The following is a 115,343-nucleotide window of genomic DNA, read 5'->3' on the forward strand; positions in this document are numbered from 1 at the left end:
TCTTGTGGAAGCAGTGGAACGTAGCAGGACCGAAAGTCAGTTCGCCCGCATTCGGGGAAGATCACGTCTCGGCCCGCCATGGGGGCGTATTACCGGCCGTCCATAAATCGCCCGAAGTTTGCCGGACCTCTCGCGTGGCACCGCTCAGGCAAGCGAGCCACGGAAGGACTGAGCACGCCATGGCCTTGCAACTGCGACGCAAACGGCCGACGACGACGGAAGAGGCGCCGCCCCAGCGGTGGACGTGGCGCCGGCGGAGCACGGGCGGTACCGCGACGGTCGCGCGCAAGCCGCCCCGCTGGCGGCGCACCAGGCCGAACCCGGTCAGCGCGATCATCATGGCGGCCGGCTGGGCCGCCGCCGCGATCCTCGGGCTCGGGATGCTGCTGACCTGGGGCGACGCGAACCCGGGCAACGTCCTCGTGGACGCCGTGCTCGACGCGGGCCGCTGGCTCGCCACCCCGTTCCACGACGTCTTCACGCGGACCGACGCCGAAGAGCAGCTCTACATCAACTGGACCCTCGCGGGCGTCGTCTACTACGTCCTCGCGCGGGCCTTCTCCTGGATGACCCGGTTCTGAGCACCGAAAGGCCCCGGCCGGCGCGGAGGGATGGCGCGCGGCCGGGGCCCGGGGGGATCAGCCTTCGGTGATCGTGTTGAGGCGCTCGATGGCCTCGACGTACTCCTCGATCAGGTCGTAGACGACCTGGGCCGCCGGCTTGACCTGGTTCATCGACCCGACGATCTGCCCGACCGGGAACGTCACCAGCTCGCCGTCGCCGGACCGCTGGATGCGCGGCAGCGCGTCCGCGATCAGCATGAACTGCATGGGCATCGGCAGGTAGCCCGGCGACTGCTCGCTCTCCCACGCCTCCGTCCACGCGGTCTTGAGGAACCGGGCGGGCTTGCCCGTCCACGCCCGGGACCGGACGGTGTCGCGGGACGTGGCCTCCAGCAGCTTCGGCAGGGCCCGCTCCGGGGTGTCGGCCTCGTCGACCGTCAGCCAGATGGAGCCCGTCCAGACGCCGTCGGCGCCGAGCGCCATGCCCGCCGCCATCTGCCGGCCCCGGCCGATGCCGCCCGCGGCCAGCACGATCGTGTCCTCGCCGACCGCGTCCACGACCTCGGGGATCAGCACCATCGTCGCCACGTCGCCGGTGTGACCGCCGGCCTCGGTGCCCTGCGCGACGATGATGTCCACGCCGACCTCGACCTGCTTGCGGGCGTGCCGGGCGTTGGAGGCGAGCCCCGCGACCTTCACGCCGTGCTCGTGCGCCTGCGCGACGACGTCCGCCGGGGGCGGGCCGAGCGCGTTCGCCAGCAGCGCGATCGGGTGCTTGAGCGCCACCTCGACCTGCGGCCGGGCCGTCACGTCCGTCCACCCGAGCAGCGCCTTGCCCGCCTTCTCCGAGGGCGGGTCGACGCCGTGCTCGGCGAGCAGGTCCTCGAGGAACTGCTTGTGCTCGGCCGGGATCATGCCCTGCAGCTTGCCGAGCAGCTCCTCGGCGTCGCCCATGTCGGCGCCCTCGTACTTGGCGGGCATGACCACGTCCACACCGTAGGGCTTGCCGCCGACGTTCTCGTCGAGCCACTTGAGCTCGAGCTCGAGTTCCTCGGGGGTGAAGTGCAGGGCGCCGAGGACGCCCATGCCGCCGGCGCGGCTCACCGCCGCGACGACATCGCGGCAGTGACTGAACGCAAAGATCGGGTACTCGATGCCGAATAGTTCGGTGACTCGTGTCCGCACGCACTCGACCCTAAGCGCGCTCCCACGAAACTGCAACAGGTTCTACTTACAAATCTCACCCCCGCCACACCCGCCGCCGCCCCACTCACACTGCTCCACACCGCAGTAACCCGATTGCCAACCACAAACCACCCCGTCCCGCACCCCTACCCGCCACCCCCACCCACCCTCAGAACCCCGCACTAGAACACGTATCACCAACCCACTTCCCCGTCCCCAACACCCGTCGTCCAGCCGCCCCAGCAAACGATCCAGCCAACGAACAACACAAGACACCTGCCCCACCGAAGGCCCGACGCCATGCGCTACCGCATCCTCGGCTGGCGACACGACAAGAACCCGCAACAGCAGGCCCTGGCGCTCAGCGCACGACGAGACGCCAACACCAGTGGCGAGCCTGGCGACCTGCGGGGTTGGGCGGGGACGGGTTGGCGGCGTCCGCGTGGGTGGTTACGGGCGGCGGGTGGGGCCGGCGGCCTTGCGTTGCTGGCGCTGGCTTCCCGGGGCCTGGCGGCGGGGCTGGGACGGCGGGGGCGGCGAGGCCGCCTGGCGGGGCTGGGCGGACGGCGGGCGCGGCGGGCCGGGCGGGGTCATGTCGCCGAACTTGCCGTCGGCGCGGCGGGGCGTCTCGATGGGCGGGGGCTCGCGGCGGGCCAGGCCCATGTAGCCGCCGGTGAACAGCAGGATCAGGCCGAAGAAGACGGCGGCGGCCGGGAGGTAGCTGCGCACCAGGTCGATCTGCAGCGCGGTGCTGTCGGCCATGTCGACCATGGCCTTCTGGTCCTTGTCGGTGCTGATGAGGTCGGCCTGGGCGACGATCATCTTGCCCTTGCCGTCCGCCGTCTGGACGGTGCTGCGGATGTTCTTGCGGTGCTTCACCGGGATGCCGGTGCGGGGGTCGACCCAGACGGTGTTGTACGCCTCGGTGTAGCGGTCCACCTTCTGGTTGCCGGCGTCCTCGGGCATGCCCAGCATCTTGGCGGGCAGCTTGGTGTCGAGCGCGGCCGTCTTCGTCAGGGGGATGGTCTGGGTGAACCGGTACGTGGTGAGCCCGTGGACCTTCTCGACGGCGTTGAACTGCATCGGCGCCGACTGCTTGGTGGTCATGTCGAAGAACGGGTAGTCGCGCTTCTGCACGTTCGCGATCGGGAACAGCAGGCCGTAGCCCGACATGCGGACGGCGTTGTCGCCGTCGACGTTGACGCCGCAGCAGTTGACCAGGACGCCCGTCCGGCGGTCGAAGGCGATGCGGAAGCCCTGGATCTGGACGGGCTTGTCCGGCTTGGCCTGGTCGTAGATGTTGGTCGTGGAGTCCCAGACCGCGATGTCGTCGTTGCCCTCGTTGGCGCGGACGTCGCCGCGGACGGTGTTCTTCGCCAGGAGGGTGACGCCGGTCTTGACCTTGAGGTCCGCCTGGTCGAAGTACGTCGCGTCCTTCGACTCCAGGGACGTCACCTGGTAGCGGTTCAGCGGCGCGACGACCACCTGGTCGGCGATGTAGAAGCGGATCAGCGGCGCGAGCGCGAGGAAGAAGGCACCGAGGCCGATCAGGACCAGGCCGACCGGTCGCCGCATGAACACCTCCGAGGGGTGCCGTCGTCATCGCCAACGGCCGCGTCATCGTCAACGGCCGAGAGGCCGGGTCCGGCATGCCCGGATCACACTACAGGACCGCCGAAACCCGGAGCCCGATACGTCCGGTCCGCGGGTGGGGCGGTCCGGTGTGAGTGTACTGACCGGTAGGCTCCGCGTTACCTTCGGACGTCCTGACCCGGTGAGGTGGGCCTTGACCTCGGCGCATGGGCGCCCGGCGGCGCAGAACGGGCTCGTTCCCCGGCACTGTGCGACGCTGGCGCGGTCGGTGCGGCTGCTGAGCGCGTTCCGGCGCGAGCGGCGGGAGCCGGAGCACTTCTACGACCTCATGGCGCGCGACACCGTCTCCCTGCTCGGGTCGTACACCGAACTGCAGGGCGCGACCGTCATCGATGTTGGGACGGGCTTCGGGTTCTTTGCGCGCGCGCTGGACGCGGCGGGTGCACGCTGCGCCGGGATCGACCACGACCTCGGTGAGCTGGTCGCGCACGGGTCCGCCGGGCCGAACCAACTCGTCGCGAGTGCGCTGGCCCTGCCGTTCAGGACGGACGCCGCCGACGTGTGCTTCTCGTCCAACGTCCTGGAGCACGTGCCCGACCCGTGGCGCATGGCCGACGAGATGGTCCGCGTGACGCGGCCGGGCGGGACGGTGTTCCTGTCGTTCACCAACTGGCTGTCCCCATGGGGCGGGCACGAGACCTCGCCGTGGCACTACCTCGGCGGCGACAGGGCCGCCCGCTGGTACGAGCGCCGGACGGGGCGTCCGCCCAAGAACCGGTACGGGCACAACCTGCATCCCGTGTCGGTGTCGGCGGCGCTGGCCTGGGCCCGGGGACGGGACGACGTGCGGGTCCTGGACGCCCTGCCGCGCTATCATCCGCGCTGGGCCGAGGCCGTGGTGCGCGTCCCGGGGCTGCGGGAGGTCGCGACGTGGAACCTCGTCCTCGTGCTGAGGAAGAAGGAGTCGTGAGACCTGCCGCGCCGCCGCCGATCTCCGGCCACCAGAACACGGTCGACGGCCTGCGCGCGGTCGCGGCGCTCGCCGTCCTGGTCTTCCATGTCGCGAGTTCGGCGGGGTCCATCACCAACCCGGACGGGCCGCGGTGGCTGTTCAACGGCGGTCAGATCGGGGTGCCGATCTTCTTCGCGCTGTCGGGGCTGCTGCTGTACCGGCCGTGGGCGGCGGCGGCCCTGGACGGGCGATCCGCTCCGCGCACGGTGACTTATCTGCGCCGGCGCGTGTTCCGCATCATGCCGGCCTACTGGGCCGTGGTCGTGGTCTACATGGTCACGGCGGGGCGGGACCACATCGGCGACCCGGTCACCTGGGCGTCGCTGATGACGCTCACGCAGACGTACCTGCCGAACGCGTGGTGGCCCACCGACCTCGGGCCGTCGCATCTCGGGCAGTGCTGGAGCCTCGTCGTCGAGGTCGCCTGGTACGTGACGCTGCCGGTCACCGCGGCCGTCCTCGCCTGGTACGCGCGCCGGACGCGGACCCACGACGTCGGTGTGCGCGCCAAGCGGCTGCTCATCGGCATCGGCGTGTACGCGGCGCTGTCGCTGCCGTGGTCGGCCGCGATGTTCGTCCCGGTGCGGCAGACGCAGATGGGGCTGTTCCTGCCGCGGTACTTCGCCTGGTTCGCGATCGGGATGGCGCTCGCGGTGGTGACGGTCTGGGCGCGGCTGGACGAGCGGCGCCCGGTCGCGGCCCTGTGCCGGGCCGTGTCGGACTCGTGGGCGGCGTGCTGGACGGCGGCGGCGATGCTGTACGTGGTCGCGGCGACGCCCGCGGCGGGCCCGCTCAGCCTGCAGGAAGCCGACGCGTTCTGGACGTCCGTCCTGCATCTGGTCGTGTTCGGGCTGTGCGCGGCGGCGTTCGTGGCGCCGGTCGTGCTGGCGCCGCCGGGGCAGCCCGTGCTCGACGCGGTCCTCGGCAACCCGGTGATGCGGTTCCTCGGCCGGATCTCCTACGGCCTGTTCCTGTGGCAGCTGCTGATCATCGTCTCCTGGTACGACGCGGCGGATCGGACCTTCCGGGGGGACGTGGCGACGGATCTGCCGCTGATGGCGGCGGCGACCATCGCAGCGGGGACCCTGAGCTACTACCTGGTGGAGTGGCCGGTGCAGCGGCTGGTCCGGCGCCGGGACCGGGCCCGCCCGGCCCCTGCCCCGGTGCCGTCCAGCTGAGCGAGATCCGCCCGGCGCCGGGGTCGCCGCCGGGCGGCTTCGGCCGCCACAGCTCGGCCGCGACGCGCCCGACGACGGCGAGCCCGAGCAGCTGCGGCGCGATGTCGCCGAGCGCCCCGGAGGGGGCGGCGGGGTTGCCGGGCACGTCCAGCCAGCGCGCGGCGGCGAGGCAGCCGGTGCCGGCGAGCATGGCGATCGCGATCGCCCACGGGGAGGCGAGCGCGCGCAGGACGGCGGAGCGGCGGGTGCGGGCCCAGCCGCACAGGGCCGCGACGCCGAGCGTGACGGCGACGCCGGGGACCCCGGCGATCGAGCCGCCGAGCGCGGCGGCGAGCCCGATCGCGGCCCACGCGGGCCAGCCCGTCCCGGCGACCATGGCGCGCGGGTCGGGCCGCCGCCGGCGGGTGGAGCCGCCCGGCCAGACCGCGGCGATCAGCAGGACGAGGAGCAGGTTGAGGCCGGTGACGACGGCGATCCGCTGCGCCCGGTCGGGGGTGTAGGCCAGCTTGATCACCCCGCTCGTGCCGGCGGGGACGAGCCAGCCCTGCTTCCAGCCGTCCAGCCGGACGGCGCGCAGCTCGGTGCCGCCGGCGGTCGCGCGCCAGCCGGTGTTGAAGTTCTCGTTCACGGTGAGGAACGACGCGGCGGGGGCGTCCACGCTCAGCTCGCGGGAGCTGGAGCCCCAGCTGAGGACCTTGACCTGCTGCGGCGGCTCGGCGTCGGCGGCGGGCCGCGGCTTGGCCCCGACCGTGACGGTGTCGATGCGGTAGTTGTCGAGCGGGACCGCCGTCAGCTGGTTGCGGCCCTCGGCGAGGACGGCCTGCTTGCAGGCGCTGAACTGGAGCGGCCGGCCGGCGAGCAGGTCGCCGAGCGTGCCGGTCGCCTTCGTCTGGACGGCCCCGCTCTGCCGCTGCCCGGCGGCGCCCCGGCCACGGCCGGCCCCGCTGCCGGACGTGCCGCTGCCGGAGGTGCCACTGCCGGAGGTGCCGGTCTGCGCGCCGGGTGCGCCGATCCGCAGCTTCGGCCCGAAGCCGCACGGCAGTTCCAGCGGGTAGGAGCGCACGTCGGGGAACGGCTTCACGCCGGGGATCTTCAGCTCGGCGAGCTGGATCGGCTGGGTGCGGCCGTCCCGGTAGAAGGTGATCTTCAGCCGGTCGGTGGCCATCGGCGCGAACGACAGCCTGCCCGCGGCGTCCGACAGGCCCTCGCGGGACTGGCCGTTCGCGCCCTCGACCCGCAGCCGGACCGGGCCCGCCGCGCCGGGCGGGCGGATGACCGTCACCGTGGACACCCGCTTGCGGCCCTTCCACCGGACGCTGTAGACGGGCTGGTCGTCGCTCTCGCCCGCGATCCAGGACGTCGCCGGGTCGCCGTCGAAGCCGGACCGGGCCTGGTCGGCCGGGTGGCCGGACAGCGTGGAGGTCGCGGCGACGGACGGCTGCCCGTGCACGGTCGTGTACCGGTCGATGAGCCGCTGGTCGGTGAGGACCGCCGTGCCCGTGACGGGCGCCCTGCCCGCCACCGCCGAGGTGAACGTCCGGTCGAAGCCGTCGCCCTCCTCGTCGCCGGAGCCGAGGAACGGCGCGCACACCCAGCGGGCGCTGCCCTTCATGCACTCGCTCGTCGTGCCCGGCGCGCGGCTCATCACGTAGGTGGCCGGGCCGTCGACCCCGGCGGGCGCGGGCAGCGTGTAGGTGCGGGTCGGGGTCACGCCGCCGATCGCCACCTCGGACACCGCCGCGCGCGCGAACGCGGGGACGGCCGGCTTCGAGGCGAGGGCGGTGATCCGCAGCCGCAGCCAGCGGGTCGGGCCCGCCGGCACGCGGAGCGCCTGCGGGCCGGTGCTCTGCCGGACGGCCTGCTCCAGCGTGCCGTTCTCGGTCTCGACGGCGACGCGCGAGACCGGCGGCCCGAGCGCGGTGTCCTGCAAGAACGCGGCGGTCATGTTCCGCACGTCGCGGGCCCGGTCGAAGTCGGCGCGGAGCCACTGCCCGACAGGCCCGTCGTAGCCGGCGGTCTCCCACGCGGAGAGCGGGTTGCCGTCGAAGGCGGCGTACGGGACCGCCTCGGGCTTGCGGGCCTGCGGGATCGCGTCGTCGCCGCCCGCCGAGGTGGACGCCGTGATGTCGCGGACCCCGCCGCCGTAGGTGACATGGGTGGCGTACCGCGCCCAGCCCTTGTCGAGGACGTCGGCGGCGTCGCGCCGGTGCGCGGCGGACATCGTCGGGGACGTCTGGTGCAGTTCGCCGAAGTTGCGGCGGATCAGCCGGGGCGAGTCGGTCACGACCGGGGTGCCGCCCAGGTCGGCGGCGTCGTCGTCCAGCAGGACGGGCGCGTCCGGGAGGGCCTTGTCGTCGGCCATGGCGAGCAGCGACTCCGGCCCGCCGTAGACGCGGACGGGGTCGGCCGCGCCGGTCAGGCCCGCGACGTCGGCGGCGCCCTCGACCTCGTAGACCTCCAGCGGCGGGTACCGCTGGTCGACGGCCGACACCGCGTCGTCGTTGCCGCCGCCGACGGCCGCGCCGAACGCGGCGACCCTGCGCAGGCCGGGCGAGTCGTCCAGCGCCTGGTGGAGGCGGGCGGGCCAGGCGCCGCGCAGCGCCTCCCGCCGCAGGTCATTGCGGACCAGGACGTACCGGACGCCCATCCGGCCGAGGAAGTCGCTCAGGCCCGGCGAGCCCTGCCCGGAGCGGACCTGCTGGTCGATGGCGTCCAGCGCCCGCGTGTAGCCCGGCGACCCGGCCGGGACGAGCTGGCGGACGCCCCACCGCGCCGTCAGCAGCGGCTGGACGATGTCGTCCATCGGGCGGCCCCACAGGTACTCGCCGAACGGCGCGCCGGGAACGGCGAGCACGCCCTGCTGCCCGGCCCGCGCGTTGATCCAGGACGCCGCGTCCCGCCAGTACTTCGGGACGTCCTTGAACTCGCCGGGGCCGGACAGGCCGTGCGAGACGGCGGTGAGGCCGATGCCGCCGAGCGCGACGGCGGCGGCGACCGGCAGGCTGAGCAGCGACCGCGCGGCCGGGCCGAACGCGGGGCCGGACCCGCCGCTCAGGCTGCGCAGGCCGTCCGGCTGCCGCGCGGCGCGGGCGTTGCGGGCGTCCCGGGCGTTTCGGGCGTGCCGGCCGGCGGCGGTGAGCAGGTGGGCGAGGCCGAGCGCGAGCGGCAGCCGGACGACCGCGTCGAACTTGTGCAGGTTGCGCATCGGCGCGAGCGGGCCGTCCAGCAGGTCGCGGAGCTGCGCCGCGAACGGGCCCGGGATGTCGCTGAGGTGGCCGAGGGACACGATTGCCACCCCGGCCAGCAGCGTGACCAGCAAGAAAGTCCGCTCGGGGAGGAGCCGGGCGAGCAGCCCGGCGAGCCCGAGCGCGGCGACGACGCCCGTGCAGATGATCGGTATCGGGCTGAGCGAGAGGCCGTGCCCGACCGGCCACCAGACCTGCCCGTCCACGATCAGGTAGTTGACCCAGCGCTCGGCGCCGCGCAGCACGTTGACGAGGCCGGTCGGGCCGGTCGTCGTCGCCGCCTTCTCGGTGTAGGTCAGCCAGGAGAACCCGTACGTGCCGGTGAGCAGCAGCGGGACCAGCCACCACGCGGTCGCCGCCCCGGTGGCCGCCGACCACCAGGCGAGCATGCGGACGCGGAACGACCCGCGCGGCCGCGTCAGGATGTAGAGGAACGGGACGAGGAGCACGGCGACGGTGGCGGTCGCGTTGATGCCGCCGCAGCAGGCGATAGCGAGCCCGGACCGGGCCGCGGCCTTCAGCCGCCCGGTCTCCCCGGACGCGGCGGCGGCCAGCGGCAGGACGATCCACGGCAGCATCGCGACCGGCAGGTACTCCGAGGAGATCTGGCCGAGCGTGGCCAGCCCGTTCGGGGCGAGCGCGTACGCCATCGCGGCGAACAGCCGGGTGCCCCGGCCGTCGCCGTCCGGCCCGGACCCGCCGATGCCGAGCCGCCCGGCCAGCCGCCACATGCCGACGAAGGCCAGGCACATCAGCAGGGACAGCCAGAACCGCTGGGTGATCCAGGCGGGCATCCCGATCACGTCGCCGAGCGCGAAGAACGGGCCCATCGGGAACAGGTAGCCGACGGCCTGGTTCTGCAGCTGGCCGAACTGCTCCGGGTCCCACAGGTGGACGGCGCGGCCGAGGAACCCGAGCGGGTTCACCGCCATGTCGATCTTGGTGTCGGCGAGGATGGCGCCGGGCCGGGTGGCGAAGGCGAGCGCGGTCAGCGCCAGGCAGCACGCGACCACGCGCAGCCGCTCCCGCAGCCGCGCGGCGGCGTCCGGGCCGGACGGCCCGCCCGGCCCGCCGGGGCCGGGCCCGCGGGACGCGCCGGCGCGGGGCGGATTCGCCTCTCCCACGGCCATGCTCGCCCTCTGCCTCTCTTCTGCCTGTCCTCCGGGAGTCGCCCCGGGTGCCCCGGTTCTCCCGGGATGTCAGCCTGAGTGTCCGCCACCGTACCGGCGGCCGCCCGCCCGCCGGGCGGGGGCGCCGTCGCGCACGGCGGCGGTCACGAGGTCGCGCATCCGGCCGGCGGTGCGCGCCCAGTCGAACTCTGCCGCGCGCCTCTGACATTCCGTGGCCGTCCGCTCGCGGAGCGTGGGATCGGCCAGCTCCTTGAGGGCGCGCTCGACGACTCCGGCCAGGTCGTCGCCCTCGCGGACGAGCCATCCGGTGGTCCCGTCGCGGACGGCGTCGCGGAGCCCGTCCACGTCGAAGGCGACGGTCGGGACGCCGAGCGCCGCGGCCTCGATCACGCTGAGGCCCCACCCTTCGCCCTGGGACGTGCTGAGGTGCAGGTCGGCGCGGGCGACCAGGGCCGCCTTGACGTTCTCGGGGACATAGCCGTGCGCGATGACGACGCCGTCCAGGCCGCGCGCGCGGATGTCAGCTTTCAGCGCGGGCGCTTCAGGGCCGTCTCCCACGATGTGCAGCTTGAGCCCAGGATGGCTTCCGACGAGGCCCTCCGCGAGATCCAGCAGGAGGTTGAGGCGCTTGTGCGGGACGAGTCGCGTCACGCACACCAGCTCCGGGTCGCCTGGAGCCTCGGCCACCTCGCCATCGGGTTCGGCGACGGACGACCCGTTGTGGACGACGTGAGCGGGCCCCGTCCAGCCCAGCCGTTCCCTGACGGCGCGCAGCGTGGACGGCGAGACGACGACGAACGCATGCCGCCGATACGTCCAGCGGCTCACCGGCCCCTCCAGCACTTGCCCGAGCCAAGCGAGCCATCTGGGGAAGTACAGGCCGAACTGGGCGTCGTGCACATGATGGACGACACAGAACACCGGCACACGGCGGGGCAGCACCCACGGCGTGAAGAACGGGATGCCGTTCTGGCAGTCGATGACCGCGTCGAAGCGGCGCCGGTGCAGCAGCATCCAGAGCAGGACGAGCGGGTACACGGTGAAGCGTCCGCCCAAGCGGACGAACTCCACGCCCTCGACCCGTCCCCCGCGCCGCTGGCCGGGTGCCTTGCACGTCACGTAGTGGACACGGGCGCCTTCACCGGCGAACCTGCGCGCCAGCTCCCAGGCGTACCGTTCGGCACCGCCCGCGGCGGGATGCCAGGGATCCCGCCAGTTGACGACCGCCAGCCGCAGATCCGTACTCATCCCGACTTTGCGCTCGGCGCCGGCGCCTGCTCGGGGATGGCGATGGTCCCCGGGCGCGGCTCCGGGAGCTTCGGCTCGGCGAGGATCGTCCGGACCGGCACGACCGGGATGATCGGCGTCGCGGGTACGCCGGGCATGCGGAAACCGGCGCGCGCGCGGATGAGCGTCAGGTCCACCATGCATTGGAACGAGTGGCGCCATACAGAGAAGGTGGAGCCGGGACGGTCACGCCAGACGACCGGGATGGCCGTGACGGACGCCCCCCGCCGCACGCAGTGGGCCAGCAGTTCGACGTCGAACGAGAACCCGGTGGTGCGCAGTTGCTTCGCCGCCGTCCGGCCGAGCGGCCCGTCGAAGAACTTGAACCCGCACTGGGTGTCCTGGATGCCGCCCACCAGATCGCGGACGATCCGGTTGAACGTGATGGCGCCGAGCCGCCTGACCGGCAGCGCGTAGCCTTGGACGACCGACCGACCGTGGCGCCTTGACCCGACCACGACCGGGCGGCCCTCGCGCAGCAGGACGATGGCTTCGTCCAGCGCGGCGAGGTCTGTTGCCATATCGGCGTCCATGAACCCCACGTACGGGGCCCGCGTCTCCAGCAGCCCGGCCCGGACCGCCGCGCCCTTGCCCCGGACGTCGCACCGCACCAGGCGCACCGGCACCGGGCCCTCGAAGGACCGGACGATCCCGGCCGTGCCGTCGGTGCTGGCGTTGTCGACGACGATGACCTCCGCCCGCAGCGGGAGGCCGGCGAGCTTGTCGCACAGCAGCGCCAGCCCCGCCGGAAGCCGGTCGGCCTCGTTGTAGGCGGGAACGACGATCTCCAGGAGGGCGGGGCCGTCACGCCAGGTCCCCATCAGGGCCTACAGGTCACCGGGAGCCGTAGTTGTACAACGGCTCGATGACCGGGTCCTTCTGAGAGGCGTTCACGAGCTGGACCGTGCTGAACGACACTCCGGCGGCCAGCAGTACGCCGACCAGCGCGGCGATGGCGATGCGCATCAGGGGGTCCTTCGTCGGTGATGGGGGCTGCGGGGCTTGATACTGCCGAGTAATGGAAAGCTCAGAGTAGTACCTGGGGCCAGGAATGACCAGAAAACGACCAGACTGACAATGCCCCAGGCGGCGGCCACCGGCGGCACCGGCACCGCCGTCCCGCCCCCGCCCGCGGCACCGTCGATCCGATAAACGGCCAGGTCAGCGCCGCGCAGCACCGCGACGGCCGCGCCGGACGGGCGGACGGAGCCGATCTCCGCGTCGACCACGACGTACCGTACGCCCATGTCACGGAGCGTGTCGGCCGGCGGGGCCCCGGTCTTCGTGACCGGCGCGAGCCGCACCGCCCTCGGATCCTCCTGCGGGACGGTCGTGCCGCCCACGGTGACGGCGTCGTCCACGATGACGCGTCGGTGCAGGTAGCGGGGCAGTGGGTCAAGCACACGACGCCCGTGGTTCCAGGGGTAGCTCCGGTACGACGCCCACGGCAGCACCAGCACGTCGCCCTGCACGGGGTCGCTGTCGATGATGTGCCGCGCGCGCGCCCAGTCGTCCGGGTAGCGGACGGCTCGCAGGTCGCCCGCCGCGCCCCACGCCAGCGTCGGCAGCAGGATCACCGGCACGGCCATCGCCGCGGCGGCCACTCCCGGCCACTTCGCCTCGGCCGCCTTGTCGGCGGACACACCGAGCCCGACCGCGACCACGACGGCGAGCGGCGCCGCGTACTGCTGCCCGTCCCGCAGGACGGCGAACCCCGGCCACAGGCCGATGAGCCCTTCGAGGACGGGGGCGGCGACCGCGCCCAGCGCCGCGATCGCGAACCCGGCCGCCGCCGCGACCGCCGCTCCCCGCCACCACGCCGCCTCTCTCGCCCACGCGGCATACGCGGCGAGCGCGCCAACCACCACGAGCAGCCAGAGCGTCGCCGTCACTGGCGCGCCGTAACCGCTCGGCACCGTCTCGCCGTTCCACACACCGCCGAGCAGGAGCAGGCTTCCGAGCGTCCCGAAAGGCGTGTCCGCCCTGGCCGCGAACAGGTCGACGGCTGCACCGTCGCCTGGTAGGCCCGCCGGCCTCAGCAGCCCTGGGACCAGCCACGGCAGGCTCAGCACCGCCGCCGATGCGATGACCCTGAGACCAGCGCGCGCGGGGCCGCGACCACTCACCACAGCAACCGCCAAGGCGGTGATAGCGGTGACGGTCAGTGCGGCGAACCCGCCGATGGCGGCGGGCAGCATCGTCCGGACCAGGCGGCGTGTACCGCCCCGCTCGTCCGTGCGGACGGCGGCCCCCACCACCCACGGCAGCGCCGCGTAGCCGAGCAGCAGCGCCCACTGGCCGAGCAGCAGCCGCTCGGCGACGAACGGGTTCCACGCGTAGCAGACCCCTGCGGCGAGCCGGGGCAGCAGCCGGCGGGACGGCACCAGCGACGCAGCCGACGTGCACGCCATGACGAAGACCGCCAGCAGGACGAGCTTCTGCACGACGTCCGCCGGGATGACCGTGGCGAGCGTGGTGACGAACGCGTCGCTCGGGACGTGCCGGGGCACGATCCCCGTCAGCCCGAACGTCAGGTGCGTGAACGCTGGATCGGGCACGAACACCATGTCGTACGACAGCACGAACCCGGGCGCGAGCCCCGGCCCCAGTGCCGCAAGCCCGAGCCCCAGCCCGGTCAGTGCGGCCACCAGATGCCGCGTCCGCGCCTTCAACGTGTCCGTGTCTTCAACGTGTTCCGCGCCTTCACAGCGCCCGTGTCTTCACAGCGTCCGTTCTCCCATGTGGGCCTGGACGCTACCTCACCGGCTCGGGGTCCCGGGGCAGGCCGAGGATGCGCTCGCCGATCACGTTGAGGTTGACCTCGGTCGTGCCGCCGCCGATCGTCATCGCGCGGGACGCGAGCAGGTAACGGGTCCAGCGCGCGCGCAGATCGTCCTTCCAGCCGCCGGTGAGCGCGCCCTCCTCGCCGAGGAGAGCGAAGCCGAACTCGGTGACCTGCTGGCCGTGCTCCATCGCCACCAGTTTCCGGACGTTCGCCGTCGCGCCCGGGTCCGTGCCCGAAAGCTGCTTCAGCGTGGCGCGGAGGCCGAGCAGGTTGAACGAGTGCTCGTCGCACGCGAGCCGCCCGAGGCCGTCGCGGACGACCGGGTCCTCGTCCAGGCCGAGCCCGGCGGTGAGGTCGAGCAGCTTCGGCAGGTCGCCGCCGAGCTGGAAGCTGCTGGTCAGGCCGACGCGCTCGTTCGCGAGGGTGGTGCGGGCGACGCGCCAGCCGGCGTTGACCGGGCCGACGACGAGGTCGTCGGGGACGAACACGCCGTCCAGGAACACCTCGTTGAACACGGCGTCGCCGGTGCACTCGCGCAGCGGCCGGATCTCGATGCCGGGCGACTTCATGTCGACCAGGAAGTAGGTGATGCCGTCGTGCTTGGGCCGGTCGGGATCGGTCCGGGCGATGCAGATGCCCCACTGCGCGTCGCGGGCGAGGGACGTCCAGATCTTCTGGCCGGTGATCGTCCAGCCGCCCTCGGCGCGCTCGGCGCGGGTGCGCAGCCCGGCGAGGTCGGAGCCCGCGCCCGGCTCGGAGAACAGCTGGCACCAGATGATCTCGCCGCGCAGCGTCGGCGGCAGGAACCGCTCCCGCTGCTCCGGCGTCCCGTACTGGACCAGCGACGGGACGACCCACGCCGCGATCATCAGCGGCACCGGGCGCACCTTCGCCGCCTTCAGCTCCTGCTGGATGACGATCTGCTCCAGCGGCCCGGCGCCGCGCCCCCACGGCTCCGGCAGGTGCGGCGTCACCCAGCCGCCCGCCGCCATCGCCGCCCGCTGTTCGAGCGGCTCCATCGCGGCCAGCTCGGCGACGCGGGCGCGGATCTCCTCGCGGACCGGTTCGGCGTCCTCGTCCAGCTCGATGCTCATCGGCCGCCGGACGCCCCGCACCGCCAGCGCGGCGACATCGGCGCGGTGCGCACTGGCCCGCCCCAGCAGCGCGCGGAGCGTCAGGGCCCGCCGGTAGACGAGGTGGGCGTCGTGCTCGTAGGTGTAGCCGATCCCACCGTGGACCTGGATGTTGCCTTCGGCGCAGGTGACGGCGGCGTCCGCCGCCAGCACCGCGGCGACTCCGACCGCATACGCACGCTGTTCTTCGGGCTCGCTCAGCGCGCGCGCCGCGTCCCACACGGCGGCCCTTGCGCGCTCCACGGCGATGAGCATCCGGGCGCACAGGTGCTTGACGCCCTGGAACTGCCCGATCGGACGGCCGAACTGCTCGCGGAGCTTGGCGTAAGCGACGGCGTCGTCCAATGCACGCCCTGCGACACCGCATGCCTCCGCCCCCAGCAGGACGGTAGCGAGGGCCTGCGCGTCAACCCCATCCAGGAAGGCATCGACGGTCACGCCGTCGACGGCGACCGATCCCACGGGACGCGTGATGTCGAGCGACTCCAGCGCCCCTACGGTGACGTCCTCCTTGCCCAGGACGACCCAGCGGTCACCGGCCGGAAGCACGAACAGGTCGGCCAGCGGAGCGCCCAGCACGGGCTGCACTGTGCCGGAGACAGTCGAACCGTCCACGTCCAGGCTGCCGGACAGCGCCACGGCCGCCGTCCGGGAGCCGTCCGCCAGACCGGACTCATCGGCGCCGGCCGCGTTCAGGATCGCCGATGCCAGCACGGTCGGCGTGTACGGGCCCGGCGCCAGCACCCGGCCCAACTCCTCCAGCACGACGGCCTGCTCCAGGATGCCGAAGCCCTGCCCGCCGACCGCCTCCGGAAGGTGCAGGCCGGGGAGCCCCTGGGCCGCGAGCGCCGGCCAGAACCCGGCGTCGGCCTCCCGCGCCGCCGCCGGGGCGATGCTCCGCTCCGCGAACCCGCGCACCGACGCCGCCAGCGCCTCGTGCTCCTCGGTCAACCCGATCGCCATGGCCACACCCCTTCTCGGAACGTGGCCCCAGCCTATTAGAACGCCATTCGGGTTGTCAGCGGCGAACCGTCCGTCAGCGCGCGAGCTTCAGGTGGGTGAGGAACGCGTTCAGGTCCGGCCACTTCTTCTTGTGGGTGTTCGGCAGCGAGGCGAACACCACCGCCGGGGCCTCCCGGCCGGTGTCGATCACCGCGGTCGCGACGACCTCGCCGGTCGCCTTCACCCCGTCCCGCTGGTAGGTGAGGTAGGAGGCGATCAGCCAGCCCTTGTGCCCGCCCACCGTCAGCTCCTGCGACGCCAGCGGCGCCGTCTTGTGCGGGAACGCGTAGTACTGCGCCTCGTGCCCCTGCGCGACCAGGGCCGCGACGTTCTTCACGCTCTCCGGGCCCTGGTAGGCGGTCAGCAGGCTCGGGGTCAGCGTGCCGGTGAGCAGCTGCCCGTACCAGAGCTGCTGGGCGCGCCGCTCCGTCACCATGATCTGCTGCCCGGACCATCCCGGCGTGCCCAGCTTGTTCTTCTTCGTCGGCACCTGCCAGGGGGCGGCGAAGCGCGGGTACGACAGCCCCGAATGGGTGTCGTTCACCCGTCCGAGCATCCGCGTCGCGCGGCCCTTGAACGTGACGAGCGGCTTGTCCGGCGGGAGCTCCACCTGCGTCCCCTGGGACTGCTCCGCCGCGGCCCGCTGGTCGACGTTCCCGGCCGGGCTGTCGGAGTCGTCGCCGCTCTTCACGAAGTACACGGCGCCGGCCGCGATGAGCGCGACCACCAGCAGCCCGACCCCGCCGAACAGCACCAGCCGGGACCGGCCTCCGCCGTCCTCCAGGGCGTCGCGGGACGGCTTCGGGGAGCCGCCGAGCTTGGCGTCGGCCGAGTCCTCGTCGGCCATCCAGTCCGGCATCTGCCAGTTGCCGCTGCTCGGCTTGCCCGGCTTGGCGGGCTGGCCGCTCCCCGTGGGGACGGCCGGAACGTAGTTGGAGGGGCCCGAGTCGGAGTCGCCCGACCCCTCGTCGAAGAGCGACCCCTCCCACTGGGGCGCGTCCTCCGCGGCCGGGCCCGCGGCGGGCTCCGCGGACTCCGCCACCGGCGCGACCTTGACGTCGTCGGCGTCGCGGTCGGCGGACTCCTTCGCCGGAGCCTCCTCGGCCGCCGGGGTCTCCTCGACCCGGCCCCACACGTCGTGCGACGCCGCGGCCTCGCCGAAGCCGGCGGGGCCGGCGGGCGCGAACTCCGCGGGCTCGGGGAGGGCCGTTCGCGAACCGGCCGCCTCCTCGGCGCCGGGACCCTGCGGGAATCCGTCCCGCGGCTCGTTCTCGCTCATGTCGGTCCAGCGCACACCGCGCTCCCCCTGATCGGACATGCGGCACACGTTACGCGAAGATCAGCAGTCGGATTCCGGGCGCCCATCACGCTCCGGACACATCTTCCCATCGGCTCAGTGATGCTCCGCCATGCCCGCGTCACCCGCCGTGACCAGTTGGTCATCGGCCAGCCGCTCACGGGCCATCAGCGTGGCCCCGGCCACCGCGCCCGGCATCGCGAGCACCGCGCCCAGCGGGATGAGGAACACCACAAAAGTCGCCGCGCCGAACCCGACCACGAGCGGCCGGTCGGCCCGCATCCGGACGAACCGCTCCTTGCGCAGGATCCCGCGCCGCTCCAGCGCCACGGACGTCAGCTCCCCGGCGAGGAAGTACCCGGACACCAGCGCCGCGACCACCGGCACGACGGTCTGCCCCACCACCGGCAGGAACCCGCACGCGAAGAACACGACCGCGAACGCCAGCGCGATCGCCCCGATGATCAGCGTGTCCGTGACCGCCCGTCCGATCTGGGTGAGCAGCGGGACGTCCGGCTCCGGCGGCGCGCCGCCCTGCGACTCCTCCACCCGGACCGCGATGGCCTCGTAGAAGGGGTCGCCGACCAGCAGCGTCACCGCGGTGAACGTGATCATCGCCAGGAACAGCGCGGCGCCGTAGATCGCGACGCCCGCGACGATCCGGGCGGACGTGCGGGCGGCGTCCGCCCAGCCGTCGGCGAACCCCGTCACCCAGCCGGCCAGGTCGTCGATCTTGATCGCGAGGAAGACCAGCGCGGCCATGTAGGCGGCCAGCACGATGAGCGCCGGGATCAGCCCGAACAGCCACTGCGCCGGGTGCCGGGCGGTCCAGCCGAGGCCGCGCAGCAGGTAGCCGGCGCCGCCGAACAGATCCTTGATCGCGGACGGCTTCGCCGGGGGCGGCGCCGGTGCGTGCGGTGAAGGGTGCGGTTGGCTCACGCACCCAGACCCTATAGGGAGGGGAGCCCCACAAGCCGGGCAGAACAGTCCCATACCGCCCGCTGCAGCTCCCGGTCCTTCAGCGCCCCCACCGTCGGCAGCAGCCCGGCGCCGGGCGTCGAACTGTGGAAACCGCCGCTGCGCGCCGCGAACTCCTCGTCCAGCGCGACCTTCAGCGCCATCCGCGCCCCCTGGGCGGGCGTCCGCATGAACGGGGTGCGCGACAGCAGCGCCCCGGCCCGCCCGGTTCCGGGCACCTCCCGGAGCAGCCCGGTCGCCACGACCCCGGGGCAGACGGCGTTCACGGCGACGCCGCTGCCCTCCATCCGCCGCGCCAGCTCCTGCGCGAACAGGATGTTCAGCAGCTTCGACCGCCCGTACACCCGCACCGACCCCGCCGGCCCGTACGACCCCGGCTCCGCCAGCCGCTCCACCTCGAACCGGTCGGCCTGCCGGTGCGCCTCCGACGCCACGACCACCACGCGCGACGGCGCGCCCTTCTCCAGCAGCCCCAGCAGCCGGTTCGTCAGCAGGAACGGCCCCAGATGGTTCGTCGCGATCATGCGGTCGTGCCCGTCCGCGCTGACCTTGGCCCGCAGCAGGTGAACGCCGGCGTTGTCGACCAGCACGTCCAGCCGGTCGAACCGCTCCTCCAGCGACGCCGCGACCCGCTCCACGTCCATCCGCACCGACAGGTCCCCGAGGAAGGTCTCGACCCGCGCGCCGGGGACGTCCCGCACCAGCTCGTCCACCGTCGCCGCGGCCCGCAGCTCGTTCCGGCAGACGATCCCGACCAGGAACCCCGCCCGCGCCAGCCCCCGCGCGATCTCCTTCCCGATCCCGGACGTCCCGCCGGTCACCACCGCGATCTTCCCCATGCCTCCCACCGAACCACCCCCGCCCGGCGTCCGGCAAGGGACCTCCGGCCCTACCCGCCCCCCAGCACCCGCCGCCGGACCGACACCCAGAGCACCAGCAGCAGGCGCTTCCACTCGGGCATCAGCAACGCCATCAAGACGTCCTCCCGGATCCCCCGGCGGCTGCGGCGCACCCCGGCCCAGGCGCGGGCGAGGTCCACCATCAGCATCCGGTGCGCCGGGTCGCCGACGGCGACGGACGTGAACAGGGCGACGATCCGCGGCCGCAGGTCCGGCCGCGCCTCCGCCGTGTCGAGCCAGAGCTCGATCGCCTGGAGGACGCCGTCCAGCCCCGCCGCGGCCCCCGTCTCCATGGCCAGCAGCAACCACCACGGGGACGCGCACGCGGCGGGCTCGACCGCGCCGGGCCCGGTCAGGACGACCGCGGCGCCGTCCGCGCCGCGGTCGCCCGCCAGCCTCAGGAACAGCGCCGCGCCGAACCACGGGAGCCGCCCTCCGGCCCCGGACAGGTCGGCCCCGGAGTCCGCCCAGACCAGTGCCCTGCGCAGCACCTCGGCCCGGTGGACGGCCGCCAGCCGCAGCGCCGCCGCCAGCGCCACGGTGCGGACGCCCTCGCCGCACACCGCCAGCCGCCCGATGGCGTCCAGGACGGCACCGGCCCTGACCGGGTCGACGCCGTCCGGCATGGCGAGCAGGATCCGCAGCGCCACGCCCGCGAGGCGGGCGGCGTCCCGCTCCGAGCCGAACCCGGCCGCGGCGCCGCACCACGCCAGTGCCGCCTTGGCGACCTCGTCGCCGTGGGCGGTCGCCAGGCCGATGGCCGCGTCCACGACCTCGTCGCGGACCTGGGCGTCACCGAACGTCGCGAGGTGCTTGAGCCGCGTCAGGGCGATCGACGGATACGTCCCGCCGAGCACCTGGCAGACCCGGACGATCGTCAGCTTCAGCGTCTGCGGCGTCCCCCGCTCCTTGGACCACTCGTAGAGGACCCTGCGCACCCGCCCGCCGACGACCGGGTGCAGGCAGGTCTCGACCAGCGCCAGGTAGGCGAGGTCCGGCTGCCCGCGCCGGGCCCAGTCGTACGCCGTCTGCCGGATCCAGCCGGGCATGCCGTTGTCCGCGGCCAGGTGGGCGAAGACGGTGGCGACCTTGCGCTGGAGCGGTTCGTCCAGGCCCACGGCGTCGTCGGTCGGCAGCTCCGACAGCCACGCCAGCAGGTCGGTCCGCACCAGCGGGTAGTCGCGGCAGGCGTGCCGCAGCACCGAGGACGCGTAGCCGTGCCGGCGGAAGAGGATCCGGTCGTCCTCGCGGTCCGCGCCGAGCAGGTCGCTGAGCGCGGCGGACGGGCACCAGGCCAGCCCGCCGCCCTCCACGTTGATGCGCAGATGCCTGGCGAGCGACAGCGCGGCCCCGTACACGCCCGACTCGCTCGCCGGCGCGATCGCGGCGGCGGCGATCAGCAGCGTCCTGTCCCGCAGGCCCGGGTAGTCGGCGAACCAGCCGCGCAGCTGCTCCTCCCACCCGAGGTAGGCGCGCTCGGCCTCGGCGGCGTCGCCGGTCTCCCGGACGAGGTCGGCGAGCCGGCGGCCGTCCGCGGGCGAGCCGCCCTTCAGCAGCTCGGCGGCGCGCTCCCAGTGGGGCCACTGCGTGCCGCCGAGGCGGCACACGTCGAGCCGGCGCCGGTAGACGGCGTCGGCGGGCGGCGGCTCCACCGGCACCGGCGCGAGGAACTCGAACCGGCGCAGCTCCGCCACGGTCCCCAGCACGAGGACGATCCCCCGGGACCTGCCGAGGGCGACCTCCATCCGGGACCGGAGGCGCGACGCGTCGTCCTCGTCGGCCGCGCGCACCAGGTACGCGCAGTCCGCGCTCCAATTCTCCTCCGCGTCGTCCTCCGCCGACGAGAACGGGCGGATCGGCAGGTCGGGGCGGATCTCCCGCGCCGCCGCGACCGCCGTGGTCGTGACCCCGGCGCCCTCGTCCCCGGCGAGCGCGACCACGCGGTCGCGGCGCAGGGCGTCCACGATCAGGTCGTGGTTCCCGGCGCGCACGTAGCCCGCGACGCGCTCGCCGATCTCGCTCTCCGACAGGCCCATCGGGGAGCGCCCGCGCCCGGCGTGGAAGTGCATGACGAGGTCGCGGGAGACCGTGTTCCCGAACGCGTTCTGCGTCTCGTCCCCGCTGATCGTGACGTCCTCGACCGCCGTCATGACCGCTCCTGCCGGAAGTCGCCGCCGACCGTGTTGCCGAACGCGTTCTGGGAGTCGTCCCCGCTGATCGTGATGCCGCTGATCGACGTCCCGGACGCCGGTGGCGGCGGGGCAGGGTCGGCCGGCTTCTCGCCGCCGTCCGGCCGCCCCCTCCCGGACGGCACCGGCACGTACAGGTAGGCGGGCTTGGCGTACTGCTTGACCTTCGCCTCCACCTCCGTGACCTGGCTCGCGCGAAGGGCGGTGCGCCCGCCTTCGACGTAGGCGGTGAACAGTTCCCGCGAGAACGCGAAGGCCGCGAAGGTGACCTCCGGGTCGCTGTGGTCGAGGGCGTCGCGCAGCGGCCGGCTGTCGAGCAGCCGGCACGCGTCGATGACGGCCGTGGAGATCGCGGGGGCGGCGGCGCGCTCGTCGTCCACGAGGCCCACGTGCAGCGCGGCCCGCAGCCGCAGCCGCAGCCCGCGCGCCCGCAGCCCCGGCGCGCTCGCGGCCAGCTCGTCCTGGAGGCGGCGCGCGAAGGGGGCGACGAGCGCGGGCACCGCCTCCTGCGGCAGGACGGCGAGGATCCCGTCCCCGGTGCTCTCGACGAAGCGGGCCTTCTGCCAGGTCTCCCCCAGCCCGCTCGCCTCGAAGGCGGCGGTCAGGGCCCGCCGGATCTCCAAGTGGACGTCCGGCAGCTCGGCGTCGCGGTGGGCGCTGAACTTCTCGGCGTCCACGACCAGGACAGCGCGGAACTCCTCCATGCGGCCTCCCAGATGGGTGCGGATGGCCACAACACTGCCGACGTCCCGCCGAACGCTCTGTCAGATATCAGACAGAGTCCCGGCCTGATGCGGCCAGGGCGCGGAGCCGGCGGCGATCGGTGATGACGGTGCGGCCGCGCTCGGTCGACACGACGCCCAGCTCCCGCAGCCGTGCCAGCTCGGCGGCGACGACACCGCGGGACAGGCCGACCGCCTGCCCGATCTCCTGCTGGCCGAGCCCGACCTCGGCGCCGGTCACGGCGAGGCGCAGCAGGGCCCGGACGACGCGGGGCCCCGCCGGCAGCGCGGCCGTCTCCGCGCGCCACTCCTCCCCCTCGCGCAGCCGCCGCATCGCATGGCGCAGCAGGTCCGCCTCCGCACCGGCGGCGCTGACCAGCGCGCGGAAGCGGTCGGCCGGGAGGGCGCGGGTGACGCACGCGTCCATCGCGACGACGGTGGCCGAGCGGTCGTCGCCGCCCAGGACGGCGATCTCCCCGAGCAGCTCGCCCGGCCCGCGTACGGCGAGCAGCAGGATCTCCCCGTCCGGGAGGGCGAGCAGCGCCTTGATCCTGCCCTCCAGCAGAAGGAGCACGTGGGACGGCGGGTCGCCCTGCCGGAGCAGGACGTCGCCCGCGCGGAACCGCCGCTCCGCGCCCGCCGCGACGAGCGACTCCCACGTGCGGGTCGAGAGGCCGGCGGGAATCATGCGTCCATCATGCCTGGCACGGGATTAGAACGGGTTCTAGTATCTGGGCATGAGGTTCACCTACGCCGAGGCCATGACCGACCCCTCGTACTACGTGCCGTTGGCCAGGGCCGCGGAGGCGGCCGGGTACACGAGCATGTCGGTCGCCGACTCGCTCGTCTACCCGAAGGAGTCCGACTCGACCTACCCCTACACCGCGGACGGCAACAGGGAGTTCCTGGAGGACAAGCCCTTCATCGAGACCTTCACGCTCATCGCGGCGCTCGGGGCGGTGACCAGCACGCTGCGGTTCACGCCGTTCGTGCTCAAGCTGCCGATCCGGCCGCCGGTGCTGGTGGCGAAGCAGGCCATGTCGATCGCGGCGCTGACCGGCGGGCGGCTCGGGCTGGGCGTCGGGCTGAGCCCCTGGCCCGAGGACTTCCAGGTGATGGGCGTGCCGTGGGAGCGGCGCGGCAGGCGGATGGACGAGGCCATCGACATCCTGCGCGGCCTCAGCACCGGCGAGTACTTCGAGTTCCACGGGGAGCACTTCGACGTCCCGGCGATCAAGATGGCGCCCGCGCAGCCGTACCCGATCCTCGTCGGCGGGCACAGCGAGCCGGCGCTGCGGCGGGCGGTCGTGCGCGGCGACGGCTGGATGCACGCCGGCGGCGACGACCTGGACGCGCTGCTGGCCAGGCTGCAGAGCATCCGGGAGCAGGAGGGCAAGGCCGGCGAGCCGTTCGAGGTGCACGTGATCTCCATGGACGCCTACACGCCCGACGGCGTGAAGCGGCTGGAGGACAAGGGCGTCACCGATGTGATCGTCGGCTTCCGGATGCCCTACGCCAAGGGCCCCGACACCCAGCCGCTGGCCGACAAGATCGAGGCCCTGGAGCGGTTCGCCGAGGGCGTGATCACCAAGGTCCAATAAAACGAGAACACGTTACAATTCGGCCATGGACGCGATCACCTGGAACGCCCCCGAGGCCGACCATCCGGCGCGCCGCGCCGCCCGGGCCTCGATGGCCGCGGTCGTCGAGGGCCGCAAGGACGACTGGCTGGGCCTCTTCACCGAGGACGCCCTCATCGAAGACCCCGTCGGACCGTCCTTCCTGGACCCGACCGGCGACGGCCACCGAGGCCCGGACGGCATCACGGCCTTCTGGGACAATTTCGTGTCGACGATCGCCGGATTCCGGTTCACCGTCGCCGACTCCTTCGCCAACGGCCCCTGCTGCGCGAACGTCGCCACGATCATCACCACGACCCCCGACGGCTCCACCATGACCATCGACTGCGTCCTGATCTACACCGTGGACGACGAGGGCCGGATCACCTCGCTGCGCGCCCACTGGGAACCGGACCGCGCGATGGCCACCCTCACCAAGGGCTGATTCAGCCCGGCCAGGCGTCGTCGGCGGGCGGCAGCAGGGACTGGGCGATCGTCCGCTCCAGGCGCCGCACCGCCATCGACTCGCCGACGAACCCCTGGATCGCCTGAAGGAGCTGCTGCAACCCGCCCGAGTAGTCCAGGCAGGTCTGGACGATGGCGAACAGGTCGGCGCGCGCCTCCGCCGACCGCGGCACCGCCCCGGCGATCTCCAGCGACAGCGCCGCGACCACCTGGTCACGGCCGCGCTCGGCGCGCAGCCGGGGGATCTCCAGGAGGCCGTCCACGACGCGGAACAGCGCGGGCAGCGGCACCTCGGCCGGGCCCGGCGGCACCTCGAACCCGATCCGCGGCTCGGGCACCGCGGGCGTCCCCCCGGCGGGACGGACGGGCCTGCCGCCCGGCACCCTCACCCACGCCTCGTCGGACGTCTCCTTCACCCGCACCTCGACCGGGTAGTAGTCGCCCGGATCGACCAGGCCCCGCCCGTGGCGCACCACGTCGTCGTACACCCGCCGCGAGACGATCAGCGCGATCCCGGTCTCGGCCGCGGCCACCGCCTCCTTCAGCGGAGCCGCGTCCAGCAACCGGAACGCGTGCGTCAGCGCCGTGCTGACGATGCCGCGCCCGTCCGACTCGGCCTCGCCCACGTTGACCGCCACCCGCAGCCGCATCAGCGCCGCCTCGCTCGCCGCCGAGTTGTGGTGCCGCACCTCCGCGCGCAGCCGGTCGACCACCGCCGTCAGCAGCAACTCCGTCCGGACATGCGCCGGCAGGACGACCATCACCCCGTCCCCGCGGTCCTCGTGGTAGCAGTCGTCGAGCCGCAGCCCGGCACCCGCCAGGCTCCGGTCGAGCCCCTCGTACATCGCCTTCCGCACCCGCACCCGCACCGGATCGGCACGGGACGCGGCGCTGAACCCGGCGATGTCGCAGAGGAAGAACGAGCACATCCCCCCGGGCCGCCACTCCTTGGGCGCCGGGCGCAGGGTCTCCGTCACGGGCACCTCACACCGGTGGTCGCTGCCGATCCCACTGTGCAACCCTCGACCGACTCCGGCAAGCGGAGTGTGTCAACGGACACATTCAGCCCCGCCGTCCCAGGAAGTGCCGCATATCCGGCGCATGCGGTGATGGACGGGAGAACGGCCGCCGCTAGGACGCGTTTCGGCAAGTAGTTCCGGCCAGCACCTCCGAAGCACCGCCAACCGACCGGGCGACACAAAGAAATCCACGGCGTGTCTTCTCCGAAGATTTGCCCGTGGGACGCCACGGGGTCCATATGATCGTCGCGTCGCGGCTAGTCTGGTCCTCTTGAGCCCACAGAGGGAGCGCGACGCATTTCCGATTCGCGGGACAAGCGGGGAAAGAAGGAGAGACGGCCGTGCGGGTCACTCATGGCAGGGCATCAGAGTCCGGCGGCCTCAAGGGCCTTTTCCGGACGCCTCCCCCGCGCCGCGAACTCGAGGCCGCGCTGGCGCCCGAGAGAGCGGTCCTGAACTCCGCGCTGCGGCGCATCCGCGACGAACTGAACGACCCGCGCCCCGTCTGGGCCGGATTCGACAACATGCTAGCTCGCCGTCGCCGCCGGTAAGCTGGAGTACCTGAGCCCACGGACGAGCAGGACACACACTTCCGAGTCGCGGGTCGAGAGGGAGGGCCGTGCCCGTTACTCATCGCAGCGCATCAGAATGCAGCGGTCGCTGATGTTCGGAGCAGGGTCTGGTGAGTGGCCGTCGCACGGCCTCGACATCCCCATGCTCAAGGCGCGCGGATGGCGGCCCGTCCCGTTTTCGGAATTCGTCCTCAAGATCCACGGCCGTTGCAATCTCGCCTGCGATTACTGCTATGTCTACGAGAGCGCGGACCAGTCGTGGCGGGACCGTCCCGCCGCGATGCCAACCGAGGTGCTCGACGCCACGGCTGCCAGGGTGGCCGAGCACGTCCGGAGCCACGCTCTCGCCGATGTGGCGATCGTCCTGCACGGCGGCGAGCCGCTGCTGGCGGGGAGAGCGGCCATCGCCGCGTCCGTCGACCGGCTCCGCGCCGCGGTGCCGTCCTCCTGCGACGTCGAGGTGAGCATGCAGACGAACGGGGTGTTGCTCACGGACACGATGCTGGCGATGCTCGACGAGCACGATGTCGGCGTTTCGGTCAGCCTCGACGGCGACCGCGAGGGGCACGACCGGCACCGACTCCGCGCCAACGGGCGCGGGAGCCATGCCGAGGTGATGCGCGGGCTGAACCGGCTCGCGGGCTCACACCGGCGGCTCTACGGGGGACTCCTCTGCACGGTCGACCTCGACAACGATCCGATACGGACCTACGAGGCGCTCCTTGAGACGAGCCCGCCGCGCATCGACTTCCTGCTCCCCCACGGGACGTGGGCCGTCCCGCCGCCCCGCCGCCCCGTGAACGGCGGCGGCACCCCCTACGCCGACTGGCTCATCGCGGTGTTCGACCGCTGGTACCGGGCGCCGCGCAAGGAGACCGGCGTCCGGCTGTTCGAAGAGATCATGAACGTGCTGCTCGGCGGGCAGAGCCGGAGCGAGAACGTCGGGCTGTCCCCGGTCGCCATGCTCGTCGTCGACACCGATGGCACGCTCCAGCAGGTCGACTCGCTCAAGACGTCCTACGCCGGTGCGCCCGAGACCGGCCTCACCGTCTTCGACCATTCCTTCGACGACGCGCTGTGGCATCCGGGCGTGGTCGCGCGGCAGATCGGCCGCGCAGCGCTGCCCGGCACCTGCGCAGCGTGCGCGGTCCGCGACGTGTGCGGCGGCGGGGCCTACGCGCACCGCTACCGGGCGGGCAGCGGCTACCTCAACCCGTCGGTGTACTGCCCCGACCTGCTGAAGCTGATCGGCCACATCGGCCGGACCGTGGAGCGCGATCTCGCCCTCGCCCAGCCGTCCGGAACTCGCTAACCCCACTAGTCTCCGCACGTGCCCGGGGACGGTCACAGCGCGGTGGGCTCAATGTCACATTCGAGTAGTTCGCCGTGTTGGGCAGCGCGCACCTCCGGATGGCTGCCGCCAAGCACCCGCGCCAACAGAGCAAGGGACGGCGTGGCGTCGCGCTCGCCGCCGCCCATGGCGGCGCGAGCCCGCTCCAGGTTGACCGTGACGGCGAGCGCGTAGGGGTGCCGCTCGCCGAGGGCGGCGATCATCTTGCTCCGCGCGTCGGCCAGCAGCCGAGCCGCGGCCTCCAGTTCGCCGAGCAGGTAGTAGTCGTTGGCCAGCCCCGCCGTGGCGCACAGCGCATAGTAGTGGCCAGGGCCGAGGATCCCTGCTTCAAGACTCGACAGCGCCGCCCGGTCGGCCTCCTGCGCCGCATACACCTCCGCCAGCCGACGCAGTACTACCGCCCGGTCGACGGCGCAGACGTGCACGAACGGATGCTCCTCCCCCATCACCTGGCGGTAGCCGTCCAGCGCTGCGTCGATGAGCGGCAGCGCCTCTCTCGGACGCCCGATCGCACTCGTGGCGAGCGCCAAGCAGACCTTACTGGCCAGCGTGTTCGGATGCGTCTCGCCGAACCGGCGGACGTTGGCGGCGAACGTCTCGGCGGCCAGGCGGTGCGCCTCCGCCGACCGCCCGAGTTTCCGCAGCGTGCCCGCGTGGCTCATTTTCGCCTGCAAGACCATCGCGTGACCGGGGCCGAGGACTGGCCGGAGACCGTCCAGGCTCTCGGCCTGCATCGCGTAGGCCTCGGCGTAGCGGCCCAGCGCGTGCAGGTCGCGCGCGAGGTCATGGGCAGTGCGGAACCGCAGCCGGTAGGGCTGGCCCGGCTCCTCCCGCGTCTGCGTCCGCCAGACCCCCAGGTCGATGCCGTATGCTTCGTGGAACTCCCCCAAGATCCGCAGGTCTACCGCAAGATTGCCGGCGGCCAATTGCGTGCCACCACCGCCCGGCCCCTGCAGCTGGCTCATCCGGCGCCAGGCGTCGAGATCGACCTCGTAGGCGCGGCGGAACTCGCCGCGGAAGCGCAGGTCGGCGCCGAACCCGGCGGCGGCGAACAGGGTCTGGATGTGGTCGGCCCCGAACTTGTGCCGCGTCCGGGCGAGGTTCTCCTCGCTGAGGTCGGCGGCCGCCCGGTTGTCGCCCAGGCCGCGCAGGGCGTTGGCGAGGACGCGGGACACGTCCAGGACCGCGTCGTCGTCGGCGCCGTACCGCTCCAGCCAGCGGTCCAGCGCGATCTCCGCCAGCCGCCGGCTGCCCTCGTACTCCCCCGACATGTTGAGGAACTTCGCCTGGTCGATGCCGACGAGCCGGATGCCGTACTCGTCCGCCTCGAACACCCCGGACGGGACGACATGGGGCGTGATCTCGGCCCGGCGCTCCCAGGTGGACTCCACCTCCGGCGGGTCGTCGGGCGTCGCCGCGGCCAGCACCGCGTGCACCTGGTCCCGGACGCGGCGCCGCCCGTCCTCGCCGAGCCGGTCGTTCAGTATGGCGCGGACGAGCCGGTGCACCTGGAGCGCCGCCGACTCCTCGTCGAAGCGGGCGAGGGAGAACCGCGCGATCGCGCGCATCGCGTCCCGCAGCCGGGTCTCGTCCGCCAGCAGCCCGGCGAGTTCGGCGGGCAGCGCCGCCGACCCGCCCGCGGCGAGCAGCCCGCAGGGCACCGGCTCGGGGCCGAAGACGGCCCACAGCTCCAGCAGCGCCCAGGCGACGGGCGCCTTCTCCCGGAGGAGGTCGAGGTTCAGGCTCACCCCGGCCGCCAGCGACACCGGGAAGTCGTCGCCGGACGGGGCCGCCGCGACGATCTCGGTGAGGCGGCGGTCGAACAGCCGCAGGTAGTCCTCCACGGTGCCGTCGGTGACGGCCTGCCACGCCGCGGCCTGGTGCACCGCGAGGGGAAGGTCGCCGACGCGTTCGGAGAGCAGGTCGGCCTCCGCCTCCGTCAGGCGCGGCACCAGGCGCCGCAGCAGCGCGATGCTCTCCGGCCGCTCGAAGACGTCGACGTCGACCACGGACGCGTGCCGCTCCCAGCGGCGGTCCCGCGAGGTCACCAGCACGTGGCGGCCGGGGCCGAGGACCTGACCGGGCTCGCCGAGCGCCGCCGGGGTCAGCGGGACGACCTGCTCGGGATCCTGCGCGTTGTCGTAGATCAGCAGCCAGCGGCCGTAGGGCCGGCCGTCGCGCAGCGCCCGCAGGACGTCGTCCACGGTCTCCTTGATGTCGTCGCTCATCGGCATGTCGAGCTGGCGGGCCAGCAGCGCGAGGGCCGCGCGCGCCGACGTCGTCTGCTCGGCCGGGATCCACCACACCAGGTCGTAGTCGCCGTCGTGGCGGTAGGCGTACTCCACCGCGAGGTTCGACTTGCCCTCGCCGCCCATGGCGAACTCCGAACGCGGCAGGAGGGCCGCGGCGCCGTCGTGCAGCGCGGTCCGCACCGCCGTGAGCAGCCTGTCGCGTCCGACGAAGTCGGGGTTGCGGCCGGGCAGCCACCGGCGCGGCGCCGGCGCCGGCTCGGCCCTCGCGGGCGCGCCCGGCAGCGTGCCGCGCGGCGCCGCGGCGTCGGCGTCAGGGCCCGGACCGGTGAGCGCGTCGGGTGCGGTGCCGCCGCTCGCCAGTTGTTTCGCCATCTGCCGGTACGGCCCGCCGAGGCCCGCGAGCGCCTGGGCCGCGACCTGCGCGAACGGCAGCTCCGGCGGGAGCTGCGCCTCGCCCCGGCCGACCGCGGCGAGCAGGGCGGGGAAGTCCAGGGACGAGCCGATGCGGTCGCGGACGACGCCCCACACCGCGCGCAGCACCTGGTACACCTCGCGCCTGCGCAGCCCTTGCAGCAGGATCTCCCGGACCCCGTCGTGGAACTCGTAGGCGATCTCCTCCTCTCCCCCGCCGGACGGACGCTCCACCATCCGCAGCAGGCCGCTGAGGAACACCTCGGCCAGGTCGGCGGACGTGGACTCCGGCAGCATCGCCCGCTGGACGAGCCGCATCACGGGCAGCCGCAGCGGCGCCGCCGCGAGGAACGTCGCCAGCCGGAACGCCGCCGGCGACGAGGACGCCCGGAACTGCTTGACCCGCATCTCCGGGGACAGGGCGCCGCCGTCGGCCTCGGCGGGCGGCGGATGCGCCACCGCCCGTCCGGTGAACACGGCGGCGCCCATGACGTCCCGGCCGCCGCGGGCGACCATGCCCGCCCACGACCGCAGCCACCGCTCGCTCAGCTCGACGACCGGGACGGCGATGCCGAGGGGCCGATCGTCGGACGGCCGCAGCGGCGGCAGCGCCACGGTGAGCCGCTCGTTGGCGACCGCCGGGCCGGACGCGCCGAACCGCACCGGCTCGATGGCCGCCGCGGTCCGCCACCAGAGCCGCTGCGGCAGCGGCTGGACGATCGCGACGGTGCCGGCGCGGCCCCACCGGTCGAGCAGCGCGGCGGCCCGGCCGTCCTGCCAGGCCGCGCCGATGCAGTCGCTGACGACGAGGATGAGGCGCCGGTGCGTCGGGTCGACGAGCTCGTCCGGGTCGCGCTCGGCACCGGGGCCGAAGGCGGAGCCGGTGCGCAGCGACAGCCGACGCGCACCGGTGTCCAGGTACCAGGTCCGCATGTCGCGGAACGCGCCGAGCTGCTGAAGCAGCAGCCTCAGCTCGTCCACCGTCTGCCGCCACACGACCATCGACGGGCCGACGTCCGCGACGAGGGCCAGGTCGTGGCGCCGCTCCTGCGCCGGCACCATGACGGGCTCGCACACGCCGGTCTCGGCGATGCGCTGCGCGGTCGCCGCCTCGTCGAGGTGCCGCCGGGTCAGTGACGGCACGGTCGCGCGCAGCGGACGCAGGGCCCGCGAGAGCGGCAACGTGCCCGTGATGGCCGGCATGGCGGGCATGCGGACGGGGAACGCGGTCGCGGGCACGTCCTGCCCGGCGAGGTAGAGACCGGCCTCGGCCGCGCGCGGCGGTGCGGGCTCCCGCCCGGGCGGCGCGGGCGGTTCCGGCGGCGGGGCGGGCGGCGGCGCCGGGCCGGGCCGGTCGCCGCCGTCCGGCTCGCCGGACCCGTCCGCCGCCAGATGGGTCGTGCCCTCGTGCGTCCGGAACCAGTCGGCGAGCCACAGCGCGTCCGCCGTCTCCTCGGCCGTGGGCGGCGGGGCGAGCCCGGCCAGCGCCTCGACGAGCCGCTCGATCATCCCGCGCCGGGCCTCTCGATGGGCCGCAGCACGGTGTTGAGGATCTCCTTCAGCTTGGTCTCGGGCGGCCTGCTCCCCGACGTGGCGAGGTAGACGGCGTTGAGGAGCTGGTCGGTGGCGAGCGCCCCGTCGACGCGGCGGGCGAGGAACTCCTCGATGAGCCCGTCGCTGGCGTCCCGCGCCTCGGGGCCCAGATGCGCCTCGATGATCTCCGCGAGCCGGTCCCGGTCGGGCGGCTCGATCCCCAGCCGGACGCACCGGCGCAGGAACGCGGGCGGGAACTCGCGTTCCCCGTTGCTGGTGATGATGACGATGGGGAACTGCCCGCACCGCACCTCGCCCCGGTCGATCGGCACGCGCTCGCCGCCGTCGGCGGTCATCACGTGGATGCTCGCCTGCTCCTCGGGCAGCCGCTGCAGCTCCAGGATGCTGAACCGGCCCTCCTCGAAGACGTTGAGCAGGTCGTTCGGCAGGTCGATGTTGCTCTTGTCCAGCTCGTCGATGAGCAGGACGCGGGGCAGGTCGCCCGGCAGCAGCGCGGTGCCGAGCGGCCCGAGCCGGATATAGCGGCCGATGTCAGGCGGTTCGGCGGCGTCCCCCCGGCCGCCCGTGCCGCGCAGGCTGCTCTCGTGCAGCCGGCCGATCGCGTCGTAGTCGTACAGCCCGTTCTGCAGCGTCGTCGTGCTGGTGATCGACCAGTACAGGACGGAGCCGAGCCCGAGCTCGTAGGCGACGTTGTAGGCGAGCGTGGACTTGCCCGACCCCGGCTTGCCCGTCACCAGCAGCGGGCGCCGCAGCAGGACGGCCGCGTTGACCTTGTCGACCACCGACTCGTCCGGCCGGTAGGAGACCGCCTGCTGCAGGTCCCGCTGCCCTCGTCCGCCGGCCGCGTCCTCCGGGCTGAAACGGCGCCACGGCGGGGGCGGCGGGAGCCGCCGCACCCGGTCGTGCGGCCGGCTGTCGCCCCGGTAGATGCGCCAGTCACCGTCGAGGCCGCTGGTCTCTGGTTCTGTCGTCATGGACGCCTTCCGGGGGGAGGAGAGGGCTATGCGGGTGGCCGGAGCCGCACGTACGGCTCCGGGATGCGGTCGGCATCGTCGAACACGAGCGTCAGGTGCAGGCCGAGATGGCCGGTGGCGTCGGAGCCGCTCGCCAGCGCCTGCCGGCGCAGCTCCATCGTCCGGCGCGGAAGCTTCATCAGGTCCGCCGCGAGCAGCTCCTTGACCTCCCGGGCGAACTGGGCGGGGTAGCGCCCGTCCCGGCACCAGGCGACGACGGGGATGCCGGCGACCAGCCCGACCCAGTGCTCGTCCGCCTCGCCGCTCTCGCCGCCCCACGGCGGGAAGGCCAGCGCGAGGACGGCCGTGGACTCCGTGGAGAGCCGCGAGAACAGCTCCTCCTTGTCGTACTCGCCGGCCCGCGCCACGAGGCAGACCGGCGGATCGACCGAATGGCCGGACAGCCAGTCCCACTTGTGCCGCCAGTCGTGGTGGACGGCGGCGTGCCGCATCCGGTCGAGGCTCCGCACGACCACCGGGTACCGGATCCCGACGCGGTGCTCGAACCCGGCGATATTGATCTTGGCCTGCTCGACCGGATGGTCCAGCAGCGCGCGGGGCAGGATGAACTCGATGGTGAGGTCGGGTCCGCGCCGCCCGATCACCGAGCTCTCCGCGGTGAGCAGCCGTTCGAGCAACTCGGGGATCCGGCTGAGCGGCAGCGCCTCGTCGCTGCCGTACAGCGTGCTGCCGGGCTCGCGTCCCACCTGGAGCCACGCGGTGACGAGGTACCGGTCCGCCTCCAGCGCGTCGGGCGCGCACTCGATGACCAGGTAGTTCTCGGCCGGCTCCGGCGGCCCGCCGCGCACCGCCGCGGGCTCTCCGCCGCCCCACTGCAGCGCGGCGCGGTCAAGGCCCTGCGCCTCGACCTGCCGGCGCACCCAGTCCCGAAAGGCGCCCGCCGTCGGATACCCCGCGTACTCAGCTAAATCGTTCACGAACACAAGCAGCGGCGGGATGCCGTCCGGCCCGGCAGGCATCTCCTCTAACAGGGCGACGACGTCATGCAGGCTGCGAACCTCACGCTCAAGCGACGGCCAAGCGGGGCCGACCGCCCGCCGGTACAGCATCGGGAACCGTCCAAGATGCGTCAGCCCCGGATCGGTCCGCTCCAGCGACGTGATCAGCTCGTGCAGTTCGCGCCGCTCGGCCTGGTCGAGCCACGGCTCCGGCAGCAGCTCGGCGACGAGCTCCCCGAGCGCCCGGACCGACAGGCTGGCCGGATAGAACGTCTCCAGGATCCGCACCAGGGCCTGCGCCGCACCGGGATAGGTGAGCAGCGCGTCGACCAGCGCCCATACGTCGAGCATGTCCTTGTCGTGGTGGACGTAGTCCAGCCGGTGCCCGAGATCGCGCTCCAGCGCCTGCACATGGACGGCACGCTCACGCTGGACGCTCATCGCGTCGATGCGACGGATCGCCTCGACGAGCCGATGCTGATCATCGACGTTCAGCGACGTGATCAAACGCTCCGCCTCCGACCGAAGGATGGCGGTGGAGAATGCCGCCAAGTTCGACGCTGGAAGCGTACCTCCGCACCATGCACCGCAAGGGCGCCGTTACACCCGATCCCAAGCGACCGGAATAGGCCGCCACCAATGTGTCATCTCACACAGTTCGAATGGCGCCGACGTGATGAGGAGGTGTTGTCGGAGATCACGGCCGGACGGCGGGCATCTCGACCGGAAGTCCATGCGTTCCGCCCAGGGGCACCGGCCGGCCGCCGATCGGCGCCTTTCCTCCGGACTCCACGGCGGCACTTGTCACCCGGTCCGGCGGGGAAGGAACCTCGGGCCGCCGTTCGGTGTTCCGTTCCGCGCTTCGTGCCGCGTCGCGGGCCGGAACGCGGGCCGGATCGCGCACCAGGACGAGGACGGCGGCCACGATGCCGGCGAACGCCGCCGCGACGAGAACCGCCGTGAGCCGGGTCCCGAACGCGGTGATGACGTAGCCGCCCGCGAAGGCCCCGATCGTCACCGCACCGGTCGTGAGGAACTGGCTGACGCCCTCCACCCGGCCCAGCACTTCGGTGGGGATGACCCTGCTCTGGTGCACGGCCAGCGCGACATTAATGTACGCCCCCATGAAACTGCAGACGCCCCACGCGGACATGCCGATCAGCGGATTCTGCGTACTGGCGACGATCAGCAGGAACGGCAGCCAGAAAATGACACAGTATTTGACCGTCGCGACGGGCTTGAGTCGGCGCACGACCGCCGGGGCGGTGAGGGCCCCGAAGAATCCGCTCACCCCCGACGTCGCCAGCATCGCGCCGATGACCGAGCCGGAGAGCCGCTGCCGCTCCGCCTCGACCACGAGCAGCAGGATGACGATCTGGAAGCCGATGTTCGCGATCGCGCAGACGAGCAGCGAAATAAAGAGGAAGCGGTCCTGATAGATGCGCAGGAAACCCTCTCTTGCGGAAATCAGCATCCCGCGTTTCGACATCTTCGGCGCCTCCTCCGGCGCCGTGGTCGACTGGAGCAGTTTGGTCTTCAGCAGCAGCAGGGAGACGACGGAGACCAAGGAGGTCAGCGCGTCGAGTATGTAAGGGAAGGCGCGTCCGGCGGCGAACAGCACGCCGCCCACCGGCCGCCCGAGCACCAGCGCCAGATGGTGCCGGGCCTCGCTCTTGCCCATCGCGCTCTCGGCCTCGCCGTCCGGCACCACGAAGCGCACGGCGGCGAGTTCGGCGATCCGGAAGAAGACGGCGCACGTACCATCGATCACCGCCGCCACGACGAGCAGCGGCCAGGGCTCCGCGACGCTCACCAGCCCGATGACCAGCAGCACCGAGTTGACGACCCGCATCACCTGGCTGACCAGCATGATCCGGCGGCGGTCGTAGCGGTCCACGAGCAACCCGACCGGCACGTGCAGGAAGAGCCCGGGCAGCGTGCTCGCGGCGGCCACCCAGCCCGCCACGATCGGCGAGTCCGTCAGCGCCAGCGCCAGCAGCGGATTGGCGGCGGCCGCCCCCAGCGTGCCCAGTTGCGAAAGTGCGGACCCGCTCAGTAATAGCCGAAAATCACGACGCCACGAGCCATTCTGCTGACCATTGTCCTCGGTCGCACCGCCACCATTTCGAGGACTCGATTCCGATGGGGTGGCGGTCACCTTCTGACCTCTCCTCATCTCGTACCGTGGTCACCACCCCAGCGCTCCTGTACCACTACGGTTCACCTTCGAAGTGCCCAGCCAAATAGGACACCATGGTCACATTGGACACAAGTTTCCGTCAGGAGTCGCCAAAATGCCGGTGCGCCGTCCTTTCGCGTCCGGGCCCGCGCGCGGGCCCGGACGCGAAAGGGATCCTAGCAGCCGACGCAATTGTCCGGTCACCGACTCGGGAGAGCGTCCAGCCCCCCCGCGTGGCCTCACCCTCGACATCGAATGCGACATAGGAAGATCGATGTCGAATATCGCCAATTGCCCGCAAAGGACGGCAATACTCCCACACGGAACATGGGGAAAGTGTGCCGCAAAGGCGACTTATCTACGCGATACCGGACACGTCCCGCTTGGCGGTCAGCGCCTCGCGGTTGGCGGTCAGCGCCTCGCGGTTGGTGCTGTCCCGGCCGAGGACGTCCTCGAACACGGCACGGGCCGCGCGAATCCTCCCGGAGCGCAAGAGCGCCTGCCCCAGGGCGGTCTGGATCGACAACTCGTGCGGCAGCCGTCCGGCCGCCGCCTGGAGGTCCCGGACGGCGGTGCCCGGGTCGCTCGCCAGCAAGATGCGACCGATTGCGGCCAGCAGCCAGCCGACGGCGGCGTTGTCCGGGACCGCCTCGGAGAACTCCGCCGCCTCCCGGTAATGGGCGACCGCCGTCTCGGCGTCCCCGCGTTCGTAGGCGATGTCGCCGAGGAAGGTCGTCGCGGCGGCGAGCACCCTGAAGTCGCCCGCGCCGCAGGCGCGGACGGCCGCCTCCGCGTGCCGTCGCGCGAGTTCGGGGTCGCTGTCGGACAGCGCCCGGTGCGCCTGCGCCAGCCGGGCCGATGGGCCGGGCCGCCGGATGGGGACAGCGCTCTCGGGGAGCTGCTCCAGCGGCTCGATCAGCCGGGGGTGCTGCAGCTCGTAATAGTGTGCTCCGTCCCGGATCCGGGCCCGGATGAGATGGGCGTCCTGCACCGCGTCGACGACCGCGCCGGGCATGTCCGCGCAGGAGCCGGCCGCGGGAACGCCCGCGCGGCCGCGCGAGCCCCCGAACACGGACCGGAACCAGGAGAGCAACGTCCCCGCCGGAAGGCTCTGGTCGGCCGCGATCGTGGCGAGACTGTGCGCGCAGAAGTCCACCAGCACCCGGTCCACCTCGGTGCGCAGCCGCGCCGCGGGGATCTCCGGGACGGCCGCCGACTCCCCGGCGAGTCGCTCGCAGACCAGCCTGAGCAGTACGGGCTCGACGCGCGAGGTGGTCTGGACGCCGCCTGCCGCCCGCACGGTCCGGAGCTCCCGGACCAGCGCACCGGCGACGGCCGCGCCGGGCGGCCCGGTGACCCCGAGCGACACTGCGGCGGCCTCACGGGCCGCCTCGGGCGTGAGCGTCCCGAGTTCGTAGGTGGCCGGCGGGGCTTGACCGAGCCGGGCGGCGAGGTCGACGGCCTCGTCCACGGCATCGGAGCGCACCACGAGCATCAGGTGCAGGTCGGGCACCTCCTTCATGGCGGCCGCCAGCTCGTCCACGAAGTCGCGGCGGTCCCGCTCGTGCCGCCCGGAGGCGCGCAGCAGCGCCTCCGCCCCGTCGATGGCGCCGAGCAGGGGAAGCCGGTCGCCGAACCGGTCGATGCGGCGATGCCTGCGCAGGAAGGCACCGACCGTCACCTCGGAGATGTGGACCGGTGACGCACGGGTGTACCACGAGGCCAGCACGGCGAGCCGGAAGACGTTGCGCTCGGACAGCGCGGCCACGGGGAAGGGCGGCCGATGCGCGACATGGGCCACCGGCAGGACATCGGCACCGTCGTCCCTCAGGAACGGGACGATGCCCGCGCGCAGCAGTGAGGTCTTCCCGGCGCCGGCCATGCCGTGCATCACTACGAGGCGGTTCCGCGCCCACAACGCGGCCACGTCGGCCGTCTCCGCGCCCCTGCCGCCGAAGGCCGTCCGATCGGATTCGCCGAACGCGCGCTCGCCCAGGTGCGGGCCCGGCGGGCCGAGGGGAGACTGCGCGGTCATGGTTCCGTCCAATGAGCGGGCACCCGTTGCGGCATGGCGCCGATCGGCTCATTCGAGCCTAGCCGATCGCCGCTCGAAACGGCCTGGAATACCGGAACGGGCATGCGTCACCGGCATTCCGAAAATCGACGGCCGGTCGTCCGTTATTCGTCGTCGGCCCGCCCGCCGGCCGCTCTCACGTCCGGGAGCGGCAGCGCGTCACACCTCCGCCGGAACCCGCGCGGAGGCAATCGGCCGGTGATCGCACTCCTGGTCACAGATGTGCGCGCACTTGTTGTCGAATCTGCCCGGTGAACTGGGCCGGGCCAACTCCCGCCGCAGCCGCCGCAGACCGGGGTTGTCGGCCGAGGCGACCACGGATCGGACGTCGTCGGGGGAAATGACGAAGGAGTGCGGCATCTACCTCTCCCTGGTACGGGGCGCTGAGGCTCATCGATGGTCCATGCCCGGCCGCACGAAAGGCGGCCTCCCGCCCATGGTTACAGAAAGAGAGCACGGTGGCCAGACATAAATACGGCAATGATTCGGACGCGCCGAAACCAACAGGAAACACGTCCAGAACCAAAAGGTCGGTCAGTGTCACCTGACACATATCTAAATCGCCGACTTCAATATACTGTCCTGGTTGATGCAATTACTTGACGACGACGTGATGCAGCTTGCTCTACAGGCTCCAGCGTGACGCAAGGGGATCGAGTGATCAGTTCACAACCGGACCCGTCGCCCACCACTGAACGGATTCCCCAGGTCTGGGGCAAGGTCCCTCCCCGGAACAAGAACTTCACCGGCCGCACGGACCTCCTGGGCCGCCTGCGCGAAGGTCTGGCCAACCGGGTCACGGCGGTCGTGCCGCACGCCCTGCACGGCCTTGGCGGCGTTGGAAAGACCCAGATGGCGGTGGAGTACGCCTACCGCTACCGCTCCAGCTACGACCTCGTCTGGTGGATCCCGGCCGACCAGCCCGTCCTGATCCGCTCCTCGCTCGCGAGCCTGGCGCATCCGCTCGGCCTGCCCTCCGCCTCGGTCAGCGGAGTCGAGGACGCGGCCAACGCCGTGCTGGACGCGCTGCGCCGCGGCGAGCCCTACACCGACTGGCTGCTGATCTTCGACAACGCCGACGAGCCCGAGGAACTGATCGACATCCTCCCGCAGGGGCCGGGGCACGTCCTCATCACGTCCCGCAACCACCGCTGGGCGGGCATCGTCGACCCCGTCCAGATCGACGTGTTCACCCGCGAGGAGAGCGTCGAGTTCCTCACCAAGCGGGTGCCGCGAGGGATCAGCCGAGAGGACGCGGACCGGCTCGCCGAGGAGCTCGGGGACCTGCCGCTCGCGCTGGAGCAGGCGGGCGCCCTCCACGCCGAGACCGGCATCGCCGTGTCGGAGTACCTGAAGTTGCTGGCGCAGCGCACGAGCCAGCTCCTCTCCCACGGCAAGCCGACCGAGTACCCCGCCTCGATGACGGCGGCGTGGGGGCTCTCGGTCGCCAGTCTGGAGGAGAAGCTCCCCGAGGCGCTGATCCTCCTGCGGTACTGCGCGTTCTTCGGGCCGGAGCCGATTCCGCGGGACGCGTTCAGCAAGGTGATCCCCGGGCTGAGCACCGAGCTCTCGGCGCTGCTCGCGGACCCGATCCGGCTGGGCCGGGCCATCGGCGAGCTCGGCCGGTTCGCTCTCGCCAGGCTGGACCTGCCCGCCCGCACCATCCAGGTGCACCGGCTGATCCAGGCGCTCGTCCGCGACGAGCTGTCGGAGACGGAACAGCGCCGGCTCCGCCATGAGGTCCACTTGCTGCTGGCCGCCTACACCCCGGACGACCCGAACGACGCCAAGAACTGGCCCTTCTACCTGAACGCGCTCGGGCACGTCGGACCGGCCGAAGTCGCGCAGTGCCCGGACCCGGACGTCCGCAAGCTCGCGCTCAACATGATCACCTACTTGTACTCATCGGCCGACTACCCGTCCGCGCAGTCCTTCGTGGAGTCGTTCATCCGGGACTGGACGAAGGCCTCCGGCCCCGAGCACCAGGACGTCCTGACGCTTCACGTCAACCTGGGCAACCTCCTGCGCGAGCTCGGCCAGTATCCGGAGGCCACCGAACGCAGCGCCCGGACGCTCGAAATGGTTGAGAAGGCCCTCCCGCCCGACCACGAGACGACGCTGCGCGCGCTGCGCGGACGGGCCGCCGATCTGCGGGCGAGCGGAGACTTCCAGCCGGCGTACGAGATCGACGAGGAGGCTCTGCGCCGGTACAAGGCGAGGTTCGGGGAGGAGGACTGGAGCACTTGGCGTGCCATCAACAGCGTGGCGCTCGACTACGGGCTCCGAAGCGACTACGCGGGAGCGCGCGCACTGCTTGAGCAAGTCCTCCGCGGCATCCGTGCTGCGGGCGGCCAATCGAGCGACCCCGCGTCGTACCTCAACATCTACACCGGCTTGGCGCGGACGGTCCGGCTGAGCGGCGACTACGCCGAGGCGTGCGATCTCGGTGAGGACGCCTACGCCTACGGGCTTGAGCAGTTGGGTCCCGAGCACGCGTGGACGCTGCGCGCCGGGAAGGACCTGTCCGTCGCCTGGCGGAGGGCGGGCGACTACGCGCGCTCCCTCGAACTCGCCGAGGAGATCCATCAGCGCTACGTGCGGATCTTCGGGCTCGACCACCCGGACACGCTGGCCGCCGCGACGTGCCTGGCCAACATCCGGCGCACGACGGCGCAGTTCCAGGAGGCCCTCATCCTCGCCGAGGACACGGTGCGCCGCTACCCGCGCGTGTACGCGCCCGAGCACCCCTACAACCACGCCTGCGCGGGGAACCTGGCCGTCCTGCGGCGGATCACGGGGGACGCGGAGGAGGCCAGGAAGCTCGACGAGCAGGCGCTGGCCGGCCTGGAGTTGAAGCTGGGACGGGACCACCACTACTCCCTCACCGTCGCCGTCAACCTCGCCAGCGACCTGGCCGACCTCGGCGAGGTCGAGTCGGCGTACCGGCTGGGCACCGGCAGCCTGCGGCGGCTCCGCGCGCTGCTGGGCGACAACCACCCGCTGACCCTGTCGGCGGCGGCGAACAGCATCGCCGATCTGCGGGCCCTAGGCCGGGACGAGGAGGCCGCGGCCCTGTTCGGCGACACCGAGGAGCGGTACCGGCGCACCCTCACCCTGGAGCATCCCGACGCCCAGGTGTTCCTGGAGGGGCGCCGGCTGGACGCCGACTTCGACCCGCCGCCGATCTAGCCCGCGGCCACCGGTTCGGCGGCCAGTTCGCGGCCGACCACGTCCCGGATGTGGGTGATCAGCTTGAACAGGTCGCGGCAGTAGACCGAGGGGTTGCGGAAGCCCGTGCCCGACCGGTAGCGGTGCGGGTAGAGGCCGGCGCCGCAGACCTCGTGCGCCGGGCAGGCCAGGCACTGGGCCGACAGGGCGCGCCGGCCGATCTGCCGCGCGGCGACCGACGGCAGCGCCAGTACGGTGTCGAACGGGTCGCGGGAGACGTGCAGCCGGGTGTGCGCGGCCCCCTCGTAAGCGGATTTCAGCGAGTCGACCTGTTCTATCTCGCCGTTGGTCTCGACCACGACGACCGACACCGGGGACAGGCCGACGGCCTCGCTGCCCGACATGCGGCCGAACAGCAGCCTGATGATCTCGCTGAAGAGCCGGATGCGCACGTCGGCGGCCTCCACGGCGTACCAGCGGTCGAAGATGGCGATGAGCCAGTCCCCGTAGGGGGTCGTCTCGTCCGGCGGGCGTCCGGGTGGGGGCGTGTCCCAGTTCCCGTGCGGGAGCAGGAAGTCCATCTCGGGCGGCGCGAAGTCGAGCAGGGACTCGTAGGTGGCGATCGGGTCGTTGCGCAGTTCGATCGTGCTCAGCAGCCCGCCGAACAGGTGCCGGTGCCGGGGGCCGGTGAGCCGTTGGAGCCCGGCCCGGACGGCCTGGTAGCTGCCGCGTCCGTCGGCCCGTCGCCGGTGCCGGTCGTGGCCCTCCTCGTCGCCGTCCACGCTCACGCCCACCATGACGCCGTATTCGGCGAACAGGTCGAGGAACACCTCGTCGAGCAGGACGCCGTTGGTCTGGACGCTGAAGTCGACGCGCACGTCCGGGCCGACGGCGGCGATGACGGTCTCGATCGCATGGCGCAGATGTTCTGCGCCCGCTAAGAGCGGCTCACCGCCGTGCAGGACGACCTGGACCTCCGGTAACAGGTTCGTTCGGGCGTGCTCGGCGATGCGCTGCGCCGTCCAGTCCAGGACCTGCCGCGACATGCGCCGGGGCTGCCGCCGCCAGCCCTGGTCGGCCATCTCGTACATGTAGCAGTAGTCGCACGCGAGGTTGCACCTGCTGTGCACCTTGAGGATGAAGTCGCGGATCGGCGTGGGCCGCCAGCCGTCCTCAAGAAGGGCGCGGACGTCCAACGCGTCCGGCCACTCGATGCCGGGCTCGCCGCTGCGGACGCCCACCTGCTGACCCCCAATGAGATCAAGACACGGCGCTGCGCTTGATGTTTTGTGCTGTATGTCTATTTTGCAAGATCAATAAACATGGCGGGCCCAGCGTTCGTGATCTCGCCACACCCCGCCGATCTTGATGAACGCCGGCGAGACCCCCTCCTTGCGGAACCCGAGCCGCCTGACCAGCCGGATGGACGCGGTGTTCGCCGGCTGGATGTCGGCCTCCACCCGGTGCAGCCCCAGCTCGCCGAACGCGTAGTCGACCGCGAGCCCGACCCCCTCGGTCAGGTAACCCTGGCCCGCGTAGGGCAGGAAGGCCGCGTAGCCCAGCATTCCGCGCTGGTAGCAGTCGCGGACGATCCCATTGATGTTCACGGTCCCGACCAGGTCCCCGCCGTCCCGCAGGCAGATCACCATCCCCACCGCGGCGGCGCCGTCGAACCGTCCGAGGTAGGACGCGAACTCCTCCGGCGACCCGGGCAGCGCGACCCACGGCCGGTGGAAGTCGGCGCTCGCCTTCGCCAGTTCCAGGAATCGCGCCTCGTCGTCCGCCCGCACCCGCCGCACGAGCACCCGGGCGCCCACCCCCAACTCCACGCCCGAAATCTACCGCTCGCCCCGGGACGCACGGCCGCGCGAGCCCTCACTTGAGCGGGTCGTGGCCCCAGTTCATCAGCGAGTAGCGCCACCTGGTGTCGGTGACGTCGCCGGACGGCCGCTGGGCGAGGTGCCGGTGGACGTACCCGGTGACCTTGCGCATGTGGGCGTAGTCCTGCTCGGTCAGGTCCGCCCTGCCGGTGCGGAGCAGCTCGACGATCCGGCGGCCGGACGCGTGGCCCGTCGACTCCCCGCCGCCGTCCTTCTGGCCGACCGACCGCGACTCCTCGGTCTCCAGCCAGCGCTCCAGTTCCTTGGGCGTCATGTTGACGGCCTCGCCGAACTCGGCCGCCACGCTCTCGTGGTCATCGCCGGTCATGCGGTGGCGGTACCCGCTGTCCCGCCTGGTAGTCGCGTCCTCGGCCGTCACCGGGAGAGCGCAGTGCAGGTAAGGCTTCCGCCGTGTCAGGCGCCGTTCGTGGCCAGTGCCTCCCCGTAGAGGAGTCCGAAGGTCATGGCGGGCGTCGCCATCATCCCGCCGCAGAACGACTTGCCCATGAGCTGGCCGGAGCCCAGCAGTTCGCCCGCCGCGCTGAGGTTCTCGAACGGCTGGCCTGCCTCGTCCAGTACTCGCAGGTCGGCGTCGACGGCGAGGCCGACCGTGCTCGTCACCGACGCGCCCTGGACGCGGATCGCGTAGAACGGCCCCTCCTCCAGCCGGACGGGCCGGTGCCGCCGCCCGAGCGGGTCCGGTCCGCCGGAGTCGAGCGCCGCGTTGTAGTCGGCGACAGTGGCGGCGAGGGCGTCGGCCGGAAGCCCCGTCTTGGCGGCGAGCTCCGCGAGGGTGGGGGCGGAGGTGAACATGGGGTGGACGTCGAACAGGTCCAGCAACTCGGCGTTCGTCCTCCCGGTGATCATCGGCGGGGAGTCCCGGAGGACCCGGGCGTCGAACACGACGTAGCGGCGCAGCTCCGGCTGCTCCAGCAGGGCGTGCTCGCGGGCGTCGACGCTCGGCTCGTCCTCGGCCACGAACCGGCGGCCCTCGGTGTTGACGTAGATCTCCCACGGCGCGCGGTCCTGCGGGTGGTGGACGTGGCGGAACTCCATCTTCGCGCCGAGCCCCGGACGGTCCATCACCACGCCGAAGGAGCAGAGGTAGTTCTCGTGGCCGCGCAGCGCCGCCCCGGCCCGGCGGGCGGCCTCCAGCCCGCCGCCGGTGCTGTGGGGGTAGGAGTTGCCGCCGTAGGCCGGGTGCCCGCTCAGTTCGCGGAACAGGTCGGGGTTCGAGTTGTAGCCGCCGGTCGCCAGCAGGACGGACGTCGCCGGGTAGGTGCGCTCCCCCTCCGGACCGGTCGCCGTCACGGCCGTCACCCGCCGCCCGGACAGGACGAGCCCCGTGAGCGCGGTGTTCAGCGACAGGGTGATGCGCCCCGCCGCGACCTGCGCGTCGAACGCCTTCCGCAGCACCCGCAGGATGGAGCGGCCGAACTCGGGGCCCCAGTAGTAGCGCGCCGCCGTGTACGGCTCGTGCGCGAACCCTTCGACGGGGTGGTCCGGCAGGAACTCCATGCCGTTCTCGGTCAGCCAGTCCAGAGTCCGGGCCGCGTTGTCGACGGCGAGCCGGACGAGAGCCGGGTCGGCCGTGTTGCGGCTGATGCGCATGATGTCGGCATAGTGCGCGTCCGGGGAGTCGGTGATGCCGCGGCGCCGCTGGAGCAGCGTCCCGGCGGCGCTGAGCTGCCCGGTCGCGACGTTCAGCGTTCCGCCGACCGCGCCGGCGGCGTCCAGGACGAGGACCGGCACCCCGCGCTCGGCGGCGGTGAGCGCGGCCATCATGCCGGCCGATCCCGCGCCGACGATGATCGCGGTCGGTGTGGTCGGCGGAGTCGGTGTCGGTGTCACAGGTTCCTCCGCAGGTCGGTCACGGCGGCCGCGAGTGGCGCCGGGTCCTCCGTGAGCACGAACGTGCCGCCGGGTATGCGCGCGACGGGCGCGTCCAGGATTTCGCCGACCCCGCCCGCCAGTTCCGACAGGGGGTCGCGGTCGGGCGCGACGACGACCGTGGGCCGCCCGGGGCGCCGTGCCGCGGCCAGGACGGCGGCCAGGTCGGCGTTCCACAGGGCGGCGTAGCCCTCGTACCAGACGCGCCCCGCCCGGACGCGGTCCGCGAAGGCGTCGAAGACCAGGTCGGGGTCGGCGTCGTCGGCGAACGCCCGCGCGATGAACCGCCACACGTCCGCGACGCCGTCGGGGGTGGCGGGGACCGGGTTCAGCCGCTCGAACTTCGACAGCCTCGTCCGCCAGTCGAAGTAGGCCGGGTATCCGATGAGCCCGAGCCCGGCGACGTCGTCGGGGTGCTCGGCCGCCATGACCGCCGCCAGGGCCGCGCCGGTGTGGTGGCCGACGACGACCTTCGGCCCCGGACGCGCCTCCTGGACGGCGTCCCACAGCAGGCGGGCGTGTTCGGCGAGGCTCAGCGGCCGGGAGGTGGCGTCGGACTCGCCGAGGTTCAGCATGTCGGGCGCGACGCACGGCAGCGGCGCCAGGCTCCGCATCACCGGCAGCCACAGCCGCCCCGACGCGGGCACCTGGTGCAGCAGCAGGACGTCCGGGCCGTCACCGGGGGTCGTGCGCAGGTGCACGTAGCCTTCCGGTGTGGGGACGAGCCCGCGTTCCACCTTCGTTTCGGCCATCAAAAGCACAGGCAGCCGGGCTGCTCCGGGAGCGGTTCGGCACCGTGGACCGCGAGTTCGGGCGGCAGGATCGGCCGGTGCTCGGGCGTCCAGGTGAAGTCGACGTCGTGTTCGGTGTAGACGGTGCTGAGCGGGCCGCCCTTGGTGCGGAACAGCATGAGGTTGCCGGTCGGCGACCCGAACGGGCCGTGCCATTCCTCCGGCGGGCGCCAGAAGTAGCAGCCGGCGCGCATCAGCCCGAGCGGCCCGGCCAGCTCCCCGGCCAGCAGGTACATCTCCTCCACGACCGGGTGCTTCTCGGGCTTGCGGCCCGACCGCAGCGGCATCGTGCCGAGCAGCCACGTCTCCTCACCGTCGACCGGGTCGCGGCGCAGGAACTTGCGCCCGGCGCCGGGCGGGAACGTCGGATGGAAGTTGCCGCCCCACTCGCCGGCGAACCCGTCGACCTTGGTGACCAGGCGGCGCTCGTCGAGCATCCCGGCCGGGGCGTCGCCCTCGCGCAGCCGCGGCTCCCCGGAGAAGAACGTCAGGACCACGGCGCCGGACCGGGACTCGACCCCGGACGTGACCGTCCCGGCGGGGAAATGCCCGTAGGAGTACTTGCCGTACTCGACGCCGGAGATCGTCAGCGCGCCGTGCAGGACCAGGAACTCCTCGTCCACCTCCATGTGGTGGACGCCCTCCCCGCGCGCGTACCCGGCCGGGTAGCGGACGAGGAGGCTGGACGCGCCGGACTCCTCGTCCAGGCTGAGCAGCTTGCTCTCCACCTCCGCGCCGCCGCGGCCGTACAGGCCGTCCTGCCAGGGCAGGGCCTGGGACTGGATGAACTCGATGAACGGGCGTCCCATGGTCACTTCCTCGTCTCGTCGGCGGGCAGCTCGTCGGCGGGCAGCGGGGCGCGGGCGTCGTCGCGCTCGGCGGCGACGGCGAGCAGCCGGGCGATCGACCGGTTCAGCTCCTCGGCCGGGTCACCGCCGGACGGCATGCCCAGCCGCCGCTCCAGCTCGCGCACCCGGGCGCGCTCCTCGTGCAGCTGGCTCGCCAGCTCGAAGACCATGGCCGCGAGCTGGTCCAGCTGGGCGGAGCCGAGGGCGCGGAGTTCGGGCGCGGGGGGCAGGGGGGCGATGTCAGGCACGGGCTTCCTCCGGCTTGCGTGCTTCCAGGACGGCCCAGGGGAAGTGCCATTCGGCACGGTCGGGCCACTGCGTCGTCTCCAGCCGTCCGGCACCGCGCTCGTCGAACGCGACCCACCGCGCGTCGGTCAGCCCGGCCTTCTCGCACAGGGCGAGGCAGTCGGTCTCGAACAGCATCGGCAGGTACGGCTCGTTGTTGCGGTCGCCGTGCTCGACGAGCGCGAGGTCGCGGACGGCGTCGCCGGTCGGGTGGAAGTCCAGGATGCGCAGGACCCCGCCGGGCGCGAGCGTCCGCGCGGCGTCGGCGATCAGGTCGGCGAGCACCGGCGGCGGCAGCTCGTGGATGAGCATCGTCGCGGTGACCAGGTCCGCCGACCCGGCGGGCAGCCCGGTCGCGGAGGCGTCGGCCTGGACGTACCGGATGCCGAGCCCCGCCGTGCGGTGGGCGGCCAGCCGCAGCACCGGCGCGGACAGGTCGACGCCGATCACCTCGGCGTCCGGCCAGCGCCGCTTGAACGGGCGGGTGCTCTTGCCGAACCCGCAGCCGAGGTCGACGATGCGCCGGTACGGCCGGTCGGGGACGGCGGTCTCGGTGAACAGGGTGTGGAACGCGAAGTCGTCGTTCTCGCCCAGCATCACGAGCTTGGCGCCCGCCTCGTAGACCAGCGCGGCGCGGTCGGTGCTCCACACGCCGCCGGGCTGGACGTGGATGTCCACGTCGGTGTACCAGGCGGGCAGTTCCAGGTCGGGGTCCAGCTCCAGCCCGGGCGCGGACGCGGGCAGGTCGTCGGCGTCGACCGCGTCCGCGACCGCCCGCCACAGCATCTTCTGCGCGGACCGTTCCAGCCACGCGAACCACGGGTACACCGGCGCCGCGTGGACGGCGGCGCGGTCGGGGTCCGGCCCGGCCTGCTCCACGAGCACCGGGTACAGCGACCGGGCCCACTGCTGGCGCAGCGCGAGCGCGAAGTCCACTCTCGCCCGGCGTGCGACGTCGTTCATCGAACCTCCTGAAGACCGAGTCCGGAATCCACCTCGCCGGGGAAGAAGCAGGCCACCGAGCGGTCCCCGGACACCGTCAGCGGCGGCGCGTCGGTCGCGCACACGTCGCGCGCGACCGGGCACCGGGTGTGGAAGACGCAGCCGGGCGGCCGGTCGATGGGCGACGGCGGGTCGCCCGACAGCACGATCCGCTCCCGCGGCCGCTCGTCGGTCGTCGGCGTCGCCGACAGCAGCGCCGCCGTGTACGGGTGCTGCGGGGCCGCCACGACCGACGTCGTCGGCCCCTCCTCCAGCACGCGCCCGAGGTAGAGCACGACGACGCGGTCGGAGATGTGGTGGACGAGCGACAGGTCGTGCGCGATCAGCAGGAACGCCAGGTCGTCGGCCCGCTGCACCTCGCCGAGGAGGTTGACGATCTGCGCCTGGATGGACACGTCGAGGGCGGAGACGGGCTCGTCCGCGACGATCACCGAGGGGCGGGCGGCCAGCGCGCGGGCGATCGAGATCCGCTGCCGCTGCCCGCCGGAGAACTGCGCCGGGTAGCGGCCGGCGGCCGACTCGGGGAGCCCGACCTGGCCGAGGACCTCCGCGACGCGGGCGGCGATCTGCTCCCGCGTCCCGAAGCCGTGGGCCCGCAGCGGCTCGGCGACGATGCGTGCCACGGTCATGCGCGGGTCCAGGCTGGCGTACGGGTCCTGGAGGATCATCTGGAAGTGGCGGCGCAGCGGGCGCAGCCGCCGCTCGGGCATGTGGGTGATGTCGCGGCCGTCGAAGGTGATGCGGCCGGACTGCGGGGTCGTGGCGCGCATCAGCGCGGACGCGGCCGTCGACTTCCCCGATCCGGACTCGCCGACGAGCGCGAGCGTCTGCCCGCGGCGCAGCGCCAGCGAGACGTCGTCGACCGCGGTGAGGGTCCGCCCGCCGACCGGGAACCGGACGGTGACGCCGGTCATCTCCATGATGGGCGGCTGCGTGTCAGTCATGGGGGTTCCAGCAGGCCAGGCGGGCGGGGCCGGACACGGTCAGCACGGGCTCCCTCGTGGAGCAGTCGTCCTGCGCGCGGCCGCACCGCGGATGGAAGGGGCAGCCGTCCGGGCGGGCGAACGGCGACGGCGGGGCGCCGGCGATCGCGGCGAGCGTCCGCGACCGGTCGAAGTTCGGCGCCGCCGCCAGCAGCGCCGCCGTGTACGGGTGGCGCGGGTTGCGCAGCAGCTCCCGGGTCGGGCCCTCCTCCACGACGCCGCCGCTGTACATGACGGCGACGCGGTCGCACAGCTCGGCGGCGACGCCGAGATCGTGCGTGATCAGCACCATGGACGCGTCGCGCGCCTGGATCTGGTCCCGCATGAGCTGCGTGATCTGCGCCTGGATGGTCGTGTCGAGCGCGGTGGTCGGCTCGTCGGCGAGGATGACCGACGGCTCGTTGATCAGTGCCAGCGCGATCATCACCCGCTGCCGGAGCCCGCCGGACAGCTGGTGCGGGTAGGCCCGGACGCGGTCGCGCGGCGAGGGGATGCCGACCGCGGCGAGCGCCGCGACGGCCTTCTCGCGGGCGTCGGCCCGGGACACGTCCTGGTGCCGCAGGACGGCCTCCGCCAGCACGGCCCCGATCCGCCGCACCGGGTTCAGCCCGGTCATCGGGTCCTGGAACACCATGCCGATCTGCGCGCCGCGGACGCGTTCCCACTGCTTCTCGGAGTACCCGGTGAGGTCCTCGCCGCGCAGCCGGACGGCGCCGGTCCGCGACAGGCCCGGCGGCAGCAGCCCGATCAGGCTGAGCGCGGTGAGGGACTTGCCCGACCCGGACTCGCCGACGAGTCCGAGGATCTCGCCGCGGCCGAGGCGGAACGACACGTCCTGCACGATCCGGGTGTCGCCGCCGTGGACGACCGAGAGGCCGTCGACGGCGAGGACGGCTTCGTCCATCGTCTGCTCCCTGGGTTCGGCGGGCGCGGCGGTCACGGGCGCACCGACTTCAGGCGGGCCCGGCTGCGGGCGGCCATGCCGTCGCCGATGAGGTTGGCGGCCGTCACCGCGAGGACGATGACCGCGGCGGGCACGAGCACGAGCAGCGGCGCGCCGACGAGGTGCTGGCGGCCCTCGGACAGCATGTTGCCGAGCGAGGGCGAGCCGAGCGGCGCGCCGATGCCGAGGAAGGACAGCCCGCTCTCGGCGACCAGCAGGTCGGCGAACACGAACGCCCACATCACCATGATCGTGTGCCGCAGCCCGGGCAGCACGTGGGAGATCAGGATGCGGGGGCGGGTGACGCCGAGCAGCCGGGCCGCGCGCACGTACTCGCGCTGCATGAGGCCGCGCGTCTCGGCGTAGACCACGCGGGCGAACACGGGCCAGCTCACCGCCCCGAGCGTGATCGCCAGCGGCACGAAGCCGCGGCCGACCGCGGCCATCAGCGCGACGGCGATGACGAGGTAGGGCAGCGACAGGCACACGTCGATGACGCGGGAGATCGCGGCCTGGACGTAGCCGGTGGTCGACCCGGCGAGGACGCCGAGCGTGACGCCGATGGCGGCGACGATGCACGCGGACGTGGCGGCGACGGAGGCCGTCCAGCCGAAGCCGGCGATCGTCCAGGTCAGCAGGTCGCGGCCGACGCCGTCGGTGCCGAGCAGGTGCCCGTCCTCGCCGGGCGACAGCAGCCGCGACTCGACGCCGCCGCCGGAGTCGGTGATGTCGCCGAACAGCAGCGCGACGGCCGTCACGCCGATGAGCAGTACCGCGATGGCGATGCCCGCGATCAGCCGCGCCGATGCCACGCCCGGCCGCCGGGGGACGAGCCGGCGCCGCACGAGCCCGCGCGGGGCCTCCTCCTGGACCGCTGTCATCGCTGCCTCCGGAGGCGGGGGTCGAGGATGCCGAGCAGGGCGTCGGTGGCCGTGTTGGTCAGGAAGACCAGGCCCGCGATCGTGAACACGGCGGCCTGCACGATGGGGAAGTCCAGCTGCCGCACCGAGTCGATCATCAGGGCGCCGAGGCCGGGCCAGGCGAAGACGACCTCGATGATCAGCGCGCCGGAGACGAGGATCGCGAGCTGGGTGCCGACGAGGGCGGCGGCGCCGAGCAGCGCGTTCGGGAGGACGTGCCGCACGATGACGGTGCGGCGGGACGCCCCCGCGGCGCGGGCCGTGCGGACGAAGTCCTCGTCCATGGTCTCGGCGACGTTGGCCGACACGACGCGGGTCAGCCGCGGGATGAGGAACGCCGCGAGCGACACCGCGGGCAGGATCGCCGCCGCGGCCGAGCCGTTGCCGATGCTCGGCAGCAGCCCGAGCCTGACGGCGAAGATCTGGATGAGCACGAGCCCGACGACGTAGCCGGGCATGCCCTGGCCGATGAAGACGAGCCCGGAGGCGGCCGACTGGGCCCGGCCGTCGGGGCGCGCCCCGATCCACGCGCCGAGCGGGATCGCGATCAGCATGTTGAGCAGCACCGCGAGCAGCGCGAGCTGGAGGGTGGCCGGCAGCCGGTCCAGCACCTCGGTGAACGCGTTCGCGCCGGACTGGACGGAGGTGCCGAAGTCGAGCTGGGCGGCCCGGCCGATGAACGTGGCGTACTGCTGGACGAGCGGGTCGTCCAGGCCGTACTGCTCCCGGACGGCCGCGACCTGGTCGGGGGTGGCGTCCTGGCCCGCCAGGGTCGTCGCGGGGTCGCCGGTCAGCCGCAGCAGGAAGAACAGCAGGGTGGACACCGCGAACAGCAGCAGGACGAGCTGGGACGCCCGCGAGGCGAGCATCAGGGCGAGCCCGCGGACGCGTCCGGCGCCGCGAGCGGGCCGCCCGGCGGCCACGGAGGTGTCCGTGGCCGCCGCCACCGGCGCGGTGTCCTTCACTTCTTGACCATCTGGTCGTAGCGGAAGAAGCGGTTGTCGTCCTTGGCGCCCTGGAGGTCGGCGGACTTGCCGACGATCGTGATCTGGTGGACCAGGAACAGCGCGGGCGGGTTGTCGTGCATCTCGGCGACGACCGCGCGGAGCTGCTCGGCGCGCTTGTCGGCGTCCATGTTGGTGAGCGCGGACTTGAGGTGGCCGGCGGTCGGCTCGTCGCAGAAGAACGTCGCCGCGCGCAGGCAGGTGAAGTTGCTCATGGCCCGGGTCGGGTCCATGGTGGGCAGCGCGTTCCAGGAGAGGCCGAACGCCTCGGTCTTCCAGGAGTTGCCCGTGTAGCGCTGCATCCAGGTCGGGAAGTTCATCTGGTTGAGCGTGAGGTCGACGCCGACCTTGGCGAGGTCCTGCTTGACGGCCTGGTAGATGTCGGCGTCGGCGGGGAAGGAGCCGACGACGACGTCGGCGCTCATCGCGAAGCCGTTCGGGTGGCCCGCCTCGGCCAGCAGCGCCTTGGCCTTCGCCGGGTCGTGCGGGTACGCCTTCACGTCCGGGTTGTGGCCGACGACCTTCTCGGTCGGGCCCTGGCCGATGGGCTGGGCCTTGCCGAGCAGCAGGTTGTCGGCGATGGCCTGCTTGTCCACCGCGTAGTTGAGGGCCTGCCGGACCTTCTTGTCGGTGAGCGGTGAGTCGATCTTCGCGTCGCCCTTGACGTTGCGGAACGCCAGCGACATCACCTGGTTGCCCAGGTTGGCCTCGGCCTGGACGGAGCCCTTCATCTGGCCGACCTGGTCGGGCGAGACGCCGGTGATGAGGTCGACCTGGCCGGACTGGAGGGCCTGCAGCCGGGAGGCGGGGTCCTGCATCGCCTGGATCTCCAGGCCGGCGGCCTTCGGCGCGCGCCAGGACTTCTCGAACGCGGTGAGGGTGATCTTGTTGCCGCCCCAGCTCTTCACCTGGAACGGTCCCGTGCCGACCGGGGTGGCGGCGATGCCCTTCACGCCGCCCTCGGCGAGGGCCTTCGGCGCGGGGATCATCAGCTCGGTGAGCTTGTTGGGCAGCACCGGGTCCGGGACGGACGTGGTGATCTCGACGGTCTTCGCGTCCACCGCCTTCGCGGATTTGATCGTCGCGAGGTCGTTGGCCACGACCGACTGCTTGACCTCGGGGTTCTGCTTCAGGAAGGTGACCACGTCCGCGACGCCCTGGGCGGTCAGCTGCTCGCCGTTGGAGAACGTGACGTTGTCACGGAGCGTGAAACTCCACGCGGTGTCGGAGGTGGTCTTCCATTCGGTCGCCAGCCACGGCTTCACCTCGCCGGCCTCGTTCACGAACGTCAGCGGGTCGTAGATCGCGGCGTAGGTGTAGACGCCCGGCGAGACCGCGGAGTTGAACGGGTTGCCCTGGGAGGCCGGGAGCGAGTCGACGCCGATCCGCAGGGTCTGGCCGCCGTCGCTTCCGGAGCCGCCGCCGCACGCGGCGAGCGCGATTCCGAGGACCAGGGCCATTCCGCCCCGCACTGCAATGCCTCTAGCCACAAGCCCTCCATTGTTCCTCTGAGCGGAACACTTAACTCGCTCAGTGGAACGGTAGGATGAGATGCGCCACAGTGTCAAGGGTCAAAGAACAGGAAACACGCAGGTAACAGACCTGTTTCGACAACTGTCGAGCATGCGGACGACACGGTCCGCACTCACCCGGATACGGGTGGATCAGACGGACGCCACCAACGCGGCACCGGCGCCGGGAACGTTCCAGACACCGGCGGGCCCACCCCCGCGCAGCGTCACGAGGACGATCCCGCCGTCGCTCGGCGACCTCCGGCCCCGGGCGGCGGACACGTCGGCGGGGTACTGGTCGACCTCCACCGCGCACTCGCCCGGGAGCTGGAGCGTGCTGATGCGGTGCAGCGTCCCCTCCGGGCGGCCGAGTTGGGCGTTCAGCACGCGCACCGGCAACCGGTGGTCCGTCACCCTCCGTGCGGGCAGCCGCTCTTCCAGCGCCGCGCGCGACGTCTCCAGGTCGCCGGACGCGAGCACGGCGATGAACACCGGGCCCACCGGCCCGCTGGGGCGCGGCAGGGTGAACCCCTCCGGGGCGCGGTCGACCTGCGTCAGGTAGACCCCTTCCCCGGCCGGCCCCGCGACCTGCGCGGCCCGCAGCCCTCCCCCGGCCCCGACCGGCCGCGGCTCGACCAGCACCCGCAGCCCCGCGGCGCGGGCCCGCGCCGTCGCCTCGTCGGCGTCGGCCACCAGGATCTCGGCGGCGGCCCAGCCGAGGGTCGTGAGCGGCTCCGGGGACCGCGCCCCCGGGATCTCCACGGCCCGGACCGCGCCGCCGGCGCCGGTGCCGGACAGCACGACCGAGCGGCGCCCCTCCAGCTCGGGCACCGGCCCGCCGGACACCCGGTGCTCCGCGCCCGGCTCCAGCCCCACCCCGTCCCGGTAGGCCGCGACGGCGGCGTCCAGATCGGCGGTGACGACGGTGACGGAGGCGATCACTGCGACCGCGCCCGGTCGGCCTGCGCACCCTGCCCGCCGACCTGCCCGCCGACCTGCCCGCCGACCTGTGCGGTCAGGTCGGCGGCGGCCTGCTGCACCAGGTCCGCGAGCCGGTCGACCTCGCCGCGGAACCGCTCCAGCGGCCCCGCGATCGAGATCACGGCGAGCGGCGTCCCGGTGGGGCCGAACACCGGCGCGGCCACCGAGCCCGCGCTCGGGTCGCGCTCGCCGTAGGAGATCGCGTAACCGACCTCGGCGATGTGCGCCAGTTCCTCGCGCAGCGTGGGGCGCTGCGTGATGGTGTTGCCGGTCAGCTTGCTCATGGGCTGCGACGCCAGGTACTGCTCGCGTTCGGCCGGGTCCAGGAAGGCCAGGAACGCCTTGGACGACGCGCCCGCGTGCAGCGGGAACGCGGCGCCGAGCTGCACCATCATCTTCACGTCGCGGTCGGGGGTGACCTGGTCGACGTAGACCCGGTGCCAGCCCGAGCGGGTGGACAGCGTCGTCGTCTCCTGGGTCGCCCGCGACAGCTCGGTGAGGACCGGGCGCGCCTCGGCGCGGATGTCGATCCGGTCGAGGTAGCCGAGCGCGAGGCTGACGATGCGGGGCCCGAGGCTGTACCGGCGGGTCGACGGGTGGAACGTGATGAAGCCCTTGGCCCGGCAGCTCGTCAGGCTCCGGTGGACGACCGCCTTGGACAGCCCGAGCCCGTCGGCGATCTCGGTGACGCCGAGCGTGGGCCGTCCCGCCTCGCCGAGGTAGATGAGGATGTCGAGGACCCGGTCGACCCCCGTGACCGTCTGGCCCTTGACCGGTTCGGCGCTGTCCGCGCCCTCGTTGACGCCGCCGCCGACGCTCACAGTGGACATCCCATCACCCGACCAGGTGGAAGCTCTGGTACTGGACATACGCCTCGAAACCCTCCGGGCCGAGTTCCGTGCCGAGCCCGCTCGACCGGCGCCCCGCGAACGGCGCGGCCGTATTGAAACCGAACCCGTTGACGCCGACCGTGCCCGTGTCCAGCCGCGCCGCCACCCGCAGGGCGCGGGCCTCGTCGGCGCTCCACACCGACCCGGCCAGGCCGAAGTCGGTGTCGTTGGCGATGGCGACGGCCTCGTCCTCGTCGGACGCCGGAATGATCGTCACGACGGGGCCGAAGACCTCCTCCTGGCAGATCCGCATCTCGCTGCGCGCCTCGGTGAACACGGCGGGCGTCAGGTAGAACCCGTCGTCCAGGCCCTTCGGGCGCTCCCCGCCGGACACCAGCCGGGCGCCCTCGGCCCGGCCCGCGGCGATCAGCCCCTCGACGCGGTCGCGGTGCGCGGCCGAGATGAGCGGGCCGAGCCGGGTGGCGGGGTCGAACGGGTCGCCGACGGGCAGCGAGGCCGACACCTCCGCGACCCGCTCGGTGACCTCCGCGAGCATGGCGCGCGGGACGATCACGCGGCTCTGGATGAAGCAGTTCTGCCCGGTGAAGGTGTAGGCGAGGAACGGCAGCGCCGCGGCGAACCGGTCGAGGTCGGCGTCGTCCAGCAGGACGGCGGCGGACTTGCCGCCGAGTTCGAGGACCACGGGGGTGAGCGCGGCGGCGCAGCGGGCCGCGATGTGCCGCCCCGCCTCCGACGACCCGGTGAAGCCGACGATGTCGACGCCCGGATGGCCGACGAGGGCCTCGCCCGTCTCCCGTCCGCCGGTGACCACGTTGACCACTCCCGGGGGCAGCCCGGCCGCGGCGGCGCACTCGGCGAACAGGAATGCCTCCAGCGGTGCCTGAGGGGGCGGTTTCAGCACCACCGTACCGCCTAGCGCGAGGGTCGGCCCGATCTTGTACATGCCCATCGGCAGCGTCCCGTTGTAGGGCACGATCGCCGCCGTGACCCCGCGCGGGCCGCGGCGCACGATCGAGCGCCGGACGCTGCCGGGGCCCCGCCGTTCCGGCACCGGGCGCACCTCGTCGACGACGAGCGAGCGGGCGATCCCCGCGTAGTAGCGCAGCAGTTCCGCGGCGCGGTTCGCGCGGGCGGGCGCGCCGCCGACCGGCCGCCCGATCTCGTGGGCGAGCAGCACGGTCAGCTCGGCGTCGCGCTCCTGCAGCAGGTCGGCGAGCCGCTCCAGCGCGGCGGCCCGGTCGGCGGGCTCCCAGGTGCGCCAGCCGCGCGGGTCGGCGAAGGCGGCGCGGGCGGACGCGACGGCCGCGTCCACGTCGGCGGCCGACCCGTCCGGGACGCTGCCGACGACCGTCCCGTCGGACGGGGAGACGATCTCGACGACCGCGCGGGACCGGGCCGGGACGACCCGCCCGTCCACGAACAGTCCGTCGCGGTGCGCGATCTCGGGGGCGAGCGCGGGACGCATCTCAGTCCTTCCGGTAGCCGGCGGGGACGCCGGGCGACGTGGAGAGCCACACGCTCTTGGTCCAGGTGTAGAGGTGGACGGCGTCGGTACCGCCCTCGCGCCCGTACCCGGACGCGCCGACGCCGCCGAACGGCACCATGTCGGACAGGATGCGGTAGGTGTTCACCCAGACCGTCCCCACCCGGAGGGCGTCGGCGAGGCGGTGGGCGCGTCCCGGATCGCCGGTCCACACCCCCGCGCCGAGCCCGAACCGGGTGTCGTGGGCGAGGCGGACCGCGTCGTCCTCGTCGTCGAACGGCTCGGCGCACAGCACCGGGCCGAAGACCTCCTCGGTGAGCAGCGGGTCGGCGGCGGGGACGCCCGTGAACACGGTCGGCGCCACCCAGTTGCCGCCCGCCAGCTCCGGTTCGGCGGGCGTCCCGGCCTGCGCGACGACGCGCGCGCCCCGGGCGGTGCCGCCGTCCACGAACGCGCGGGTCTTGGCGGCCTGGGCGGCGGTCACCTGCGGCCCGACCTGGGTGCCGGCCGCGCGCGGGTCCCCGACGCGCAGCTCCCCGACCCGCCGCGCGACGCGCTCCAGGACGTCGGGGAACACCTCGCGCTGCACGTACAGCCGCGAGCCGGCGATGCACATCTGCCCGCACGACCCGGTGAAGCCCTCGACGACACCGGCCGCCGCGGCGTCCAGGTCGGCGTCGGCGAACACCAGCTGCGGCGACTTCCCGCCGAGCTCCAGCGCGGACGGCGCGAAGTGCGCGGCCGCGGCGGCGCCGACGCGGGCGCCGGTGGCGTCCGAGCCGGTGAACACCACCAGCCGGACGCGGGGGTCCTCGACGAGCGCGCGGCCGAGGTCGCCGCCGCCGTGCACGACCTGCGCGACGCCCGCGGGATGCCCCGCCTCGGCGAGGACCTCGCCGACGATCCGGCCGAGCAGCAGGGCGGTGAGCGGGGTCTCGGCGGCGGGCTTGAGCACGACGGCGTTGCCGAACGCGAGCGCGGGCGCGATCTTCTTCGCGGCGAAGAAGTACGGGACGTTCCACGGGATGATCCCCGCGACGACCCCGTACGGCTCCCGCGTCGTGTACGTGTGGAACGGGCCCGGCACCGGCACGACCGTGCCGTGCGCCTTGTCGGCCCACCCGCCGTAGTACTCGAAGCACGCGGCGGCGCGGTCGGCCTCGCGGCGCGTGTCCGCCGGGAGCTTGCCGGTGTTCAGCGTCTCCAGCTCGGCGATCTCGGCGGCGCGGGCCCGCATCCGGCGGCCGATCTCCACCAGCAGGCGGCCCCGCTCGGACGCCGGGACCGCCCGCCAGTGCGGCGCGGCGGCCTCGGCGGCGCGCAGCACCGCGTCCAGCCCGCTCGGTGTCGTCGCGGCGACGTCCTCGATCACCTCGCCCGTGATGGGCGACAGGACGGCGGTCAACGGCTCACTCCTTCGACTGCGTCGAGCATGCTCAGGGCGCTCAGGTGGCGGGTGCCGGCGGCCGGGTCGGCGGCGGTCGCGGCGAGGTCCCGGAGCCGGGCGAGGCGGGCGTCCCGGCCGGTGGCGTCGACGCCCGCGCGGACGGTCCGGGTCGCCGGCTGGACGACGCGGACGGCGGCGTCCCGGCGGGCGGCCGCGTACGCGTCCGCCGCGGCGTCGCCGTCGCCGCCCGCCCGCAGCGCCGGGCCGAGCCGGGCGGCGAGGTCGAACGCGTCGTGGACGCCGGAGTTCAGCCCCATCCCGCCGGTCGTGCTGGACAGGTGGGCGGCGTCGCCCGCCAGCAGCAGCCGGCCGGCGCGGAACCGGTCGGCGACCCGCTGGTGGCTCCGGTAGAACTGGTGCTGCTGGAGCGGGTCGCGGGCCCAGCTCCGGTCCCCGACCAGCAGGTCGAGGGCGTCCGCCAGTTCGGGGTGGGGCCCCTCGGCCCCGGCGGCGGGCACGCTGCCGTCGGTGGCGGCGGTGGTGCTGATCGCGACGCGCCACACGTCCGGGGTGCGGATGAGGGACAGCCGGCCGCGGGGGCCGCTCCAGTAGGAGACGGGGCCGAGGTCGTCCACCGCGTCCTCGAACGGGAACGGCGTGGCCGCGACCAGGCTCTGCGACGGGTAGGTGTCGCCGGGGAAGCCGATCCCGGCGAGCTTGCGCAGCGCACTGTGCGCCCCGTCGGCGGCGACGACGTACGGCGCGGTCAGGCGCGAGCCGCCGGCCAGCGTCACGGTCGCGGTCGTCGCGCCGTCCTCCGCGCCGGTCAGGCCGACGACGCGGTGCTCCTGGCGCAGGTCCACGTCCGGGGACGCCTCGGCCAGGTCGCGCAACCGCCGCAGCAGCTTGTACTGCTCGTACTGGACGCGGAACGGGAACGGCGTCCGTCCATCCAGCACCCCGTAGTCGAAGGTCGCGCGGTCGGGCAGTTGCAGGTCGCGGAACTGCAGGCGGTCCACGCGGACGCCGTGGGCGACGGCGTCCGCCGCGGCGCCGACGCGGTCGAGCAGCGCCAGCGTCGGCGGGTGCAGCGTCGAACCGCGCCACTCCTTGCGCACCCCCGCCTGCTCGGCCTCCAGCACGGTGACGGGCACCCGCTCGGCGGCCAGCGCGAGCGCGGCGGCCAGCCCGACGGGACCCGCCCCGACGACGATCACGGGCGCGGTCATCGGGCCCCGCCTTCCTGGTCGAGGGCCGGGGGCCGCGTGCGGGCCTCCTCGGCCAGCCGGGCGAGTGCTCCGGTCGACGCGGCGAGCGCCTGCGAGGCGTCCGCCGCGTGCAGCAGGGCCCACGTCCCGGCGAGGTTGGACGACAGCAGCAGCGAGCCGGACGGTGTCAGCTCGTCGAGCACGCCGAGGCTCGCCGCCCCGGTGCCCGCGACCACGACGGCGTGCCCGGGCCCGGCGGTGCCGGAGCCCAGCGCGGCCCGCACCGCAGCCCGCACGTCGCCGTCGCCGGTGGCGTAGATGGGGCGGCCGCCCCGCACTTCGTGGACGTCCACCCGCATCCCGGCCGCGCGCCAGAACTCCGCGCACTGTCCGGTGAGCCAGGACGGGTAGGGCGACACGATCGACACGCGGCTCACGTCGGCGGCGCGCAGCGCGCCGAGCAGGGCGCCCGCCGAGGTGACGACGGGGACGCCGTACCGCTCCGCGAGCGCGTCCGACCACCGCCGGTCGCCGTCCGGACCGAGCCGGTACGTCGCGCCGGTGCAGGCGACCAGCAGCGCGGCGAGGTCCAGCCCGGCCAGGGTCGCGATCGCCTCGCCCGCGTTGGCCCCGTACCAGTCGAGGCGGGCGGGCAGGTCCAGGCCCGGCGGCGCCGCCATCCGCGCCACGTACGGGTCGACGCCCGGCGGCAGCAGCCGCCAGGTCTCCGGTTCGACGGTGGGGTTCGCGGACGGCACCACGACCCCGACGCGGACCGTCACGTGGCCAGCCCGCCGAACACGCGCCGGATGAAGGCGTCCCGGTCGGCGCGGTCGCCGGCCCCGCCGGCCGCGGCCGCGTCGAACTCGTCCGGTTCGATCGCGTCCGGCGACACGACCATGCCCCCGGCCACGAGCTGGGCCTCCAGCGCGGCCAGGCGGCGGCGCGTCGCCCACAGCTCGGCGGCGAGCTGGACGCTGATCTGCATGAGCTGGTCGTTGACGCCCTCGCCGACGAAGGCGCCGAGCGGCTGCGGGCCGTCCACCCGCCAGTTCCCGGTGGTCTCGCTCATGCCGTGCACACCCACGTCGCCGTCCGGCCGTTGGTGAACTCGACCGCGGCGAACAGCCGCTCCAGCTCGGCGCCGATCCCGCCGTGCACGAACCGGAACGCGAACGGCTCGCCGTTGAAGCGGGTGTCGAAGTCGCGGTCGTAGGTCGCCCACGGGTCCGGCGGGTCGTCGGGCTGGCGCATCTCGTGGACGATGAGGACGCCGCCGGGCCGCAGCACCCGCCGCGCCTCGGCGACCGCGCGCAGCGCGACGTCCCAGGGGACCTCGTGCAGGATCGTGCCGAGATAGGCGACGTCGAAGGTGCCGTCGGGGAAGCGCAGGTCCTCGGCCAGCCGCTGGGCGAAGACGACGTCGGCGCCGAGCCGGACGGCGCGGGCGTGCGCGTACCGCAGCAGCGGCGCGGCCGCGTCGATCCCCCACACCTCGGCGTCCGGCCAGCGCTCCTTGAAGGCCACGGTCATGGCGCCGATGGAGCAGGCGATGTCCAGGACGCGCGCGACGGACCCGTCCGCGGGCGCGGGCACCTCCCGGGCACGGGCGATCTTGGCCTCGTCGCGGTCGTTGGTCCCGAGATGGAAGACCTTCGTGCCGTAGTGGTAGATGTACCCGGCGAGCGGCTCGTCGTGGTAGCCGCCCGGCTGGCGGTGGAAGTGCACGTCGGCGGAGTAGCCGGGGTGCTCCCAGTCCTCGGCGAGCTCCAGGCGGCCGGGGCCGCGCCCTTCGGCGTCGTCCAGCTCCGCCTCCAGCGCCGGACGCAGCGGCTCGTAGGCCGCCACCACCTGCGCCCAGTTCAGGTCCTGGGTGGAGCGCAGCAACCGGTTCCGCAGCCCCACCAGCGGCACGGACTCGGCCACGGCCCGCAGATCGTCCAGGTTCTCCGGGCGCCGTTCGGCGGCCCGCTCCCGGACCGCGCCCGCCGCCACGGGGTTGATCTCCCTCAGGGTGAAGCGGCGCAGCCCCTCGACGAAGTCGAGGCGGCTCTCGCCGTCGAACTCCGGGATGGCCGTCATCGTGCCGAGCCGCCCGCGCGGCGCCGCCTCACCCGATCCTGAACCTGGACGCATGAACCAATCCCCTTGTCCGTCGAATTGATCCGCCCAGCGGAACAGGCGTTCCGCTCATGTGGAACGTGACCTTAACAACAGCCGAGCCGCCGTGTACATCCCTCACCTGCGCCTTTTATCGGCGAAGTGGCGGGGGTCAGCGGTCGACGAGGCGGCTGAGCCGGTAGATCATCTTGCGGTTCACCGAGGGGATCGCGGTGAGGGGGAGGACCATGTCCCGCAGGGCGCCCTTCCACGGAGCGCGCTCGGTGGCGAGGGCGTTGAGGCGCCGCGTGGCGCCGACGGCGTCCTCGGCGATCGGGCGGCGGACGCGTTCATAGGAGTCGAGGGCGTCCTCCGCCCGGTTCATGGCCTTCACCAGGACCTCGCCCAGGGTGATCCCGTCCTGGATGCCCAGGTTCATTCCCTGGCCGATGATGGGGCTGTTGACGTGGGCGGCGTCGCCGGCCAGGAAGACCCGGCCCACGCGGAACCGCTCCGCCACCCGGTGGTGGATCCTGGTGTGGGAGTCGTGCGCCACGCGGAGCACCCGGACGGCCCGCTGTGCCGGGGCGCGCTGCCGCAGCAGCGCCTCCGCGGCAGCGGCGGTCATCTCGTCGGGCAGCCGGTCGACCGACAGGCAGACCCGGTGCAGCCTCCCCGGCATCCGCCCCATGATCACGGCGCCGGGCCGCGCGAAGAACAGGTGGATCTCATCCGCGGGGGACCCACCGCCCAGCTCCATGTCGGCCAGGACGAACCGCTGGTGGAAGGTCTCCCCGGGGAAGGGGATCCCGGCCATCCTCCGGACGTCGCTGCGCGTGCCGTCCGCGCCGACGAGGTACTTCGCGCGGACGGTGTGCTCCTCCCCTCCGGCGTCCGCCACCACCGCGACGACCTCGTCATCGGCCTGCTCCATGCCGCTCAGCTTCAGGGGCCGGTGGACGCCGCCGCCCAGCTCCCGGAGCCGGGCGAGGATGATCTCCTCGGTGGTGTGCTGCGGCAGGAGGACGGCGTAGGGGAACGCGGTGTCCAGCCGGTCCAACCGCAGGGTGGCGATGTTGCGGTCGCGTTCGCCGGAGAAGATCCTGATCCGCTCGGCGTGGTTGCCGGCCTCCGCCAGCCGTTCGCCGACCTGGATCCGCTGCAGCATCTCCAGCGACCGGGGCAGGGTGCCGACCGCGCGCGAGTAGTTGCCGCCCTCCTCCACACCGTCGATCACGCAGCATTCGACGCCCGCGGCGCACAGCGTCGCGGCCAGGGAGAGTCCGGTGGGCCCGGCACCGGCGATCAGGACATCGGTGGTCTTGGGGAGTCCGGTCATGACACACCTCTCTGGGACGCCGCGCCCCACCCGCCGGGCGCGTTCCGGGTTACGGAGCGCCGCCCGTGTAGTAGCGCTGCAGGGTGGGAGCCACCCAGGCGACCAGGTGCTCGGTCTCGGCGGCGGTGAGCGCCGGCAGACCAAGGGCGTAGCGGGTGATCGCCAGCCCGACGAGCTGGCTGGCGGCCAGCGCCGCGCGCAGCTCGGCCTCGTCCTCGCCGGCCAGCTCGGCGATCGGGCCGAGCACCTGGCCGGTGAGGAACTCCCGCAGCAGCGCGGCGGCCCGCTCCAGCGTGACCGCCGAGCGGATCAGCCCGAGCAGCGGGCCCGGCGCGTCGACGTCGCCAAGCAGGCCGAGGAAGTAGCGGACGAGCCGCTCGCCGAGTTCGGCCCGCGGCCCGGCGGCCAGGATCGAGACGGCCCGGTCGGGACGGATCACCGCGGCGGCCATCTCGGCGAACAGCTTCTCCTTGGTGCCGAAGAAGTACCGCACGAGCGCGGGATCCACGTCCGCGTCGGCGGCGATCTGCCGCATGCTCGTGGCCTCGTAGCCGCGGGAGGTGAAGCGCGCCGTCGCGGCGCCGAGGATCAGCGCCCGGGTGTCGCTCGGCCCCGGCCTGCGTCCGGCCATCACGCCTCCTCGCACGGCAGCCAGTTCCTCACGTGGGGAATTTTTATTCTACGCATGAGGAATTAGACATGCAAGGGTCGACCGCGCCCACATCCACGGCAGCACTCACTCCAGCGGACGGGCGAATTCTCGGCTGCGAGTCACATTCCACGCGCGGCGGAAGTCTTTAGGGGGACGCACGCGTGACCTACGCCGCCCACCTCCCCTTCCGAGGGGAGTCCGACGTTCTCAAAGGAGTGACCGTTGCCGTCCCCCACCGCCCACGCCGTTCGCGAACCGGCCGCATCCGCCCCGCCCCGCTTCTACGGGCTGCTGAAAGCCGCCGCCGCCTTCCTGGCGACCGCCATGTTCATCCAGGGAATCACCGCGGGCCTGCTCCTGGACGGCGCCGAGAACGGCGGCGAGACGCACCGGACCACGTCCGGCATCGTCATCCTGGCCCTCCTCGTCACCGTCGTCGCCGCGATCCTGGTACGGCGCGGCGGCGGATCGGCGCGTCCCCTGGCCACCGGCCTGATCATGACCGTGCTCACCCTCGCCCAGTTCGCTCTCGGCGAGAACGGCGACACCGCCGTCCACGTCCCGCTGGGCGTCGCCCTGATGGGCGGTGCTGCGGCCCTGACCGCACAGGTCTGGAGCCGCGGCACTCCGAGGTAGCACTGCCGGTCAAACGCACAAAGCTCAGCCGCGAGGGAAGAGGAGGGGCGGAGCCAGGTAGAGGGTCTACGGGCGCGGATGGAATCCAGAGCGCCTCGTCGAAGACGTCACGGACGACCCGGATGGCCGGGTCGGGTTCGCCGTACAGCCCTGCCGCATTGGGAGATCCCACAGGACCCCCGTATTGGAACACTATGAGGCGTGATGCTGAACTCGTTCCCGTCTGACCCCATCGTCGCAGTGGTGTAGCCGTGGACAGATATGCCCTGATGGCACGCTTTGTCCGCAGCACCGCTGGGGCGATCGTCTTCCTCCTCATCGGCCTCGGCATGGTGGCGGGCGCCGTCGGCGCGCTCGTGGCGTACCTGCCCGACGGTGACCGTGACCTGCGCGCGTACGAGTTGGCCACGCCCTGCCCCGCCGTCCCGATCGAGCCTGCCGACTGCCTGTGGAAGCAGGAGTTCACGGTGACGGAAGTCGACGACCCTCGCGGCCGGGGCAAGAGGCCGTACACGGTCCTGACGGACGCGGCCGGCCACCGGTGGAGATCGACGTTCGGCAACCCCGGCCCGGTCTGGGGAGAACTCGCCAAGGGCGACCGTGTCACCGGCACCGTCTGGCGCGGCACGCTGACCGAGATCTCGGAGGGGGACGCGTCCCAGAGGACCGGTCAGGTCCCGGCCGACATGCGCGCGCGGAGCGCCGTGCTCACGCTGATCCTGCTACCGTCCGGCCTGATCCTGGCGATCGTGTGCGCCTGGCGGGTTGCGCGGCGCCGCGCGTCCCCCACCCTGACGCCGGGCCAGAGCGCGACCTTCTGGCTCTCGTTCGGGCTGTTGATGGCCGGACTGATCTCCCCGGTCCCCGCTGCCCTTCTCCCGTACGATGGCGAGTTCGAGCACGCCGAGTTCACCGCGCTCATCTGGCTCCCGATCGCCGGCTTCATGGCCGTTCTCGCCCGTCTCCACACCATCCGCGCGCGAGGCGGCCGACCTGTGACCTGACCGCGATACACCGCAGTTCAACGAGACGATGCGCTCTGGCGCCAGATCAAGTACCCGATGGGAAGCCCCCTGGCGCCCAGCCACCTGCAAGCGTCCTGCAACAACCTTCGCAACCACAGTGGCGAGCGCGTCGATCCCACCCAACCGACCAGCGACAGAAACGGCCCGACCATATTCCGGTCGGGCCGTATCTGGTATTACGAGTGGAGGTGGCGGGAATCGAACCCGCGTCCTTCGGTGATGGGTCAGGGCTTCTCCGGGCGCAGCCTGCTTATCGCTTTCTCAGTCCCGGCGCTCACGCAGGCGTGTCGCCGACGGACTCAGTCGCTGTTTAATTTCCCTACCGGCCCCGCGACCGGGTCGATAGGTGGAGTCTCCTTACGATGCCAGACCCCGGTTCGGAGACGCTACCGGGCTGACAGAGTTCGCTCCTCGCTCAGGCGGCGAGGGCGAACTCGGACTGCTTCTTGTTGGCAGTTATTGGTTTGCTGTCACAGGATTAACGAGGTCACGACAGCAACCCTCGACCCGCTTCCCCTGGCTCGAACGACCGAAGTCGAAGCCGGTCACCCCCATGTTGAGTTGTCAAAGCAGGCGTCCCGGGGGACGTCCGCACGATGACGTTACTAGGGTAACGCGTGCGCGGGCAATCCCATTCCCCGGCCGGACGGGGCCGGACGGCCGTGAGCCCCGGTGGGCGCGGGATGTGCCGCGCCCACCGGGGCCGACCGGCAGGGTCGGGCCGGTCCGGACGGCAGAGCCTCCCCCGAGACGAGGCTCTGGTCTCATCACGGCGACTGAGTCCGCAACCCCCCAAGCGGAGTCTCAGTCACCCGGAAAGACGCACGCGGGCGGGGGGATGGTTGCGTCCCGTCCGTAAAGAGATGCCAAAGCCGGCTCAGGAGCGGCCGCCGCCGAGGAACCTGGCGGCGAGCTTCGCGGTGTTGACGGGGCCTTCGACGGCGATCGCGAAGGCGCGGTCGCCGCTGGACCCGACGAACCAGGAGACGCCCTTCTTCTCGCCGCCCCGCTCGTAGGCGGTGTAGGCGGCGACGCCGGTGACGTCTCCGGCGACGCGGGCGTGGCGGGCGTTGCCGTGGGTGGCGGTCCGGGTGAGGACGCGTTTGAGGCTGGCGATCGCTTCCGGCGGCAGGCTCTGCGCGGGCGGGGCCTGGACGGTCTTCGGGATGTCCCGGAGGACGTACGGCGGCTTCCAGGTGCCGGTGTACGCGGCGGCGGCGACGAGGGCCATGGACAGCGGGCTCACCTCGACGTTGCCCTCGCCGACCATGGTGGCGGCCTTCTCGCCCTCGTTGGCGGGGGTGGGCACGGAGCCGGTGAACGCGGGGACGGACAGGCCCCAGTCCTTGCCGATGCCGAACTGGCCGGCCTCCCGGACGAGGGCCTGCGCGTCCAGCTTGCCGCCGAGCTGCGCGAGGCTCGTCTTGCAGGACCCGGCGAACGCGTTGGAGAAGGTGGTCTCGCCGCGGGCCTTGTTCGTGAACGTCTTGCCGCCGATGGTGAGGGAGCCGGGGCAGGCGGTCTCGGCGGACGGGTCGAGCCGGACCTGGGAGAACAGGGCCTCGGCGGACACGATCCCGAACGCGAGCCCGGGCGGGTAGTGCCCCTCGAACGCGCGGTTCTCGCCGTTCGTCCCATAGTTGGCCGCGGCGAGGACCTCGCCGGTGCTCGGCCGCACCACGACCATGGACGCCGGGTACCGCAGGCCCTGGAGCGTGCGGTCGGCGCGCCGCTGGTAGGTCGGGTCGAGGGTCGTCTGGACCGGCTCGGGCTGCTGGCCCTCCCAGGACCGCAGCTCCTCGGTGTTCTTGCCGGACTCGTCCTGCGCGACGACGCGGATGGTCGGCGTGCCGGCGAGGCGGCGCTGCTGGAGCAGCTGGATGCCGCTGACGCCGATCGTGTCGCCGGGCTGGTAGGGGGCGCCGACCTGCTGGAGCCGGTCGGCGGTGGCCGGGCCGAGGCTGCCGACCAGCTCCGGGGCGTAGGCGGCGGCGATCGGCTCCCTGACCTCCTGGTACTGGAGCCCGGGGATGGCGGCCAGCCGCTTGATGAGCGCGTTGTGCGTCGGGGACTGGAGGGTCAGCAGCGGCAGGAACGTCTGCGGCGGGGCGGAGCGGACCCGGCCGAGCAGGCGGTCGGCGTCCAGCCGGCGGCCGCCGTCGATCTTGGTCTGCTTGGCGAGCAGGTCCAGCGTCTTCGCCGGATCGGCGAGCTGGCCCGGGTACACGCCGAAGTTGTAGGCCCGGACCTGGCTCAGCACGGAGCGGCCCCGCGTGTCGGTGATCGGGGCCCGCTTCGGCACCTCGGTCACCACGGCGAGCCGCTGCCCCGGCTTCAGCTTGGTGTTGATGACGGACGGGCTCCAGACGACCTTCCACTTGCCGTCGACGCGCCGCAGGTGCATCAGCCCCGGGTACTCCCACGGCTGGCCGTTCTCGCCGAGGTCGATCTTGACGGTGAAACGCGCGTCGGCCTCGTCGCCCTTCTTGACGATCTGGTCGACGCCGCCGTCCTCCACCTCGGTGCCGAGGGACAGCCGCAGCGACGCAGCGTCGAGTTGCTGCCGGACGCGGCCGAGCGCCTCCTCGACCTCCTTCTTGTCGGCGCCCACGGTCTTGGAGGCGGCGGCCTCGTAGTTGCCGACCTGCCAGGCGATCAGGAAGTCGCGGACGGCGGGCATCGCGGACGGCTCGGCGCGGGCGCCCGGCATCATGGTCGCGACGAGCGCGCCGCAGACGGTCAGGCCGCCCAGCCCCATCGCGATCGGCCGCAGCGGTATCCGGCGCCGTTTCCGATGGTCCTGGCTGTTCATCGACACCTTTCACCGTCTCCTGAACCGGGCCGCCGCCGCCTTCTGCATCTCGCGGTCGGCTTCCCGCTTGGCGATGGCCTGGCGCTTGTCGTAGGACTTCTTACCACGGGCCAGCCCGATCTCGACCTTGGCCTTACCGTCCTTGAAGTACAGGGAGAGCGGGATCAGCGTCCACCCCGGTTCGGACGACTTGGCGATGATCTTCTGGATCTCGCGCTTGTGCAGGAGCAGCTTGCGGCGCCGGCGCGGCGCGTGGTTGGTCCAGGTGCCCTGGGTGTACTCGGGGATGTGGACGTGCTCCAGCCACACCTCGCCGTCCATGACGTGGGCGTAGCCGTCCACCAGGGAGGCCCGGCCGGCGCGCAGCGCCTTCACCTCGGTGCCCATGAGCACCATGCCCGCCTCCCACGTGTCGTCTATGTGGTAGTCGTAGCGGGCCCGCTTGTTCTGGGCGATGATCTTCCGCCCGGTGTCCTTCTTGTCTTTCTTGCGCCCGGTGTCCCGTGCCACGTCATCAGTCCTTGTCCGGCCCTCGTCAGTCTTTGCCCGGCATCGTCGCGCGCAGGCCGTGCAGCACCGTCCGGGCGCGCCGCTCGGCCGCGTCCGGCGGGCGGTCGGCGGACACCGCCACGTCGGGTTCGATCCCGACCCCGTCGAGGTTACGGCCGCCCGGGGTGCGGTACCGCCCGACGGTCAGCTCGATGACCGACCCGTCGGCGAGCCCGATCGGTTCCTGGACCGAGCCCTTCCCGTATGTACGCGATCCTACGATCACCGCGCGGTCCCGGTCGCGCAGGGAGCCCGCGACGATCTCCGCGGCGCTCGCGGTGCCCGCGTCCACCAGCACCACGAGCGGGGTGTCGGCGTCGCCGGGCGCGGTGACCGCGCGCCGCTGGACGGGCCTGCCGCGCGGCTCGTAGGTCACCACCGGGCCGCCGGCCAGGAACGCCGACGCCGTCTCGACCGCCTCGTCCAGCAGCCCGCCGGGATTGCCGCGCAGGTCGAGCAGCACCCCGCCGGTCGGCCGGCCGGACGGCGCCCGCCCGGTCACGGCGTCCCGGACCTCGCGGCCCGTGCCGCGGCTGAACGCGCCGACGCGGATGCGGCGCGCGTGGTCCGGGAGATCGGTCACGGTGACGTTTCCTCCAGGGACCGGTGTGCGGACGAGATGGAACCGTTCGGTTCGACGGTCGCGCTCGACGGTTAGTTCGACCGGTTCGTCCGGACGTCCGCGCAGGGCCTCCGCGACCCGGGAGATGTCCCAGCCGTCGACCGGCGTGCTCCCCACGGCGGTGACGACGTCGCCCGCGCGGACACCGGCGCGCGCGGCGGGCGTGCCCGGCTGGACGCTCGCGACCACCGTGCGGGCGCCGTTCCCGTCGGCGTCGCCGCCCGTGCCGCCGAGCCACAGGCCGACGCCGCTGTAGCGGCCGGTCAGCCGGCCCTCGACGTCGTCGTACTCGCGGGCCGGGTAGTAGTGCGCCCACCGGTCGCCGAGGCCGCGCAGCATGCCCTCGATGGCGGCGCGGTCGAGCTCGCCGCGCCCGACCGGCTCCGCCGCGCGGCGGCCGATCTTCGTGGCGGCCTCGTCCAGCACGGAGCCGCCGCCCGCGACGGCCGCGTGCCGGTCCGCGCCGGAGCCGCTCACGACTCCGGCGCCGTAGGCGCAGACGATCGCCGCCGCGACGGCCATGCCGCGCAGCACGTGGCCTGGCCGCCTCCTCAGAAACGGCGCGGACCGAGACATGCGGCAAGTCTAGGGCGGCCGGACGGCCCGGATCCGGCACTTCCCCCGGATCCGGACGGCATATCAGATCCGCAGGTACCGGCGCAGCGTCAGGAACGACGCCACGGCACAGAGCAGGACACCGAAGCAGATCGACACCACGATGACCGCGATCACCTGGCTCCAGCCGAGCTGGCTGACGAGCTGCACCTGCCCGGCGAGTCTGTCGATCAGCAGTTTCTTGCTGAAGACCAGCAGGATCGAGGCGAACACGCCGCCGATCAGGCCGGCGATCGCGCCCTCCAGGATGAACGGCATCTGGATGTAGGTGTTGGACGCGCCGACCAGCCGCATGATGCCGGTCTCGCGGCGCCGGTTGAACGCCGACAGCCGGACGGTGTTGCCGACCAGCATCACCGCCGCGATCACCTGGATCAGCGCGATCGTCAGCGCGGCCACCTGCAGGCCGTTCAGGATCCGGAAGAACCGCTTCAGGATCTCCTGCTCGTTGATGACCGTGTCGACGCCGGGCTGGCCGAGCATCGCCTGCGCGACCGCCTTGTACTCCTCCGGGTTCTTCAGCTTGACCCGGAACGAGTCGGGGATGTCGCCCTCACGGGTGCTCTCGACGAACCCGGGCGACCCGGCGAAGCGGTCCTTGAACCGCTCGTACGCCTGCTGCTTGTTCTCGTACTCGACGGCGGAGACCTGCGGCATCTTCTCCAGGCTGCCCTTGAGCGTCTGGCGCTGCTGGTCGGTGACGTCCTGCTTCTGGCAGCTGGGGTTGGAGCTCGTCTTGGCGCACAGGAAGATCGAGACCTCGATCTTGTCGTACCAGTAGCTCTTGGACGCGTCGACCTGCTGACGCAGGAGCAGCCCGGTGCCGAAGAGCGCCATGGCGATGGCGACGGTGATGACGAGGGAGATCGTCATCGTCATGTTCCGGCGGAGACCGATCCAGATCTCCTGGAGAACGAACTGTACGCGCATGCCTCGCTGTCCTTGATCGCCTTTGGTCCGCCCGGGCGCCCGGGACGTCGCCATGAGGGAACGCGGCCCGAAGCGGGCGGTCCCCGCCTTCGGGCTGTCGTACGCCCCGGCGGGAATCGTTGGTTCAGATGGTCAGTACGCCTGGCCGTACACGCCGCGCGACTGGTCGCGGACGACCCTGCCGTCCTCCAGCTCGACGACGCGCTTGCGGAACGCGTCGACGATAGCGGCATCGTGGGTGGCCATGACGACGGTGGTGCCGGTCCGGTTGATGCGGTCCAGCACCTTCATGATGCCGATCGAGGTGGCGGGGTCGATGTTCCCCGTGGGCTCGTCCGCCAGCAGGATCATCGGCCGGTTGACGAACGCCCGCGCGATGGCGACGCGCTGCTGCTCGCCGCCGGACAGCTCGTCCGGCATCCGGTGGGCCTTGCCCTCCAGGCCGACGAGGTCGATCACCTCGGGGACGACCTTGCCGATGAAGCGCCGCGGCTTGCCGATCACCTCGAGGGCGAACGCGACGTTCTCGAAGACGTTCTTGTTGGGCAGGAGGCGGAAGTCCTGGAAGACGCAGCCGATCCTGCGGCGCAGGTGCGGCACCTTCCAGTTGCTCAGCCGGCTCAGGTCCTTGCCCGCCACGTGCACGTGACCCTGGGAAGGACGCTCCTCCTTCAGGATGAGGCGCAGGAAGGTCGACTTGCCGGAGCCGGACGGACCCACCAGGAACAGGAACTCGCCCTTCTCGATGGCGACGTTCACATGCTGCAGGGCGGGCCGGTTCTGGCTCGGGTAGACCTTGGTGACGTTGTCGAAATGGATCACGGCTGCATCACGGCGGTTCGCTGTAGGGGTTGGGGAGCGGCCCGGCCCGCGGCCACGGACGCGTCCGTGAGCACTTGCCTGCGCCGCCCGGCTTCACGACCGGGTGGGACGCGGAGCCTTCGAGCAGTGTAGAGGGGACGGGGAACTACCTCGGCCCACTCCGCACGGTACGGGCATCCGGGGGCGTCACTCCATCCGATCGGTGCGTTCCGTCCGATCAGTGCCATGTGAACCGTCTCCCGACGTCCGGCCGTTTCCTACCATCGAGCTCCCGGACTTGCGGGAACGACCCTACAGTCCGGCTACGCTGGATGATGGCGAAAGATACCTAATAAGTGGACGGACACTGAAGAAGCGGACGCTTCGCCTGCACGGACCCGTACCGATCCCGGAGATTGGGGCCACGACATGAGCTGCGACCATCTCATCTGCGCTCGGTGCTCGAACCCGGTGGTGGAAGGGCGCTGCCCGACCTGCCGGGAGGCCCGGTCGGAACTCCACCGGCACGGGCCGTCCCTGCCGCCCGCGCTCGTCCTGGCGATCCTGGTCGGCCTGCTGTTCGCCGCCCTCGTCCTGCAGCGCGTCTACGGCTAGGCCCCGCCCCGGTCGGGGCCTCGGCTACGGCTTCTTGAGCGGCGGGGTTGCGGCCTTCGTCACAGCTCCGTCGTCGGCGACCATGTGCGCCTTCGGCTGCGGATCGTCCTTCTTCTTCGCCTTGGGCGGGTCGAAGGCGGCGAAGTGCAGCGTCGAGGTGGTGTCGACCTCGTTGCCCTCGACCGTCCCGTCCAGCAGGTGCTCGGCGTCCTCAGGGATCTCCGGCTTGGGGGCGCCCGGCTTCTCGGCGACCAGCGACGTGTTGCGGAACAGCGAGTACACGACCAGCCCGCCGCCGTTCTTCGCCCGCAGCCCGAAGTAGGGGAACGGCGTCGCGGTGTAGACGATCTGGAGCGTCAGGTCGTCCTTCTTGGCCTTCTTCTTGGCGCGCCTCGCGTCCTTGTAGAACCCGGTCGTCACGGCGTTGGAGGCCATCACCTTCGCGGCGACGCTGCCGCCGCCCTCCGCGGCGATCGTCGCCTGGATCCCGCCGACGTCGCGGGGACGGATCAGCAGCGACTCGTCATCGCTGCCCAGCGCCTCCGCGTAGCCGTCCTTGTCGATCGCGACCTTCGGCTCCTTGGCCTTCTTCTGCAGCGGGGCCGCGAGCGTGAGCTTCCAGTGGTCGGACGGCCCGCGCAGGATGAACGCCATCAGCACCCTGCGCCTGCTCTTGCTCTTGGACTCCCCCAGGACGGACCGGTCGACCGACACCAGGAACCACTGCGGGTAGGCGCCGTCCTTCAGCTTCGGCACGTACAGCCTGGGCTTGCCGTAGACGAAGCGCCGCACCGCGTCGCCGTCGTAGGCGGCCTTGCGGAACTCGGCCGCGGTGAGCTGGGACTGGCCGTCGGACGTCCACGTCAGCGCGAGCCGCTCGTCGCCGGCGGCGCGGGCCACGTCCTCGTCGGTGACATAGGTGCGGAACGCCCGCTCGGCGACCTGCGGGGTCAGCGGGACCGGGGCGGGCGGGACCGTCTCGGGCACGCTCGGCTCGGGCCGCGCGACCGCCTTCTCCTCCGCGCAGCCCGCGACCGCGAGCGCCAGGACGAGCGGCACCGCGGCCGCGATCATCCTCAGGAAGCTGTGCAAGGACCCGTCCCCCGGACCGGACTCCCGGCCGGCCGTCGTCGGCCGGCCTCCTCGGCCCGTGATTCTGCCATCCACATGATATTGACCCTACGACCAGGCCGCCCGCCGGGCGACGCGATCGGCGCCGCGCGAGCGGCGACGCGGCGGCCGCGCGATGAGCCGTACCGGGACGCGATAAGCAGTACCGGGACGGCGATAAGCTCGGACCGTGGCAGGCATCGAACCGGAAGAGCAGCTCAAGGAGCTCGGCGCGACACTGTCCAGTATCGAGCAGGTGCTGGACCTCGACGCCATGCGCCGCGACATCGCCGAGCTGCGCGAGCAGTCGGCCGACCCCGACCTGTGGAGCGACCAGGACCGCGCCCAGTCGGTCACGCGCCGCCTGTCGCACCTGGAGAGCGAACTCGGCCGGGTCGAGGGCCTGCGGCAGCGGGTCGACGACGCCGCCACGCTGTACGAGCTCGCCCAGGAGATGGACGACGCCGACACCCGCGCGGAGGCCGACGAGGAGCTCGCGGCGCTGCACAAGGCCGTCCAGCAGCTCGAAGTGCGCACCCTCATGTCGGGGGAGTACGACGCCCGGGAGGCGCTGGTCACCATCAACGCGCAGGCCGGCGGCGTGGACGCCGCCGACTGGGCCGAGCAGCTCCAGCGGATGTACCTGCGCTGGGCCGAGCGGCACGGCTACCCCACCGAGGTCTACGAGACGTCCTACGCCGAAGAGGCCGGGATCAAGTCGACCACGTTCACGGTCAAGGCCCCCTACGCGTACGGGACGCTGCGCGGCGAGCACGGCACGCACCGCCTGGTGCGGATCTCGCCGTTCGACAACCAGGGCCGCCGGCAGACCTCGTTCGCCGGCCTGGACGTCGTCCCCGTCGTGGAGCAGAGCGACCACGTCGACATCGACGAGAACGACCTGCGCGTGGACGTGTACCGGTCGTCCGGGCCGGGCGGCCAGGGCGTCAACACCACCGACTCGGCGGTGCGGATCACCCACCTTCCGACCGGGATCGTCGTGTCCTGCCAGAACGAGCGCAGCCAGCTGCAGAACAAGGCCACGGCCATGAACGTCCTGCAGGCCAAGCTCCTGGAGCGCAAGCGCCAGGAGGAGGCGGAGAAGATGTCCGAGCTGCGCGGCGAGGGCACGAGCAGCTGGGGCACGCAGATCCGCAACTACGTGCTGCACCCGTACCAGATCGTCAAGGACCTGCGCACCGGCGTCGAGGCGGGCAACCCCTCCGCGGTGCTGGACGGCGACCTCGACGAGTTCATCGAGGCCGAGATCCGCTGGATGCGCCAGCAGGAGACGGCCTGATCCCGTCCCGCTCAGGCGGGGTGAGGCGGAGTTCCCCATTCGCAGCGTGACTGCACGGTCACTCTGCGAAGATGGCGCGTGGTCCGGATCAACCGTCGCCATTCGGGGGGCCTCATGGCCGCACGCACACATGTTCCGATCAATCCACTCGCCGGCGCGCTGGGCGGCTGCCTGCTCGTCACGGCGCTGACCGCCGGCTGCTCCGGCTCCGGCTCGCCCGCCGAGGCGGCGAAGGCCAAGGGGACGCCCGCGCTCACCAAGGCGCAGGCCGAGCAGGTGCTCGCCTCCTTCGCCGAAGGGCTGAACCGCGCGGGGAAGCGGCTCAGCGCCAAGGCGCTGCACACCGTCGAGACCGACCCGCAGCTGTCGATGGACGTCGCGGCGCTGAAACTCCGGCGCGCCGTCCGCAAGCCGCCCGGGAAGCTGGCCTTCACCAGCAGCGCGTTCTACATCCCGCGCCTCACCGGCCACCCGCGCTGGTTCGCCGCCGACACCACCACCGGCACCGGCGACCGGACGCTCCGGCACGCGCTGCTGTTCACGCAGGACAAGCCGGGGTCGCCGTGGCTGCTCGCCGCCGACCCCTACATCGCCGAACCGGCCCTGCCCAAGGTCGCCCTCGACCCGGAGGGCTTCGCCACCCCGGTCGACCCCGCCACGCAGGACCACCTCGCCGTCGCGCCCGCGAAACTCCCGCAGGCGCACGCCGCCCTGCTCACCGACGGCCCGAACGCGTCCGGCGCCGCCCTCCTCGCGGACGGGGCGCGCACCAGCGAGACCTACAAGGCGCTCAAACAGGGCGAACGAGCCCTCGCCGGACGCGGCGTCACGCTGTCGTCCCGCTTCACCCCCGCGCCGTACAAGATCTACGCGCTGCGCACCAAGGACCGCGGGGCGATCGTCTGGTATGTCCTGAAGCAGAATGAGGCGTACTCCGCCACGAAACGGGGCAGGCTGTCGGTGAGCGGGGATCTTGTCGGGCTCGCCCCGGCCAAGTCCGCCAGGACGCGCATGGACACCACCGTCCTCGTGCAGTACCTGGCCACCGTTCCACCCAAGGGCCGCGCCACGGTCAACGGCATGTACCGCAAAGCCGTCCTCGCCCACGGCTCCTGAACTCCGTCGGATGCCGGGCGGTCCAGCTCTTCTGACCGCTGCAGCCGGACCGCACCGGCATCCGACGGGCGGTGTTCATTTGTTTTCCCTCGGCGGTCGGGCCTTGGCGGCCCTTCCTTCCACGGGAAAACGGCGATCGCTGCATCGCTCCGGCTCGCCTAGCGGCTCGCTGCGCGATCAGGTTCTCGCTTCGCTCGAACCTGGCTTCGCACGCGATCGCAACGTGGCCCTTGTCGCAACCTGAGCTTACGGACGTGTGCCTTGACGTCCGCGCTCGGTTGCGGCGGCGGCTGAGGCCCGCGCGCCCGGGACCCGATAGTGGCGGGTTCTACACTGGCGCGGATATGTGGGGCTTGTCTCGTATTTCCGGCTGGGTGAGGCGTGCGCGGGGTGGGGTCTGCGGTGGTGGTTGCGGTGGTTGTTGGGCTGGGTGGGTGTTCTGGGGGTGGGGGTGGCGGTGGCGGGGGTGGTTCGGAGGAGGTGAGTGCACCGGCTTTGTCGGGGGGCGAGGCGCTCACGGTGCTTCGGGGGTGGGCGGAGCGGCATAACAAGGCCATTACCTCTGGGGATGAGCGGCTCTGGCGGGAGGCCGTGACGGGGGCGCTTGCCTTGCCTGTCGAGGCTCGGGTTCGGACCTATGGGAAATTGTCCGCTTCTGCGGAGATTTCGCTGGTCAATCCGGTGTTCTATGTTCCTCGGTTAGGGGGCTCCCCCAAGTGGTTCGGGGTTGCCGCGCTGGAGCGGTCTGGGGGTGTTGAGCAGCAGGTTCTTGGGGTTTTCGTGCGGAGTAGTGGTGGGTGGCGGGCGGCGCATTGGCTGACGTTTCGTGGGGAGCCGCCGCGGATCGCCTTTGATGCGGAGGGGTACGCGATCGCGGTTGGTGATCGGGGGTTGCCGGGCGCGCATGCGAAGTATCTGGCTCGTGGTGATGAGGGCGGTGTGGTGCCTGACGCCTATTCGCGGAATGCCCGGGTGAAGGGTGTCGGTGATTGGCGCGGGGCGGCTGGGGAGTTCACGCCTGGGCCCGGTGCGTCTTACTCGTTGCGGACGACGGATGGTGGGGCGCTCGTCTGGTATGCGGTGCAGCAGGAGCAGGTGGTGAGTGGGGGGACTGCTGCTGGGCTGCCCGTTGAAGTTCGTGACTATCTGGGTGGGCGGCCGAGGAAGTCCGTCGCGGTTACGTGGCAGTGGTTGGCCATCGGGTACGCGCCTGCTTCTGGGAAGGGGCGTGTACTTGGGGAATCGGTTTCGTTGGTTTCCGCGCGGTGATGGCGCCCGTCCCGGAGTGGGACGGGCGCCATCGTGCTACGCCTCGCTGGACGGGAGGGAGCTCGCGGTCACCAGGGTGCGGATCGCGCCCAGGGCCACCGAGAGGGTCGCCAGGTCGAAGCTGTCGCTCTCCCAGATCTCGCTGAGCGTCTGCTGCGCGCGCTGGACGGCCGGCTTGTTCTTGTCCGCCCAGTGGATCATGCGCTCCTCCGGCTGGCCGCCGGGCTCGCTGGTGACGAGGACGTCGCGGGTGAGCGCGGCGTGGGCCGTGTAGAGGTCGTCGCGGAGCGCGGAGCGGGCCAGCGTGCGCCACTTGTCGTCGCGCGGCAGGGCGATGATGCGCTCGCGGAGCCGGGACAGCTGCAGCCGGTCGGCGAGGTCGAAGTAGACCTCGGCGACCTCCTCCACCGGGCGGCCCGTGTCGTGCGCGACGCCGACCAGGTCGAAGGTGGAGTAGGCGGGGACGAACGCGGCGCAGCGCTCGGCCAGGTCGTCGGGGACGCCGAGTTCGGCGAAGCCGTCGCGGCGCTGCTCGAAGGCCGACAGGTCCAGGCCGACGAGGAGCTTGGACACGTGCGCGCCGAGCGTCGCCGCGCCGCCGCTGAAGAAGTCGATGCTCTCCCGGATGTCGAACGGGGGCCGCCGGTTGTGCAGCAGCCACCGGGCGGCGCGCTCGGTGAGCTTGCGCGCCTCCAGCCGCATCGCTATCTGCGTCGACTCCTGCACCTGGTGGGAGAGGCTCTCCACGTCCCGCCAGAACCGCGGCATCTCGAACACCTCGCGGGCGACGAGGTAGGCGCGGGCGATGTCGGACGCCGACGCGCCCGTCTCCTCGTTCATGCGGAACACGAACGTGGAGCCGCTGGCGTTGACCACGTCGTTCACGACGGCGGTGGTGATGATCTCGCGGCGCAGCGGGTGCCGGTCCATGTAGCGGCGGAACCGCTCGCGCAGCGGGGTCGGGAAGTAGTCGACCAGCCACGACTCCAGGTAGGGGTCGTCGGGCAGGTCGGACGCGACGATCTGGGCGTCCAGCGCGAGCTTGGCGTAGGCGAGCAGGACGGAGAACTCGGGGCCGGTGAGGCCGAGCCCGGCCTGGCGGCGCTCCACGAGGGCCTTGTCGTCCGGCAGGAACTCAAGGCGCCGCTTCAGCCGCCCGTCGCGTTCGAGCTTGCGCATGTAGCGGGCGTGGACGTGCAGCATCGCGGGCGCCTGCGCGCGGGCCGCGGCGAGCACCACGTTCTGCGCGTAGTTGTCGCGCAAAACGAGCCGCCCGACCTCGTCGGTCATCTCGTAGAGCAGGCCCTCGCGCTGCTTGGCGGTCAGCTCCCCGTCCCGCACGACCTGGTCGAGCAGGATCTTGATGTTGACCTCGTGGTCAGAGGTGTCGACGCCGGCGGAGTTGTCGATGAAGTCGGTGTTGATGATGCCGCCGTTGAGCGCGAACTCGATCCGGCCGAGCTGGGTGACGCCGAGGTTGCCGCCCTCGCCGACGACCTTGCAGCGCAGCTCCGCGCCGTCCACCCGGACGGGGTCGTTGGCCTTGTCCCCCACGTCGGCGTTGTTCTCGGTGGACGACTTGATGTAGGTGCCGATGCCGCCGTTCCACAGCAGGTCGACCGGGGCCCGCAGGACGGCCCGGATCAGCTCGTACGGGGTGAGCGCCTTCACGCCCTCCTCGATCCCGAGCGCGGCCCGCATCTGCGGGGTGATCTGGATCGACTTGGCGGTGCGGGGGAAGACGCCGCCGCCCTTGGAGATCAGCGCGGCGTCGTAGTCGGCCCAGCTGCTGCGCGGCAGCTCGAACAGCCGGCGGCGCTCGGCGAACGAGGCGGCCGCGTCCGGGTCGGGGTCGACGAAGACGTGCCGGTGGTCGAACGCGGCGACGAGCCGGGTGTGCTCCGACAGGAGCATGCCGTTGCCGAACACGTCCCCGGACATGTCGCCGATGCCGACGGCGGTGAAGTCCTCGCTCTGGACGTCCTTGCCGAGCGAGCGGAAGTGGTACTTGACCGACTCCCAGCCGCCGCGGGCGGTGATGCCCATCGCCTTGTGGTCGTAGCCGACCGAGCCGCCGGAGGCGAACGCGTCGCCGAGCCAGAACCCGTACTCGGCGGCGACGCCGTTGGCGATGTCGGAGAACGTCGCGGTGCCCTTGTCGGCGGCGACGACCATGTAGGTGTCGTCGCCGTCGTGCCGGACGACGTTCGGCGGCGGGACGACCTTGCCGTCCACGAGGTTGTCGGTCAGGTCGAGCAGCCCGGAGATGAAGTCCTTGTAGCAGGCGATGCCGGCCTTCTGCCAGGCTTCGCGGTCCACGGACGGGTCGGGGAGCTGCTTGCCGACGAAGCCGCCCTTCGCGCCCGCCGGGACGATGACGGTGTTCTTCACGGCCTGCGCCTTGACCAGGCCGAGGATCTCGGTGCGGAAGTCCTCGCGCCGGTCGGACCAGCGGAGGCCGCCGCGCGCCACCGACCCGAACCGCAGGTGGACGCCCTCGACCTTCGGCGAGTACACGAAGACCTCGTACATCGGCCGGGGCTGCGGCAGGTCGGGGATGCGCGCCGGGTCGAACTTCATCGCCAGGTACGGCTTGCCCTGGTAGTGGTTCGTGCGGAGCGTCGCCTGGACGAGCGCGAGGTAGGCGCGGAGGATGCGGTCCTCGTCGAGGCTGGCGACCTCGTCCAGCTTGCCCTGGAGCTCCTCGGTGATGCCGGCGCTGCGCTCCTCCTCGCCGCCCTGCAGGGACGGGTCGAGGCGGCTCTCCCACAAACGCACCAGCAGGCGGGTGATGGAGGCGTTGCGCAGCAGCACCTGCTCCACGTACCGCTTGGAGAACGTCGTGCCGGTCTGCCGCAGGTACAGCGCGTAGGCGCGCAGGATCATCGCCTCGCGCCAGGTCAGCCCGACGTGCAGGACGAGCGCGTTGAACCCGTCGTTCTCGATGTCGCCGCGCCACAGCGCGGTGAAGGCGTCCTGGAAGAGGTCCTTGATGGCCTCCTCGGGGACGTCCGCGGGCGGGACGTAGCGCAGGCCCAGGTCGTAGATCCAGAACCGGCGGTCGTCGGTGGTGCGGATCTCGTACGGGCGCTCGTCTATCACCTCGACGCCCATGTTCTGCAGCAGCGGCAGCACCCGGGACAGCGAGATCGGCTCGCCCAGCCGGTAGATCTTCAGCCGCCGCTCGCCCGGCTGCGCGTTGTACGGCTCGTACAGGTTGATCGAGGTGGCGCCGTCCTCGCCGAGCTCGTCGAGGCGGCGCAGGTCGGCGACGGCGGTGCGGGCGGGGAAGTCGGCCTTGTAGCCCTCGGGGAACGCCTCCCCGAACGCGCGGCCGAGGGTGCCGGAGCGCTCCTCGCCGCACTGCTCGACGACGGCGTCGGCGAGGTCGTCCTCCCAGGAGCGGGTGGCGTTGGCGAGCCGGTCCTCCAGCTCGGCGACGTCGACGACCGGCAGCGGGCGGCCCCGCTCGCCGCGCACGACGACGTGCAGCCGGGCGAGCAGCGACTCGGTCACGTTCGCGCTGTAGTCGACGCTGACGCCGTCGAACGCCTCCTTCAGCAGGTCCTGGATGCGCAGCCGCACCTTGGTGGTGTAGCGGTCGCGCGGGAGGTACACCATGCACGACATGAAGCGGCCGTACAGGTCCTGGCGGAGGAACAGCTTCAGCTGGCGGCGCTCGCGCAGCCGCAGCACGCCGAGGGAGATCTTCAGCAGGTCGTCGACGGAGATCTGGAACAGCTCGTCGCGCGGGTAGCTCTCCAGCACCTCGATGAGGTCCTGGCCGTCGTAGCTGTCGGCGGTGAACCCGGCGCGCTCCAGCACCTCCTCCAGCTTGCGCTTGAGGACGGGCACGTGCCCGATCGACTCGCTGTAGGCGACGTGCGTGAACAGGCCGAGGAAGCGGCGCTCGCCGACGACCTCGCCGGACTCGCCGAACTTCTTCACCCCGATGTAGTCGAGGTACAGGGGCCGGTGGACGGTGGAGCGCGAGTTCGCCTTCGTCAGGATCAGCAGCCGCTTCTCGGTGGCCCGCTCGCGGACCTCGGGCGGCAGCGCCGCGAAGCTGTCGGACTCGCGCTTGTCGCTGCGCAGGATGCCGAGCCCGGTGCCCGGCTCGGGCCGCAGCGCGGTGCCGTCGCCGGTGAGCGTGTAGTCGCGGTAGCCGAGGAAGGTGAAGTGGCCGTCGGCGAGCCAGTCGAGCAGCTCGACGCCTTCGGCGAGCTCCTTGTCCGGCAGCGGGGGCCGCGCGTCCTGGATCGCGGCGGCGACCTCGCCGGCGCGGGCGCGCATCTTCGGCTCGTCCTCGAAGGCGACCCGGACGTCCTGCAGGACGCGCAGCAGGTCCTTCTCCAGCGTGTCGAGGACGCCGCGGTCGCTGGTGCGGTCCACCTCGATGTGGATCCACGACTCGTCGACGTCGGTGTCGCTGTCGAGCTTGTGGCGGAACGCCTTCAGGTGGCCCGCGACGTCGCGGTCCACGCCGAGCAGCGGGTGGACGATCAGGTGCGTGGTGAGCTGGTGCCGGGTCAGCTCCATCGTCACCGAGTCGACGAGGAACGGCATGTCGTCGGTCACGACCTGGACGATGGTGTGGCCGGGGTCCCAGCCGTACTCCTCCAGCGTCGGCGTGAAGACGCGCACCTTCGCGCGCCCCTGCGGGCGCTCCTCGCCGAGCGTCCGGTGCGCCATCGCCGGGCCGCAGATGTCCGCCGGGTCGCGGGCCATGAGGTCCTCATGGTCGACCTGCCGGTAGTAGAGCCGAAGGTAGTCGAAGACCTCCTCGACGTCACCGCCGCGCGCCCCCGGACGCTGCGCGCACGTTTCGGCGGCCCGCCTGAGCAGGTCGTCCTTCGCTTGATCGAGCATGCCGCCCATCAACAACAACTCCCCTTGAGACCCTTCGCCACCTCGTTGTGGCGCCGCTCACTGCACGAGCGTAGCCAGGAATCGCCGCAAAGCCGACCTGCTCCGCGGCAAGGTCAACGTGGCCTACGCCACCCTCCCAGGCCGGCCCGCCCCCGCGCCGGTTCCCATGCCGAGGGGGTGAGCAGGGGGAGGTCAGGCGTCGCCGCTTCCTTCGGCTCCGCCGCCCGGGGGCGTCTCGGGCGGCGTCTCCGGCGGCGTCTCCGGCGGGGTGCTGGACTGCGTCGGGGTCGGCTTCGTCGTCGACTTCGTGGGCGTCGGCTGGGTCGGGGTGATGGACGTCGTCGGCGTATCGGTCGGCGCCGGGCTGTCGCTCGGCGTCTCGCTGCCGGTCGGGGACGGCGTGTAGGACGGCGAGGTCGACTGCTGGACGGGCCGCTGCCGCGACGGCGGCGCCGAGCTCGGCAGGACGTCGGTCGACGCGGGCGGGGCGCTCGGGTCGCTGACCTTCTGGCCGGCCTTGCCCTTGTCGCCGGAGCCGAGCATCAGCACGGACGAGACCACCACGATCGCGACGAACAGCGCCGCGGCGCCGGCCAGCAGGGCGGAGCGTCCGGAACCGGCGAGCGCGTACCGCACCCCGCCGCGTCCGTCGCGTCCGTCACGCCCGTCGGCTCCGCCGGGCTCGCCGACCGTGACGAGTTCGGGGGGCAGCGTGTTGTCGGCGGCCCATCCGGCGGGGGTGGGCGGCAGGCCGTACTCTTCGACGCCCGGATCGGTGCCCTTCGGGGCGTCGGCGTCGTGGAAGGCGGCGACGGTCTCCACGGGCTCGTGCTCCGCGGCGGCGGCCGGGAGGGGCTCGAAGTCCTCGTCGCCGGCCTCGGCGGCCCGCACCGACCCGGCCGCGAGCATCGCGGTCTCGTCGGTGCCGCCGGTCCGGGGCGCGGGGCGTCCCGTGCTGGCGGCCTCGTCGTGCCCGAGCAGCCGCATCAGCACCTGCCGGGCGCCGGGGCGCAGCTCGGGGTCCTTCTCCAGGCAGTCGAGGACCAGGTCGCCCAGGGGGCCGTCGAGGCCGCCGAGGTCGGGCTCCTCGTGCAGGATCCGGTTGATCACGGCGGGGATGGTGTCCTGCCCGAAGGGGGGCTCCCCGGTCGCGGCGAACACCAGCGTCGCGGCCCAGCAGAACACGTCCGCGGGCGTGCCGACGTCGTCGCCGCTGATCTGCTCGGGCGCCATGTAGGACGGCGTGCCGATCACCCGGCTGGTCAGCGTGGTGGCGCCGCTGATCGCGCGGGCGACGCCGAAGTCGATGACGCGCGGGCCGTCCGGGCCGATCAGCACGTTGTGCGGCTTGAAGTCGCGGTGCACGATCTTCGCCTGGTGGATCGCGGCGAGCGCCGTCGCGGTGCCGACGGCGAGCCGGTCCAGCGCGGCGCCGCGCAGCGGGCCCTCGTCCAGGACCTGCTGGTTCAGCGACGGGCCGCGCACGTACTCGCTGACGATGTAGGGCCGGTCGCCGGTCGCGTCCGCGTCGATCACCTGCGCGGTGCAGAACGGCGCGACCTGCTTGGCGACGTCCAGCTCGCGCAGGAACCGGGCGCGCGCCTTGTCGTCGGACGTCAGCTCGGCGTGCAGCAGCTTGATCGCGACCTGCCGGCCGTCCTCGGCGGCGCCGAGGAACACCGTGCCCTGTCCGCCCTCGCCCACCCGGCCGATCAGGGCGTACGACCCCAGCCGATCCGGATCACCGGACCGCAGCGCCCCAATCTCCATGCGTGGAACCGTCCCTCTCTGGATCGACGGGCCGTGCTCCCGGCCCGGATCACCCCTCCGACTGTGTGACGCCCGAACCCCGAGGGAAGTTGACCCGATCCGGCGGGTACCCACCTTAATGGCGTCTGTTCACACAGCGATACCGACGAGCACGATGTCACACCGGGGACACTGGTGGCATGGCAATGCTCGACGGGCGCCGTGTCCATACGCGCGCCGAACTCATGGCCGAGTACGGGCTCGGGCGCAGCACGCTGGAGAAATGGCACCGCGAGCGCGCGTCCAACGGCCATCCCGAGCCGGTCGGGACGGTCGGCTCCCAGCTCGCCTGGGACGCCGCCGACTGGGACCGCTGGTACGCCGCGCACTGCACCAAGGACGTCGCGCCGGGCCTGGCGACGCGCGACGAGCTGGCCGCGCGGCACGGCGTCAGCCGCCACCGCCTCAAGCAGCTCTGGGCCGACCGCGCGTCCAACGGCCATCCGGACGTCGCGCACCGCTCCGGCAAGGCGATGTACTGGGACGAGGCCGCCTGGACGTCCTGGTACCGCGCCCTCGGCGACCGTCCCGCCGACGAGGACCCCGACGATCTCGTGACGCTGGCGGACGCGGCCCGCATCCTCGGCCTCGCCCAGACGAGCGTCACCGTCTACGCCAAGCGGCCGCCCGCCGGCTGGCCCGAACCGGCGCAGGTGGAGCCGCTGCGCGGCGGCCGTGTCCGCCGCCTCTACCGCCGCCGCGACATCCTCGCCTACGCCGCCTCCCGCACCCGCTGATCTCCCGCGCGGGGCGGTCTCCGCCCCGGCGACGCCGCCGGCCGCCGCCTACGGAGTGAAGTGGGTGAGCACCTCCGGGTTGGCCATGGAGTCGCGGTTGGCGGCCTTGTCGACCGGGGTGCCCTGGAGGATCTTGCGGACGGGGACCTCCAGCTTCTTGCCCGACAGCGTGCGCGGGATGCCGGGCACGGCGGTGATCTCGTCCGGGACGTGCCGGGGCGACAGCGACGACCGGATCTCCCGGCGCAGGTTCCGCACCAGCTCGTCGGTGAGGGACGCGCCCTCGGCGAGCTGGACGTACAGGAGCAGCCGGCCCTCCTGGCCGAGGCGGCCGGTGTCGATGACGAGGCTGTCGGTGATCTCCTCGAACGCCTCGACGACGCGGTAGAAGTCGGAGGTGCCCATGCGGACGCCGCCGCGGTTGAGGGTGGAGTCGGAGCGGCCGTAGATGACGCAGCCGCCGTCCGGCAGGACCTTGATCCAGTCGCCGTGCCGCCACACGCCCGGGTACATGTCGAAATAGGAGTCGCGGTACCGGTCGCCGTGCTCGTCGTTCCAGAAGAACACCGGCATGGACGGCATCGGCTCGGTGATGACCAGCTCGCCGACCTCGTCGATGACGGGCTTGCCGTCCTCGGCGAACGCCTCGACCTTGGCGCCGAGGCCGCGGCACTGGATGACGCCGGCGCGCAGCGGCAGCAGCGGCGACGGGCCGACGAAGCCGGTGCACAGGTCGGTGCCGCCGGAGAACGAGCCGAGCAGCAGGTCCGCGCCGACCGCGTCGTACACCCAGGCGAACCCCTCGGGCGGCAGCGGGGAGCCGGTGGAGCCGATGCCGCGCAGGCCGGACAGGTCGTGGTCCTCGCCGGGGCGGCGGCCCTCCTTGGCGGACGCCGTGATGTACGGCGCGCCGACGCCCAGGTAGGTGACGCCGCTGTCGGCGGCCAGCGACCACAGGTCGAGCGGGGCGCCGTCGTACATGACGATGGTGGAGCCCACCAGCAGGCCGCCGATGAGGTAGTTCCACATCATCCAGCCGGTGGTGGTGAACCAGAAGAACACGTCGTCGGGGCCGAGGTCCTGGTGGAACGACAGGGCCTTGAGGTGTTCGAGCACCACGCCGCCGTGCCCGTGCACGATGGGCTTCGGCAGCCCCGTCGTGCCGGACGAGTACACGACCCACAGCGGGTGGTCGAACGGGACGTCCTCGAACTCCAGTGTGTCGCAGTCGGCGCGCGGCAGCTCGCCGTAGTGCATGCCGACCCGCAGGCCCTCGGGGGTCGCGGCGGGGTCGAGGTAGGGGATCAGGACGGTGGCGGCCAGGCTCGGCAGCGCGGCCTCGATCTCGCCGACGGTCTCCCGCCGGTCGAAGCGCTTGCCGTTGTAGGCGTAGCCGTCCACGGCGATCAGGACCTTCGGCTCGATCTGCGCGAACCGGTCGATGACCGAGGACGACCCGAAGTCGGGCGAGCACGACGACCAGATCGCGCCGAGCGACGCCGTCGCGAGGAAGCAGACCAGCGCCTCGGGGATGTTCGGGACGTAGGCGGCGACCCGGTCGCCCTTGCCGACGCCGAGCCCGGCCAAACCCGCGCGGACCTCCGCCACGTGCAGCGCCAGCTCCCGGTACGTCAGCACGCGGTGCCCGCCCGCCTCCGACCGGAAGATCACCGCGGTCTCGTCGGGGGTCTCGTCCGCGCGCCGCAGCGCGTTCGCCGCGTAGTTGAGGGTCGCGCCGGGGAACCACTTCAGGCCGTCCACCGGCATCGGCCCGCCCGAGCGGACGGGGCCGTCGCCGCGCTCGCCGACGACGTCGAAGTACGACCAGATCGCGTCCCAGAAGGCGTCGACCTCGGTGACCGACCAGCGCCAGAGCTCGTCGTAGGACTCGGTGCGGACGCCCCGCTCCCACAGCCAGTGGATGAACCGGGTCACCCGCGCGTTCGCGACGACCTCCTCCGACGGCTCCCACAGCGCCGAACCCTCGGATACCTCACCGGCCATCTCTCTCCCTCCCCGCCGCGCCACGCCGCGCGGCCATCCCAATATCGGCCCGCCCCCGCACACGGCGCAACCTGCCCGATCACCCCGCCGCTACGCGCTCGACGCCCCGCCACATCCCAGGCGAAACCCCGTCCGCGAGCAACCCCGGCCGCCCACACCGGACGCAGCCGGGACATCCTCACCGTCCACACGACCCGGTTTTCCACAGGGCCCGGTTTTCCACAGGACCGCATTCCAGTTCCGCCCGCCTCCGCCGCCCCCGACACTGCCGGTACGGGGTCACGCCGGGGGAAGGGAACGGATCGGCATGGTGTCAGAGGCGGGTCAGGCCGGCGACGGCGTTGACGACGGCGTCGGTGTCGGCGAGGGTCGCGAGGACGGTGTCGGCCCCGGCGGCGCGGAGCTCGGCCTCGGTGGCGCTGCCGCTGGCGACCGCGATGATCGGGGAGCCGGCGATGTGCGCGGCCTGGACGTCGCGGGGCGAGTCGGCGATGTAGACGGTCGCGGCCTCGGGGTAGGCGGCGCCGTGCCGCTCCCCGGCGCGGGTGCGGGCCAGTTCGAGCAGGGCGGCCTTGCTGTAGACGCCGTTCTCGTAGCCGCCCGCGGCGAGGTCGAGGCGGCCGGCGAGGCCCAGCTCGGTGACCTTCAGCATGGCGTTCGGCTGGATCGAGCCGGTCAGCACGGACTGGACGACGCCGGGGACGTGCGCGAGCGCCTCGACGGCCTCCGCGGCCCCGGCGAGCACCCGCCCGTGGGCGCGCAGGTCGGCGCGGCGGGACGCGAACGCCTCGGCGAGCGCGTCGAAGAAGGCGGGCAGGTGGTCGTCGGTGGTGACGACGTCGTTGAACGCGAGCGTCTCGAAGATGATCTCGGACTCGGTGCGGCCGGGGGTGGGGGCGAGCCGGACCAGCGGCCGCCCGATGGTCCGCTGGAACGCCTCGGCGTAGGCGTCCCGGGTGACCCGCCCGACGTCGACCAGCGTGTGATCGATGTTCCACAGCACCAGACGGTTCAGCGTCGACATCCCGTTCCCATGCGCGGTCGGAGGAGCACCGGCGGGCGCCGGAGCCGGTGCCCGCCACGGTCAGCGACCTTATCGTCCGGTCTCCCGCCCCCGACCGCAACCGCCCTGTCAGGGGCCCATGTGGGGGTAGCGGTAGTCGGTCGGCGGGACGAACGTCTCCTTGATCGAGCGGACGCTCGTCCAGCGGGTGAGGTTGAAGACGGAGCCGGCCTTGTCGTTGGTGCCGGACGCGCGGGCGCCGCCGAACGGCTGCTGGCCGACGATCGAGCCGGTCGGCTTGTCGTTGATGTAGAAGTTCCCGGCGGCGAAGCGCAGCCTGTCGGTGGCCTCGGCGACGGCGGCGCGGTCCTCGGCGATGACGGCGCCGGTGAGGCCGTACTCCGAGACGCCCTCCATCTGAGTGAGGACGGTGTCGTAGTCGCCGTCGTCGTAGACGTGCACGCCGAGGATCGGGCCGAAGTACTCGCGGGTGAAGATCTCGTCGGTCGGGTCGGACGACTCCAGGACCGTCGGGCGGACGAAGTAGCCGCGCGAGTCGTCCACCTCGCCGCCGACGAGAATCTTCATGGTGTCGATGCCGCGCGCGCGGTCGATGGCGGCGCGGTGCTTGGCGAACGCGCGGTCGTCGATGACGGCGCCCATGAACGTCGACAGGTCCTCGGCGACGTTGCCCATGGTGAGGGACGCGGTCTCGGCGAGGAAGTCGTCCCGCATCCGGTCCCAGACGGAGCGCGGGATGTAGGCGCGCGACGCGGCGGAGCACTTCTGGCCCTGGTACTCGAACGCGCCGCGGACGAGGGCGGTCTTGAGGACGGCCGGGTCGGCGGACGGGTGCGCGATCACGAAGTCCTTGCCGCCGGTCTCGCCGACGATCCGCGGGTAGCCCTTGTAGCCGGCGATGTTCTCGCCGATCGTCCGCCAGAGGTTCTGGAAGGTCGCGACGGAGCCGGTGAAGTGCAGGCCGGCGAGGTCGGGGTGGCGCAGCGCGACGTTGGAGACGGCGCGGCCGTTGCCGGTGACCATGTTGATGGCGCCGGGCGGGAGGCCCGCGGCCTCCAGCAGCCGCATCGTGAAGTGCGCGGCGAGCTGCTGGGTCGGGGACGGCTTCCACACCACGACGTTGCCCATCAGCGCCGCGGACGTCGGCAGGTTCCCGGCGATCGCGGTGAAGTTGAACGGGGTGATGGCGAGGACGAACCCCTCCAGCGGCCGGTACTCCAGCCGGTTCCACACGCCGGGCGGCGACAGCGGCTGCTGCTCGTGGATCTGCTGCGCGTACCCGACGTTGAACCGCCAGAAGTCGATCAGTTCGCAGGCGGCGTCGATCTCCGCCTGCTGCACCGACTTGGACTGGCCGAGCACCGTCGCGGCGTTCACCGTGGCGCGCCACGGGCCGGCGAGCAGCTCGGCGGCGCGCAGGAAGATCGCGGCGCGGTCCTCGAAGGCCATGGCCCGCCAGCCGGGCGCGGCCTCGTGCGCCGCGACGACGGCCTCGGTCACGTCGGCCTCGGTGGCGTCCCCCATCCGGCCGAGGACGTGCGCGCGGTTGTGCGGCTCCACGACGTCGATCGGGGTGCCCGCGCCCATGCGGTGCTCACCGGCGATCGTCATCGTCAGCTCGGTCTGCGTCCCGCCGAGCTCCTTGATCCGGGCCTCCAGCGCGGTGCGCTCCGGGCTGCCCGGCGCGTATCCCTTCACCGGCTCGTTCGCCGGTACGGGCACGGTGGTGACGGCGTCCATCTCAGGCTCCCTGCACTCCGACGGCAGTGTCGATGTGCCGGGACCTACCCGCCCGGACGGCCGAGTACCGCCCGCCGCCGGTCAGTCCAGCAGGTGCTGGAGTTCCTGGGTGGCGAACCAGAGGAGTTCGTGGCCCTCGGCTCCGTCGACGGTGAAGAGGGCGTCGTCGTCGCCGGCGTCGGCGGCCGGGAGGGCCTCGGCGGCGGCGGCGATGTCGGCGGCGGCGCCGGGGTCGTCCACATGGCCGGAGGCGATCTTCTTCCACGGGACGGCCGCGGAGACCTCCACCAGGGCGCGGTCGCCGTTGGCGGGGGCGGCGTCGCCGCGCGGCCAGGTGACGGCGGCGTCGGGGACCTCGGCGGCCAGGACGACCCGGCGGCGCGGTGCGGACGGGTCGGCGGCGAGCAGCCGCAGGGAGGCGCGGGCGGCGGCGGTCATCGCCGCGTACTCCAGCTCCTCCAGGTCGCCGCTCGCGTACCACTCCCGGAGCGCGGGCGTGACGGCGTGGGCGGCGAGCGGCGCGGGGCCGATCTCCCGCGCGGCGTGGACGCCGGCGAGGAGCGTGAGCGTGGACGGCAGATAGACGCGCATGACGGCAGCAGTCTGCCAGACGGTCAGGGCAGCAGCTCCATGCCGCGCAGTTCGGCGATGGTGGTGTCGGGGTCGGTGTGCAGGATGCCGCGGATCCCGAGCGCCTCGGCGGCGCGGATGTTGTGCTCGATGTCGTCGATGAAGACGCAGTCGGCGGCGTCCAGGCCGAGCAGGTCGAGGGCGTGCCGGAAGATCCGCTCGTCCGGCTTGCGCATGCCGACCTCGGCGGAGATCACGACCGCGTCGAACAGGTCGGCGAACAGGTCGTGCGGGTACTCGTTGCCCCAGGAGTTGGACAGCAGCGCGGTGCGGGTCCCGGCGGCGCGGGCCGCGCGGAGCGCGTCGTACATCGGCTCGACGGGGCTGAACGCGGCGAACATGCGGGCGATGAGGCCCGGCGCCTCGACGGGGCCGCCGTCCACGGTGAGCAGCTCGGCGGCGAGCCGCCGCTCGAACTCGGCCACCGGGAGCGAGCCGTCCTCCAGCCCGTGGATCGGGTTGGTCCCGCCGCCGTCGTACGCCTGCTTCACCCAGGCGCGCATGACGTTCTTGTAGTGGCCGGCGTCGATGCGGTCGGCGTCGATCCAGCGGGCGACGGCGTCGGCGAGCGGGGAGGTGAGGACGCCGCCCCAGTCGGTGATGACGGCTTTCACGGGTCGTTCTGAGGGCACGCCCCGATGGTAGGCGATCCCGGACGTCTCGACCGAATCGCGTTCTGCCAGAATGCGCGCATGGACTTCGAACTCAGCCCGAAGGCACGCGAGTACCAGGACCGCCTCCAGGAGTTCATGGACGAGTTCGTCTACCCGGCCGAGCCGGTGTACGCGGCGTGGCGCGCGGAGAACGACCCGCACGCGCTGCCGCCCGTCGTCGAGGAGCTGAAGGCCGAGGCGCGCGGGCGCGGGCTGTGGAACCTGTTCCTGCCGGACGTGTCCGGGCTGACGAACCTGGAGTACGCGACGCTCGCGGAGCTGACCGGCCGGTCCCCCGACCTCGCGCCGGAGGCGGTCAACTGCGCCGCGCCCGACACCGGGAACATGGAAGTCCTCCACATGTTCGGCACGGACGAGCAGAAGCGGCGGTGGCTGGAGCCGCTGCTGAACGGCGAGATCCGGTCCGCGTTCGCGATGACCGAGCCGGAGGTGGCGAGCTCGGACGCCACCAACATCGAGACCTCGATCGTCCGGGACGGCGACGAGTACGTGATCAACGGCCGGAAGTGGTTCATCACCGGCGCCGCCGACGAGCGCTGCAAGATCTTCATCGTGATGGGCAAGACCGACCCGGACGGGCCGGTCCACCGGCAGCAGTCGCAGGTGCTGGTGCCCCGCGACACCCCCGGGCTGACGATCGTCCGGCACCTGCCGGTGTTCGGCTACCAGGACCAGCACGGCCACTCCGAGATCGTGTTCGAGGACGTCCGGGTGCCGGTGTCGAACCTGATCGCGGGCGAGGGCGACGGCTTCATGATCGCGCAGGCGCGGCTCGGGCCGGGCCGCATCCACCACGCCATGCGGGCGCTCGGCATGGCGGAGCGGGCGCTGGAGCTGATGTGCCGCCGCGCCGTGGAGCGGGTCGCGTTCGGCGGTCCGCTCGCGAAGCAGGGGGTGGTGCGCGAGCAGATCGCCGAATCGCGGATGGCCATCGAGCAGGCCCGGCTGCTCACCCTGAAGACCGCCTGGCTGATCGACCGGCACGGGGCCAAGGGCGCCCGCACCGAGATCGCCGCGATCAAGGTGGTGGTGCCCCGCATCGCCCACGAGGTGCTCGACCGGGCGATCCAGGTGCACGGCGGCGCCGGGGTCTCCGACGACACGCCGCTCGCGGCGATGTACGCGTGGGTCCGCGCCATGCGGATCTTCGACGGTCCGGACGAGGTGCACGTGCGCACCGTCGCCCGGCAGGAACTGCGCCGCTACGAGAGCTGATCCGCCATGGGTGCTCGACCGCGGCCGCGGCTCGCACGGCGCGGACCCCCCTGTTCGGCCGGCGTCTCCCCCGCCGGTCCGTCCCTCCCGGTGCGCCCGGCCCTCCGCCGTCGCCGCACCGGTCCCCTGTCACCTGTAAGGCCCGCTCAGGCGGACCTCAGCCGCTGGAGGGCCTCGCGGACGCCGCCGTCCGCCTCCTCCAGCACCGTCGTCGCCCGCGCCGCGGGGACCTCGCCGAGCAGCGAGACCAGCGCGACGCGGGTGTTGCCCCCGGCTTCGTTGAGCGCGTTCTCGCAGGTGCGGGCGTCCATCCCGGTCGCCTCGGTGAGGATGCGCACCAGCCGCGCGCGCAGCTTGGAGTTCAGCGCGTTCACGCTGATCATCAGGTTGGAGTAGGTGCGGCCCATCCTGATCATCAGCGTGGTGGAGAAGGAGTTGAGCACGAGCTTGGTGGCCGTGCCCGCCTTCATCCGGGTGGACCCGCTGATCACCTCGGGCCCGGTGGCGAGCCCGATGTGCACCTCCACCTCGTCCCCGTACGGGGTGTGCGGGTTGCAGCTGATCAGCGCCGTCCGCGCCCCGACCGCGGCGGCGGCGCGCAGCGCCCCCACCACGTACGGGGTGCGGCCGCTGGCCGCGATGCCGACGGCGATGTCACCGGGCCGGACGTCGCGGGCGTCCCGGCGGCCGAGGTCGGCGTCGTCCTCGACGTCGGAGACCGCCTGCGACAGGGCGCCCGGCCCGCCGGCGTGGTGCGCGACCACCCGGCCCCAGATGCCGAACGTCGGGGGCAGCTCGGCGGCGTCGATCACCGCGAGCCGGCCGGACGTGCCGGCGCCGAAGTAGTGCACGCGGCCCCCCGCGCGCAGCGACTCGACCGCGAGGTCCACCAGCCGGGCGACCTCGGGCAGGACGGAGGCGACGACCGTCGGCACGGTCGCGTCCTCGGAGTTGATCAGGCGCAGCACCTCCATGGTCGGCAGCGTGTCGACGTCGAGGGTGCGGGGGTTCCGGCCCTCGGTGGGGAGCTCGCAATCGATCACCGACGCCTCCGGTCGGGTCGCACGGTCCGTCCGCGGACCGCCTCGAACGTGGCTTCCAGGGCCTTGCGGGTCGGCCCGTAGGTGCGCTGCGCCACTCCGACGAAGACGCAGTCGACCACCGTGAGCTGCGCCAGCCGGCTGGCGGTGGCGCCGGAGCGGAAGGTCGTCTCCCGTGCGGCCGTCGTCAGGATGAGGTCGGCCACCTCCGCTATCGGGGACTTCGGGAAGTTGGTGAGCGCCACGGTGCGGGCGCCCCGGGTCTTCGCGACCTCCAGCGCGTCGATGGTCTCCACCGTCGCGCCGGTGTGCGAGATGCCGATCGCCACGTCGCCGTTGCCGAGGACGGCGGCGCTGGTCAGCATGATGTGCGCGTCCGCCCAGGCGGAGCAGACGCGGCCGATGCGGTGCAGCTTCTGCTGGAAGTCGGCCGCGACGAACGCGCTGGCGCCGACGCCGTAGACGTCGACCCGGTCGGCGGCGACGACCGCGTCCACGACCTGTTCGAGCATCTTGATGTCGAGCTGGGAGGCGGTCTCCTCGACGGCGCGGGCGTCGGCGAACGTGACCTTCTCCACGATCTGCTCGAGGGAGTCGTCGGGGCTGATGTCGCTGCCGATCACCCGTCCGCCGCTGGCGCTCTGCGCGCGCCCGGCCTCGGTGGCGAGGGTCAGCCGCAGCTCCGGGTAACCGTGGAACCCGATCGCGCGGCAGAACCTGATGACGGTGGTCTCGGACGTGCCGCAGGCCTGGGCCAGTTCGGTGATGGTGGAGTTGGCGACCCCTTCGGGGTCGTCGATGACGCGTTGCGCCACTCTTCGCTCGGCGGGGGGCAGCGAGGGCAGCAGGGAGCGGACCCGCACGACCGTGCTCAGCGGCGTGGCGTCCCTGCCCGGCGCCGCCGTCTCCGGCGGTGCGCCGGGCTCCCCCGTGATCCCCCGCTCGGGGCCCTGTTCAGGGCCGATGGGTTTCCTCATGGAGGAAATTTTCTTACGCACAGGATGTCACGTCAACGGTAGAAAAGGCTACGGTCGCCATGTGTTGACCCATTTGGCCGGTCCTTACGTGGTCGGTATCGACGCGGGTGGCACGAAGACCCGCTGCGTCGTGCTGACGCTAGGGGGTGCCCTGGCCGGTTCCGGCACCGGCCCGGGGGCCAACCCCAACTCCGGAGGCGACACCGCGGGGGCGCTGACCACCGCCCTGCGGGAGGCGCTCGGGGACCTGGACCGAACCCACATCCTCACCGGCGTGTTCGGCATCGCCGGCGCCGGCTCGGCCGGCCGGCCCGCCGCCGTCGCGGCGGCCCGGCGGGCCTGGCAGGCCGTCGGGCTGCGCGGCTCGCCCGCGGTGGTGACCGATATCGCGGTGGCGTTCGCCGCCGGAACCAGCGAGCCCAAGGGCATCGTGGTGTTCTCCGGCACGGGCGCCGGCGCGGCGGTCATCAGCGACGGGACGATCGTGCAGCGCGCCGACGGCTACGGCTGGCTCGTCGGGGACGAGGGTTCGGCGGTCTGGCTCGGGAAGGAGGCCGTCCGCGCGGCGCTCGCCGCCTACGACGGCCGCGGCTCCCCGACCCTGCTCACCGATTCGGTCCCCCGGGCGCTGCTCGGCGCCACCGTCGTCGCGGAGATCGACGCGGAACGGCGAAGACCCCGCCTTCCCCGGGCGCTGGCCATGGCCGGCGCCCCTTCGTCGTCTTCGCCGGCACCGGGCGGTCCGGTGCCGGCGCAGGCCGCGTCGTTCGGCTCCGGAACGGTACCCCCCGGCGGGGGCGGCACGGGCACCGCCGTGCTGCTCCACGATTGCCCCCATCCCTCCGTCCCCTGTCCCCAGCCCGGCGGCGCGCCACCGGGCCCCGGGCACACCGGAGCCGGACCGCCCGGCTCACTGGGGCCGCCGGGCCACCCGGCGGCCCCCGGTCCGTCCGGGTACCCCGCACTGCCCGGCACCCCGCCGAACCCCCGGCTCGCCCAGGCGATCATCAAGGAGGTCTACGGCCGCCCGCCCGCGGCCCTCGGCCGGCTCGGCCCGGTGGTCGCCGCCGCCGCGGCCGCCGGCGATCCCGTGGCCAGGCGCATCACCGACGAGGCCGCGCAGTGGCTGCTGCGCGACGTCGACGCGGTGCGCCCGGCCCTGTCCGATCCAGGGGCGCCGGTCGTGATGCACGGCTCGGTGCTCCGCGAAGGCCCCGTCGCCGAGGCGGTCCGCACCGGGTTGCGCGACCGCTTCGACGAGGCGCCGCGCTGCGCCGGCGACGGAGCCGTCGGCGCGGCCGGGATGGCGCTGCGCCGCCTCGGCCACCCCCTGCCCGGCTGAGCGGTCCGCCCGCACGGCGGAACCCGCCGAAGCCCGGCCCCCGGTCCGGCTGCTCCCCGACCCAGCCCGGCCGGTGCACGGATGGACGGCACCGCGGCCGTCCGGTTCATCGCGATGGACCCCCACACGATCCGCCCGACTCCGGTGAGTCAGGGGTCCATCGTGATCCATGCTGTGGCCAGTGGGACGGCAGTCGCCGCGAGAACCCGCTGAGCCGTCCCTCCTGCGCGCGACGTCCCCGTCCGACCCGTGCGAACTGCCGTAGTGACGTGCGCGACGCGCCCGGAGATCGAGTCGACAGCGCGCCGGGGAGCGGCTAGCGTCGCGGGCGTCCGATGCGACCGAGGAACCGAGACCACGTCGGGGGGCCTGGTCAGGTGCGTGCTTCACGTTCCCTCGCGGTCGCGGCGGCGGCCCTGCTGATCGGCGGGATCGCGGGCTGCGGCGGCGGGAGCGGCAAGGGCGGGCGGACGCCGTCCGCCGGATCCGGCACGCCGTCCGGCTCGCCGCAGGCGGCGTCACCGGCCCCGGACGCGTGGGTCGCCGCCCGGGTCGCGAAGATGAGCGTGCAGGAGAAGGTCGGACAGCTGTTCGTGCCGACCTTCGCGAGCCGCGCCGACGCCCTCGCCAAGATCCGCAAATACCACGTCGGCGGGCTCATCTACTTCCCGCAGAACTTCGGCTCCCCCGCCAAGACGGCCGCGCAGTCCAACGCGCTGCAGAAGGCGTCCGCGATCCCGCTGCTGCTCGGCGTGGACGAGGAGCAGGGCATCGTGTCGCGCACCCCGTTCATCACCCGCTTCCCCGGGAACATGGCGCTCGGCGCCACCCGGAACCCGGAGGACGCCCGCGCCGCCGCCCGCGTCACCGGCGCCGAGCTGCGCGCGGTCGGCATCAACCTCGACTACGCGCCCGACGCCGACGTCAACGTGAACCCGCGCAACCCGGTCATCGGGCTGCGCTCGTTCGGCTCCGACCCGGCGCTCGCGGCCCAGATGGTCACCGGTGCGGTCGGCGGCTACCAGGACGCCGGGGTCGCCGCCGCCGCCAAGCACTTCCCCGGGCACGGCGACACCGCCGTCGACAGCCACACCGGGCTGCCGGTCATCAAGCACTCGCCGAGCGAGTGGGAGCGGATCGACGCGCCCCCGTTCAAGGCGGCGGTCGCGGCCGGCGTCGACATGATCATGACGGCGCACCTCGTCGTCCCGAAGCTGGACCGGTCGGGCGACCCGTCCACGCTGTCGAAGACGGTGCTGACCGGGCTGCTGCGCGGCAAGCTCGGCTACCAGGGCGTCATCACGACCGACTCGCTGCAGATGGCGGGCGTCCGGGAGAAGTACGGCGACGCCGGCGTCCCGGTGCGGGCGATCAGCGCCGGCGCCGACCAGCTGCTGATGCCGCCGAGCCTGCCGCGCGCCTACAACGCGGTGCTGCGGGCCGTCCGCGCCGGGAAGATCAGCGAGAAGCGGCTGGACGAGTCGGTCACCCGCATCCTGCGGCTCAAGCAGCGGCGCGGCCTGTTCGACGGGACGGCCGCCGACCCGGCGAAGGCGAGCGCGGCGGTCGGCACGGCCGCGAACACGGCCGCGGCCCGGCGGGTCGCCGAGCATTCGATCACCCTCGTCCGCAACAAGGGCGGGCTGCTGCCGCTCAAGGGCAAGAAGGTCGCCGTGACCGGGCCGGACGCCGCGCGGCTCCAGGCGGCGCTGCGCAGCCGCGGCGTCGCGACCGCCGCTCCCGGCGCCGCCGACGTCATCGTGCTGACCACGCACAACGCGGGGGCGGCGACCGCGTCCCGGGTCCGCGCGCTCGGCTCGAAGCCCGTCGTCGTCGCCGCGATCGGCCGCCCCTACGACCTCGACGCGTCCGGCGGCGCGCAGGCGACGCTCGCCGCCTACTCCTCCAGCACGGTGTCGGTGAACGCCCTGGCGGGAGTGCTCAGCGGCGCGGTGAAGCCGACCGGGAAGCTCCCGGTCCCCGCCGGCGGGCAGCCCGCCGGGCACGGCCTCGGCTACCCGTAGCCCGGGCCGATGGACGCGGGGGCCGCTTCCTGGGAGGATCAGGCCGCCTTCTTCCCCCCAGGGAGGTCGCCGTGTACGCCCGTCCGCTGCTCGCCGCCGCGCTGCTCGTGCTCCCGCTGCTGGGCCTCGGCGCCTGCGGCGGGCAGGACGAGGTCACGATGCCGCCGCTCACCCCCGAGCCCGGCGACTCCCAGTTCTTCGACGTTCCGGCGTCCACGGCCGCGACGGCGTCCGCGAAGGAGACCTTCCCGGCGCGGCTCGCCCTCTTCAAGTACCTGCGCGGCGTCGCGGCGGGGAACCCGAAGGTCTGCGCCTACCTGACGCCCGCCTACCAGCGGGAGGCGTTCGGCGGGCCCGCCGCGTGCCGCACCGGCTTCGCGGCGGCCCGCGCGACGCTGCGCCCGCAGGACATCGCGGCGCTGCGCGGCGTGTCCGTCCCCGCCTGCGAGCCGGGGCCGGGCGAGGGCGAGTACACGGTCCGCTTCGAGGACCTGGCCTGGAAGGGCGAGCCCGCCCGCGCGGGCGGGCCGCTGGCGGCGAGCTTCACCCTCCGCAAGACCGGCGCCTACTGGCAGATCACCGTCTGACCGTCACAGCCCCAGGTCGGCGAGACCCGGCAGGTGGACGCGGGCGGCGTCGCGGGCGTCCCCGGCCGTGCGCGCGGCGCGGGCCGCGGCGGCGGCCTCCCGGCACTGCTCCAGGGTGTGCTTGGCGAGCGCGGCCCGCACCAGCGGCAGCGACGGGGCGCTCATCGACAGCGACGTCACCCCGAGCCCGACCAGCACGCACGCGAGCGCCGGGTCGCCGGCCGCCTCCCCGCACACCCCGCACGGGACGCCCGCGGCGGCCGCCGGGGCGACCAGGTCGAGGACGGCGGGCTGCCACGGGTCCTGCAGGCGGGCGAGGCCGCCGACCTGCCGGTCCGCCGCGCACGCGTACTGCGTCAGGTCGTTGGTGCCGATGCTGAAGAACTCCACCTCGGCGGCGACGTCGCGGGCGCGCAGCGCGGCCGCCGGCACCTCGATCATGACGCCGGGATGCTCGATGCCGGCGTCCCGGCACTGCCCCGCGAACCAGGCCGCGTCCGCCGCGTCCGTCACCATCGGGGCCATGACCTGGAGCTTCACGGTCAGGTCGGTGGCGGCGCGGGCCAGCGCGGCGAGCTGCGCGGCCAGCACGTCCGGGTGCCGCACCGACATCCGCACGCCCCGCTCGCCGAGCGCCGGGTTCGGCTCCTCGCCGGGCGCGGGCAGGAACGCCAGCGGCTTGTCGGCGCCGGCGTCGAGCGTCCGGACGACCACGCGGCCCGCCGGGAACGCCTCCAGCACCTTGCGGTACGCCTCCTCCTGCTCCGCGTCGGACGGCGGGGTCGCGCGGTCCAGGAACAGGAACTCGGTGCGGTACAGGCCGACGCCCTCGGCGCCGTTCGCCAGCGCCTGCTCCAGGTCCTTCGGCCCGCCGATGTTGGCGAGCAGCGGCACCTCGTGGCCGTCGGCGGTCGCGCCCGGCCCGGTGAACTCCGCGAGCGCGGACCCCCGGGCGGCGGCCGCGGCGCGCGCCGACCGCACCTCCTCCTCCGACGGGTCGATCCGCACGGTCCCGGCGGCGCCGTCGACGAGCACGCGGGTGCCGTCGGCGAGCGACACCGCGCCCGGCAGCGCCACGACCGCGGGCACGCCCATCGTGCGGGCGATGATCGCGGTGTGGCTGGTCGGCCCGCCCTCCTCGGTGACGAACGCGACGACCTGCGCCGGGTCGAGCACGGCCGTGTCGGCCGGGGCCAGGTCCCGGGCGACGAGCACGAACGGCTCGTCGGACTCCGGGACGCCGGGCACCGGCAGCCCGAGCAGCCGGGCGACCGCGCGGTCGCGGATGTCGTCCAGGTCGGCGACGCGCGCCGCGAGATACTCGCCCGCCCCGGCGAGCATCTCCCGGTAGACGCCGAACGCCTCGAACACCGCGCGCGCGGCCGCGACGCCCTCACCGACCTTCGCGCCGACGCCGTCGGCGAGGCCCGGGTCGCGGGCCATCAGCGCCTGCGCGTTCAGCACGTCCCGGCCGTCGGTGTTGCCGGCCGCCGCGGCGCGCTCCCCGCGCGCCTCCAGATCGGCGGCGACGGCCTCCAGCGCGGCCAGCGCCGCGGCCCGCTCCGCCGCCGCGTCCCCGCCGTGCCGGTCGCCGGCCGGCGGCTCCGGAACGTCCCCGGCGACGCGCAGCACCGGACCGGCGCCGACCCCCGGGCTGACTCCCGCGCCCTGCAGTACGCCCGCCACCCCTAGGCCTCCTCGGGCTCCGGCGTCGACAGCAGCTTCTCCAGGCTGTCGAGCAGTTCGTCGGCGCCCTCGCCGTCCGCGGACAGGACGATCTCCTCCCCGTGCCGGGCGTCCAGCCCCAGCACCGCGAGGATGCTCTTGGCGTTCACCGGGGCGCCGCCGCGCTTGGCCACGGTCACGTCCATCGGGGCCTTGGCCGCGGTCTGGACGAACAGCGCGGCCGGCCGCGCGTGCAGCCCCACCCTGGACTCGATCTTGACGTTGCGCTCGGTCACGGCACACTCCTCGCTAGTTCAGTGCCAGGCCCCGCACCCGCAGCGCGGGGCCCGGCACGACGTCCACTTCCTGAAAATCGGCCACCACGTGGTCGGCCCCGGCGAGCGCGCCCGCCGGCTGCGTGGTGATGACGCCCACGCAGGTCATGCCCGCGGCCTTCATGGCCGCCACGCCCGCGGGGGCGTCCTCGAACCCGACCGCCTCCTGCGGCGGGACGTCCAGGTCGCGCGCGGCGGCCAGGTAGCCCTCCGGGTGCGGCTTGCCGGTGACGACGTCCCCGGCGGTCACCACCAGGTCCAGCAGGTCGCGGATGCCGAGCTCGGCCAGCAGCCGCTCGGCGTACGGGCGCTGCCCCGAGGTCACCACGGCGAGCGGCACGCCCGCGTCCGCCAGCGACCGGACGAGGTCGACGGCGCCGGGGACGGGCGCGACCGCCGGCATCCCCGGCAGCGCCTCGTAGGACACCGCCTGCTCGAACAGCTCCTCGACCTTCCGGCCGGGGAACAGGTGCGCGAGGTCGCGCAGCACCTCGAGGCCGCGCCGCCCCGCGAACGAGCCGATCAGGGCGTCGTCCCACGGGACGCCGTGCGCGTCGAACAGCCGCGACCACATCACCCGGTTGCGCGGCTCGGTGTCGATGAGGGTGCCGTCGAGGTCGAACACCGCCGCGCCGAGTCCGATCACCGCCATCCGGTCAGCTCCATGTGCTCAGCTCCATGTGAAGAGCTCGGCCCCTTTCGTCACCTCGCCCGACTCGGCCACGTCCGACAGGGCGTCGGCGCCCGCGTCCAGGGCGACCACCGCGCAGATCGGCGAGCGGCCGCCCGCCTCGATCACCGCGGGGTTCCAGCCGACGACCGGCTGCCCGGCGGTGACCTCGTCGCCCTCGGCGGCGAGCAGCTCGAAGCCCTCGCCCTTCAGCTTGACGGTGTCGATGCCGAGGTGGACGAGGACGCCGTGGCCCTCGGCGTCCACCACGACGTAGGCGTGCGGATGCAGCTTGACGATCTTCCCGGTGACGGGCGCGATGGCCTGGCCCGGGGCGCGCTCGGGGTCGACGGCCGTGCCCGGGCCCACCATGGCCTGGGCGAAGACCGGGTCCGGGACGCCGGCGAGGCCGACGACCCGGCCGGTGACCGGGGACAGTACTCGGGTCATGGGAGGGCCTTCCCTAGGTCCTGTGGCTGGGGTCAGTCGAGGATGTCCTCGATGTCGCTGGCGATGGTGTCGGCGTCCGGGCCGACGACGACCTGCACGACGCCGCCGCTGCGCATCACGCCGTACGCGCCCGCCTTCTTCAGGCCCGCCTCGTCGACCTTGTCCCCGTCCTCGACCTCGGTGCGCAGCCGGGTGGCGCAGGGCTCGATCTCGATGATGTTGTCCGCGCCGCCCAGCGCCGCGATGATGGCCTCGGCCTTGTCCATGTCCTTCTCTTCTCTCGCTCGGGGGTCAGTCGGTCTGGGTGACCTTGTTGAGCCCGCGGGGGACGTCGGGGTCGACGCCGAGCCGGCGGGCGAGGTTCTCGACCATGATCTGGCCGGGGACGATGAGGCCGAGCGGGGCCACCCACTCGGGCAGGGCGGGGCCCGGCAGCGCGGCCGAGCACGCGGCGGCCAGCTCCGCGCCGCCGCCGACGCCGAACGCGCGGGCGCCGGCGCCCTCGACGCGGCGGGCCAGCGCGACGGTGCCCTGCAGCGTCGGCCCGCTGTCGGCGGCGACCAGCAGCGCGGGGGTCTGCGCGTCCACGACGGCGATCGGGCCGTGCAGCAGGTCGGCGTAGGACAGGCCCATGGCGTGCAGGTAGCACGCCTCCTTGATCTTCAGCGCCAGCTCCAGCGCGGTGCCGAACGCGATGCCGCGCCCGGACACCACCGCGCCGGGGACCTTCGCCAGCTCGGCGACGATCTCCGGCAGCGCCGCCGACGCCTCGGTCAGCTCGATCATCCGCGCGACCTCGTCGGGGACGCGGCGCAGGTCGCCTGCGGCGACGTCCGCGCCGAGCCCGAGCCCGAACACCGACAGCGCGGCGAGCTGGGTGGTGTAGGTCTTGGTGGCCGGGACGGCGATCTCGTCGCCGGCCTCGGTGACCAGCGCGACCTCGGCGGCCTCGGCCAGCGGCGAGCCGGCGCCGTTGGTGACCGCGACCGTCCGGGCGCCGCAGTCCTTCGCCCAGTCGAGGGTCTCGACGATCTCCTCGGTCTTGCCGGACTGGCTGATCGCGACGGCGAGCACGCCGTCCAGGTCCAGCTTGCGCTTGTAGGCGGTGGCGATGGACGGCGCCGCGAGGGTGGCCAGCCGGCCCGCCTGCGACTCCACCAGGTACCGCCCGTACACCGCGGCGTTGTCGGACGAGCCGCGCGCGATGAACAGCACCTGCCGGGTCTCCCGCGCGAGCGCCGCGAGGTCCGCGGTGCGCGGGAGGAGCGCGTCGATCGTCCGGCGCAGCGCGTCCGGCTGCTCGCCGATCTCGGCGCGCATCTGACTGGTCATGATCCCCCTTCGAAGAGTTTCTGCCCGCCCACCCACGTGGTACGCGCCCGGTGGTCCGGCCCCAGCCACACGAGGTCGGCGGCGGCGCCGGGCGCGATCCGGCCGAGGTCGGGACGGCCGATGAGGTCGGCCGGAATCCGTGTCGCGGCGTCCACCGCCGCGGCCGTGCCGAGGCCGAGGCCGATCGCGTTGCCGACCGCCTCGTCCAGCCGGAGGCCGGACCCGGCGATGGTGCCGTCGGCGCGCAGCGGCGGGCCCTGCTCGGGCATCGTGATGGGCTCGCCGCCCAGGTCGTAGGTGCCGGGCGGCATCCCGGCGGCGGACGCGGCGTCGGTGACGAGCACGACCCGGCCGGGCGCGGCGCGGAACACCAGCTGCGCGACCTTCCCCGACACGTGGTGCAGGTCGAGGATGAGGCCGGGGCTGAGCCGGTCGTCGATGAGCGCCTGCACGGCGACGCCCGGGTCGCGGTGGTGGACGCCGGTCTGCGCGTTGAAGATGTGGGTGACCATGCGCGCGCCGGCGTCGGCCGCGGCGGCGGTCTGGTCGGCGGTCGCGGCGCTGTGCCCGACGCTGACCAGGACCCCGGCGGCGGTCAGGGCGCGGATCGCCTCCAGCGCGCCGTCGCGTTCGGGCGCGAGCGTGACCAGCTTGACCAGGCCCGTCTCCAGCAGCGTCTTGAGCGCTTCGGGCGTCGGGTCGGTGAGGTGGGCGGCGTTGTGCGCGCCCTTGCGCTGCTCCGACAGGAACGGGCCTTCGAGGTGGACGCCGAGGACGCGCGTTCCGTCGGGGAGGTCCGGCAGGAGGTCGCGGGTGCGGCGGAGCGCGGCGGCCTGCGTCTCGACCGGCGCGGTGATGAACGTGGGGAGGAACGCGGTGACGCCCGTCTCGGGGAGCCGGGAGACGACGGTGCGCCAGCCCGCCTCGTCCGCGTCGACCATGTCGTGGCCGTAGAAGCCGTTCACCTGGAGGTCGACCAGGCCGGGCGCGAGCAGTCCGTCGGGGAGGTCGAGGTCGGGGGCGCCGGCGGGACGTCCCTCGCCGGCCTCGGCGATGACCCCGTCCGCCACCCGGACGTATCCCGGGGAGACCACGCGGGTAGGACCCTCGGCGGGGGTGATGATCATGCGGGAGGCCGTGATCAGTAGTGATGCCATGGTGCGCGCTCTCTGTGACGCGATCGGTCGCGGGGGCCGGTTCCTCCGTGTCAACTGGTCTAGTCCGGACTAGACCAGTACGCACCATACTCCACGAATCGGATGGAGATGAAGATGCGGGGCGAAACTCGTCCGGCGGGCGATGCGGCCCCGCACGGGGGCCGGACGCCGGTCGCCGCGATGGCGGCCCGAAGAGGTCAGGACGAGCCGGCCGAAGCGGACGCCGCATCCGCGAGGGCGCCCTGACCTGCGAATTCTTCGATCTTGACGTCGTCGCGGCGTGACCAGGTCGTTACAAATTCGTGCATTGACATGCCTTTCGGTCATGTGGTCTAGTCCGGCCTAGACCAGTACGAACCAAATCGCATACCGTCTAAATCACCGCCAGTCCACTCTTCCGTCGAAACCCGGCGAACCCCGTCGATCCGGCCCCCGGCCATCGAGGACCCCCGTGACCACCATCGATCCGCACAGTCCCGTACCGAAGTACTTCCAGCTCCGCGCGATCCTGCTCGACCTCATCGAGAGCGCGGAGCTGCCCGTCGACGCCCCGATCCCCTCGGAGCGCGAGCTGTGCGGCCGGTACGGACTCTCCCGCATGACCGTCCGGCAGGGCGTCGACCAGCTCGTCTCCGAGGGGCGGCTCTACCGCGTCCCCGGAAAGGGCACCTTCGTCGCCCGGCCCAAGATCGAGATGCCGCTGCGGCTCGTCTCCTTCACCGAGGACATGCTGGCCCGCGGGCTGCGGCCGGGCGCGATCGACCTCGACCGGCGGACGGTCCCGGCCGACGCCCGGCTCGCCCGCATCTTCGACGTCGAACCCGGCACCCAGATCCACGTCATCGAGCGCCTGCGCACCGCCGACGGGGAGCCCATGGCCCTCGAACGCGCGCACATCCTGGCCGCCCTCGCCCCCGACCTGCTCGACCGCCGGCTCGCCGACCGTTCCCTCTACGGCGTCCTCGAAGCGGTGTACGGGCTGGTCTTCGACGCGGGCGACCAGACCATCGACGCCAGCCTGGCCGACGCGACCGACGCCAGGCACCTGCAGATCGCCCGGGGCAGCGCCGTGCTGCTCCTGCAACGCCGCTCGTACACCGGAGGGGTGTGCGCCGAGCTGGGCGTGTCGACCTACCGGGCGGACCGCTACCAGATCCACACGGCCCTCGGAAACCCCCCGCCGCACTCCGAACACCCCTGAGGAGGAACCTCGCGATGACTGCGACAACAGTGGACTCCGCGCCGCGGCGCGGGTCCAGCACCCTCGCGGTGCTGCAGCGGATCGGCCGCAGCCTCATGCTGCCGATCGCCGTGCTGCCCGCCGCCGCGCTGCTGCTGCGCTTCGGCCAGGCCGACATGCTCGGCGCCGACGGGCTCGGCTGGGACCGGATCGCCGAGATCGTCGGTGAGGCCGGCAACGCGCTGTTCGCCGCGCTCCCGCTGCTCTTCGCCGTCGGCGTGGCGATCGGCTTCGCCAAGAAGTCCGACGGCTCCACCGCGCTCGCCGCCGTGGTCGGATACCTGGTCTTCGACCGGGTCTCCAAGATCATGTTCTCGCACACCGACGAGCTCAAGGGCAACGTCCTCATCACGAAGGTGGCGGACGGGGCGCAGGCGCAGGTCATCGACTGGGGCGCCAAGAACCCGACCGACGTGCTCGGCGGCATCCTGATGGGCGTCATCGCGGCCCTGCTCTACCAGCGGTACTACCGGATCAAGCTGCCGACCTGGCTGGCGTTCTTCGGCGGCCGCCGGTTCGTGCCGATCATCACCGCGGTGGCCGGCCTCGCGCTCGGCATCCTGATCGGCTTCATCTGGCCGCTGTTCGGCAGCTGGCTCACCGACGCCGGCGAGTGGATCACCGGGGCGGGCGCCGCCGGCGCCGGCATCTACGGCGTCATCAACCGGCTGCTGCTGCCCTTCGGCCTGCACCACATCCCGAACTCGCTCATCTGGTTCGTGTTCGGCGACTACAACACCCCCGGCGGCGTCGTCCACGGCGAGATCAACCGCTACCTGGCCGGCGACCCCGACGCGGGCGGCTTCCTCGCCGGGTTCTTCCCCGTGCTGATGTTCGGCCTGCCCGGCGCGGCCCTCGCGATGTGGCACGCCGCGCCCAAGCACCGGCGCCCCGCGGTCGGCGGCATCATGATCTCCGCCGCGCTGACCGCGTTCGTCACCGGCGTCACCGAGCCGATCGAGTTCGCGTTCATGTTCGTCGCGCCCGTCCTGTACGGCGTGCACGTCGTCCTCACCGGCATCTCGATGGCCGTGCTGGAGGCGGCCGGCGCCAAGCTCGGCTTCGGCTTCTCCGCCGGCGGCATCGACCTGCTGCTGAACGCCCGCAAGGACAACACGTCGGGGCTGCTGCTGATCCTCGGCATGGGCGTCCTGTACTTCTTCCTCTACTACTTCATCTTCAGATTCCTGATCACGCGGTTCAACTTCGCGACCCCGGGCCGGGAGCCCGAGGGCGAGGAGTCGACCGCCGCCGACCCGGCCGCCAGCCCGGAGCTCGCCGGCGGGGAGAAGGGCGAGAAGAAGAAGAAGAAGCGCGACCGGAAGGGCACCGCCGAACCGCAGGACTCCCCTGCCGGCGGCTGACCCTCCCCCAGGGGCGCCGCGAACCCCCTCGCCCCGTTCGCGGCGCCCCGCCCGGGGGCCGGCCAGCCCACCGGCCCCGCTCCCAAGAGGTTCCGGACGCCCGCACCGCCCGGAACCGCTCCCAGAAGGCGGCGGGACGCTCCTCAGCGTCCCGCCGCCTTCGCACGTCCACCCCTCCGGCGACCACTGCCCACCGGGGTTTCCCACTCCCGTGGCGTGCGCTCTTTCTCAGTCGCGTTCGCGAGTGACACGGGCGTTACAGGAACGGCCGAAGGTGGTCAGGATGTATTTTTCGCGCCTCTTCTGACTCCTGTTTCCAAACGAGTCGGGAGGTTCTCATGAGCGGTCGTCCGGTGGCGTCTTCGGCGGTTCGGATCATTCGGTACCGGCCCGCACCGGTCCCCCGGAAGGCGCCGGCGCCGCCCGGCCCCGGGCTGCGGATCGTGCGGCCGGGGGACGGGGTGGAGGCCGAGGCGCGGGCGGTCGCCGACACCGCCGTGCGGCTCGTCGTGGAGGTCCTGGCGGGCGCGCGGCCCGCGCACCAGCTGTCGCTCGTGGCCGTCCCGGCGGTGTGCCGCGCGTTCGCCCCGCACACGGGCGCGGGGACGCGCGGGAGACGGGTCGTCCCGCCGAAGGTGCTGTCCAGCAGGATGCAGCGGCCGTCGCCGACCGTGGCCGAAGCCGCGGCGGTGGTGGCCGTGGCCGGGCGCGTCCACGCGCTGGCGCTGCGGCTGGAGCTGGCGCGGGGCCGGTGGCGCTGCACCGCCCTGGAGACGACCGCCCCCTGACATGCGGAAGCGGCCTCCCGGACGTCCGGGAGGCCGCTTCGCGCCGTACTACCCGCTCGTGCGGTGCTACTCGCTCGTGCGGTGCTACTTGTTCTTGTTGCGCGGGTCGCCGTGGCAGCGCTTGAACTTCTTGCCCGAGCCGCAGGGGCACGGGTCGTTGCGGTTCACGCCCGCGTACTCGTCCTCGGTCTCCTCGCTGTGCAGCTCGACGCCGCCCTCACCGTCGACGGTCGGGGCCGAGTACTCCAGCTTCTTCGGACGGGACGGCTTCTCCAGCCCCTTCGCCTTGATCGCGGGGGCCTCCTCGGCCTCCTCGACCTCGGCCTCCTCCGCGGCGCCCTCCGCCGCGGGGGCCGACTTCGCGACCGACACCGGCGCGGCGCCGACGGTCGGGGTCTCCGGCTGCTCCTCGACCTCGACCTCGAGGTTGAACAGGTAGCCGACCGACTCCTCCTTGATGCCGTCGAGCATCGCGTTGAACATGTCGTAGCCCTCGCGCTGGTACTCCACCAGCGGGTCGCGCTGCGCCATGGCCCGCAGGCCGATGCCCTCCTGGAGGTAGTCCATCTCGTAGAGGTGCTCGCGCCACTTGCGGTCCAGCACCGACAGGACGACGCGGCGCTCCAGCTCGCGCATGACCTCCGAGCCGAGCTCCTCCTCGCGCTTGGCGTAGGCCGCCTGGGCGTCGTCGCGGATCTTCTCCGCGAGCGTCTCGGCGTCCAGCCCGGACAGGTCGCCGTCCTCGTCGTCGGTCAGGTCCTCGACCGAGATCGAGATCGGGTACAGCTGCTTGAACGCCTTCCACAGCTTGTCGAGGTCCCACTCCTCGGCGAAGCCCTCGCCGGTGGCGCCCGCGACATAGCCGGCCACGACCTCGTCGATCATCCGGCGGACCTGCTCCTGCAGGTCGGCGCCCTCCAGCACCTGGCGGCGCTCGGCGTAGATGACCTTGCGCTGCCGGTTCAGCACCTCGTCGTACTTCAAGACGTTCTTGCGCATCTCGAAGTTCTGCTGCTCGACCTGGCTCTGCGCCGACTTGATCGCGTTCGTGACGATCTTGGACTCGATCGGGGTGTCGTCCGGGATGTTCAGCCGCGTCATGATCGACTCGACCCGGGCCGAGTTGAACAGCCGCATCAGGTCGTCCTCCAGCGACAGGTAGAACCGGGACTCGCCCGGGTCGCCCTGCCGGCCGGAGCGGCCGCGCAGCTGGTTGTCGATGCGCCGCGACTCGTGCCGCTCCGTCGCGAGCACGTACAGGCCGCCGGCCTCGACGACCTCCTCGTGCTCGCCCTTCACGTCCTCCTTGGCCTTCTCCAGCGCCTCCGGCCAGGCCGCCTCGTACTCCTCGGGCGTCTCCAGCGGGGACAGGCCGCGCTGGTGCAGCACCAGGTCGGCGCGGAAGTCGGGGTTGCCGCCGAGCATGATGTCGGTGCCGCGGCCCGCCATGTTCGTCGCGACGGTGACGCTGCCCTTGCGGCCCGCCTCCGCGACGATCGCCGACTCCTGCTCGTGGTGCTTGGCGTTCAGCACCTGGTGCGGGACGCCGCGGCGCTTGAGCATCTTGCTCAGCTTCTCGGACTTCTCCACCGAGGTGGTGCCGACCAGCACCGGCTGGCCCTTCTCGTGCCGCTCGGCGATGTCGTCGACGACGGCCTCGAACTTGGCCTGCTCGGTCTTGTAGACGACGTCCGCCACGTCCTCGCGGATCATCGGCTTGTTCGTCGGGATCGGCACGACGCCGATCTTGTAGGTCTTGTTGAACTCCGCCGCCTCGGTCTCGGCGGTGCCGGTCATGCCGGACAGCTTGTTGTAGAGGCGGAAGTAGTTCTGCAGGGTGATCGTGGCGAGCGTCTGGTTCTCGTCCTTGATCGCCACGCCCTCCTTGGCCTCGATGGCCTGGTGCATGCCCTCGTTGTAGCGGCGGCCGTGGAGGATGCGGCCGGTGAACTCGTCCACGATCAGGACCTCGCCGTTCATGACGACGTAGTCCTTGTCGCGCTTGTAGAGCTCCTTGGCCTTCAGGGCGTTGTTCAGGAAGCTGACCAGCGGGGTGTTCACCGAGTCGTACAGGTTGTCGATGCCGAGCCAGTCCTCGACCTTCTCGACGCCGGACTCGGTCACGCCGACCGTGCGCTTCTTCTCGTTCACCTCGTAGTCGCCGGGGCCGTACTCGTCGACCTGCCCGGCGGTGCTGACCAGCTCGGCCCGCTTCAGCCGCGGGACGATCTTGGCGAACTCCGAGTACCACTTGGAGTTCTGCTCGGCCGGACCCGAGATGATCAGCGGGGTGCGGGCCTCGTCGATGAGGATCGAGTCGACCTCGTCCACGATCGCGAAGTTGTGCCCGCGCTGGACGCACTCGTCCAGGCTCCACGCCATGTTGTCGCGCAGGTAGTCGAACCCGAACTCGTTGTTCGTCCCGTAGGTGATGTCGCAGTTGTAGGCCGCGCGGCGCTCGTCCGGGGTCATCTGCGGGAGGATGACGCCGACGTCCAGCCCGAGGAACTGGTGGACGCGGCCCATCCACTCGGCGTCGCGTTTGGCCAGGTAGTCGTTCACCGTGACCACGTGCACGCCGTCGCCGGACAGCGCGTTCAGGTACGCGGGGAGCACGCAGGTCAGGGTCTTGCCCTCACCCGTCTTCATCTCGGCGATGTTCCCGAGGTGCAGCGCCGCGCCGCCCATGATCTGGACGTCGTAGTGCCGCTGGCCGAGGACGCGCTTGGCGGCTTCGCGTGCGGTCGCGAAGGCCTCCGGAAGCAGGTCGTCCAGGGACTCGCCGTCGGCGATGCGTTCCCGGTACTTGTCGGTCAGCTCGCGCAACTCGGCGTCGCTCATCTCGAGGAAGTCCTCCTCGATCGAGTTGACCTGATCCGCGAGCTTCTTGAGCTTGCGCAGGGTTTTTCCCTCGCCCGCACGAAGGATCTTGTCGATGACTGGCGGCACTCTCGAAGGCTCCTTGCAGATCGTGGTTCACCGCTCAAGGCGGCACGCACACCACACGTACGATGCCATCGTAGGCGAGACCCAGAATGGTCTAGGTCACTCCGCAGCGCAATCCACTGTGCGTTCCGTTTGACTTTCCGGGTCCCGGAGAGGATCTCTCACACCTCACGGGAGGGAGGCCCAATGTCCTCAGAGGGTTCGCACGCCGGCCGGCCGAGTTCGTGGCTCGCCGTCGGCGTCATCTTCATCGGCTTCGTCGTCGGCGGCGTGGCGCTCTGCCTCGGCCCGTCCTGGATCATGTTCTGGGTCGGCGTCGGCATCGTGGTCGCCGGGTTCCTCGTCAGCTGGCTGGTCCACCTCTTCGCGGACGTCGTCGTGGACGCGCCCCGCGTGATCCCCGAGATCGTCGACTACTCCCTGTTCGGCTCCCGCTCGGCCAAGCGCCGCGGCGGCGACCAGGGCGAGTCCATCGAGGCCCCGGTGGCGACCGACACCCAGCAGACCCCCCACGGCTGATCCCGCGTGTCCGAGGCCGGCCCGCCGGGCCGGCCTCACGCATGCCGCGTCCGAAACCCTCAGGCACACGCCTCGACGACCACATTTCGGTCGGCGCAAACCCGCACATGGTTTCAACGCCCCACCGCACCGAGCCGATTCCCCGGCCCCCGGCGGCCTCAACGGGACGCGGCGGCGTCCAGGGCGGCTTTCAGGAGCGCGGGCGGGAGGTCGGTGCGCTCCACGCGGACGTCGTCGCAGCCGACCCAGGCGGCGGCGCGCCAGAGCGCGGTGGCGAGAGCCGCCGCCGAGGTCTCGGTGCGCGCGGCGGTGCGGGTGGCCCAGGGTTCCAGGGACGCCTGACGGGCGATGAGGGTGCGCCCTTCCCGGGCCGGGTCGACCCGCCCGATGAGGCGGCCGCCGGCGAGGAGCGGCATCGCGAAGTATCCGTGGACGCGCTTGTCCTTCGGGACGTACGCCTCCAGGCGGTGGTCGAACCCGAAGACGCGCGACGCGCGGGCGCGGTCCCAGACGAGGGAGTCGAAGGGCGAGAGCAGGGTGGTGGCGTGCCTGCCCTTGGGCGGGGCGGCCAGCGCGCCGGGGTCGGCCCACGCCCGCTGGGACCATCCGGCAACAGTGGCCGGGACGAGCCCGGTCGCCTCGATCACGCGGTCGACCTGGTCCTGCTTGATCCGGTAGTAGTCGGCGAGATCACCGCGCGTCGCGACTCCGAGAGCGCGTCCGGCACGGGCGACCAGCTCGGTCAAGCAGGCGTCGTCGTCCAAATCCCGGGCGAGCAGCTCGGACGGCACAGCCCGCTCGGCCAGGTCGTACACGCGACGCCAGCCGACCCGCTCGACGCAGACGACCTCGCCGATGTCCAGCAACCACTCGATACCGATCTTGTGGTCGCTCCAGTCCCACCATTCGGCGCTCGCCTTGGCGCCGCCGAGCTCCTTGGTGGTGAGCGGGCCGTCCGCCTTCAGCCGATCGCGGATCTCGTCGCAGACGCCCTCCGGCACCTTGTGCCAGCGCCACCCGCGCCGCAGGTACGCGCGCCGCCGGAACGCGAACAGCGGCCAGTCGGCCATCGGGATCACGGACGCCGCATGCGCCCAGTACTCGAACGCCCGATACCCGCCACCCGAAACCCGCCCAACACCGCCCGCACCGTTCCCGGCGGCCCCAGCGCCCCGCGCACCGCTCCCGGCGGAACGCGAACCTCCGCCCCAGTAGGCCGCCTCAATGGCACCCCGGCTCACCGCCCCCAAGCGCGCGTAGGGCACCAGCTCATGAGACCGCGCCAAAACCGAGATCGTGTCGAGCTGGACGGCACCGAGCCGTTCCAGCATCGCCGGAACCCCACCTTTCGGACGCGCCCCCAGAAAACCCTGCGCGCGCAACTGAAGCCGCCGAGCCTCATCGGCCCCGAGCTCGACCCCGCCACCGCCCTGCGTCCCGCCTACTGTCTCCACCACGCCCGCGATGCTACGACACAACACCGACAAACCCGGATAGCCGGTCTCACCCCCCGCAGGGTGCCGGGGTCAGGTGATCTCTAGGAGTTTCTCGCGGACGGCGTAGACGACGGCCTCCATGCGGGAGTGGAGCTGGAGTTTCTCCAGGATGTTGCGGACGTGGTTCTTCACGGTGTTCTCGGAGATGAAGAGCTCGCGGGCGATCTCGCGGTTGCCGAGGCCGCGGGCGACGAGGCGCAGGACCTCCATCTCGCGTTCGGTGAGGCGCGGCGCGGGGACCTGCTGCGTGCGCTCCTCACTGCGCTTGGCCAGCGCGGCGAACTCGGTGATGAGCTTGGACGCCATCGACGGGCTTATCAGCGACTGGCCGCCGTGGACCGCGCGGACGGCCTGCGGGACCTCGTCGATGGAGATCTCCTTGAGCAGGTAGCCGCTGGCTCCGGCCTTGATCGCCTCGAAGAGGTCCTCCTCCTCGTCGCTGATGGTCAGCATGACGATCTTGGCGCTGGGCGCGGCGTCCTTGATGGCGGTGCACGCCTCGATGCCGCTGCGGCGCGGCATCCGGATGTCCATCAGGACGATGTCGGGCAGCAGGTCGCCGGCCATCTCGACGGCCTCGTGCCCGTCCCCGCCCTCGCCGATGACCTCGATGTCGTCCTCGCCCTGGAGGACCATCTCCAGTCCTCTGCGGAACAGCGCATGGTCGTCGACGATGAGCACGCGGATGGGGTCGGCCGCTCCGGCCGGCGGCGCGGCGTCACGACCGGCGGGGGCGCCGGTCTGACGGGGTACCGCCGCGGCGTCGCGAGTCTCGGGCTTCTCGCTCACCAGAGTCGCGGCGTGGAGGAGACGCCGCTTCCCCCCTTCACTATTCAGCGATCTGGAACTACCGGAGGGTTGTGATCCATCGGGTCGTCCTCGGGAACTTACGGGGTCCGGGGACGAACCCGGGGGATTTCGGACCGGGGTGTCTCCCGGTCAACCGCCGCGCGCCCCGGGAGGTTCCCGGGACGCGCCGGATCGGCTGATGCGCCTTTTCAGATCATGGCATGGTTCCGGTGGTGACGTGACGCGTCCGCCGCATCACCGATACGAAGAGTCACTCCTCGACGAGCCTGATGACGCCGTAGTCCCAGCCTCTCCTCCGGTATACGACCGAGGGGTGCCCGGTGGCCTTGTCGCGGTAAAGGAAGAAGTCGTGGCCGACGAGCTCCATCTCGAACAGTGCCTGCTCAATGCCCATCGGCTCGGCCTTGTGGAATTTCTCGCGGACGACGAGGGGGCCGTCCCCGTCCATCGGGATCGGTACGAGGTTCTCGTCACGGGACACCGGCTCGGCCTCGACCGGCGGCGCGGTCTCCACGGGTTCGGGGACGGGCTCCGGCAGCGCCTCGGGGAGCGGTTCCATCGTCGCGAGCTTGGCGCGGCCCTTGCCGTTCTTGCCGTGGTTCTTCAGACCGTGTCCCTTGCGCCGCTCGGCGTCGCGGCGCAGCCGTGACTCCAGCTTGTCGAGCGCGAGGTCGAGGGCGCCGTAGCGGTCGTCGGCGGCGGCCTCGGCCCGGATCACCGGGCCGCGGGAGCGGATCGTCAGCTCCACTCGTTCACGCTGGTCGGCCAGCCGTGGGTTTCGTTCCTCGGACACCTCCACATCCACGCGGATGACCTTCTGGTCGAGCCGTTCGATCTTCGCCAGCTTGCTGTCGACATGCCGACGGAACCTGTCGTTGACGTCGGTGTGCCGGCCCCTCACGGTGATGTTCACGCGGGACCCCCCTTCTCCCGGTTGCGCTTGTCGCCCTGCCCGGGGACCTGCCGGCCCCGAACGGGCACCACAGGACGGTGGGTCGCACCCGCCCGGCCGACCTGGTCTTCGTCCCCACATCCGCCTGCTGAGGGGCTCGCGGCGCTCTCGCCACTACTGCCCTTCTCCCGGTTCGGGGGATGTCGGATCCCCCGATGGGGCAGGACTTACCTCTAAGGCGCACCGTGATCGGTCGACGAGAAGTCGCCTTACGTGGGCCGTTTCGCCTGCGCCTGGCATCGGCTAGCCGGATCGTCTGCCGTGCTCCTGACGAGCACTGCGATCCAACGCAACCACGGACCCGGGCGGGTGCCATGTCAGGAACGCTAACCCCTTACGCGACGAATGTCAGGGGGGTGGGCTGAGGAAAAACTCACGGACCGTCATCGAGGACTGCCGCAGCGGGTTCCCCTGGCGTCCCTCCACCTCCCCTGAGCCCCGACAGGCTCGGCGATCCCGCCGCCGACGGCCGCCCAGGTCAGGCAGCACTGACCTCGCGGTGAGTTTGAGAAATCTCTACTCCCCTGATGGCGAGATGTGACCCGAAGCACCCCCTACACCCCCTCATTCCAGGACAAGCCAGACGCTCTCGACTACCCAACGTGGCTTACCGCCGCCCAGCGAGCGAAAAGTGAAGAAAGTCACCATTCGCCCGATCCTCGCTCCCGCAACGCCTCCCGGACCGCCAGGGCGGGTGGGTTACCAGGGGCGGTGACGTGGGGTGGCGGCGATGGTGGCCGTGCCGGTCACCTCGGCTCCTGCGGCGCGTAAGGCTCGGGCCGCCTCCGCGAGGGACGAGCCCGTAGTGACCACGTCATCCACCAGGACGACCCGGCGGCCGGCCACGCACGCCCGCGCCTCTACGGCCCCTTGCAGGTTGGCGGCCCGCTGCCGCGCCGTGAGCCCGGCCTGGTCGGCGACCCGGCCGCGCTGCCGCAGCGCGTCCATCATGGACACCGGCACGCCGTCCGCCCACAGCCGCTTCACCGCCACCTCGACCACCCCGCGCAGCGGATCATGCCCCCGCCGCCGCACCGCCCGCCGCCCTGAAGGCACCCACACCAGCACCGGCCCCCCTCGAACATCCCCCGCCCCCACAGCACCCGCCCCCGCATCGCCCGCCCAGGTGTCATGTGGTTGGGCATGGCGTGATCGGGCCGTGGTCGCTGGTCGAGGGTTGGTCGCCTCCGGCGCGGGTGGTGGGGGTAGGGCTGCTTGGACGGCTGTTGCCAGGGCTTCGCCTAAGGGGACGGCCAGGGCGGTGCGGCCGCGTTCCTTGTAGGCGGCCAGGATCGTGCGCAGGGGGCCTTCGTAGGCGGCGACGGTCCAAGGGGGCGGGATGCCGGCCGTCGCGGCTCTGACGGGCCGTGCAGAGGCGCGTAGGGGTCTTGCGCAGGTGTCGCACAGCAGGACGGGCTCCTGCCCGCAGCCCGCGCACTGCTCCGGCAGCAGGAGGTCGATCAGGTCGCGCAGAAATCTCATGCGATCGACAGTGCCGCTCCGAGCGGCAGAGCGTCCCGCGCTCCCGCAACTGTGGATAACTCCGGTGACCCCGGTCCTTGGACATGCGAGGCAGGCCGTCCCTACGCCAGATGCGGCAGGCCGGGGACAGACCAGAAGCTGGTTGTTCTAGCGGGGGTAGCTGGGGTCCTTGGCGGGGGTCGGGCAGAGCCAGGGGCTGTAGGAGTTGCTCGGGGCGCTCTGGCGGCAGATCTGGTCCTTGCCGGACGAGCGGGTGCCGATCAGGATCGGGGCGCCCGGGGCGGCGGCGATGGTGCGGGGCTCGCCCAGGGAGCCGACGCCCAGGGGGATGATGGCGCTGCCGCTGATCGGCATCAGGAACGGCAGGGTCTGGGAGTCCCGCTTGGCGCGGCCGAGGACGGCCAGGGTGTTGTAGTCGCGCCAGGACAGGTCGACGGCGTCCTGGAGTTCGGAGCTCACCGGCAGGAACGAGCCGACGTCCAGGGAGCCGTCCGGGTCGTGGGCGATGCGGCCCAGCTGGACCTGGGGACGGCCGTCGATACGGGCTATGACGGCGGCGCGGACGCCGTCGCGGGCCACGTGGAAGGCCAGGACCTGGCGGCCGCCGAGGCCCCAGTGGGCGGCGCGGACGGGTGGTTTGCCGGGGCGGCGCACCCACAGCCAGGACGCGTCCTTCGTGCTCTCCACGGCCCACAGGGTGCCGTCGCCGCTCCAGGACGGCGCCGTGAAGCGGGCGCCGCGGTGGGCGGTGAGCAGGACGCGGGGGCTGGGCGCACCGGTGACGGGGGCGGCGAGCAGCAGCTGCGTGCCGTCGGTGCTGAGGCCGGCGAACTCCTGGTAGCCGGGAGCTACGGCGGGGTGGGTCAGGTACCCCGCGGCACCGGTCACGAGGGGCTGGGCGCGGTCGCCCTCCAGGGTGCCGATGAAGCCGGACGGGCCGACGACGTAGGCGTTCTGGTGGGCGCCGTCCTGCGAGGCGGCGCCGTCGGGCGAGTTCTCCTGCCAGCCGTTCATGGGCTGGGTGGCGTCCATGTCGCCGGGGGCGACGGTCTCCCCGTCGATCTGCAGGCGCCACTGCTTGATCTCCGAGAGCTGCCGCATCGTCCAGCTGAGCTGGGCGGACATGCGCTCGACGTCGCCGCCGCGGGCCTCCTTGGTGAGGTCGACGGTCGC

General features: G+C 72.6%; 91 protein-coding genes, 1 other RNA gene and 2 pseudogenes (1 of these 94 cut by a window edge). 21 read left to right on the forward strand and 73 right to left on the reverse strand.

Annotation, left to right across the window (positions count from 1 at the left end):
* Positions 1-179 precede the first annotated feature (179 nt).
* Complete coding sequence (locus AB0K34_RS01875; protein WP_364544607.1) at positions 180-581, forward strand: hypothetical protein; 402 nt, start codon at positions 180-182, stop codon at positions 579-581.
* Between the two features lie 57 nt (positions 582-638).
* Here the strand turns inward: AB0K34_RS01875 and AB0K34_RS01880 are convergent, their stop codons facing one another.
* On the reverse strand, positions 639-1,748 hold the full coding sequence (locus tag AB0K34_RS01880; protein ID WP_138640243.1) for a nitronate monooxygenase family protein: 1,110 nt from the start codon (positions 1,746-1,748) through the stop codon (positions 639-641).
* 450 nt (positions 1,749-2,198) lie between these two features.
* The gene (locus tag AB0K34_RS01885) at positions 2,199-3,323 is read right to left on the reverse strand and encodes a DUF3068 domain-containing protein (protein WP_301176241.1); all 1,125 of its coding nucleotides are present in this window, start codon (positions 3,321-3,323) and stop codon (positions 2,199-2,201) included.
* A 211-nt stretch (positions 3,324-3,534) separates the two neighbouring features.
* Between AB0K34_RS01885 and AB0K34_RS01890 the strand changes: the two genes are divergently transcribed.
* The gene (locus AB0K34_RS01890; RefSeq protein WP_364544611.1) at positions 3,535-4,311 is read left to right on the forward strand and encodes a class I SAM-dependent methyltransferase; all 777 of its coding nucleotides are present in this window, start codon (positions 3,535-3,537) and stop codon (positions 4,309-4,311) included.
* The gene (locus AB0K34_RS01895) at positions 4,308-5,531 is read left to right on the forward strand and encodes an acyltransferase (RefSeq protein ID WP_364544614.1); all 1,224 of its coding nucleotides are present in this window, start codon (positions 4,308-4,310) and stop codon (positions 5,529-5,531) included. The genes AB0K34_RS01890 and AB0K34_RS01895 overlap by 4 nt, the downstream gene beginning before the upstream one ends.
* A gap of 2,215 nt (positions 5,532-7,746) precedes the next feature.
* Here AB0K34_RS01895 and AB0K34_RS01900 read toward each other — a convergent pair.
* The 12 genes and pseudogenes from AB0K34_RS01900 to AB0K34_RS01955 all read right to left on the reverse strand — a co-directional run.
* Positions 7,747-9,906 (reverse strand): annotated as a pseudogene (locus AB0K34_RS01900) (alpha-(1->3)-arabinofuranosyltransferase family protein); the annotation flags it as partial.
* Between the two features lie 69 nt (positions 9,907-9,975).
* Positions 9,976-11,154, reverse strand: coding sequence for a glycosyltransferase family 4 protein (locus AB0K34_RS01905; RefSeq protein ID WP_364544617.1), 1,179 nt, complete (start codon positions 11,152-11,154; stop codon positions 9,976-9,978).
* The gene (locus AB0K34_RS01910; RefSeq protein ID WP_364544620.1) at positions 11,151-12,014 is read right to left on the reverse strand and encodes a glycosyltransferase; all 864 of its coding nucleotides are present in this window, start codon (positions 12,012-12,014) and stop codon (positions 11,151-11,153) included. Before AB0K34_RS01910 ends, AB0K34_RS01905 begins: the two co-directional genes overlap by 4 nt.
* Positions 12,015-12,027: 13 nt before the next feature.
* Positions 12,028-12,159 (reverse strand): hypothetical protein, encoded by a 132-nt coding sequence (locus AB0K34_RS01915; RefSeq protein WP_274704639.1) that lies wholly within the window; start codon positions 12,157-12,159, stop codon positions 12,028-12,030.
* Positions 12,159-13,841: a hypothetical protein gene (locus AB0K34_RS01920; protein ID WP_364544623.1), complete on the reverse strand. Its 1,683-nt coding sequence runs from the start codon at positions 13,839-13,841 to the stop codon at positions 12,159-12,161. The genes AB0K34_RS01915 and AB0K34_RS01920 overlap by 1 nt, the downstream gene beginning before the upstream one ends.
* 106 nt (positions 13,842-13,947) lie before the next feature.
* Positions 13,948-16,074 (reverse strand): acyl-CoA dehydrogenase, encoded by a 2,127-nt coding sequence (locus AB0K34_RS01925; RefSeq protein ID WP_364544626.1) that lies wholly within the window; start codon positions 16,072-16,074, stop codon positions 13,948-13,950.
* Between the two features lie 73 nt (positions 16,075-16,147).
* A complete protein-coding gene (locus tag AB0K34_RS01930) occupies positions 16,148-17,431 on the reverse strand; it encodes a hypothetical protein (RefSeq protein WP_364544628.1) in 1,284 nt (427 codons plus the stop codon).
* A gap of 75 nt (positions 17,432-17,506) precedes the next feature.
* Positions 17,507-18,349, reverse strand: a complete 843-nt coding sequence (locus AB0K34_RS01935; RefSeq protein WP_364544631.1) for an EI24 domain-containing protein — start codon at positions 18,347-18,349, stop codon at positions 17,507-17,509.
* Positions 18,350-18,360: 11 nt separating this feature from the next.
* Positions 18,361-19,227, reverse strand: coding sequence for an SDR family NAD(P)-dependent oxidoreductase (locus tag AB0K34_RS01940; protein ID WP_301176244.1), 867 nt, complete (start codon positions 19,225-19,227; stop codon positions 18,361-18,363).
* Positions 19,228-19,277: 50 nt separating this feature from the next.
* The gene (locus AB0K34_RS01945; RefSeq protein ID WP_364544633.1) at positions 19,278-21,437 is read right to left on the reverse strand and encodes a hypothetical protein; all 2,160 of its coding nucleotides are present in this window, start codon (positions 21,435-21,437) and stop codon (positions 19,278-19,280) included.
* Positions 21,434-22,180 carry a hypothetical protein gene (locus AB0K34_RS01950; protein ID WP_364544636.1) on the reverse strand — a complete coding sequence of 249 codons (747 nt, stop codon included), beginning with the start codon at positions 22,178-22,180 and terminating at the stop codon, positions 21,434-21,436. The genes AB0K34_RS01945 and AB0K34_RS01950 overlap by 4 nt, the downstream gene beginning before the upstream one ends.
* Before the next feature lie 67 nt (positions 22,181-22,247).
* Positions 22,248-22,886 carry a Crp/Fnr family transcriptional regulator gene (locus AB0K34_RS01955; protein ID WP_364544639.1) on the reverse strand — a complete coding sequence of 213 codons (639 nt, stop codon included), beginning with the start codon at positions 22,884-22,886 and terminating at the stop codon, positions 22,248-22,250.
* A 49-nt stretch (positions 22,887-22,935) separates the two neighbouring features.
* On the opposite strand from AB0K34_RS01955, the gene AB0K34_RS01960 reads away from it, so the two are divergent.
* Together AB0K34_RS01960 and AB0K34_RS01965 are read left to right on the forward strand one after the other, a co-directional pair.
* Positions 22,936-23,799 (forward strand): TIGR03619 family F420-dependent LLM class oxidoreductase, encoded by an 864-nt coding sequence (locus tag AB0K34_RS01960; protein WP_364544641.1) that lies wholly within the window; start codon positions 22,936-22,938, stop codon positions 23,797-23,799.
* 25 nt (positions 23,800-23,824) lie between these two features.
* The gene (locus tag AB0K34_RS01965; protein ID WP_364544644.1) at positions 23,825-24,262 is read left to right on the forward strand and encodes a nuclear transport factor 2 family protein; all 438 of its coding nucleotides are present in this window, start codon (positions 23,825-23,827) and stop codon (positions 24,260-24,262) included.
* A gap of 1 nt (position 24,263) precedes the next feature.
* On the opposite strand, the gene AB0K34_RS01970 is transcribed toward AB0K34_RS01965, so the two are convergent.
* The gene (locus AB0K34_RS01970) at positions 24,264-25,259 is read right to left on the reverse strand and encodes a hypothetical protein (RefSeq protein WP_364544647.1); all 996 of its coding nucleotides are present in this window, start codon (positions 25,257-25,259) and stop codon (positions 24,264-24,266) included.
* A 705-nt stretch (positions 25,260-25,964) separates the two neighbouring features.
* On the opposite strand from AB0K34_RS01970, the gene AB0K34_RS01975 reads away from it, so the two are divergent.
* Entirely contained in the window at positions 25,965-27,185 is a 1,221-nt protein-coding gene (locus tag AB0K34_RS01975) for an FxsB family cyclophane-forming radical SAM/SPASM peptide maturase (protein ID WP_364544650.1), read from the forward strand.
* A 32-nt stretch (positions 27,186-27,217) separates the two neighbouring features.
* On the opposite strand, the gene fxsT (AB0K34_RS01980) is transcribed toward AB0K34_RS01975, so the two are convergent.
* The 6 genes from fxsT (AB0K34_RS01980) to AB0K34_RS02005 all read right to left on the reverse strand — a co-directional run bounded on the left by fxsT (AB0K34_RS01980) (position 27,218) and on the right by AB0K34_RS02005 (position 38,026).
* Positions 27,218-31,396: an FxSxx-COOH system tetratricopeptide repeat protein gene (fxsT, locus tag AB0K34_RS01980; protein ID WP_364544653.1), complete on the reverse strand. Its 4,179-nt coding sequence runs from the start codon at positions 31,394-31,396 to the stop codon at positions 27,218-27,220.
* On the reverse strand, positions 31,393-32,415 hold the full coding sequence (locus AB0K34_RS01985) for an AAA family ATPase (protein WP_364544656.1): 1,023 nt from the start codon (positions 32,413-32,415) through the stop codon (positions 31,393-31,395). The genes fxsT (AB0K34_RS01980) and AB0K34_RS01985 overlap by 4 nt, the downstream gene beginning before the upstream one ends.
* Positions 32,416-32,441: 26 nt before the next feature.
* Entirely contained in the window at positions 32,442-33,920 is a 1,479-nt protein-coding gene (locus AB0K34_RS01990) for a hypothetical protein (RefSeq protein ID WP_364544659.1), read from the reverse strand.
* A 190-nt stretch (positions 33,921-34,110) separates the two neighbouring features.
* Entirely contained in the window at positions 34,111-35,571 is a 1,461-nt protein-coding gene (locus tag AB0K34_RS01995; protein WP_364544662.1) for an MFS transporter, read from the reverse strand.
* Positions 35,572-35,950: 379 nt separating this feature from the next.
* Entirely contained in the window at positions 35,951-37,627 is a 1,677-nt protein-coding gene (locus AB0K34_RS02000) for an ATP-binding protein (RefSeq protein ID WP_138636424.1), read from the reverse strand.
* Between the two features lie 198 nt (positions 37,628-37,825).
* Complete coding sequence (locus AB0K34_RS02005; RefSeq protein WP_138636423.1) at positions 37,826-38,026, reverse strand: hypothetical protein; 201 nt, start codon at positions 38,024-38,026, stop codon at positions 37,826-37,828.
* 297 nt (positions 38,027-38,323) lie between these two features.
* Here AB0K34_RS02005 and fxsT (AB0K34_RS02010) point away from each other — a divergent pair, with 297 nt between their 5' ends.
* A complete protein-coding gene (fxsT, locus tag AB0K34_RS02010; RefSeq protein ID WP_364544666.1) occupies positions 38,324-40,855 on the forward strand; it encodes an FxSxx-COOH system tetratricopeptide repeat protein in 2,532 nt (843 codons plus the stop codon).
* Here the strand turns inward: fxsT (AB0K34_RS02010) and AB0K34_RS02015 are convergent.
* The 23 genes from AB0K34_RS02015 to AB0K34_RS02125 form a co-directional block, all read right to left on the reverse strand.
* Positions 40,852-42,075, reverse strand: coding sequence for an FxsB family cyclophane-forming radical SAM/SPASM peptide maturase (locus AB0K34_RS02015; RefSeq protein ID WP_364544669.1), 1,224 nt, complete (start codon positions 42,073-42,075; stop codon positions 40,852-40,854). The two genes, fxsT (AB0K34_RS02010) and AB0K34_RS02015, sit on opposite strands and share 4 nt — an antisense overlap.
* Positions 42,076-42,147: 72 nt before the next feature.
* Positions 42,148-42,663, reverse strand: coding sequence for a GNAT family protein (locus tag AB0K34_RS02020; RefSeq protein ID WP_240807548.1), 516 nt, complete (start codon positions 42,661-42,663; stop codon positions 42,148-42,150).
* 46 nt (positions 42,664-42,709) lie between these two features.
* Complete coding sequence (locus AB0K34_RS02025; protein WP_364544674.1) at positions 42,710-43,042, reverse strand: DUF3140 domain-containing protein; 333 nt, start codon at positions 43,040-43,042, stop codon at positions 42,710-42,712.
* Between the two features lie 86 nt (positions 43,043-43,128).
* A complete protein-coding gene (locus AB0K34_RS02030; RefSeq protein ID WP_364544677.1) occupies positions 43,129-44,565 on the reverse strand; it encodes an FAD-dependent oxidoreductase in 1,437 nt (478 codons plus the stop codon).
* The gene (locus tag AB0K34_RS02035) at positions 44,562-45,356 is read right to left on the reverse strand and encodes an alpha/beta fold hydrolase (RefSeq protein WP_364544680.1); all 795 of its coding nucleotides are present in this window, start codon (positions 45,354-45,356) and stop codon (positions 44,562-44,564) included. The genes AB0K34_RS02030 and AB0K34_RS02035 overlap by 4 nt, the downstream gene beginning before the upstream one ends.
* Entirely contained in the window at positions 45,356-46,204 is an 849-nt protein-coding gene (locus AB0K34_RS02040; protein ID WP_138636418.1) for a DUF4437 domain-containing protein, read from the reverse strand. The genes AB0K34_RS02035 and AB0K34_RS02040 overlap by 1 nt, the downstream gene beginning before the upstream one ends.
* A gap of 2 nt (positions 46,205-46,206) precedes the next feature.
* On the reverse strand, positions 46,207-46,491 hold the full coding sequence (locus AB0K34_RS02045; protein WP_364544683.1) for a hypothetical protein: 285 nt from the start codon (positions 46,489-46,491) through the stop codon (positions 46,207-46,209).
* The gene (locus AB0K34_RS02050; RefSeq protein WP_364544686.1) at positions 46,484-47,491 is read right to left on the reverse strand and encodes a class I SAM-dependent methyltransferase; all 1,008 of its coding nucleotides are present in this window, start codon (positions 47,489-47,491) and stop codon (positions 46,484-46,486) included. The genes AB0K34_RS02045 and AB0K34_RS02050 overlap by 8 nt, the downstream gene beginning before the upstream one ends.
* Positions 47,488-48,474 carry an ABC transporter ATP-binding protein gene (locus AB0K34_RS02055; protein WP_301177156.1) on the reverse strand — a complete coding sequence of 329 codons (987 nt, stop codon included), beginning with the start codon at positions 48,472-48,474 and terminating at the stop codon, positions 47,488-47,490. The genes AB0K34_RS02050 and AB0K34_RS02055 overlap by 4 nt, the downstream gene beginning before the upstream one ends.
* On the reverse strand, positions 48,467-49,417 hold the full coding sequence (locus AB0K34_RS02060) for an ABC transporter ATP-binding protein (RefSeq protein ID WP_138641365.1): 951 nt from the start codon (positions 49,415-49,417) through the stop codon (positions 48,467-48,469). Before AB0K34_RS02060 ends, AB0K34_RS02055 begins: the two co-directional genes overlap by 8 nt.
* Before the next feature lie 32 nt (positions 49,418-49,449).
* Positions 49,450-50,337, reverse strand: a complete 888-nt coding sequence (locus tag AB0K34_RS02065; RefSeq protein WP_301177158.1) for an ABC transporter permease — start codon at positions 50,335-50,337, stop codon at positions 49,450-49,452.
* Positions 50,334-51,341, reverse strand: a complete 1,008-nt coding sequence (locus AB0K34_RS02070; protein ID WP_138641363.1) for an ABC transporter permease — start codon at positions 51,339-51,341, stop codon at positions 50,334-50,336. The genes AB0K34_RS02065 and AB0K34_RS02070 overlap by 4 nt, the downstream gene beginning before the upstream one ends.
* On the reverse strand, positions 51,338-52,852 hold the full coding sequence (locus AB0K34_RS02075) for an ABC transporter substrate-binding protein (RefSeq protein WP_364544692.1): 1,515 nt from the start codon (positions 52,850-52,852) through the stop codon (positions 51,338-51,340). The genes AB0K34_RS02070 and AB0K34_RS02075 overlap by 4 nt, the downstream gene beginning before the upstream one ends.
* 192 nt (positions 52,853-53,044) lie before the next feature.
* Positions 53,045-53,833 carry a VOC family protein gene (locus AB0K34_RS02080; protein WP_301177160.1) on the reverse strand — a complete coding sequence of 263 codons (789 nt, stop codon included), beginning with the start codon at positions 53,831-53,833 and terminating at the stop codon, positions 53,045-53,047.
* Positions 53,830-54,702 (reverse strand): IclR family transcriptional regulator, encoded by an 873-nt coding sequence (locus tag AB0K34_RS02085; RefSeq protein ID WP_364544695.1) that lies wholly within the window; start codon positions 54,700-54,702, stop codon positions 53,830-53,832. Before AB0K34_RS02085 ends, AB0K34_RS02080 begins: the two co-directional genes overlap by 4 nt.
* Positions 54,703-54,706: 4 nt before the next feature.
* A complete protein-coding gene (locus AB0K34_RS02090; RefSeq protein WP_138638230.1) occupies positions 54,707-56,188 on the reverse strand; it encodes an aldehyde dehydrogenase family protein in 1,482 nt (493 codons plus the stop codon).
* A 1-nt stretch (position 56,189) separates the two neighbouring features.
* A complete protein-coding gene (locus tag AB0K34_RS02095; RefSeq protein ID WP_364544698.1) occupies positions 56,190-57,611 on the reverse strand; it encodes an aldehyde dehydrogenase family protein in 1,422 nt (473 codons plus the stop codon).
* Positions 57,608-58,822: an NAD(P)/FAD-dependent oxidoreductase gene (locus AB0K34_RS02100; protein WP_364544700.1), complete on the reverse strand. Its 1,215-nt coding sequence runs from the start codon at positions 58,820-58,822 to the stop codon at positions 57,608-57,610. Before AB0K34_RS02100 ends, AB0K34_RS02095 begins: the two co-directional genes overlap by 4 nt.
* Entirely contained in the window at positions 58,819-59,583 is a 765-nt protein-coding gene (locus AB0K34_RS02105) for a hypothetical protein (RefSeq protein ID WP_364544703.1), read from the reverse strand. The genes AB0K34_RS02100 and AB0K34_RS02105 overlap by 4 nt, the downstream gene beginning before the upstream one ends.
* On the reverse strand, positions 59,580-59,873 hold the full coding sequence (locus tag AB0K34_RS02110; protein WP_301176066.1) for a hypothetical protein: 294 nt from the start codon (positions 59,871-59,873) through the stop codon (positions 59,580-59,582). Before AB0K34_RS02110 ends, AB0K34_RS02105 begins: the two co-directional genes overlap by 4 nt.
* A complete protein-coding gene (locus AB0K34_RS02115) occupies positions 59,870-60,937 on the reverse strand; it encodes a class I SAM-dependent methyltransferase (RefSeq protein WP_364544707.1) in 1,068 nt (355 codons plus the stop codon). Before AB0K34_RS02115 ends, AB0K34_RS02110 begins: the two co-directional genes overlap by 4 nt.
* A 136-nt stretch (positions 60,938-61,073) precedes the next feature.
* Entirely contained in the window at positions 61,074-62,240 is a 1,167-nt protein-coding gene (locus tag AB0K34_RS02120; protein ID WP_364544710.1) for an FAD-dependent monooxygenase, read from the reverse strand.
* A 49-nt stretch (positions 62,241-62,289) separates the two neighbouring features.
* The gene (locus AB0K34_RS02125; protein ID WP_138638236.1) at positions 62,290-62,871 is read right to left on the reverse strand and encodes a TetR family transcriptional regulator; all 582 of its coding nucleotides are present in this window, start codon (positions 62,869-62,871) and stop codon (positions 62,290-62,292) included.
* 243 nt (positions 62,872-63,114) lie between these two features.
* Between AB0K34_RS02125 and AB0K34_RS02130 the strand changes: the two genes are divergently transcribed.
* The gene (locus AB0K34_RS02130) at positions 63,115-63,528 is read left to right on the forward strand and encodes a hypothetical protein (protein WP_301176068.1); all 414 of its coding nucleotides are present in this window, start codon (positions 63,115-63,117) and stop codon (positions 63,526-63,528) included.
* Positions 63,529-63,797: 269 nt separating this feature from the next.
* Positions 63,798-64,532 carry a hypothetical protein gene (locus AB0K34_RS02135; protein ID WP_138638238.1) on the forward strand — a complete coding sequence of 245 codons (735 nt, stop codon included), beginning with the start codon at positions 63,798-63,800 and terminating at the stop codon, positions 64,530-64,532.
* 201 nt (positions 64,533-64,733) lie between these two features.
* On the opposite strand, the gene ssrA is transcribed toward AB0K34_RS02135, so the two are convergent.
* From ssrA to ftsE, 6 genes are all read right to left on the reverse strand, one after another.
* Positions 64,734-65,106, reverse strand: a transfer-messenger RNA (tmRNA) gene (gene ssrA / locus AB0K34_RS02140).
* A gap of 324 nt (positions 65,107-65,430) precedes the next feature.
* Positions 65,431-67,365, reverse strand: coding sequence for a penicillin-binding transpeptidase domain-containing protein (locus tag AB0K34_RS02145; RefSeq protein ID WP_301176070.1), 1,935 nt, complete (start codon positions 67,363-67,365; stop codon positions 65,431-65,433).
* A 9-nt stretch (positions 67,366-67,374) separates the two neighbouring features.
* A complete protein-coding gene (smpB, locus tag AB0K34_RS02150; protein WP_138638240.1) occupies positions 67,375-67,875 on the reverse strand; it encodes an SsrA-binding protein SmpB in 501 nt (166 codons plus the stop codon).
* 25 nt (positions 67,876-67,900) lie between these two features.
* Positions 67,901-69,112 carry a S41 family peptidase gene (locus tag AB0K34_RS02155; RefSeq protein ID WP_301176071.1) on the reverse strand — a complete coding sequence of 404 codons (1,212 nt, stop codon included), beginning with the start codon at positions 69,110-69,112 and terminating at the stop codon, positions 67,901-67,903.
* A 63-nt stretch (positions 69,113-69,175) separates the two neighbouring features.
* The gene (gene ftsX, locus AB0K34_RS02160) at positions 69,176-70,081 is read right to left on the reverse strand and encodes a permease-like cell division protein FtsX (RefSeq protein WP_138638241.1); all 906 of its coding nucleotides are present in this window, start codon (positions 70,079-70,081) and stop codon (positions 69,176-69,178) included.
* 132 nt (positions 70,082-70,213) lie between these two features.
* Complete coding sequence (gene ftsE, locus AB0K34_RS02165) at positions 70,214-70,903, reverse strand: cell division ATP-binding protein FtsE (protein WP_021597771.1); 690 nt, start codon at positions 70,901-70,903, stop codon at positions 70,214-70,216.
* Between the two features lie 408 nt (positions 70,904-71,311).
* Here ftsE and AB0K34_RS02170 point away from each other — a divergent pair, with 408 nt between their 5' ends.
* Positions 71,312-71,497, forward strand: a complete 186-nt coding sequence (locus AB0K34_RS02170; protein WP_138638242.1) for a hypothetical protein — start codon at positions 71,312-71,314, stop codon at positions 71,495-71,497.
* A gap of 24 nt (positions 71,498-71,521) precedes the next feature.
* On the opposite strand, the gene AB0K34_RS02175 is transcribed toward AB0K34_RS02170, so the two are convergent.
* Positions 71,522-72,571 (reverse strand): hypothetical protein, encoded by a 1,050-nt coding sequence (locus AB0K34_RS02175; protein ID WP_364544718.1) that lies wholly within the window; start codon positions 72,569-72,571, stop codon positions 71,522-71,524.
* Positions 72,572-72,797: 226 nt separating this feature from the next.
* On the opposite strand from AB0K34_RS02175, the gene prfB reads away from it, so the two are divergent.
* Both prfB and AB0K34_RS02185 read left to right on the forward strand, forming a co-directional pair.
* Complete coding sequence (gene prfB / locus AB0K34_RS02180) at positions 72,798-73,907, forward strand: peptide chain release factor 2 (RefSeq protein ID WP_138642224.1); 1,110 nt, start codon at positions 72,798-72,800, stop codon at positions 73,905-73,907.
* A 114-nt stretch (positions 73,908-74,021) separates the two neighbouring features.
* Positions 74,022-75,023, forward strand: a complete 1,002-nt coding sequence (locus AB0K34_RS02185; RefSeq protein ID WP_364544721.1) for a hypothetical protein — start codon at positions 74,022-74,024, stop codon at positions 75,021-75,023.
* Positions 75,024-76,328: 1,305 nt separating this feature from the next.
* Here AB0K34_RS02185 and AB0K34_RS02190 read toward each other — a convergent pair.
* Positions 76,329-81,170 carry an NAD-glutamate dehydrogenase gene (locus tag AB0K34_RS02190; RefSeq protein WP_364544724.1) on the reverse strand — a complete coding sequence of 1,614 codons (4,842 nt, stop codon included), beginning with the start codon at positions 81,168-81,170 and terminating at the stop codon, positions 76,329-76,331.
* 183 nt (positions 81,171-81,353) lie between these two features.
* On the reverse strand, positions 81,354-82,931 hold the full coding sequence (locus AB0K34_RS02195; RefSeq protein ID WP_364544727.1) for a protein kinase: 1,578 nt from the start codon (positions 82,929-82,931) through the stop codon (positions 81,354-81,356).
* A gap of 179 nt (positions 82,932-83,110) precedes the next feature.
* Here AB0K34_RS02195 and AB0K34_RS02200 point away from each other — a divergent pair, with 179 nt between their 5' ends.
* Positions 83,111-83,707, forward strand: coding sequence for a hypothetical protein (locus tag AB0K34_RS02200; RefSeq protein WP_138640013.1), 597 nt, complete (start codon positions 83,111-83,113; stop codon positions 83,705-83,707).
* A gap of 48 nt (positions 83,708-83,755) precedes the next feature.
* On the opposite strand, the gene AB0K34_RS02205 is transcribed toward AB0K34_RS02200, so the two are convergent.
* From AB0K34_RS02205 to AB0K34_RS02225, 5 genes are all read right to left on the reverse strand, one after another.
* Entirely contained in the window at positions 83,756-85,711 is a 1,956-nt protein-coding gene (locus AB0K34_RS02205; RefSeq protein WP_364544730.1) for an acetoacetate--CoA ligase, read from the reverse strand.
* 313 nt (positions 85,712-86,024) lie between these two features.
* The gene (locus AB0K34_RS02210) at positions 86,025-86,735 is read right to left on the reverse strand and encodes a haloacid dehalogenase-like hydrolase (protein WP_138640015.1); all 711 of its coding nucleotides are present in this window, start codon (positions 86,733-86,735) and stop codon (positions 86,025-86,027) included.
* 108 nt (positions 86,736-86,843) lie between these two features.
* Positions 86,844-88,475 carry an L-glutamate gamma-semialdehyde dehydrogenase gene (gene pruA / locus AB0K34_RS02215; RefSeq protein WP_364544734.1) on the reverse strand — a complete coding sequence of 544 codons (1,632 nt, stop codon included), beginning with the start codon at positions 88,473-88,475 and terminating at the stop codon, positions 86,844-86,846.
* Positions 88,476-88,556: 81 nt separating this feature from the next.
* A complete protein-coding gene (locus AB0K34_RS02220) occupies positions 88,557-89,066 on the reverse strand; it encodes a hypothetical protein (protein ID WP_364544737.1) in 510 nt (169 codons plus the stop codon).
* Positions 89,067-89,089: 23 nt separating this feature from the next.
* Complete coding sequence (locus AB0K34_RS02225) at positions 89,090-89,737, reverse strand: HAD family phosphatase (RefSeq protein ID WP_171069307.1); 648 nt, start codon at positions 89,735-89,737, stop codon at positions 89,090-89,092.
* 60 nt (positions 89,738-89,797) lie between these two features.
* Between AB0K34_RS02225 and AB0K34_RS02230 the strand changes: the two genes are divergently transcribed.
* Positions 89,798-90,994, forward strand: coding sequence for an acyl-CoA dehydrogenase family protein (locus AB0K34_RS02230; RefSeq protein WP_364544739.1), 1,197 nt, complete (start codon positions 89,798-89,800; stop codon positions 90,992-90,994).
* Between the two features lie 146 nt (positions 90,995-91,140).
* On the opposite strand, the gene AB0K34_RS02235 is transcribed toward AB0K34_RS02230, so the two are convergent.
* Positions 91,141-92,037 (reverse strand): N-acetylmuramic acid 6-phosphate etherase, encoded by an 897-nt coding sequence (locus AB0K34_RS02235; protein WP_138640019.1) that lies wholly within the window; start codon positions 92,035-92,037, stop codon positions 91,141-91,143.
* Positions 92,034-93,011, reverse strand: a complete 978-nt coding sequence (locus AB0K34_RS02240) for a MurR/RpiR family transcriptional regulator (protein ID WP_240808349.1) — start codon at positions 93,009-93,011, stop codon at positions 92,034-92,036. Before AB0K34_RS02240 ends, AB0K34_RS02235 begins: the two co-directional genes overlap by 4 nt.
* A 61-nt stretch (positions 93,012-93,072) precedes the next feature.
* On the opposite strand from AB0K34_RS02240, the gene AB0K34_RS02245 reads away from it, so the two are divergent.
* The 3 genes from AB0K34_RS02245 (at position 93,073) to AB0K34_RS02255 (ending at position 96,964) form a co-directional block, all read left to right on the forward strand.
* Positions 93,073-94,353, forward strand: coding sequence for a BadF/BadG/BcrA/BcrD ATPase family protein (locus tag AB0K34_RS02245; RefSeq protein WP_301176076.1), 1,281 nt, complete (start codon positions 93,073-93,075; stop codon positions 94,351-94,353).
* A 377-nt stretch (positions 94,354-94,730) separates the two neighbouring features.
* Positions 94,731-96,377 (forward strand): glycoside hydrolase family 3 N-terminal domain-containing protein, encoded by a 1,647-nt coding sequence (locus AB0K34_RS02250; RefSeq protein WP_364544743.1) that lies wholly within the window; start codon positions 94,731-94,733, stop codon positions 96,375-96,377.
* A 71-nt stretch (positions 96,378-96,448) separates the two neighbouring features.
* Positions 96,449-96,964 carry a hypothetical protein gene (locus AB0K34_RS02255; RefSeq protein ID WP_138640207.1) on the forward strand — a complete coding sequence of 172 codons (516 nt, stop codon included), beginning with the start codon at positions 96,449-96,451 and terminating at the stop codon, positions 96,962-96,964.
* 3 nt (positions 96,965-96,967) lie between these two features.
* Here the strand turns inward: AB0K34_RS02255 and ptsP are convergent, their stop codons facing one another.
* From ptsP to nagA, 7 genes and pseudogenes are all read right to left on the reverse strand, one after another.
* Positions 96,968-98,650 carry a phosphoenolpyruvate--protein phosphotransferase gene (gene ptsP, locus AB0K34_RS02260; protein WP_364544746.1) on the reverse strand — a complete coding sequence of 561 codons (1,683 nt, stop codon included), beginning with the start codon at positions 98,648-98,650 and terminating at the stop codon, positions 96,968-96,970.
* 2 nt (positions 98,651-98,652) lie between these two features.
* On the reverse strand, positions 98,653-98,925 hold the full coding sequence (locus tag AB0K34_RS02265) for an HPr family phosphocarrier protein (protein WP_364544748.1): 273 nt from the start codon (positions 98,923-98,925) through the stop codon (positions 98,653-98,655).
* A 13-nt stretch (positions 98,926-98,938) separates the two neighbouring features.
* Entirely contained in the window at positions 98,939-99,616 is a 678-nt protein-coding gene (locus tag AB0K34_RS02270) for an HAD family phosphatase (protein WP_364544751.1), read from the reverse strand.
* An 18-nt stretch (positions 99,617-99,634) separates the two neighbouring features.
* Positions 99,635-100,084: a PTS glucose transporter subunit IIA gene (locus AB0K34_RS02275; RefSeq protein WP_138640203.1), complete on the reverse strand. Its 450-nt coding sequence runs from the start codon at positions 100,082-100,084 to the stop codon at positions 99,635-99,637.
* A 32-nt stretch (positions 100,085-100,116) separates the two neighbouring features.
* Positions 100,117-100,353 (reverse strand): annotated as a pseudogene (locus AB0K34_RS02280) (glucose PTS transporter subunit EIIB); the annotation flags it as partial.
* A 22-nt stretch (positions 100,354-100,375) separates the two neighbouring features.
* Positions 100,376-101,416: an SIS domain-containing protein gene (locus AB0K34_RS02285; RefSeq protein ID WP_364544753.1), complete on the reverse strand. Its 1,041-nt coding sequence runs from the start codon at positions 101,414-101,416 to the stop codon at positions 100,376-100,378.
* Entirely contained in the window at positions 101,413-102,573 is a 1,161-nt protein-coding gene (nagA, locus tag AB0K34_RS02290) for an N-acetylglucosamine-6-phosphate deacetylase (protein WP_364544756.1), read from the reverse strand. Before nagA ends, AB0K34_RS02285 begins: the two co-directional genes overlap by 4 nt.
* Before the next feature lie 451 nt (positions 102,574-103,024).
* Between nagA and AB0K34_RS02295 the strand changes: the two genes are divergently transcribed.
* The 3 genes from AB0K34_RS02295 (at position 103,025) to AB0K34_RS02305 (ending at position 105,965) form a co-directional block, all read left to right on the forward strand.
* Positions 103,025-103,774: a GntR family transcriptional regulator gene (locus tag AB0K34_RS02295; protein ID WP_138640199.1), complete on the forward strand. Its 750-nt coding sequence runs from the start codon at positions 103,025-103,027 to the stop codon at positions 103,772-103,774.
* Between the two features lie 14 nt (positions 103,775-103,788).
* Positions 103,789-105,177 carry a PTS transporter subunit EIIC gene (locus AB0K34_RS02300; RefSeq protein ID WP_364544759.1) on the forward strand — a complete coding sequence of 463 codons (1,389 nt, stop codon included), beginning with the start codon at positions 103,789-103,791 and terminating at the stop codon, positions 105,175-105,177.
* A 338-nt stretch (positions 105,178-105,515) separates the two neighbouring features.
* Positions 105,516-105,965: an Rv3235 family protein gene (locus AB0K34_RS02305; RefSeq protein WP_138640926.1), complete on the forward strand. Its 450-nt coding sequence runs from the start codon at positions 105,516-105,518 to the stop codon at positions 105,963-105,965.
* 84 nt (positions 105,966-106,049) lie between these two features.
* On the opposite strand, the gene secA is transcribed toward AB0K34_RS02305, so the two are convergent.
* Positions 106,050-108,914 carry a preprotein translocase subunit SecA gene (secA, locus tag AB0K34_RS02310; protein ID WP_301175945.1) on the reverse strand — a complete coding sequence of 955 codons (2,865 nt, stop codon included), beginning with the start codon at positions 108,912-108,914 and terminating at the stop codon, positions 106,050-106,052.
* Positions 108,915-109,097: 183 nt separating this feature from the next.
* Between secA and AB0K34_RS02315 the strand changes: the two genes are divergently transcribed.
* Positions 109,098-109,430, forward strand: coding sequence for an HGxxPAAW family protein (locus tag AB0K34_RS02315; RefSeq protein WP_138640924.1), 333 nt, complete (start codon positions 109,098-109,100; stop codon positions 109,428-109,430).
* Between the two features lie 158 nt (positions 109,431-109,588).
* Here the strand turns inward: AB0K34_RS02315 and AB0K34_RS02320 are convergent, their stop codons facing one another.
* The 5 genes from AB0K34_RS02320 to AB0K34_RS02340 all read right to left on the reverse strand — a co-directional run.
* The gene (locus AB0K34_RS02320; RefSeq protein WP_138640923.1) at positions 109,589-110,761 is read right to left on the reverse strand and encodes a crosslink repair DNA glycosylase YcaQ family protein; all 1,173 of its coding nucleotides are present in this window, start codon (positions 110,759-110,761) and stop codon (positions 109,589-109,591) included.
* Between the two features lie 195 nt (positions 110,762-110,956).
* On the reverse strand, positions 110,957-111,613 hold the full coding sequence (locus AB0K34_RS02325; protein WP_301175961.1) for a response regulator transcription factor: 657 nt from the start codon (positions 111,611-111,613) through the stop codon (positions 110,957-110,959).
* Between the two features lie 373 nt (positions 111,614-111,986).
* A complete protein-coding gene (gene raiA / locus AB0K34_RS02330; RefSeq protein WP_138640921.1) occupies positions 111,987-112,649 on the reverse strand; it encodes a ribosome-associated translation inhibitor RaiA in 663 nt (220 codons plus the stop codon).
* A 738-nt stretch (positions 112,650-113,387) separates the two neighbouring features.
* The gene (locus AB0K34_RS02335) at positions 113,388-114,170 is read right to left on the reverse strand and encodes a phosphoribosyltransferase family protein (protein ID WP_301175946.1); all 783 of its coding nucleotides are present in this window, start codon (positions 114,168-114,170) and stop codon (positions 113,388-113,390) included.
* Positions 114,171-114,317: 147 nt separating this feature from the next.
* A protein-coding gene (locus AB0K34_RS02340) for an LpqB family beta-propeller domain-containing protein (RefSeq protein ID WP_301175947.1) crosses the window boundary here: on the reverse strand, positions 114,318-115,343 show its 3' portion. 765 nt of this gene lie beyond the right edge of the window; only the last 1,026 of its 1,791 coding nucleotides appear in the window; its start codon lies beyond the right edge, outside the window; the stop codon is at positions 114,318-114,320.

The organism is Actinomadura sp. NPDC049382 (genome assembly GCF_040677125.1).
GTDB classification, from domain to species: domain Bacteria; phylum Actinomycetota; class Actinomycetes; order Streptosporangiales; family Streptosporangiaceae; genus Spirillospora; species Spirillospora geliboluensis.

Excerpts from the sequence above, each read along its gene's own strand:
- AB0K34_RS02125 (WP_138638236.1), bottom strand. The coding sequence starts at position 62,871 with ATGGCCGGACGCAGGCCGGGGCCGAGCGACACCCGGGCGCTGATCCTC.
- AB0K34_RS01985 (WP_364544656.1), bottom strand. The coding sequence starts at position 32,415 with ATGACGACAGAACCAGAGACCAGCGGCCTCGACGGTGACTGGCGCATC.
- AB0K34_RS02320 (WP_138640923.1), bottom strand. The coding sequence starts at position 110,761 with ATGCTGGAACGGCTCGGTGCCGTCCAGCTCGACACGATCTCGGTTTTG.
- AB0K34_RS02040 (WP_138636418.1), bottom strand. The coding sequence starts at position 46,204 with ATGGGACGCCCGTTCATCGAGTTCATCCAGTCCCAGGCCCTGCCCTGG.
- AB0K34_RS02100 (WP_364544700.1), bottom strand. The coding sequence starts at position 58,822 with ATGACCGCGCCCGTGATCGTCGTCGGGGCGGGTCCCGTCGGGCTGGCC.
- AB0K34_RS01875 (WP_364544607.1), top strand. The coding sequence starts at position 180 with ATGGCCTTGCAACTGCGACGCAAACGGCCGACGACGACGGAAGAGGCG.
- AB0K34_RS02000 (WP_138636424.1), bottom strand. The coding sequence starts at position 37,627 with ATGACCGCGCAGTCTCCCCTCGGCCCGCCGGGCCCGCACCTGGGCGAG.
- AB0K34_RS01910 (WP_364544620.1), bottom strand. The coding sequence starts at position 12,014 with ATGGGGACCTGGCGTGACGGCCCCGCCCTCCTGGAGATCGTCGTTCCC.
- AB0K34_RS02200 (WP_138640013.1), top strand. The coding sequence starts at position 83,111 with ATGGCAATGCTCGACGGGCGCCGTGTCCATACGCGCGCCGAACTCATG.
- AB0K34_RS02090 (WP_138638230.1), bottom strand. The coding sequence starts at position 56,188 with ATGCGTCCCGCGCTCGCCCCCGAGATCGCGCACCGCGACGGACTGTTC.
- AB0K34_RS02035 (WP_364544680.1), bottom strand. The coding sequence starts at position 45,356 with ATGGCCGAAACGAAGGTGGAACGCGGGCTCGTCCCCACACCGGAAGGC.
- AB0K34_RS02145 (WP_301176070.1), bottom strand. The coding sequence starts at position 67,365 with ATGAACAGCCAGGACCATCGGAAACGGCGCCGGATACCGCTGCGGCCG.
- AB0K34_RS01945 (WP_364544633.1), bottom strand. The coding sequence starts at position 21,437 with ATGACGGCGGTCGAGGACGTCACGATCAGCGGGGACGAGACGCAGAAC.
- AB0K34_RS01975 (WP_364544650.1), top strand. The coding sequence starts at position 25,965 with ATGTTCGGAGCAGGGTCTGGTGAGTGGCCGTCGCACGGCCTCGACATC.
- AB0K34_RS02285 (WP_364544753.1), bottom strand. The coding sequence starts at position 101,416 with ATGACCAGTCAGATGCGCGCCGAGATCGGCGAGCAGCCGGACGCGCTG.
- AB0K34_RS02240 (WP_240808349.1), bottom strand. The coding sequence starts at position 93,011 with ATGAGGAAACCCATCGGCCCTGAACAGGGCCCCGAGCGGGGGATCACG.
- AB0K34_RS02190 (WP_364544724.1), bottom strand. The coding sequence starts at position 81,170 with ATGGGCGGCATGCTCGATCAAGCGAAGGACGACCTGCTCAGGCGGGCC.
- AB0K34_RS02175 (WP_364544718.1), bottom strand. The coding sequence starts at position 72,571 with ATGATCGCGGCCGCGGTGCCGCTCGTCCTGGCGCTCGCGGTCGCGGGC.
- AB0K34_RS02060 (WP_138641365.1), bottom strand. The coding sequence starts at position 49,417 with ATGGACGAAGCCGTCCTCGCCGTCGACGGCCTCTCGGTCGTCCACGGC.
- AB0K34_RS01930 (WP_364544628.1), bottom strand. The coding sequence starts at position 17,431 with ATGTCCGATCAGGGGGAGCGCGGTGTGCGCTGGACCGACATGAGCGAG.
- AB0K34_RS02005 (WP_138636423.1), bottom strand. The coding sequence starts at position 38,026 with ATGCCGCACTCCTTCGTCATTTCCCCCGACGACGTCCGATCCGTGGTC.
- AB0K34_RS02025 (WP_364544674.1), bottom strand. The coding sequence starts at position 43,042 with ATGACCGGCGATGACCACGAGAGCGTGGCGGCCGAGTTCGGCGAGGCC.
- AB0K34_RS02185 (WP_364544721.1), top strand. The coding sequence starts at position 74,022 with ATGGCCGCACGCACACATGTTCCGATCAATCCACTCGCCGGCGCGCTG.
- AB0K34_RS02305 (WP_138640926.1), top strand. The coding sequence starts at position 105,516 with ATGAGCGGTCGTCCGGTGGCGTCTTCGGCGGTTCGGATCATTCGGTAC.
- AB0K34_RS02205 (WP_364544730.1), bottom strand. The coding sequence starts at position 85,711 with ATGGCCGGTGAGGTATCCGAGGGTTCGGCGCTGTGGGAGCCGTCGGAG.
- AB0K34_RS02155 (WP_301176071.1), bottom strand. The coding sequence starts at position 69,112 with ATGTCTCGGTCCGCGCCGTTTCTGAGGAGGCGGCCAGGCCACGTGCTG.
- AB0K34_RS02300 (WP_364544759.1), top strand. The coding sequence starts at position 103,789 with ATGACTGCGACAACAGTGGACTCCGCGCCGCGGCGCGGGTCCAGCACC.
- nagA (WP_364544756.1), bottom strand. The coding sequence starts at position 102,573 with ATGGCATCACTACTGATCACGGCCTCCCGCATGATCATCACCCCCGCC.
- AB0K34_RS02085 (WP_364544695.1), bottom strand. The coding sequence starts at position 54,702 with ATGTCCACTGTGAGCGTCGGCGGCGGCGTCAACGAGGGCGCGGACAGC.
- AB0K34_RS02335 (WP_301175946.1), bottom strand. The coding sequence starts at position 114,170 with ATGAGATTTCTGCGCGACCTGATCGACCTCCTGCTGCCGGAGCAGTGC.
- AB0K34_RS01940 (WP_301176244.1), bottom strand. The coding sequence starts at position 19,227 with ATGGGGAAGATCGCGGTGGTGACCGGCGGGACGTCCGGGATCGGGAAG.
- AB0K34_RS02065 (WP_301177158.1), bottom strand. The coding sequence starts at position 50,337 with ATGACAGCGGTCCAGGAGGAGGCCCCGCGCGGGCTCGTGCGGCGCCGG.
- AB0K34_RS02050 (WP_364544686.1), bottom strand. The coding sequence starts at position 47,491 with ATGAACGACGTCGCACGCCGGGCGAGAGTGGACTTCGCGCTCGCGCTG.
- AB0K34_RS02270 (WP_364544751.1), bottom strand. The coding sequence starts at position 99,616 with ATGGCGGTGATCGGACTCGGCGCGGCGGTGTTCGACCTCGACGGCACC.
- AB0K34_RS01925 (WP_364544626.1), bottom strand. The coding sequence starts at position 16,074 with ATGGCGATCGGGTTGACCGAGGAGCACGAGGCGCTGGCGGCGTCGGTG.
- AB0K34_RS01960 (WP_364544641.1), top strand. The coding sequence starts at position 22,936 with ATGAGGTTCACCTACGCCGAGGCCATGACCGACCCCTCGTACTACGTG.
- AB0K34_RS02135 (WP_138638238.1), top strand. The coding sequence starts at position 63,798 with ATGGCACGCTTTGTCCGCAGCACCGCTGGGGCGATCGTCTTCCTCCTC.
- pruA (WP_364544734.1), bottom strand. The coding sequence starts at position 88,475 with ATGGACGCCGTCACCACCGTGCCCGTACCGGCGAACGAGCCGGTGAAG.
- AB0K34_RS02315 (WP_138640924.1), top strand. The coding sequence starts at position 109,098 with ATGTCCTCAGAGGGTTCGCACGCCGGCCGGCCGAGTTCGTGGCTCGCC.
- AB0K34_RS02055 (WP_301177156.1), bottom strand. The coding sequence starts at position 48,474 with ATGACTGACACGCAGCCGCCCATCATGGAGATGACCGGCGTCACCGTC.
- AB0K34_RS02275 (WP_138640203.1), bottom strand. The coding sequence starts at position 100,084 with ATGACCCGAGTACTGTCCCCGGTCACCGGCCGGGTCGTCGGCCTCGCC.
- AB0K34_RS02170 (WP_138638242.1), top strand. The coding sequence starts at position 71,312 with ATGAGCTGCGACCATCTCATCTGCGCTCGGTGCTCGAACCCGGTGGTG.
- AB0K34_RS01950 (WP_364544636.1), bottom strand. The coding sequence starts at position 22,180 with ATGGAGGAGTTCCGCGCTGTCCTGGTCGTGGACGCCGAGAAGTTCAGC.
- AB0K34_RS01965 (WP_364544644.1), top strand. The coding sequence starts at position 23,825 with ATGGACGCGATCACCTGGAACGCCCCCGAGGCCGACCATCCGGCGCGC.
- fxsT (WP_364544653.1), bottom strand. The coding sequence starts at position 31,396 with ATGATCGAGCGGCTCGTCGAGGCGCTGGCCGGGCTCGCCCCGCCGCCC.
- AB0K34_RS02120 (WP_364544710.1), bottom strand. The coding sequence starts at position 62,240 with ATGACCGGACTCCCCAAGACCACCGATGTCCTGATCGCCGGTGCCGGG.
- AB0K34_RS01885 (WP_301176241.1), bottom strand. The coding sequence starts at position 3,323 with ATGCGGCGACCGGTCGGCCTGGTCCTGATCGGCCTCGGTGCCTTCTTC.
- AB0K34_RS02230 (WP_364544739.1), top strand. The coding sequence starts at position 89,798 with ATGGACTTCGAACTCAGCCCGAAGGCACGCGAGTACCAGGACCGCCTC.
- AB0K34_RS02195 (WP_364544727.1), bottom strand. The coding sequence starts at position 82,931 with ATGGAGATTGGGGCGCTGCGGTCCGGTGATCCGGATCGGCTGGGGTCG.
- ftsX (WP_138638241.1), bottom strand. The coding sequence starts at position 70,081 with ATGCGCGTACAGTTCGTTCTCCAGGAGATCTGGATCGGTCTCCGCCGG.
- AB0K34_RS01915 (WP_274704639.1), bottom strand. The coding sequence starts at position 12,159 with ATGCGCATCGCCATCGCCGCGCTGGTCGGCGTACTGCTGGCCGCCGGA.
- AB0K34_RS02110 (WP_301176066.1), bottom strand. The coding sequence starts at position 59,873 with ATGAGCGAGACCACCGGGAACTGGCGGGTGGACGGCCCGCAGCCGCTC.
- AB0K34_RS01955 (WP_364544639.1), bottom strand. The coding sequence starts at position 22,886 with ATGATTCCCGCCGGCCTCTCGACCCGCACGTGGGAGTCGCTCGTCGCG.
- AB0K34_RS02210 (WP_138640015.1), bottom strand. The coding sequence starts at position 86,735 with ATGTCGACGCTGAACCGTCTGGTGCTGTGGAACATCGATCACACGCTG.
- AB0K34_RS01905 (WP_364544617.1), bottom strand. The coding sequence starts at position 11,154 with ATGAGTACGGATCTGCGGCTGGCGGTCGTCAACTGGCGGGATCCCTGG.
- AB0K34_RS02115 (WP_364544707.1), bottom strand. The coding sequence starts at position 60,937 with ATGCGTCCAGGTTCAGGATCGGGTGAGGCGGCGCCGCGCGGGCGGCTC.
- AB0K34_RS02220 (WP_364544737.1), bottom strand. The coding sequence starts at position 89,066 with ATGCGCGTCTATCTGCCGTCCACGCTCACGCTCCTCGCCGGCGTCCAC.